Source organism: Cryobacterium roopkundense (genome assembly GCF_014200405.1).
Lineage (GTDB): Bacteria > Actinomycetota > Actinomycetes > Actinomycetales > Microbacteriaceae > Cryobacterium > Cryobacterium roopkundense.
Genome location: NZ_JACHBQ010000001.1, coordinates 453,829 through 568,495 on the forward strand (window position 1 = coordinate 453,829; position 114,667 = coordinate 568,495).

A 114,667-nucleotide genomic window follows, 5' to 3' on the forward strand; every position below is an offset into this window, starting at 1 on the left:
GGTGAAGGCCAAGATCGGCGGAGCGCCGCTGGCCGAAGATCTGCAGCGCATCGAAGCGGTGCTGGGCATGCTCGAGCCGCACCAGCGCCTTGCCGTGGATGCCAACGGTCGCTTCGACCAGGCCACCGCCGTGGAGTACGCGAAGGCTTTGTCGCAGTACGACCTGTTCTGGTACGAGGAGCCCGTGGACCCCCTGGACTTCGAGGCGCAGGCCGCGGTGGCCGCCGCCTACGACAAGCCCATCGCCACCGGAGAGAACCTCTTCTCCATGCAGGACGCCCGCAACCTGATTCGCTACGGCGGCCTGCGACCCGAGAAGGACTGGCTGCAGTTCGACTGCGCGCTGAGCTACGGCCTCGTGGAATACCTGCGCACCCTCGACATGCTCGACGACAACGGATGGTCTCGCGCGCGTTGCATCCCGCACGGCGGCCACCAGATGTCGCTCAACATCGCCGCCGGCCTCGGCCTCGGCGGTAACGAGAGCTACCCCGACCTCTTCCAGCCCTTCGGTGGCTTCCCAGATGGGGCGGAGGTCGTGAACGGCTTTGTCACCATGCCCGACCTGCCCGGGATCGGGTTCGAGGGCAAGTCCGACCTGTATGCGGTGATGCGAGCGCTGGGGGAGCCTGCGCTGGCCATGTAGGCAGGGCGCCGGCCCCGCTGCCGCCCCCGACTCTCAGACTCGGCCCGCCCGGTCTACTAGGGAAACGCATCGTGTTCCCCATCCCGTTGGTCGAGGAGCGAGGTACGAGCGTCTCGACCCCGCAAGCCGACCCTCAAACTCGGCTCACCCGGTGTCGATCGCTCCTTCGTCGCGCCTCGACCAGCGGGATACCAGCCTCTTCGTGCTCGGACCCGCGCCCTGCTCGTGCCGCCCATTACCGCTTGTAGTGCGGTCCGTCGTGGCCTTTCGGTGCTGGCACCGGCGGTCGCCCGCCTCGTCGCGGAGTTCTCCTCGGATCGACACTGGCCGGTGGGATGAAGTACACCACGTTATCCTTCACGACCACGTCCCAGCCTTCGCGGTGGATCCGATGATGGCACGCACTACACAGCATCACGCAGTTGGCTTGATTGGTCGGCCCGTCATGCGCTTTGTACCAACGAATGTGATGACCCTCGGCATAGCTCGGCGGCCTGTTACACCCCGCCGTGGCGCAGCCGCCGTCCCTCTCGATGGCCGCGAGCTTCTGCGCCGTCGTAAAGAGCCGTTTTCGGAGGCCGAAGTCGAGAACCTCGCTCTTGCCACCGAGGACCATCGGGATCAGACACGCCTCCGCGGCCATCTTTCGGGCCGTTCCGGCGGAGATCGGCTGCTCGATCCCGTCCAACTGGGCTTCACCCAAACCGCTCTGCAGGGATTCAAGGGTCATCCGCACGATGATCGTCGTGTGATCCAGCGCCCCGAGCCCCTCCGTGCAGGAGAGGGCGTGACGCACGATGTCGATGAAGGCATCGAAGTTCAGTTGCGGCATCGTGCGGCCGTCGCCGATGATCTCGTGGTTGTCGCCGCACCCGTCCGGGTCGTCCTGGGCTTCAAACCGCGGCTTGCGCAGTTCCGCGCTGGTCATCCCGTCGATCGCGGTGTCCAGGTACGCCGCTGACACCGGGTCGGCGTCGAGAATGTAGCGTTTCATGCCGTTGGGCAGCACCATTCGCTTCAATCCTCGCCGCGACACGAGTACCTCTTCACGGGGTTCCACCCCATCCACGTCGAGGGCGTCCCGGTAGCGAATGGAGAGCTTCCGCACCGAATCGACCGGGTTGGTTACCGCGAACTCCACCAGCTCTTTCTCCGCCGCGTCGAGGTCTTCGGTCGTCGCCCGAGGGGCGGCCTGCTCGAGGTTCGCGGTGATGTACAGCGCCGAATCCACGGTGAGTTCCCCGGCATTGACCGCTCGAGCGACCTCCGCGTACTCCGGTGGCAGGTGCTCACCGATCAGGCTCGTCCGAGGCTTCGTCGCCTTCCCCACCCTCACCAACCGCCCGGCCTCCGCCATCGAGATGTGCCCGATATCGGTCAGGGCGGCGGCGGCGTTTCGGTTACCCGTTTGAGCGGCGATGCCGGTGTCGTGTTCGAACCTGTCATTGAGTTCACCCGCCTCCCGAATCAGCAGAGCCTGCCCCAACCTGACCACCTCAAACGTGGCCGCCATGCTGGCCAGCAAACCCGCGTTCGTCATCCGCTGCACATCCACCCCGGCGTCGGGTTCCTCCTCAGTGCACACACCACCACCCAGGGAGTGAGAGTACGTGTCGGCGAGTGCCGCCGTACTCTCGATGAGGTGGTCCGTTGAAGTGGTCATGGCTCAATTTTCCCAGCGACCACTGACATTCACGGGCTCTAAACGGCCCTGATCGGGTCATTCTGTGAAAAACTCCCAAAGATTTTTACCTGTGGAGGAGAAGCTCGCTCGGTGGTTTTAGGTCAGGAGGGCGGGCATCCCACCCCGGCAGGGTTCTGGTTGCAGTCGTGGGCTACGAGCACGCTCTTCACGTGGCGCGCGGCCACGTCGAGAGGGTTCGCGTCTGCTGGGAGCGTGCCTGAGACCGGCTGCCACGGCCCGCCGCCCACCCGAAACTCGGCCGCGTAGTCCACCGTCAACTGCGCCACATAGTCTCCTCGGATGGCATAAATGTGACTCGTGGCGGTATCGGAGAATTCTGGAACTCCGAGGTCGTCCCACGACGCGCCTCCCGATGTCGAGGTGCCGCTCGCACCGTCGCCGAAGTCCCAACGGAACGCCACCGGCGTGAACCGCACGTCGGCAGGGTTGCCGAGCAGAATGCCCGAAACCACATGAACGGATGCCGTCGCCACGAAATTAGCCGCCAGCCCCACGATCGCCAGCCCATTGGGTTGCATGTCCTGCCACGGCCGATGCGGTGAGAACCCCACTAGGTCACTCACACTCGACACCACCGGCGCCGCGCACGTGACGCAGACCGGGGCGGGCGTCGCCGTGGAGGTGAGTTTCGTCTTGTCGATGTAATACGCCTGGTTGCCAGCCAACCCCTTCCACTTGTAATCCTCAGGCGGCAGCGGGCTGGCGGCAGCAGGCCCACCCGCACTCTTCTTCGACGACTCCGCGTCCCCCGTCGACGGCTCCCCGGTGCCTCCCGTCGACGTGTCCATCTGGTCAGAGAGGTTGAGCACGTCCCCCTTTATTGCGGCACGGGGGGACGGGCATGTGCCTTTCGCAATTTGCCGGACGGTGCACGCCGGGGCCGCCATCGCAGCGGGCACGGCAAGTGGCGTCAGAACTACGGCTGAGGCGAGTAGAACAGTCAGCAGAAGTCCTGGCCGGACCATGGCACCTCACTATCGACGAGAAGATGGGTCGGATCGACTGAACTGGAAATGAAGCCCGCCTGCACTGGGACTCGATTCACTCGATTCGCCGGGGTGATCAGAACCCCTGAGCTGTCAAAAATGCGAACATCCGTCACGTCGACACACACATAGGCCATCACCGACGCTTTATTTTGAGTGTCGTCGTAGTATCTGACCAGAGAAACGGTATCAAAATGGGTTGCCCCGGAACCTATTTCTCCAGCCTCCTGCGAGTCGGCTAGAACAGCTTGCACGTCTTTGACGTAGTGGGGGCTAACCAAGTCTGCTATACGCCCGATCTCCGCCCCACCTTCGTTCGCGATCAGGTCCGACATCGCGAGGTAGTCCTCGTACGCCTTCGTCGCGGCGGCCAGGGCCTCTTGGTTCGAGGCGAACACTGGCGCGGCAGCAGACGGCGCAGGGCCGCCCGTCCACTGCGGATTGGACCCCGACGCGCACCCGAGCATCAGGAACGGAATAAGCACGACCGAGCCGACCAGCAATCCACGTGAACTTTTGCGCATGGCCACAATGTAGAGCGTTTCAGGAAAGCGCGCAGAGTTATCCACAGGGCCAGCGATATCCGCTGGCTTGCTGGTTGATGTGGAGGAACGTCGACCCTCGCGTCACTCACCCCCGGCCAATGCGCCGGTGCCCGTGGCCAACGCGTTTTCCCTCCCGCCGCTGCGGCCCGGGCCCGTTGGCCGGGAAGGCGCCAGAGAATCGGCCTCGTAGAACCCTTCTGCTCGATCTCGATCACGGAGGATCGGTCCGGAGGAAGTCCGAGAATGGCTGTGGCCCTGGGCGCGTTCCTGGCACGCCGGGCTCTCCGGCCGCATGTGCACCTTCAGGTCGGAGGCATGCTTGCAATCCTCGTCGTGGGTCACAGCCAGCGGAGCCATTCCCGATAAGTTCGTTGGACTTCTAGAGGAAGGGAATGTCCTTCGCCTGGGGGCGAAATGCTTCCGGAACCGGATGGTCGACCATCCCTCTTGTCGCTCGATGGAGCGTGCCGAGGGCCCAACTTTGCGTCTACCCGCGAACTGGATCAACGTGTCCTCAGGAAATGCACAGAAGGTCGGCTCCAACCCGGCATAATCAGAATTGATGACTTGAGCGGCGCCACCAGAATAGACCGTCGTAGAGGTCTGGCCGCATCAACTGGGGGAAGAATGACCGTTGCATCAGCTCAATCATCGAGTCGGAAACCGCGCTCCATCCGCTTCGTAATCGCCGCGATTCTGGTCCTCGCTCTCGTTGTCACGGTCGGAGTTGTGCTCAACACGTCGCCAGCGCGTGCAGCGGAGCCCGTGCGGGCCGTCGTCGTGCGCGTCATCGACGGCGACACCGTGGTGATGACGGTGAAGGGCAAGGCGACCCGCGTTCGGCTGCTGAATGTCGATACGCCCGAAACCAAGGATCCCGGCGAGCCGGTGGAATGCCTGGGCCCGGAGGCGTCCGCTTTCCTCACAGCGCTGCTGCCCCAAGGAACCAAGGTCACCCTGAAATACGATTACGACCGAGTCGACCGGTACGGTCGTATGCTGGCCGCGGTTTTTATCGCTGACGGCACGTTCGTGAGTGAAGAAATCGCCAAGAACGGTTTCGGAATGGCAGTCAAGTTTGGCGACAACACTGCCTACTACGAGACCGTGCGCGCAGCGCAGAAGACGGCTGAGCTGCTGAGGCGAGGTCTTTACTCCGACGCTGTCGAATGTACCGTTCCGGCCCAGATGAAGCCCCTCACGGTGGAGCTCGCGGCCGTGGCCGCTGCGATCAGCGCGACGGCCCCATCAGCCGAGGTCACGGCTTTGCTGGCTCGTTCGGCAGCACTTGTCGCGGCCATCGCGGCGCTTCAGCACATGGCTGACTTGGACGGCCCCTCAATCTCGATGGCCATCATGCTCAAGACCCCCAAGCTCAAATACGCGCAGAACCTCCAAACGCTCAGCTCGAAAGCGGTGGCCTTGCAGTCCGTCTTGACACTGGCCGAGGCGAGAGCGGTTGCGCAGGAGGCTGCTGCTGCCCAAGCTGCTGCTGCTGCTGCTGCAGCAGCAGCGCAGGCCGCGGCCGAAGCGCAAGCCGCCGCAGTTCGTGCCGCAGCCCAAGCCGAAGCGGACGCAGCGGCGCGTGCAGCCCGATCGGCCCCGGCTCCCTACGTCACGCCCGATGTTCCCTATGTTGCGCCCCCGTCAAGTGGAGGCGGCGACACGTACACCGGATGCCGCGCCTACGGCAGCAACGGTACCTCGGTCGACAACCAAGGACGTCGGTACACCAAGATCCCCTGCTAGTGGGGGCGCGGCGAGGCGGTGACCCTAGTCGCGGCCAAACAGGTTGCCGAGTGCCCCGAGTCCGGGAATCTCGAAGTTCGATCCCAATTCGGACACCTGGTCGCCAAGACCCGTCGCGTACTCGCCCGCACCTTCGGTGAGGCCCGAGGCAGCGCCTTCGAGGCCGCCGGTGACGCCTTCGAGGCCCCCAGTGACGCCCTCGAGTCCGCCGGCGAGGCTCTCGAAATCGACGCCGAATCCGGCTGCCTGTTCCAGCAGCGGCCCCGCCACAGTGCTGAGCACCGCGCCGCCGGCGACTGCGGCGAGCAACCCGCCGGCAAGTCCGATCCCTGCACCAGCGGCCGCGCCCATGCCTACTCCAGCCAGAGCACCGGCGCCTCTGCCCGACGGTTTCGCGAACAGCTTTTTCATGAATCCGGGATTCTGCGCTTCGCCGCGCGTAGCCGAGCGGGCCAGGTCATCGGAGCTGGACGATGCCGGGTATTCGTTGGCGGGCAGTTCGGCGCGCAACTGAGCGTTGACCTCGTCGCGCTGCGCCGGAGTCAGCCGCGCGAACGCGTCGCGGTGAACCTGCTCGAGCTGCTGCGGCTGTGCCGTCTGCAGCAGGTAGTCGTACCGGGCGATGGCTGCGCGGTCCTCCGCGCTCACCGCAGACGCCGGGGTCGAACGAGTGAGGGGAGCGTGCGGCGTGCCGTACGCAGGGGGCTTGCTGTCTCCGGTGACTTTGTCGGCCGCGGTGCGCACCATCTCGCGCCAATCCGTCTTTCCGGATCCACCCGACGACTGCTGCCCCTTCTTGTCGAGGGCTTTCGCTGCCATGCTCAGAATGCGCTGGAGATTGCTCATAGGGGGCCCTTCGGTTTGGCTGGGGTCTCCATTGTGTATACGCGCACCTGAGCAAAGCCTCCGTAAACGCCAAAGGCAGGTGGGAGACGGGTGAAATCAGCCCATCGGGCCGGGCACCAGCACCCCGGACACGCGTTCGATGCCCGGCCAGCGCATCAGACCTTGCAGCGCGTGCACGGGAGGTCTGCCGCGGTCGGCGGCGGTGTGGGCGCGCCTCGCTGACCAGCACGACGGCAACGCCCAGGGCGCACAGCGCGAACCCGGCCAACATCACAAGCGTCAGTGGCTTGCCCAGCAGTACGGCACCGGTGAGGGCCGTCGTCGGTGTGATCAGGAACAGTAAGGCGTGTAGGTGCCGTGCTACCCGCCCGGCGCAGCAGGCACCAGTAGAGGCCGCAGGCCGCCCCGACTGTATTCTGGCGGTTTTCATTGTCACTATCGGCATGGAAACATTCGCGCATCCCATCGAACTCGCCCGCGGTATGGCACGCGCCCTGCTGCAGGCATCCGCTCCCTGATTGGCGCAGTGTGGTTATGCCAGCGGATACGGACTTTCGTTCGGAGCGGAATCCGAGTCGGCTCCCTGCTCCGGCGTGCCCGCTTGTGAGCTGCGGGCAGCGTCCGGCCAGAAGATTGCCCGGCTGGCAGCCCAGCGCGCCGCTGACCTCCTCGTGCGTTCGGCGCTGATCGCCTGCGTGAGGGATTCGGTAGTGGGAGGGAGAAGCAGTCGCTTCATGTCATGGACAGTACTCCCGAAGCGTGAATACGGTTCAGATTGGCAGGCTGCACCCAGCTGCGCCCCACGAATACCTGGAGACGCAGCCGAGCCGCGGCACAACTCCTGCAATTTGTGCGGCCTCCGCGACGGATGCCCGTAATCTCGCGGCACCTTTTCTGTCGCCGCTGCACAGTGCAGGAGTTATGCCAGAGGAGGTGCGGGCACCCCCTGTTTTCGCTCGGTCAGGCGGCCTACACGGGCAACTGCCGGAGGCGGCGCGGTTGGCCTCGTCGTAGTAGTAGTCGGGCCATTCCTGCCCGTTGTGTACCCGCAGCCACTTGTCGGCCGAGGCCATCCGTCGCCAGACGCGAAACGTTCCGGCCGTCATAACTCCTGCAATCTGTGCGGCCTCGGAAACGGATGCCCGGAAGCTCGCGGCGGCTTTTTGCCGGCGCCGCGAATTGCAGGAGTTATGCCCGGGGAGGCGCGGAGCTGGCCACAGGGCTCCTCCTGGCCCGAGGGTGCCGGGGCTATGACGCGGTCGGGACACCAGCGGATGCGTCTGCGCTGACCTGCAGGAGGGTATCCGTTGTGATGTCCAGCGCCCGGCAGATGCGAACGATCGTGAAGAATTCAGGGGTGGGGCTGCGTCCGGTTTCGATCTTGCGCAAGGTCTCCATGGAGATGGACGCGCGTGAAGCGACGTCCACCATGGTTCGGGAGCCGCGTGCCGCGCGCAGGGCCGCGCCCAAGTCTTGACCTCGTCGGATTTCGGAGGGAGTGAGGGGAACGCGTACCATGGCACCAATGATAGTACCGGTATAGTCATACCACCGGATCGAAGGGAACCAGATGATCGAGCTGCGCACGGCAGGCGAAATTGACGAGATGCAGGCGGCCGGCGACTTCGTCGCGTCCACACTGCAGGCGCTGAAAGCACGCGCCGCGGTGGGGGTGAGCCTGCTCGAGCTGGATGCGTTCGCTCACGACCTCATCCGTAAGCGGGGCGCCGAGTCCTGCTACCTGGACTATACGCCGTCGTTCGGCTCAGGACCGTTCGGCTACGTGCTGTGCACCTCGGTGAACGACGCCGTTCTGCACGGAAAGCCTCGCCCCTACCGGCTCGAGAATGGCGACCTGCTCAGCCTCGACTTCGCCACCAACGTGAACGGCTGGGTGGCCGATTCCGCGATCAGTATGGTCGTCGGCGACGCTCGGGCCGAAGACCTCGAACTCATCGCCCTCACCGAGCGGGCACTCGACGCCGGCATCGCGGCCGCCGTGGTGGGAAACAAGATCGGGGACATCTCCCACGCGATCGGAACTGTTGCACACGAGGCGGGCCTCACCGTGAACTTGGACTTCGGCGGACACGGCGTTGGGCGCACGATGCACGGCGACCCGTCCGTGCCGAACAACGGCCGGCCCGGTCGCGGGTTTCCGCTCAAGCCGGGGCTCGTCATCGCGATCGAGCCGTGGTTCATGCGCGGTACCGATGAGCTGAAAATGGACCCCGACGGCTGGACGCTGCGCAGCGCGGACGGAAGCCGCACGGCCCACTCGGAACACACCATCGCCATCACCGAAGACGGCCCGATCACGCTCACCCGGTCGGTCCGCTAGGCGGTTTCAATATTCATAAAATGCTCGAAGCATTTTATGAAATAGGCCTTGAAATCATAAAATGCCGCACCGAGATATCTAGACCGGCTTGACCCCCTCTCACCTCGGGCCGCGGCATAACTCTTGCAATTCGTGCGGTCTCAGCGACGGATGCCCGTAATCTCGCGGCAGTTCTCCGTCGCCGTCGCAAATTGCAGGAGTTATGCCCCGGGGCAAGGGGAGTGCCAAGTTTCGGGTTCGTCAGCGGATGTCGTCAATAGTGATGCCGAGCGGCGATGATCACGAGGTTGCTCGCCTCGACGGCGTACACCAGCCGGTGCTCGTCCGTGATGCGACGCGACCAGTAGCCGGCGAGTTGATGCTTGAGCGCTTCGGGCTTCCCGATGCCTGTGAACGGCGTGCGGCGTGTCTCTTCGATGAGCCGGTTGATGCGCTTGAGCATGGCCCGATCGGTTGAGACCCAGTACTGGTAGTCCGCCCAGGCCTTGTCCGTGAAGAGGATGTTCACTCGGCCAGCGGATGCGCCGTCGCGCTTCCGGCGCGATGTTGCGCGATGCTCTCCAGCAGGTGGGCCGCGTTCGCCGGCGAACGGAGCAGATGTGCGGTCTCTTCTAGGGCTTGATAGTCGGCCAGGGACATCAGGACGGCGCTGCCCTTCTTCGAAACGATCTCCACCGGCACATGGTCGTCATTGACCTGTTCGATGAGAGGAAACAAGCGGGCGCGAGCGTCGGAAGCGGTGATTGCCATGAAACCTCAACTCTCAGAGTGGTACAGAATATTGTACCGCTTTCAGGTCTGGCAGGGAAGAAGCAATTTATGGGTATCTGACTTGATCGCCACGATGCCTCCCTCATCGCTGTGGCGTCGCTGGCGCATCAGCGCCGGCCGATGCAGATGCCGTCCGCGACGTGTGAGGGGCGCCCGATAGGGTGGCCTCATGTCAACAGCTCGAGTCAGCTCGTCGCCCACGTGGATCTGGACTGTCGGAATCGTGTACAGCGTGGTGATCCTGGGCATCGGATTCTGGGCGAGCCTGGCCACGGGGGAGTGGATCGCTCTTCTCTGTGCTGCGGGATTGGTGGTCGTTCCCGTAGGCGGCGTGGCCCTCCGCTCGCGCACCTCCCCGTCGCGGTCGAGGTAGGTCCCATGTTCCGCCGAGAATCGCTCCACGAGCTCGAAACCAAGATCGCGACGATTGACGCAGAGATCGCAGCCCATGCGCTGGCCTCGGAGCCGGTGAAGGCGGCACATGAGGTGATCGAAGCGAACACTGGGCAGGATGCCGAGGTCGTGTCCCGGGAGCTCGCTGAGCGCAATCTCCCCACCCTCGAAGAGATCGGAAAGATTCAGGTCAGGGGAACGGTCAGCTGGTGGAGCCTGCACCGTGACCGGAAGAAACTGGTCGAGAAGGTCGCGCGGCTCCCGGCCGAGTGAACGCAGAGCACCGCTATGGTCGCCGCTTGGTCGAACGAACCCAGAAGAAAGTTCGGCTAGAAAACTGGCCAAAAATCGGGCTAAAATTTGCCTATGCGAATCGTATCGGTCAGTGAAGCGAAGGACACGCTCTCGACTCTCGTCGAAAGCGTGGAAGCGACTCACGGCGCCGTTATTATTACGCGACACGGCAAGCCGGCGGCCGTGCTGCTCTCACCGGACGATTTGGAATCGCTTACCGAAACGCTGAGTTGGCTCGCGGATCCTCACCATCGGTCTGAGATCGATGAGGCCGAGGCGGACATCGCGGAAGGTCGCACGTTGAGCCTCGCCGAGGTGCGCGCTCAGCTGGCACGCCGGTAGTGACCGCCGACGAACCCTTCGACGTCCGGTTGACCGGCCCCGCGGTTCGGTCCCTCGAGCGGTTGCCGGCCAAGCTCGCCGACGCTGTGCTCCGCTTCTGTGACGGTCCCCTCGCAGACAACCCGCTGCGGGTCACCAAGCCGCTCGGCGTCGAACTTGAAGGCATGCGAAGTGGCTACGTCGGCATCGCCTACCGCGTCTTGGTCAGGATCGACGAGCACGCGAACATCGTCTACGTGCTCCGGATAGTCCACCGTGCCGACGTGTACGGCCCTCGCCGACCCGTCGAAAGTCCCGCCTAAACCTCCAGGCTCAGCTCGGCTTTAGCGGTACAACAGCAGTGCTCGATCTGGCCGTCTTGGGCGTTTCACGAATACGAATCCAGATCTTCGCGCCAGGCCCGCTCAAGAGCCCGGTATGAGTGGGAGCGTCCTTCCTGGGGCGGCCTTGGCCGATCCAGTGCTCCTTCCGTGAGGCGTATTGAGGCGGCTGATCCGTGCTGTCACGCGTATGGAGGAGCGGCGCATCGAGTCTGTCCCGTCGGCCTGAGCGTCTGCCGCAGCGGCCGGTAGAGTGGCACTAAATATCGGGGGATGCATGACAACGCAGTCACTTCACATGAGCGAGCAGATTGCGGCCCAATCGGTGATCGAAGAGTTGCTGCGTGAACAGCAAACGTTGCCGCCGCGCTCACATGTGGCCAGGCTCTGGGGCCGCTCCCCGCTGGCCGCCGACAGCGTCGCCTGGTATCTCGGTGCTTTGGGCGAGATCGAGGTGGGCAAAGTCCTCAGCCGTCTCCCGCCGCAGTGGCGCGTCTTTCATGCACTTCCCATCGGAAAGGCCGATGCCGACATCGACCATCTGGTTATCGGCCCCGGCGGGATCTTCACCATCAACACCAAGCACCATCGCGGCAAGAAGATCTGGGTGGCTGAACGGTCTTTCATGGTCAACGGCCAGAAGCAGGCGCACCTTCGCAACTCAAAATTCGAGGCGACTCGCGTCACAAAAATGCTCTGCGAGCGGATGCCGCAGCTCCCGCCGGCGCAGGCCGTGATCGCGCTGGTGAGCCCGGGCCAAATCACGATCAAGAGTAAGCCTGACGCGGTCCAGGTCTTGGATTCGAACAACTTGAGGCGGTGGCTGCTGAAAGGACCCGCTGCACTTTCCGAAGTGGAACTGGTTGAGCTCACGGCGATTATCGACGCGCCATCGACCTGGAGTGCACCCACGTCGCCACCCACTCCGAACCTGAAGGAACAGTTCACCATGATCGACCGCGAGGTGAGAACGGCGCGCGTGCGGCGCGTCTCGTGGACGCTGTTCAGCTTCGCGGTGGTGGCGACGTTGGTTGTTTTCGTGGGAATCCCCCTCTACGCCCAGGTGGTCACAGAAGGAATCGGCAGTCTCTGAGGGTTCCGAAGGTTACACGCGGCCCGGCCAGGGTAGAAAACTGGCGGAATTCTTTGAGACGCATGGAACACTGCTTGGCATAAAAGGTGCGGGTGCGTGAATGTCTGTGCTCAAAATCTTCCTCGAGCGAGCGCGTCTCAGGGAGCGCCCTGCGGCGGATGGTCACTTCGATGGTTATGGAGACGTCCGCGAGTGTCGAAGTTGATCATTAGTGTTGTTTCAGATGTGTTCTCGGTTGGGATTACATATGTAAAACTTGGGGGTTTCTGTTGCTATTTGTGGGAAAACGGAGTGAAATGAGGCCATGAGTACTCGGACAGCACGGCCCGGTCTGCGCGGGTATACGGACTCAGTGCGACTGACGCCCGCGGAAATCGTTCTGGGGCTGCGAGACACCCTGGGCGCGAAGCTGGTCGCCGACATAGGCGGCGTTCGCGAAACGCGCGCAGTTCGAGAGTGGGCAAATGGTGAACGTACCCCTTCGGCCGAGGTCGTTCAAAGGCTGCGCGTCACATTCCATGTGATGGCGTTGCTACGTGACCGTGAGTCGGCGTCGACGGTAGCGAGCTGGTTTCAAGGAATGAACCCCGAGCTTGAGGACAGGGCTCCTGCACGCGTGCTACTTGAACAAGATCTCGCCACCGCGGGCCCGGCCGTTTTGGCCGCCGCGCGTTCATTCGTGGCTTTCGGCTAGTCGTCGGCGTGCCTGGAGCCGGTCTCGTCCTCAGCATCGACCCGGGAACGGTCTGGCGGGTGGGATTCCGTCCTGACCCGTGGGCCTGGAGTGACTGGAAGCACGCAACGGACGAGGGGCGCTTCAATGGGCGGTGGGATGACGTCGCCGGTCAGTTCCGAACCGTCTACGCCGGGGAATCACTCTTCGCTTGCCTGATGGAGCTCCTAGCCAAGTTCCGGCGCGACACCCATCTGGTCGATGCTCTCGAGCAAATCGAGGAAGACCCGGCAGACACCATCGAATTCCCTGCTCGTGAACCGTCCGCGGTGAGCTACCGCTGGCTCGAGGATCGGTGCGCGTCGACCGCGACTTTGCAGGGCACGTTCTGTGTAGCAACTTCCGCAGACACGCTCGCAGTGCTCTGGCCGCTGTTCATCGACACGGCGCGTAGATTGGGATCCTCAGATCTCGATGCAGCGGCTCTGAAGGACTCGGGCCCACGCGATCTCACCCGCACAATCGCGAATTGGCTCTACCAGCAGACCCAACCAGTGATCGACGGCGTCGAGTTCGCTTCCCGGCATGGCGATGACCTCAGGCTCTGGGCACTCTTCGAACGACCGTCGACGGACTCAGAAATTTCGCCACTGCTCACCGAGATCATCTCGATGGCCTTGTCCGCTGAGACTCCGGAACTCATCGCAGCGTTTGAGGCCCTCGGCTTGAGCTGGACCGAGTAGGAGCAGCAAGCGGCCTCCGCACTTGGTCACTTCACCCTGGTAGTGGGGCACTGAACGCCTGCGCCTAAACCTCCAGGCTCAGCAGGTGGTAACTGAGGGTCTTGCCGTGGCCGTCGAGGGACGGCGAGCCGGTGACGCCGCCGCCGAGCACGCCGGGCAGCTCGAACACGAAGCCGGGCAGCTGGGGCAGGGCCGTGCGGCGCGCCAAACCGGTCACCAGGGCACCGAAGTGCGCAGACACCACTTCGCCGGTCAGCTGCGACAGTAGATACGAATATGCCTCGTCGTCGCGAGGGAGTACCGCGAGGATCAGCGTGGAGCCCTTGTCGCCGGTACGCACGTCCGCCAGCAGGTCGAGCGCGGTCATGACGATACCTCCAGCAGGTGCACGTCGGTCGACACCAGGGCGCGGGGGATCAGGCACGACCGAATCGACAGCACCTCGGCGACCGAGCGGCGGGCGCCGCCGCCGGCCGCGGGGCCGTTCGTGTAGAGGGCCTCGACTTCCCAGCCCACGGCATCCGCTGCCTCGGCGTTGGCGGCGCGGGCGGTGACGCGTAGGCGCACCTCGTGGGCGTCGCGGGAGTCGAGGCCGCGGAAGGCGGCGCCGGCGCCGATGAATTCCACGAAGACGTTCTCGGCGGCGAGGCCGTGCACCTCGCGCAGCCGCTCGGCCACGATCTCCCCAGCGAGTTCGGCGCGCTGCAACGCACGCGGGCCGGCGTAGCTGATTTGCCCCTCGCCGAGCCAGCCGCCGCTGAAGCCGAGTGTCACCTTCAGTTCGTCGGGGCGGATGCCGCCCGTCGCGCCCGCGACAGCCACCCGGTCGGCGCCCACCTGGGTGAACGACACTCCGGTGAAGTTGCTGAGGCGGTTCGAACGTCACAGTGGTTCCCGTCTGCGAAAGCAAGTAGATTCAAACCAGGATCGGGGGATCACTATGGCACGTGGTGTCAAAGACGCGGAACCGATAGAGCCGCAGCACAAGCCTGACGCGACGCGGGGGAGCAAGACCTGGCAGCCATCCGCGCTGGGGAAGAGATTCACCGACTCCGGTGAATGGATGTTCGCTCTCGAGGGCATCCACGCACAACTCAGCCGCGACGGTCAAACCCTGCGACTCCCCATCGGGTCATGCGGCGGGCTGACAGTCACCCGAGGCGTGATCTGGTCGACCGTCGAGCTCGAGCATCCCGACGGGCCATTCCTCTTACGAGGCCTCCCGAACCACCGCGCATCCGTCCTTGCGCGGTGTTTCACGGCGGCGCGGATCACTGCGCAGGAAACCCAGCGAATTCTTGACCTAACCGCCGAATTCGATCGGGCCGCCAATCAGGCGCGCCTGTTCACCGAGGCTTTGGCCATCGCGATCGCGGTGCAGCTCAGAACCAGCGGCTGGTGACGACGGAATTCTCGGCGCACTGGGTCGCCAGGAAGGCAGCAGTGGGCTTCGGCACCCTGCTCGATAATCCAGATCTCGAGCAGCACATCGCAGGCCTCTCGGCAGTCATGCGCGAGGCCATCAGAATGTGGCGGGACGACCTGCCGGCGTTCATCGCAGCGCAGAACGAAAGTCACTACGACAGCGAGCTCGAAGCCTGTGGGGCCTTCTTTCAGAACGTGGAATCCTCCCCGCTTACGCCTGAGCAAACCCGCGCTGTGGTGTGCTTTGACAACAGGATGTTGGTGGTCGCCTCGGCCGGTTCCGGCAAGACCTCGACTATGGTCGCCAAGGCTGGGTTCGCACTCCACCGCAACCTGGTCATGCCGGAGAAAATACTGATGCTGGCCTTCAACAATGCGGCAGCCAAAGAGTTGGGAGCACGCACGCAGAAACGTTTGGCGCCCTTGGGACTTGACGCGGACCGCGTTGTCGCGAAAACGTTCCATGCCTTGGGCCTTGAGATCATTGGAAAGGCCACGGGCCGCAAACCAACGCTGGCGCCTTGGCTAGATGGCGGGGGAGACCTCGCCCAGTTGGGGCGAATCGTGGATGTTCTCCGCGCGACCAACCCGCCCTTTCGCATTCACTGGGACTTCTTCCGGGCAGTGCTCGCTCGGGACTATCCCGACCCTGATGCGGAGCCCGTTACCGCCGCCAAAGCGCCTGCCTTCCGCACCGCCCAAGGTGAGCTGGTCAGGAGCACGGGCGAACGGATGATCGCCGACTGGCTGTACTTCAACGGTGTCGAGTATGTCTACGAACGCGAGTACGAGGTCGACACCGCCGATTCAGAGCACCGGCAGTACCATCCGGACTTCTACTACCCGCAGATAGACGCGTACCACGAACACTGGGCGGTCGATGAGAATGGGCAGGCTCCAGAGGAGTTCGTCGGGTACCTCGAGGGCATGCAGTGGAAGCGGGAAACACATCGCCACCACGGCACCACACTCCTGGAAACGACAATGGCTGAGTTGTGGAGTGGAGAAGGGCTCAGTCACCTGGCGAAGGAGCTGACCGAGCGCGGCATCCATTTGCGGGCGAACCCCGAGCGGCTGCTCGCCGGCCAATCACCCACAGATTACGGCCGGCTGCTTCAGACGTTTCGGTCCTTTCTCACACACGCCAAGAGCAATTGCTTGAGTGACGAGGCTCTACGAGAACGCCTTGAGGAGCAAACACACGGCCAGGTGAGATTCCGTGATGCGGCGTTCCTGCGGCTGTTCGCCCCAATTCGACGCGCATGGGACGAGAAGTTGGCCACGGAGGGTTGCATCGACTTCGAAGACATGCTGAATCTGTCGGCCGAGCACCTGGAAGCCGGCGACTGGGAGAGTCCGTATGAGTTGGTGATGGTGGACGAGTTCCAGGACGCCAGCAATGCAAGGGCGAGGCTCGCTCGAGCGCTCGTCGCCAAGCCTGGCCGTCACCTGTTCGCGGTCGGTGACGACTGGCAAAGCATCAACCGGTTTGCTGGTGCTGACGTGTCGGTGATGACCGGCTTCGAGGACTTGTTTGGGCCCAGCGAGGTGATGCGACTGGAGCGCACGTTCCGGTTTCCTCAGTCGGTAGCGGATGTGTCCAGCCATTTCGTGCTGCAGAACCCTAGTCAGCTGGTCAAGCGGGTCGTGTCCTCCGCTGCGGAATTCCCGCCGACGATCGGGGCAGTATCCGTCGACACGGATGAAGCCGTCAAAAAGGCCATTCATCACCGCCTGAAAGCACTGCATGCCCAGATCGCCAGGGGGACGATTCCCCGGGCTGTGGGTCTCAGGATCACAGTTTTTGTTCTGGGACGATACCGCCATCAGATCGATTGCCTGCCGGACTGCCGCGACCTCTCGGATCTTCTCGACGTGACGTTTATGACGATCCACGCATCGAAAGGCGCCGAAGCCGATTACATCGTGATTCCGGGCATGGTCTCGGGTAAGTGGGGCTTTCCGAGCACCATCCCGAATGACCCGGTGCTGCGCATAGCGATGCCTGTCGCCGAGGACTTCAGCCGGGCCGAGGAACGCAGGCTCTTCTACGTGGCCCTGACACGAGCTCGGCGTGGCGTGCTGCTGGTCACCGTCAAGAACAGGGAATCTCCGTTCCTGATGGAATTGATTCGTGACCACGGCATCGTGCGCACCAACGCCATCGGCGAGGCCCTCGAATCGATCGTCTGCCCGAGGTGCGGCCGTGCGTTCATGGTCGAGCGCACGGGCAAACGCGGTCCGTTCCTGGGTTGCTGTGGATATCCGCGGTGCAAGGGCACAGCCGTGGTGACCTGATGGAGCCGACGCCGGGCTCAGCGCGCCGGAATTTGGTTCGGTTGCTGGCCGGGCCGCACCCAGCCACACCCGCGTAACCGTGTGTCTCCCACATCATCATTCGGACATGTTGACGAGGCGAGCACCGGTCGGTTGGCGCTGGCTATGCTGGATTTAGGGATGGACAGCTGAGCAACGGAGTGCAACTTTTGACAAAGAAGAGAATAGACGTCGTGGGTGCTGTCCTCACGAGGGGGCAGACAATTCTCGCGGCACGGCGGGGATTGACCATGTCGCTGCCTGGCATGTGGGAGTTTCCCGGGGGCAAGATTGAGCCCGACGAGTCGCCGGAGCAAGCCCTAATCCGTGAACTTGAAGAAGAGCTGCTCTGCTCGGCAGAGATCGGCGAGCACGTCCAAACCACAGAGCACGAGTACGATTTCGGCATCGTGATTCTGACTACTTACTACTGCTCTCTTACGGGTGCAGAACCCCGACTGACCGAGCACTCGGAGATTCGGTGGGTTGAGGCCGCCGAGCTTGACCAGCTCGATTGGGCTCCGGCCGATATTCCTGCGGTGGAGCGAGTCATGAAGGACTTTCGGGTGTGAGCGCGGCTATTCGTCAACTGACGATTGACACCACCTTTGGTTTTCTGGACGCCCAGGTCAAGGCCGACCAGGTTTTCCACCCCATGCTCGTCTCAAATTCTGACGGCAACACTATGCTCCGAGCGATTCGTGATGAGCTCAAGCGCTCGAAGCACTTCGTGTTCTCCGTCGCATTCATTACGCCAAGTGCGATAGCGATGCTCAAACAGGCGATCCTCGATTTTCAAGGATCCGGAACAATTATCACTTCCACATATTTGGGATTCAATGCGCCTGGCGCGTTTCGTGAGCTCCTCAACCTCGACGGCATTCGCGTGTTCGTGCATCCCGACTCTGCTGCCGGATTTCATGCCAAGGGTTACATCTTTGAGCAGGAGGCAACCACCACGGCGATTGTGGGCAGCTCAAATCTGACCGAACGCGCCTTGCTCCAGAACCACGAATGGAATCTGCGCTTTTCGGCACTTCCTGACGGCGACATCGTGCAGCAGCTCAACCGCGCTGCCAGGGTGCATATTGAAGCCTCGGTAGAACTCACGGAGGAGTGGATTGACCAGTATGAGCTGACTTGGTCGGCGCGGGTCCGGCAGGCTCCGTTGGGAGGCAATCCAATTGAGGAGTCCGTCGACCTGCCGCCAAGCGGAGAGATCCTGCCCAACGCCATGCAGATCGAGGCACTCGCAGAGATTGCGGCTTTACGGGACTCGGGTGAGACCCGGGGAGTGGTGATTTCCGCAACGGGTACTGGAAAGACCATTCTCTCGGCGCTCGACGTGCGCACGTCTGCCCCGAAACGAATGTTGTTCATCGTGCACCGCGAGCAGATTCTTGACCGCGCGATCTGTGAGTTCAAGCGCGTATTAGGAGCCCGGGACAGCGATTTTGGCAAATTCGTGGGGGCGAAACACGAGATCGATCGTCGCTATGTGTTCGCCTCGATTCAGTCCCTCTCCCGGCCAGAGAATCTTGCTGCGATTGAGCCCGATGCCTTCGACTACGTTCTGATCGACGAAGTGCACCGAGCAGGTGCTGAGAGCTATCGCAGGGTCATCGATCACCTGGAGCCCGCGTTCCTACTGGGGATGACCGCGACGCCCGAGCGCACCGACGATTTCAACGTGTTCGAGCTGTTTCACTACAACGTTCCGTACGAGATCCGTCTGCAGAAGGCTCTGGAAGCGGACATGCTGGCACCGTTTCACTACTACGGCGTCACCGACTTCGAGATGGACAACGGCGAAGTTATCGATGAACTAGCGGATCTCCGCAGGCTGGTCGCCTCTGAGCGTGTTGACCATCTCGTTTCTACAATCGAAAGATATGGCCATGTCGGAGTGCCAGTTCGTGGACTGATCTTCTGCAGCAAGAACGCTGAGGCGGCAGAGCTCTCCGTGCTTCTGAACCTCCGCAAGGTTCATGGGAAACAGCTGCGAACGCGTGCTCTGAGCGGTAACGACCCGGTCGACGAACGCGAACTGGCTGTGCAGATGCTGGAGCGCGGCGAACTGGACTACATAGCGACCGTCGACATCTTCAATGAAGGGATTGACATCCCCTCGGTCAACCAGGTGATCATGCTTCGGCAGACGCTCTCCAGCATCGTATTCACGCAGCAGCTCGGGCGAGGGCTGCGCAAGGCGGCGGGCAAAGATCATCTGGTCGTGATCGACTTCATTGGCAACTACGACAACAATTACCTGATTCCGATCGCTTTGTTCGGTGACAGCAGCCTGAACAAGGATTCGATTCGGAAGAAGATAATCGATGCGCAGGAGGCCGGTGCGATAGCGGGGCTCTCAAGCGTCAACTTTGACGCAATCTCGAGAGAGAGAATTTTCGCATCCCTCGCAACCACAACTCTCGACAGCATGACGAACCTCAAGAAGGCCTTCGTCGAACTGCAAAACCGACTGGGTCGCGCTCCGTTGTTGCTCGACTTCGCCCGCCTCGAGCTCGTCGATCCCACCGTAATAGCCACAAAGCAAAGGAACTACTGGCGGTTTCTCCACAAGGTAAAAGCGATCGACGAGCCGGCGGGAGCCTACGAAGACTCAGTCTTAACGTTCCTCTCCGAGGAACTGCTCAATGGCAAGCGACCGCATGAGCTCCTGCTTCTCACAGAACTTCTCTCGCGGCCTGGCGCACTAGACGTTGAGGACTTCAGAGAAATTCTCGAGGCGAGCGGCCTGGCAGCCGAACCCAAGACCCTCGCTTCTGTGCTGGCCATACTGAACCTGTCATTCTTCAAAAAAGCCGAAATGGACAAGTACGGTGCCGCTCCTCTGGTCACCCTTCATGACGGCGCGTACGCCTTGGGCGAGAAGTTTTTGACGGCCTGGAACAAAGAGCCAGTCTTTCAGGACCACGTGCGAGATGTCCTCGCGTCAGGGCTGTATCTTGCCCGACACCGATACAGATGGAGCGGCGAACTTGAGGTGGGTCAACGCTATTCCCGCAAGGACGTTTGCCGGCTGCTCAATTGGAAGTCGAATGAGCAAAGCACGATGTACGGATACAAGGTTGATTTTATTTCGAATAGTTGTCCCATATTTGTGACCTACCACAAAGGGGCAGACGTGTCGGAAAGTACGAAGTATCCAGACGAGTTTCTTAACCCGTCGACGTTGACGTGGTATTCCAAACCTCAGCGCACCCTGGCCAGTCCCGACGTGAAAGCGATTGTCGAAAACCGGCTGCCTCTCCATGTTTTTGCGAAGAAGGATGACGCAGAGGGTACCGACTTCTATTACATGGGCAGAGCCACATCCCAGGACGCTCAGCAAACAAAAATCTCCGGCGGCTGCGGGAAGTCACTGGATATTGTCACGATGACCTTAGCCTGAATCCACCGGTCGACCTCAGATTCTGACGGCGCGTTAAACCGAGAATACCCCTCTGATCAGCTAAAATAGTTGTTACTTAGACAAACTATTCAACGATCAAGGAGGCATCTCGTAGATGCAACTTTCTCACACTCACCGGTCCTTTTCTGCATCCTTCGACGACCCCAATCTCGTGTCGTCGGCCGGACTGGTGCCCACGATGGCTCTGGCCGAGAAAACAGGCCTCGGCGCGCTGGTCGATGAGTGGGTGAAACTGCCCGGTTACTTCGGCGCGAATGCCGGCCTGAAAGCGCTGGCACTGGTCGCAGGAATGCTCACCGGCGCCGACTCCATCGACGATATGGCCGTGCTCCGGCACGGCGCTCTCCGGAAATTGTTCACCGGAACCTATGCGCCCTCGACCCTGGGATCGTTCCTGCGCGCGTTCGCTTTTGGCCATGTCCGCCAGCTCGACGCCGCCGCGTCCCGGTGGCTGCAGAACCTCGGCGCCGTCACGCCGATCGTGACCGGTATCGACGACCTCGCCCTGGTCGATATTGACGACACCATCAGGGAAGTGCACGGATATAAGAAGCAAGGCGCCGGGTTTGGCTACTCCGGTGTTCGCGGCCTCAACGCCCTGCTCGCCATCGTCAGCACCGGATCGGCCGCTCCGATCATCGTCAGCTCCCGGCTACGCAAAGGCCCCACCAACTCCGCCCGCGGCGCAAAGAAATTCGTCTCCGACACCCTCGCGACCGTGAAACGACTGCGCAGCCCAACCGCAAAAGGAATGCTTCTCCTCCGAGCCGACAGCGCCTACTACGTCAGCGCCGTCATCCAAGCTGCCCTCCGTGCCGGGGCGATGGTTTCGATCACGGCACGCCTGAATTCATTGGTGAAAGCGGGTATCAGCACCATCCCCGATACCGCGTGGACCCCGATCAAATACACCAATGCGATCTTCGACGACGCCACCGGGCGGTGGATCTCCGACGCGGAAGTCGCCGAAATCCCCTTCACCGCGTTCGGCTCCAAGAAGAAGAGCGAACAAATCCCTGGACGCCTCGTCGTGCGCCGCATCCCGGAACTGAACAAGACCGTCGCCGCCGGGCAAGGCACCCTTTTCGACCTGTTCCGCTTTCACGCGTTCTTCACCACCAGCACCCTGAACACCGTTGACGCCGACAAAACCCACCGCCACCATGCGATCATCGAAAATTTGAACGCCGACATGAAAGCGTCGGCGATGGCGCACTTCCCGTCCGGCGTATTCACGGCCAACGCCGCCTGGCTGGTGCTGGCCTGCATCACGTTCAATCTCACCCGCGCCGCCGGCACCCTCGCCAATCCCGCCCTCGGAAAAGCCGTCACCGCGACCGTTCGCCGCAAACTCATCAACGTCGCCGCCAGAGTATCCACGTCGGCACGACGCGTCACATTGCACCTGCCCGAAAGCTGGCCCTGGGAAGAAGGCTGGTCGGCGCTGTTCACCAGCGTTTGCAACCCGCCCGGCCGCGCCGCCACCTAACCATCGAGCCCGACCGGGCGCAACCAGGAACCCCAGTGGAACACCCAGGCATCAAGGCCCACAGCTCGACCGAGCCCAAAACCCCGAAAAAGGATCGCGCCCAAATCAAGAATTCATCAGAGGCCAACCGGTGGATTCAGGCTTAGACCTCGCGAGCCCAATTGAAACCAGCCTCTACGAATACTTTGCGACCCGAGCTTTGGGGGGTCTAATTCCGACGCCGCAAGCAATGGAGTGAAACCCGCGTTGAGGTGCCCTGACGCCCACGAAGCGCGGCCCGGTCTACCCCATGGCTACAGTGTGAGGATCACGCCCTTCAGCACAGGAGCCCCGTGCCCGCATCCGGATTCGCCGTCATCGACTTCGAGACCACTGGTCTCTTTCCGGGCGGTCACGACCGTGTCATCGAAGTCGCCGTGGTGCACGTCACTGCCGAAGGCCAAATCGAGGGCCAACGGGAAACACTCATCAATCCGGGCAGAGACCTCGGACGCCAGGACATTCACCGTGTGCGTGCCGCGGACGTAATGAACGCGCCGACCTTCGCCGAGGTTGCGCCGCGACTCGTCTCTCTGCTCAGCGGCCGGGTCATCGTCGCCCACAACGCCGGCTTCGATACGCGCTTCCTCATGGCCGAACTTGCCCGCGCCAACTATCCCGTTGCCGACCCGGTGGTTAGCCTCTGCACCATGCAACTGGCCCGCGACTTGCTCTCGGGGACCGGTCGTTCACTGGCCGACTGTTGTGCCGCCTACGACATCGACCTCACCGGCGCCCACCGAGCCTCCGTCGACGCCTACGCGACCGCCCAACTGCTGGCCAGTTACATCGCCAGTGCCGCGAATCCGAGCATCTGGGGCGATTCGCTGGCCCTGGCCGCTGACTACAGCTGGCCAACCATGTCGGCGGCGCCGCGCTCGTGGTACGAACGACCCGATGGTGCGCAGGAACAGACCGCATCGACTTTTCTGGGGCGGATCAGTACTCGGCTGCCCGAAATTACTGGCCCGGCCCAAGACCAGGAATACCTTGCGCTGCTCGATCGATGCCTGATCGACCGGCACCTATCCGCTCATGAAGCCCAGGCCCTCGTGCTGCTTGCCGAAGAGCTTGGCCTCAGCCGTCATCGGTGCGAGGTGCTGCACAGCGAGTACTTCACCGCCCTCGCTCGAATCGCATGGTCCGACAACGTCCTCACCACGGCTGAAATGGCCGACCTTGTCGACGTTGCCAACCTCCTCGATATTCCAGCGGATGCGTTGGACGCTGCACTCGATCAGCCGGCAGCGTCGCTCATAGTCGTGACTACCGCCCATTTCAAACTGCACCTCGGCGATCTCGTGGTGCTCACCGGCGATATGGCTCGGCCTCGAAGCGCCTGGGAATCTGAGCTCCTCAGCCGTGGTTTCGCCCCTCGAAGCGCGGTGACCAAGAAAGTTGCGCTTCTGGTCGCCGCGGATCCGAATTCACTCTCCGGCAAGGCCCGAAAAGCCCGGGACTACGGCATCCCCATCGTTGGTGAGGTCGCCCTCGCCCGTTTGGCGAGCGCGTTTCCGCTGACGCGGTAGCCCGAAGCAATGGGCAATTCCGGCGATGGCGGGGGTCGTGGGATGTCTCGGTCGCTGCACGAGAGTTTCTGTAGCTGGCACTGACGACTGCCTGTGTGCGCGGTGCGAGACGTAGCATCCGTTGTCGGGCTCGAGCTCTCGGTGGAAGTGCGGCGACGGTTGGGCATCCGCTGCTGGATTGGAACCGGCACCACGATCGCCCCTTGCCGCGCGCCGGTTCTGGGTGTCAAATCGGCTACAACAACTCGGGAAGTCGAGACGACCACGGCGGGAGATGCTCATGTCGGGTAAGGGTGCACAGGAAACGCCGAAAGCGTCGGGCCGGGGCGGCGCGGAGCAGCGGCGGGCCTCGGGGTCGGGGGCGCCGGCGGATCGGCCCGAGAAGATCCGCAACGTGGCACTGGTGGGCCGGTCGGGCGCCGGCAAGACCATGCTCGCCGAAGCGCTGCTCGTGGCCACGGGCGTCATCACGCGCATGGGGTCGATCCTCGCCGGCAGCACGGTGAGCGACTCGGACCCGAGCGAGATCCACCAGCAACGATCCGTCACGCTCTCGGTGCTGCCGCTCGTGGTCGCCGACGTAAAGGTGAACCTGCTCGACACCCCGGGCTACGTCGATTTCATCGGCGACGTGCGCGCCGGGCTGCGGGCAGCGGATGCCGCCCTCTTCGTGGTCTCCGCCGTCGACGGCGTCGACGCGGCCACCACAGCCCTGTGGGAGGAATGCGAACGCATCGGCATGCCGCGAGCCGTGGTGATCAGCCGGATCGACCACCCGCGAGCTGACTACGACGCCGTGCTCGCGGCCTGCCAGAACGCGTTCGGCGTGTCGGTGCTGCCGCTGTACGCGCCGGTCCGTGCGGGCGGCGCGATCACGGGGTTGCTCGGCGTGCTGTCGGGCACGGTGTCAGGCTCCCGCGCGGGCGCCGCCGACCCCGCCGTGCGGCCGGCGACCAACGTCGAACGCGACGAGGCCGAATCGGCGCGAGCCGCGCTGATCGAGGGGATCATCGCCGAGAGCGAAGACGAGTCCCTGATGGAGCGCTACCTCGGCGGCGAAGACATCGCCCTCGAGACACTCATCGCCGATCTGGAGGTTGCGGTGGCGCGAGGGTCTTTGTATCCGGTGCTGGCGACATCCGCTGAAACCGGTGTGGGACTGACCGAGGTGTTGGAGCTGCTGACCGGCGCGTTCCCCTCACCGCTGGAACGGGCGCTGCCCACGGTATCCGACCTGAACGGCAAGCCGGCCGGGCCGCTGAGCTGCGACCCCGACGGCCCCCTGGTGGGCGAGGTGGTGCGCACGACCATCGACTCGTTCCTCGGCCGGGTGTGCCTGGTGCGGGTGTTCTCCGGCACGCTTCGGGAGGACTCCATTGTGCACGTGGGCGGCCACGGGCTCACCGACCGGGGCCATCAGGACCACGACAGCGACGAGCGGGTGACGCACCTGCAATCACCGCTGGGGGCCATCCTCCGCCCGGTGCCGTTTGCCGTGGCGGGGGATATCTGCGCGCTCACCCGGCTGACGAGCGCCGAGACCGGCGACACCGTTTCGGACCGAGAGGCGCCCGTGCTCGTGGACGCGTGGCAGATGCCGGAGCCGCTGATGCCGGTGGCCGTGCAGGGCGCAGCGCACAGCGACGAAGACGCGCTCGCCAAGAACCTCGGCAAGGTGGCGGCCGTCGATCCGACGCTGCGCGTGGAGCGCAACGCCGAAACGCACCAGCTCGTGCTGTGGTGCATGGGGGAGGCGCACGCCGAGGTGGTGCTCGACAGGCTGCGCGCCCAGGGCGTGAACGTGCAGACCGTCGACGTGATCACGCCGCTGCGGGAGACCTTCACCGTGGCGGTGTCGGCCCGGGGCCGGTACGTGAAGCAGTCCGGCGGACACGGCCAGTACGGGGTCTGCGAGATCGAGGTGGAACCGCTCGAACGCGGCGCCGGGTTCGAGTTCGTAGACAAGATCGTGGGCGGCGCGGTGCCCAAGCACTACATCGAGTCGGTCGAGAAGGGCGTGCGGGCGCAGATGCAGCGTGGCGTGGCGGCGGGGTTCCCCTTGGTGGACATTCGGGTGACGCTCACGGGCGGCAAGACTCACAGCGTCGATTCATCGGATGCCGCGTTCCAGGCCGCCGGTGCCCTCGCGCTGCGGGAGGCCGCCGCGGTGACCCGCGTCCAGCTGCTGGAACCCGTCTCGGCCGTGCGGATCACGGTGCCCGACGCCCACGTGGGAGCGGTGATGATCGACCTCTCCACCCGGCGGGCCCACGTGACCGGCACCACGTCGGTGAGCGGTGAGCGCACCGAGATCCGGGCCGAGATTCCGGATGCCGAGTTGGTGCGATACGCGATCGAGCTGCGGGCACTGACCGCGGGCAGTGGCCGGTTTAGTCGAAGCTCCCTGAGGTACGATCCGGTACCGGGCAAGGCGTCGTCGACGGCCGTGACCGACTGACGAGGAGCGACTGACATGACAGTTACCTGCGACATCACGGTCTCGAGCGATGGCTTCGCGGCGGGTCCGAATCAGAGCCTGGAGCATCCGCTTGGAGAAGGCGGCGAACGACTGCACCGCTGGATGATGGAGCTCGCCGACGAGAACGCCGCGGAGATCGCGGCCATCGTGGACGCGGGCGCGTTCGTCATGGGCCGCAACATGTTCGGACCGGGCCGCGGCGAATGGGACCACGAGTGGACGGGCTGGTGGGGCGAGGACCCGCCGTACCACGCGCCGGTGTTCGTGCTCACGCACCACCCGCGCGCGCCGCTCGTGATGGAGGGCGGCACGACGTTCACGTTCGTGACCGACGGCATCGAGTCCGCGATGGAGCAGGCGCGTTTGGTCGCGGGGGATCGCACGGTGGCGATAGCTGGTGGGGCCTCCACCGTGCGGCAATACCTGTCAGCCGGGCTGATCGAGGAGCTGCGGCTGCATGTCGCGCCCGTGGTGCTGCGTGCCGGCGAGCCGTTGCTGGAGGGGCTCGACGGCGTGACGCTGGAGCAGGTGAGCTCCGTGGAGCGTGACCTGGTGACCCACGTGACGTACCGGGTGGTGCACTGAGCTCTGGGCGCCACGACCAGCGTAATTTGTGCGGTTCGTTAATCGAGCTCCAGGGCCAGGCGCAGGGCGTCGTCGATACAGTCAAGTTCGTCGCGACTGACATGCCCCACGAGAATGCCGAGGCGCTCCGGCGCGATGGCCGTTGTCTGCTCCACCAGCACCTGAGTGCTTTCGCCGCCGATAGAAATTGTCGGTCGAAAGCTTTGCGGTTGCGCGGAACGTGAGGTCGGCGCGACCAGAAGCGTCGACAGCATTAACTGGTCCGACTGCAGAATGACGGCGAATCGTGCACCGGATTGCTCGTGGCCGCGCGCGCCTTGAGGTGCGCGAAGTCGGTGAATGTCACCACGCACGGAGGTCGTCCATGTCGCGCAGCACAGCGCGACTTTCCGCGACATCCGAGGGGTCGTTCATCAGCGCTGTGGATTCACGCCGCATGAGATCCCGTCGCCGCTGCCGAGCGGCATCGAGAAGTGCCTGCCTGATGGCGGCGGAAACGGTTGCGCCGTCGGCCGTGAGTTCGTCGAGCGCCTGCTGGGTGAGCTCGTCCGTGCGAAAGTTGACGATTGCCATGAAGCAATTGTATGACGAAGCGTAAGACGCGTCCATGACTATCATTTGGCGCGGAGACCGTGGGGATTCCAGGAGTGGTTTCGACGGAACGGGGTGTGTGTCGGCCGGCTTCGCGACGGCAGGGCCAACCCTGCGCCGTCGCCGCGCAGGTGCGCTACTGGTAACTCATTGACGCAATCGCATTGACTTTTGATTTGATTCTCCAATACGCTATCGATCAGGCATATGTCGTTGCGCACAACATATAGCGTAGCGGCCGATAGCAACCACGTCGGGTTGCACTCAATGAGGAGTAGACCTATGAAAACGCATGTTCAACGACTGGTGACCGGAATCTCGGCGGTCGGGCTGATGCTCAGCCTGGGCGCCGTCGCCGCACCGGCAGCCGCCGATGATGACGAGTACAAGGTGCTGGTCGTCGGGGAAACCCTCGGGTTTCGGCACTCGCACATCGATGACACGACGCTCGCGGTCGCCAAGCTGGGCCAGGAAAACGGTTTCACCGTGGACGTGTGGGACTCGCGTCAGCCAACCCTGACCATGGCTTCCACTCCGTTCACGACGGCCGAGGACCTGTCGCAGTACGCGACCATCATCTTTGCCTCACCGGTGGACGCTACGAACAACCTTGACCCGCTCCGTCCGCGGCTCCTCGATGACGCGGAGTTGGGGGCGTTCCAGGGCTACATCCGAGGCGGTGGCGGCTTTGTCGGTCTGCACGCGGCCACGGATTCGATGCACACTGTGCCCTGGTACAGCGAGCTCACTGGAGGCGGCGCCCGCTTCCTCGGCCACCCGGCACAGCAGACGGCCACCCTGCACGTCGAGAGCCCGAATCATCCGTCCACGTCGATGCTGCCGGCCACTTGGGAGCTCTTCGACGAGTGGTACAACTTCACGGCGAACCCCCGTGACGACGTGCACGTGTTGATCACCCTCGACGAGTCAACCTACAACCCGGGCAGCGGCGCGATGGGTGCCGACCACCCCCTCGCGTGGTGCCAGAACTTCGAGGGCGGGCGCTCCTGGTACGAAGGCGCCGGACACGTCGACGCGAACTACTCCGACCCGATGTTCCTCGCCCACATCCTCGGCGGCATCGAATGGACCGCCGGCATGGCGAGCGGCGGCGGCGACTGCGTCACCTTCGGTGAGGTCGACAGGGTGCTCGCGGGAGTGGACGACGGGTCACAGAAGTACAAGAAGCTCTCCGCTCAGCTGGCGTCCTACCTCGACGACGCGGAGATCGCAGCGGATGCCGGCGACCACGCCGGTGCAACGGCCACGCTTCGCAAGGCTCAGGCCAAGGCGCACGGACTTCAGGATGACGTTCTGGTGTCGAAGCTCGGCAACCTCGTCACCTGGCAGGAGGGCTTGCGCTCCTAAGCGCCCTCCCGCCGGTCGACCCTCGCGCCTCGACCCTCCCGCCGGTCGACCCTCGCGCCTCGACCCTCCCGCCGGTCGAGGCGCGAGGTACGAGCGATCGAGGCCACGCGAGACGCTCCTCAGACCCTAGTGCGGTCCGAGGGTCGGGTCGCGGGGTCTCGATCGCTCCTTCGTCGCGCCTCGACCAGCGGAAAAGGTTCTCCTCCACAGGCATAATTCTTGGGGAGTTTTTCACAAAATGGCTTGATCAGGGCTGTTTAGGGCCCGTGAATGTCAGTGGTCGCTGGGAAAATTAGGCCATGACCACTTCAACGGACCACCTCATCGAGAGTACGGCGGCACTCGCCGATACGTACTCTCACGCCTTGGGTGGTGGTGTGCGAATTGAGGAGGAACCGGACGCACGGGCGGACCTGCAGCGGATGACCAACGCGGGTCTGATGGCCAGCATGGCGGCGACCTTCGAGGTGGTCAGGCTGGGGCAGGCCCTCCTGGTTCGGGAAGCGGGTGAACTCAACGACAGGTTCGAACACGACACCGGCATCGCCGCCCAGACCGGCAACCGAAATGCCGCCGCCGCCCTCACCGACATCGGTCACATCTCGATGGCGGAGGCTGGGCGGTTGGTGAGGGTGGGGAAGGCGACGAAGCCGCGGATGAGTCTGATCGGGGAGCAGCTGCCGCCGGAGTATTCGGAGGTCGCTCGAGCGGTCAATGCGGGGGAGCTCACCGTCGATTCGGCGCTGTACATCACCGCGAACCTCGAGCAGGCCGCCCCACGGGCCACGACCGAAGACCTCGACGCGGCGGAGAAGGAGTTGGTGGAGTTCGCGATAACCAACCCGGTGGATTCGGTGCGGAAGCTGTCCATTCGGTACCGGGACGCCCTCGACGTGGACGGGGTCGAACCGCGGGAGGAGGTGCTGGTGTCGCGGCGGGGGTTGAAGCGGATGGTGCTGCCCAACGGCATGAAACGCTACGTGCTCGACGCCGACCCGGTGTCAGCGGCGTACCTGGACACCGCGATCGACGGGATGACCAGCGCGGAACTGCGCAAACCCAGGTTTGAAGCCAAGGAAGATCCTGACGGGTGCGGCGACAACCACGAGATCATCGGCGACGGCCGAACAATGCCGCAACTGAACTTCGATGCCTTCGTCGACATCGTGCGTCACGCTCTCTCCTGCAAGGAAGGGCTCGGGGCGCTGGATCACACGACGATCATCGTCAGGATGACCCTCGAATCCCTACAAACCGGCCTCGGTGAAGCGCAACTGGATGGGGTTGAACAGCCTATCTCCGCCGGAACGGCCCGAAAGATGGCCGCGGAGGCGTGTTTGATCCCGATGGTCCTCGGTGGGAAGAGCGAGGTGCTCGACTTCGGCCTCCGAAAACGGCTCTTCACGACGGCGCAAAAGCTGGCCGCCATCGAACGAGACGGCGGGTGTGCGACGGCGGGGTGTAACCGTCCGCCAAGCTACGCGGAGGGTCACCACATTCGTTGGTACAAAGCGCATGACGGGCCGACAAATCAAGCCAACTGCGTGATGCTCTGTAGTGCGTGCCACCATAGGATCCACCGCGAGGGCTGGGACGTGGTCGTGACAGACAACGTGGTGTACTTCATCCCACCCGCCAGTGTCGATCCCAGGAGAACTCCGCGCAGAGGCGGACGACCGCCGGTGCCAGCACCGAAAGGCCACGACGGGCCGCACTACACGCGCTAGGCGGGGTGGGTTTGAGGATCGGCTTGCGGGGTCTCGATGCTCCTATAGATGTCAAGCTGAGATTGCGGCTTGTTGGTGGCGTTCTCTGATGGTGATGAGGATTTGGAATATCTCTCGTGCGACGTAGCGTTTGAGGAGGCGCATGGCCTCGCGTTTGGTCTTTCCGCGGGCGAGGGCTTTGACTACGTAGTCGCGGGTTTTCTCGTGGGATTTCATCCTGACCATGACGATTCGGTAGGCCGCTGAGTTGCCTTGGCGGTGGCCGCCGCGGTTCAATCGGTGTCGGTTGGTCTTGCCGGATGAGGCTTGGATTGGGGCGGTGCCGATGAGGTGTGCGAAGGCGGATTCGTTGTTGAGGCGGTCGACGTTTTCGCCGGCGACGATCAGCATTGTCGCGGCGACGTCCGGTCCAACGCCGTGCACGGCGAGCAGTTCCGGGGCGTGTTCTTTTACGATGGCGCCGAGGCGTTTCATCAGCCGGTCGGCTTCTGTGAGCAACTCCAAATAGCGTTTGCCGAGGGAGCGGAGGACATTCTTCGTTTCGGTCATGACGAGGTCGTCGGCCTTGCGCACGGGGATCTTTGAGCAGCGCAGAGCCAGGTTCTTCGCCTTGAGTTTCGCGAGGCTCACGCGCAGGTCTGCGGGCGCGCTGACGATCAGGCATTGCAACTGATTCATGCTCTCGGTGCGCTGTTTGACTAGCAAGCGACGGGAGGTGCGCAGCACTCGCAGGGCCTCCACGAAGCCGTCCTGGGTCTTCGGGACGGCGGTGGCGAGCTCGTTGAGGACGGCGCGGGCCGCGTTGTAAGCGTCGATCTGGTCGGTCTTGCCGCGCAGCCGTCGCAGCTGCTTATCCGGCGCGATGACGTCGATGACGGGGATGCCACGGCGGGTGAGTTCGCGGGTGAGGCCGGCGCCGTAGGACCCGGTCCCTTCAATGCCGGCGCGGCCGATCCGGCCGACGCCGGTCGCCCAGGCGATGAGGTCGGAGTACCCGGCGGAGGTGGCGTCGAACTTCCGGTCGGCGATCGATTTTCCGACGTGGTTGATCACCGCCGCGTGATGAAAATCTTTGTGCGTATCGACGCCGAGGATCAGATCCTTGCGGGAATAGGTCATGCTGAATACAGCCCTTCTGTTTGAGGGTCAGTGTTCAGGGGCACCGTCAGACAAGTCAGTGAAGAGGCTGGAGTCAAGCTCCTATTAAGTCATGGTGGTGCTCCCGAACGCGACAATGCGTGCGGGGGCTGGACACCGGTCGACGCATCGAGACAAAGACAACCGAAGCGTCAGACAAGCTCCGAGTCAGACCGGGCCAACCCCCTGCAACCATCATCACTGACAAGCTCGACCAGCGGGGATGGGCTCGACCAGCGGTAGGTGGGGCTTGACCAGCGGTAGGTGGGGCTCGACCAGCGGGGATGGGCTCGACCAGCGGGGATGGGCTCGACCAGCGGTAGGTGGGGCTCGACCAGCGGTAGGTGGGGCTCGACCAGCGGAGGCGCTACTGGGCGAAGCCGAGGGCGGCGGAGATCAGGGCGGCGGCCTCCACGACCGGGGCCGTGTAGGCGGGCGCGGCGGTCGCCTCGTTGAGGCGGGATGAGGGGGCCACGATGCCGACCACGGCCACGACGTTGCCGTGGTGGTCGAACACGGGAGAGCTCACCGAGGCGACCTCGGGTTCGCGCTCCTCGAACGATGAGGCCCAGCCCTGCACGCGGATCTGCTCGAGCAACTCGGCGGGCAGCGCCTCCTCGGGCGCGACGGTGAGCAGCTCCTGCCGGGCGAACTCGTCGAAGGCCAGAAATACCTTGCCGGCGGAGCCGAGGTGCAGCGGCATCACGGTGCCCACCTCGAGCACGCGGGAGATGGCACGCGGCGAACGGGCAGTGGCCACCACGGTGCGGTACTGCCGCCACCGCACGTAGAGCACCGACGACTCCTGGGTCTGTTCGCGCAGCGTCTGCAAGATGGGCCGGGCGGCCTGAATCACGTCGAGGCCCTGCGTCGCGTTGATCGCCCAGCGCGCCACGGCGAGCCCGATGCGGTAGCCGCTGCCGTCGCGGTCGAGAAACCCCTCCGACACCAGGTTCTGCACGAGGCGCTGCGTGGTGCTCTCCGGCAGTCCGGCGCGCTTGCGGATGGCGCCGAGCGAGAGCGTGGGTTCCTCAACGGTGAAGCAGTCCATGATCTGACGAATCTTGCCCAGCACCAGTACGGGGTTGGCAGCCGGTTCGGTCACGAGGTCTCCTTGTGTGCGCGGCTCGAGGCGAAGCATCCGCTTGTCACATGTTAAGTAGTCATTGCGGTGGGGCGCGAACCGCCACTAGGGTTCATATAACCACATCGCGAGTGGTTCACTCACAATGTGAGTGGAAACCTCGACACCGGCCCGGTAAGGAACTCATGACGATGACGTCACCAGAAACAGCGCACGCCCCGGCGATCCAGCTCGACGGCTGCACCAAGGAATTCGTGACGCCACAGGGCGGCTCGTATTTCGCGGTGAAGGGCATTGACCTCACCGTGATGCCGGGCAAGTTCGTGTCGATCGTGGGCCCCACCGGCTGCGGCAAATCCACGGTGCTCAACATGGCCGCTGGGCTGATGGCGCCGAGCGAGGGCGAGGCGCTCAGCTTCGGCGCCCCGGTCGTGGGGGTGAACCGCCGCGCCTCCTACATGTTTCAGCAAGACGCCCTGCTGCCGTGGAAGACAGTGCTCGACAACGTGTCGCTCGGCCTGATCATGCGCGGAGTAGGCAAGAAGGAGGCCGCCGCCGAGGCGCGCCGCTGGCTCGCCAAGGTGGGACTGTCCAACTTCGAAGACCGCTACCCGCACCAGCTCAGCGGCGGCATGCGCAAGCGCACCTCTATCGCGCAGGCCTGGATCGTGAACCCCGACATCCTGCTCATGGACGAACCCTTCTCCGCGCTCGACGTGCAGACCCGGCAGATCATGGAGAACGAGCTGCTCGACATCTGGCAGGAATCGGGCAAGGCCGTGATCTTCATCACCCACGACCTCGACGAAGCCATCGCCCTCAGCGACGAGGTCGTGCTGCTCAGCGCCGGCCCCGCCAGCCAGGTGGTGGCCCGCTACGACATCACCCTGCCGCGCCCCCGCAACCTGCTGGAGATTCGCGACGACCCACAGTTCGTGGAGCTGCATCGCGAGATCTGGGGCAGGCTGCGCGACGAAGTGGCCAAGACCTACGCGGCGAAGGCGGCCTGACATGACCACCACAACCGAGGGAGCGGATGCCGCACCCGCCGCATCCGCTCCCCACACGCCCCGCACCGGGCCGGCACGCGCCCGCACCGAAACCCCCGCCGCGCTGATGCGCGTGTACCAGCTGCTGCTCACCGCGGTGGTGCTCGGCGCGTGGGAGATCCTCGGCCGCGTCGGCGTGATTGACACGTTCTTCTTCTCGCTGCCGAGCGCCATCGGCGTGGCCGTGTGGGAGTGGATCACGACAGGGTTCATCTTCCCCCACCTGTGGATCACCCTGCAGGAGGCGCTCTACGCCTTCCTCATCGGCACCGCACTCGGCCTTGTGCTCGGCTTCTGGCTCGCCAGGGTGCGCTTTCTCGAGCGGCTCTTCGAACCGTTCGTGCAGATGTTCAATGCCCTGCCCCGCGTGGTGCTCGCGCCCATCTTCCTGCTCTGGTTCGGACTCGGCATCGAGTCGAAGGTGGCCTTCGGCGTCACCCTGGTGTTCTTCATCGTGTTCTTCAACGTGCTGCAGGGCGTGAAGAGCGTCGACAAGGTGCTGCTCGACAACGCCCGCATGCTCGGCGCCACCGAACGCCACCTCATCCAGCACGTCGTGCTGCCGAGCGCTCTCACCTGGATCTTCTCGAGCCTGCACATCAGCGTGGGCTTCGCCATTGTGGGCGCCGTCGTGGGCGAATACCTCGGCGCCGCCGCCGGCGTGGGCTACGTCATCGCGCAGGCCCAGGGCGTGTTCGACACCGAGGGCGTGTTCGCGGGCATGTTCATTCTGATGATCGTCGTGCTCTTCGTCGACCTCGGCGTGAACCGGCTCGAACGCTACCTGCTGCGCTGGCGTCCGGTTCCCGGCGCGTAATTCTTCATTCCTTATATAGAGAGAGAACATCGTGTTATTACCTAAGAAGCTCACCCTGGCCGCAGCAGCGTTGCTCACGGCCACCCTGTTCGCCGGCTGCGCGAGCACCTCCGAAACCGGCGGAGCGGATGCCGCGGCCACCCCCCAGGTGACCATCGGTATCGGCGGCCAGACCCTGCTGACCTACCTGCCCACCACCCTCGCCGAACAGCTCGGCTACTACGAGGAGGAAGGGCTCGACGTTGACCTGCAAGACCTGCAGGGCGGCTCGAAGGCCCTCACCGCGCTGCTCGGCGGCAGCGTGAACGTGGTGAGCGGGTACTACGAGCACACCATCCAGATGCAGGCGAAAAACCAGAGCATCACCTCGTTCGTGCAGATGGGCAAGTCCCCGGCCATCGCGCTCGTCGTGGCACCGGGCTCGACGGAGGAGATCACCTCCCTCGAAGACCTGATGGGCAAGAGCGTCGGCGTGACCGCGCCGGGCTCCTCTACCCACACCATGCTGAGGTTCCTGCTCGAAGAGGCCGGCCTCAACCCCGACGGCGTGAGCGTCGTGGCGATGGGGGCCGGGTCATCCGCTGTGGCCGCCATGGAATCCGGCGGAGTCGTGGCCGGCGTGATGCTCGAACCCGACGTGTCGGTGCTTGCCGAACGCACCGGCGCCGAGACCGTGAGCCTCGCCGACCTGCGCTCGCCGGAGGGCGTGGAGGAGCACTACGACACCGACATGTGGCCGTCGTCGTCGTTCTACTCCGAGAGCGACTGGCTCGCCGAGAACCCCGAGACCGCGCAGAAGCTCGCGAACGTGCTCACCAAGACCCTTGCGTACATCGCCGAGCACTCCGGCGCCGAGATCGCGGCCGAGATGCCGGAGACCTTCAGCGGCGGAGACCTCGAGCGCTACGCGGCACTCATCGAGGAGCTCAAGCCGCAGCTCACCGAAGACGGACGCAACTCAGAGGCCGGCGCCGAGGCCGTGCTTGACACGCAGCGCATCGCCAATCCCGAGGTGGGTGACGCCGAGATCGACCTTAAGGCCACCTACACGAACGAGTTCGTCGGCGGTAACTAGGTTCTTTCTCCCTCCCGGCGCATAACTCCTGCAAATCGGGGCGGCCTAGCCGGACTGCCGCGTGATTCCGGGGCTATATTGTGGTCGGCCCAGAATCTGCAGGAGTTATGCCAGCTCACCGCGGCATCCGCTTGAAAGGACTTGATATGACTGATGTGGCCCCGCTCGCCGGAGTGCGTGTGCTCGAGCTCGGCAACTTCATTGCTGCACCCACGGCGGGGCGGATGCTGGCCGATTTCGGTGCCGAGGTGATCAAGGTGGAACGCCCCGGCACCGGCGACGAGCTGCGCAACTGGCGGCTGCACGCCGGTGACACGTCGATGCTTTTTCGCACGATCAACCGCAACAAGAAGTCGATCGTGCTCGACCTGAAGACCGACCTCGGCCGCCGTACGGTGCTCGAACTCGTGGCGCGCTGCGACGTGGTGCTGGAGAACTTTCGACCCGGCACGCTCGAGAAATGGGGGCTCGGGCCCGAGCAGCTGAACGCGGTGAACCCCGACCTCATTCTCACGCGGGTGTCGGCATTCGGGCAGACCGGGCCGCTGTCCCAGCGCCCCGGATTCGCCGCCGTCGCCGAGGCGATGGGCGGCTTTCGCGACCTGGTGGGCGACCCTGACCGGCCGCCCGTGCGGGTGGGCGTGTCGATCGGCGACTCGATCGCCGGGCTCTACGCGGCCTTCGGCTCGGTGATGGCCCTGTTCCAGCGCGAGGTGCGCCGAGGCGCAACGGATGCCGCGCTCGCGTTGCACGAGCGCGTCATCGACGTTGCGCTCAACGAATCGATGCTGTCGATGATGGAGTCGCTCGTTCCGGACTACTCGGCATACGGGGTGGCGCGGGAGCGCGTGGGCGGGCGGATGGACGGAATCGCCCCCACCAACGCGTACCTGTGCGGCGACGGCGCGAGCATCGTGATTGCCGGCAACGCGGATGCCATCTACCAGCGGTACATGCACGTGATCGGGCGCGACGACCTCGGGGGCGACCCAGGCCTGCAGACCAACGCGGCCCGTTGGCAGCGGCGGGACGAACTTGACGCGGCGATCGGGGAGTGGACGCTGGGGCTCTCCGCCGCTTCTGCGTTGGAGGTGCTGGAGGAGGCGGGGGTGCCGTCTGGTCCGATTTACACAGCCGCGGATATCTGCGCGGACTCGCAGTACGAGGCGCGCAACATGATCCAGCGCTTCGATGTTTCGGACGGTTCGCAGGTGCTGTCGGGGGTCGGGTTTCCTGGGATCGTGCCGGTGATCGGGGAACGCTCGCTGAGCATCCGCTCGCTGGGCCCGGACCTGGGGGAGCACACGCGTGAGGTGCTCGCCTCCGTGCTGGGCAAGACCGACACCGAGATCGACCTGATCATGACCGAGTTGGAGCCCTGATGTTCACCCTCGAACCCCGCGCCGTGCTGCGCGACGTCACCCTGCGCGACGGCCTGCAGCTCACCGGCGGCATGCTCTCGACCGAGCGCAAGGTGGCCACGATCCGCTCGCTGCTCGCGCTCGGCGTGGAGTCGCTCGAGATCGGGTCGATGGCGCGCCCCGACCTCGTGCCGCCGATGGCCAACACCCTCGAGGTGCTCGCCGAGCTCACTCCCGAGGAGCTCGGGCGGTGCTGGGTGTGGGTGGCCACGCCGCGGCACGTGGAGCGCGCCGCCGCCGCGGGCGCCCGCAACTTTCAGTACTGCTTCTCGGCAACGGATGCCCACAACCAGGCCAATATCGGACGCACCACCGAGGCGAGCCTCGCCGCCATGCCCGCGGCCGTGGAGATTTCCCGCTCGGTCGGCGGGCAGATCCAGCTGTGCATCGCGACGTCGTTCACCTGCCCGTTCGACGGGCAGGTCGCGCCGGCGCGGGTGCTGAAGATCGCGCAAGACGAGCGCGCGCTCGGCGCCTCGCACGTGGTGATCTGCGACACCCTCGGGCAGGCGGTGCCCGCGCAGGTGTCGTCGCTCATCTCGCGGGTGCGCCTCGAGACGCCCGCCCGCGAGATCGTCTTCCACGGGCACGACACCTGGGGACTCGGCGTGGCGAACACCCTCTCGGCCATCGCGGCCGGCGCCACCGTGGTGGACGGCGCGCTGGGCGGTCTGGGCGGATGCCCCTTCGCGCCGGGGGCCAGCGGCAACACCGCGAGTGAGGACATCCTCTTCGCCACGCGCCCGCCGTGGCTCACGCCGGCCGTCTTCGGGTCGCTCGTGAGCCTCACGGAGGGATTGCTTCTTGAGCTCGACGAACCGAACCGCTCGAAGTCCGCCCAGGGAGCCCGCTCGCCCGCGAAGGCCTTCGACTGGGTGATGTAGCCGGCCCGTAAACGGCGTGCGTGCCCGGCAGGCGCCGGCCCGCGATCAGGCAGTCGGCGTCGCGGCGTCCGCCACAGTGTCGAGAACAACCCTCACGGTTCTCGGGTCGGCGAGTATGCGGAAATGCCCGCCAACGCTGAGCTGGATATTGCGGGCGCCGACAAGTTCGCTGCCCTCGGGAATATGCGGATCAAACACTCCGTAGACGGACACGATCCGGTGGTTGACCCGGTGGTCACGGCTGAGAGAGTAGAGGGCCGCGTTGGCGGGGGCAAAGGCACGGATGCTCGGCACGACCGAGTAGCGCGCATAGCGGGAGCCGGCGAACGGCGCACTGATCGCGGTCATCCCGATCACCCGGCGGCCCGATACATCATTCGTCATGAGGAGTTTGCCGATGAGGCCGCCCTTGCTGTGCGCAACGATGACCACGCCGTTCACATCTTCTCGCTCAAGGTACGCGGCCACGGTCATGGCTGCCTCGGCCAGGGAACGCCGGTTTTGGCCCAGCGCCGGCAGAACGTGCACAGGATGCCCGTTGTCGTGCAGGATCTCGATCAGCGGCCGCATGAACTGCCAGGATTCGTACACTCCAGGAATAATCACGATCGGTGCGCCGTCGCCGGAGCGGAAGTCCGATGGCTGAGCGTGGGAGAATATGGCACGAATGTGCCCTGTCACCGCGTAGACATAGTCCAGCAACCACCACCTGACCGGGCGCAGACGGCCCGTCATAGGGCAGGATGCGCGACCGGGCGATAGCGTTCGGCGTGCCCTTCTATACACGCGGCAGTCTTCGCGGCAGCGCTGTGGTGTACCAGATGGCGGTGTCCTATGACTTCCAAGAAATACCCGTCCGGCGCGGCGGCAGCCAGCGTCGCACACCAGGCGCTGCCCGAGACGGGATCGTTGGCACCTCGGATCACCAGGGTGGGGGAGCGTACGTCGCGGAGGGCCAGGTCGGTGCGGTACTTGAGCATCACGTCGAGCTCGGTTGAGAACCAGCGGGAGCCGCACTCGAGATAGTCGCGGAAGGCGATCAGATTGCCTGAGGGAGGTTCCTTGACTACATCCCGGGTCAGACCCATCGCCTGTTGCACGGCCGTCGCCCGCCGAGGATCGGTGACGGGACCGATAAGAATCAGGCTGGAGACGGCCGCCGGGCGCTGTCGGGCCAAGTCCGTGACGAATTGAGCGCCCATCGAATGGCCGACCACGACCGCACGCGGTATTTCAAGCTGATCAAGAAGCCGGCCTAGCAGCGCGCCGTATTCTTCGACGGCGAGAGGCCGCTCGGGCCGGCGAGTGCCGCCGAACCCTGGCAGGTCGATCGAGTACGCATGCCCGGTGACGGCCAGGCTCTTCTGAATGCGGCGGTAGTAGCGGTGTGACGCCCCGATGCCGTGAACCATGAGGTAGGTCGGCACCTCCAGAGAACGGGATGTGCTTTCCACGCAATGCACAGTGAATTGATACCCATCCACCTCGGTGCTCTGGCCACGGGGCGCCAAGGAGGCTAGGGGGCGTCGTTCGGTGCTCGTCACGCGCTTTCCTTCGGGGTCGGCTAGCAAGATTGTGGCGCTGGGCAGATTCGGGCGGTGTGCGACATCCGCCATTAATAAGACGTACGCGGACCGGATTTGTCACGCCCACCTTGTCGATTGGTGCTCAAATGTGACCCCACGCGGGCCTTTGCCCGGACGATCCCGCAGGATAGAAGGCATGGCACACCGTCAACGCACACCTTTAGATCCTGACCTCTATCGGGGCCGGGCGAATAAGGTGTGCGTATCGTGCGGGCGGCACATCGAGTGGCGCGCGAAGTTGGCGACGAACTGGGATGCAGTGAAGTACTGCTCCGCCGCATGCCGCGGACATGGCGTCGATGCGACGGACCTCCGGCTCGAAGCTACCATCGCAAACCTTCTCAGCGCGCGGGCCCACGATGCTACGATCTGCCCGTCTGATGCTGCGAAAGCGGTTGGTGGCGAGGGATGGCGAGAACTCATGGAGCCGGCCCGGCGAGCAGCACGCCGAATGGTCGCCCGCGGAGAGCTGCAGATCACACAGGGCGGGGTCGTGGTCGATCCATCGCGGGCGAAGGGCCCGATTCGGTTGCGGCGGCCGCGGTAGGGCGCTCGTTAACGTGCTGGTCGGCGCGCCGGAGGGGTCTTCGCTCAGATCAACGCTTAGGGCGTGTCGACGATCTGCTTGCCAAGCGGCATGAGTGCGACCGGGATCATCTTGAAGTTGGCGATCCCGAACGGGATGCCGATGATCGTGATGCAGAGCGCGATGCCCGAGATGAGGTGCTCGAGGGCGATCCACCAGCCAGCCAGGATCACCCAGATGACATTGCCGAGGAACGACCCGACACCCGCGTTCGGCGTGGGCACGACAGTTTTGCCGAACGGCCAGAGGGCGTAGACGCCGATGCGTGCCGCGGCGATTCCCCAGGGGATGGTAACGATGAGCACGCACATTATGAGCGCGGCGAGCATGTAGCCGAGGAACAGCCAGAACCCCGAGAGCACGAGCCAGATGATGTTGAGGAGGGTCTTCATGATGCTTCCATTATTTCAGGTAGCAATTAGCCTGCTGGTATTACGTAGCCGCCTCACCACGACTCCGAGTCCGAAAACGTGACCGACTTCGCTGCCTTCAAAGCACGGCTCGAAGCTGAGGTGGCTGGTGCTAGTGCGCACGAGTCGGTGGGCGCCCTCGCGGGGTTCGCTTCCAGGGACGAGCTGCTGAAGCCGCTCCCGCTGAAGACGCCGCCGGCGACTCCGATGCAGGTGCGCCTGCGCGTCGACCTTGCGGATTCATAGCCGCCGATCTGGCGGCGGCTCACGCTTCTGTCGGATCTGACACTCGATGTGTTTCACGACGTGCTGCAGACCGCTTCCGGCTGGACCGACAGCCACCTGCACCGCTTCACCCTGCCCGGAGAGCCCTTCGGCCACCACACGCAGGGGATCCTCACTCCGTTCGACGTCGAAGAAGGCGACGAGGGCACGTTGGAGAGCGAGCTGCGCATCGATCAGCTTCTGGCGGAGTCCGGCGATTCACTGCTCTATACCTACGATTTCGGCGACCAGTGGGCGCACACGATCATGTTTGAAGAGATGCTGCCGCTGACTACCCGGAGCAGCGGGACACCGCCTGGGCGATGGGCTTGCACGGGTTCGTCGACCAGGTCGATGTCGACGAGATCAACCGCGGCCTCGAACGCCTGGCCGGGTCTGAGACGGCGCTCATCCGGCTGCGTCAGCACACAGTCGCCGCTTGCTCTTCTTATCGCGGGGGTGGGGGAGCAGGCGCAGGAACATGCGCTGTGGAGGAGCTTCGCCAACATGTATTACCATGCACGGTAAGAACTATGATTGATGCATGCGAATCACATCGAAAGGCCAAGTGACCATCCCACAGTGGATACGCGAGCGCCATGGGCTCATGCCGCAAACCGATGTCGACTTCACGGAGCGAGACGGCATGGTAATTCTCGCGCCGGCGGCCACGGCCTCGAAGCCCGATCGCGCCGACCAGCTGCTCGAACGGCTGCGGGGATCCGCTCAGAAGTCTCTGACGACCGACGAGATCATGCACCTGACGCGTGCCTACGACGATGACTGAGTCGCGTGGATTTCTCGTCGACTCCAACGTATTGCTCGACATCATCACTCGGGATCCCGTGTGGTCGACCTGGTCGGAGCACGCCCTTGCGGAGGCACTTCGTTCGGGCGAGGTGTGGGTAAACCCCATCGTGTACGCAGAAGTTTCGCTGGCGTTCGCATCGATCTCCGCGCAGGACGCGGCATTGCCACCGGACACTTTGCGCCGTGCGCCCGTGCCTTTTGCGGCCGGGTTCCTCGCCGCTCGAGCCCACCAGGCCTACCGGAATCGTGGGGGCACCCGCGCCACGACGCTGCCGGATTTCTTCATCGGAGCACATGCCGTCGTCGACCGGCTCACCCTGGTCACGAGAGATGCTCGTCGGTACCGTACGGCGTTCCCCGGCCTCGCACTCGTGGCGCCCGATCGCGATGCGTGACGGAGCCAGTTAGAACCGGTGAAATTCGCGACAGGCCGCTCGGGGCGACTGTGGTCACCCCCAGGCAGCGGATGCGGCGTGTCGCCAAAACAAAAGGACCGGTCCTACCCCGGCGTAGCGCGGTTCTCAGACTTTGGTGAGCAGGGCGTGCTCGTTGGTGCTCCACGACTGATTCAAGTTGTCCGTGAAGGTCATACCCGTCACTTGATACTTCGACGTGTTCATGTACGGGCGCAGGGATTTGTCGTCGGATTTCACGGCAACGGGAAAGTCCCAGGTGAAATTGCTGGTGCCGGGGCTGGCCACGAAATACTCCCCAGGCGGCAACACCGTGAGAGCAATGGGACGGTCGACGGGCTTCTCATGCATCACCGCGCTGATCGCCACGTCGTGGAACATGGAACCGGACGTGTTCGAAACCATGACGCCGTAAACCCGGGGCGTGGCGTCCGGGTTGGACACGGTCCACGCCGTGAGCCCCGACGCCTGCGCCTTGGATTCGCGCACCTGCTCCGCCGCACGTTTGCGACGGTCCAACAGGAGCTGAACCGCGGCGAGGCCGATGGCCGCCGTTGTGATCCACGTCGGAAGATCGCCCGCCCACAGTGGCCATTCCGCCATTTTGCTACCCCCAGATCATTGCGGCCCGGTTCTCGGCCGCGCACCACACCGTATCGAGAAACCCGCGCGGCCCGTTGGGGGTCAGACAGCGCCCGCAGTCCTAAAACCGGTGGAATTCGCGACACGCCGCTCAGGGTGGCGGGGGTGACCCCAGGCAGCGGATGCAGCGTGTTGCGAGAATCACCGGTTTTGCGCGCGGGCGGGGTGTGGAGCGCGCCCCGGGTGTTCCCTCGTGTCGGTGGGGTACTGCATGATTATGGAGGGAGTTCCGACAAGCCGAGGGAGGTGAGTGCGTGTCAGTAGTGAGCCAGACGCACGCGCTTCGCCAGCTCGTTGAAACGGATGCCACATGGCGCCTCCTGCGCGCCGACAACGCTCCGGTGATCGCTGCGCTCCTGAGCGAGCACCTCGGCGGCGAGAACCGCCGCCTTCCCGCCGAGGAACTCTACGAACGCGTGGACCACGACCTCGACGCCCTGCGCGCCCACGGGCTCGACCTGCCGCAGAGTGGGCAGGGCTACTGCGCTGAATGGCGCAAGTCAGGGTTTCTCACCCGGCGCCCGGCCGAAGAGGCCCGCGGTGAGACCTTCGAGCTCGCTCCCGGTGCGCTCGCCGCCATCCGCATCCTCGAGCAACTCGAAGCGCCGCGGCAGACCGTCACCGAATCGCGGCTGGCGAGCATCGGCGTGCAACTCGGTCAGCTCGCCATCGAAACCGACCCCGACGCCACCCGACGCCTCGAGCAGCTGCATGCGCAGCGCGACCGCCTCGATGCTCAGATCGAACGCATCCAGGCCGGAGAACTCGACACCCTCGACCCCGCCCGCGCGCTCGAGCGGGTGCGCGACATCCTCGCGCAGGCTGAGGAGATCCCCTCTGACTTCGCCAGGGTGCGCGCCGAATTCGAGAACCTCAACCGCGACCTGCGCGCCCGCATCGTGGAATCCGACGACACTCAGCGCAGCGTGCTCGACGAGGTGTTTCGTGGCGTCGACCTGATCGCCGACTCCGACGAGGGCCGCAGTTTCGCGGGATTCTCCGCGCTCGTGCTCGACCCCGCCGTGGGCGCCGCCTTCGACGACGACATCGCCCGGGTGCTCACCCGCGACTTCACAGCCCAACTCACCCCGGCGCAGCGTCGCTATCTGCGCCGGTTCATCGGCACGCTCAAAGACCACAGCGGCGAGATCCACGAGGTGATCACCACCTTCGCTCGAGGTCTTCGCCGCTACGTGCAGTCGCAGGACTACCAGCGCGACCGCGTGCTGCGCGGCCTGGTACGTAAGGCCCTCGCTGCCGGCGTCGATGCGTCTACCCACATCAAGCCGTACCAGCCCACGGGCCTGCACCTCGATCTGTCGGCCGTCGCGCTCGGCAGCATCGGCGGCATCCGCTTTCATGACCCCGCAGACCTCGATGCCACCGAGCCCATCGTGGAGCATGTGCCGGGCATTGCGGACCTCGCCGCGCTGCGCGCCCTCGCTCGCGAGACGGAGATCGACTTCGCCGAGCTCATCACGAACGTGAATGCCCTGCTCGCCGGGGCCTCAGAGTGCACCGTGGCCGAGGTGCTCGCGCGGCACCCGGCGACCCAGGGCGTGGCCAGCGTCGTGGGGCTGCTCACGCTCGCCGCCAACCAGGGAGTTGCCGTCGACGGTATCGAAACCGTGCATTGGACGGGCGTCGACCACCCTCCGCGCGCCGCCGACATCCCCATTCACCGCTTTACAGGGAGGCTGCTGTGACCGATACGACCGATGAAGCGCTCGAACCAGGAGCGGATGCCGCCTCCGCGATGGCCCATTACGTATCGGCCCTGCACTCATCGGCCCTGCACTCATCGGCCCTGTGGCCGGGCGACACCGGGGTGCTCGGGGAACAGCCGCGCCGTGCGCTGCTCGAGCTGATCAAGGGCCCGTATCTTTCCGGAGTGAAGGCCCCTGCACTATGGTCGGCGCTGCTCGCCGACGAGGCAGGCATCCGCTCCCGGCTTGACGAACTCTTTCTTGAGCTCGTGGTGGACAGGGTGGGGGAGTTCGCGTTCGTGCGCAACGTGAGCACCACCGAACTGAAGGTGCCAAGCGCCGTGCGCTCCGCCGCGCTCAGCTTTCTCGACACCGCGATGCTCCTCGTGCTGCGGCAGATGTTGCTCGCGGGGGAGGGCGAGGGGCGCGTGATCGTGGGCCGGGACGACGTCTTCGAGCAGCTGCGGGTGTACCGCACAGCAGACCGCGACGAGAGCGACTTCGCGAAAAGGCTGAACTCATCGTGGCTGAACATGAAGAACAAGCTGCGCGTGATTCACCAGGCCGGCGCCGAGGACCGCGCCGAGATCTCGCCAGTGCTGCGGCTGATCGTGGACGCCGAGCAGATCCAGGCGATCGGCGCCGAGTACAAGCGCATCGCCGCGGCGGGCGGCGTCGTGCAGATCGACATTGCCGATGACGAGCTCGACCGTGGCGACACCGACCCCGACGATTCCGAGGAGCAGACCGCATGACCATGCTCGAGATGCCCGGCGTCGACGAGGCCACCGACGGCGACAGCGGCGGCCCGATCCACGAGGGCCAGTGGCGGCTGGCCCGCGTGGAGCTGCTCAACTGGGGCACCTTCCACGGCCACCACCCCATCGATGTGGCCCGCAAGGGACACCTCTTCACCGGGGCGTCCGGTTCGGGAAAGAGCTCCCTGCTCGACGCTATCGGCACCGTGCTCACGCCAGACAAGTGGCTGCGCTTCAACGCCGCCGCACAGGAATCCACAGCCCGCAACGACGACCGCAGCCTCGTGAGCTACGTGCGCGGCGCCTGGAGCAAGGAGGCCGACGAGAACCTCGACCGCGCCGTGAGCACCTACCTGCGCAAGACCGCTACCTGGAGCGGCATCCTGCTGCGCTTCGAGAACGGGCGCGATGCCCCTGTCACCCTCGCGCGGCTGTTCCACCTGCGGGGCTCGAGCGTCGACAAGGCAGACCTCAAGGACCTGTGCTTCGTCGACCGCGCGAACGTGACCCTGCTCGATTTTCGCGAGTACGTCTCATCCGGTATCGAGGCCCGCCGCGTGAAGGGCGCCTGGCCGGACGCCGTTGTCACGACCACCGGATCGCACAACGCTTTCTACGTGAAGCTGCGCCGACTGCTCGGCATCAACAGTCAAAACGCCCTGCACCTGCTGCACAAGACCCAGTCCGCCAAGAATCTCGGCAGCCTCGACCAGCTGTTTCGGTCGTTCATGCTCGACGAACCGGCCACGTTCGCCCGCGCGAAGAACGCCGTCGAGCAGTTCGGCGAGCTTAATCAGGCGCATCAGCACGTGGTGGAGCTACGCCGCCAGGCCGAGCACCTCGGCAGGCTTGAAACGTCCATCGCCGCATACGAGCGCGCCGCCACAACGGCCGCAGAGGCCGAACGGCTCGGCGACCTGATCGACCCGTTCCAGAACCAGCTCACCCTGCGCCTGGCCGGCGACGAACGCGGCCTACTGCGTTCGCAGCAGGCACGCGCGGCCGACGACACCCTGCGAGCGGATGCCGCCCTCGACGACGCTAGGCAGCTGTTGGCCGCAGCCGAGCGTCGCGCCCTCAAACTCGGTGGTTCCGACGCCGCTCAGATGCAGGAGCTGCTGAAGGAGGCCCAGAAAGCAGCGGACGCCACTGGGCTGCGCTACGCGCGCTTCGCCGAAGAACTCACGAGCGTCGGCGTGGCCGGTGCACCGCAGAACAGTGCTGAATTCGCCGAACTACAAGAATCGTCGCGCCAGGCCCTGCACGAGTCGGCGCCGGCCGCGGCGCACGACCACCACGACAACGAGCAGTACTTCACCGCCGGCAAGGAGCTCGCGGACATCGACCGGGAACTGACAGAGCTGCGCACGCGAAAAAGCAACCTCCCCGGCGCGCTGCTGGTCGCCCGCAAGGGTCTCGCTGAAGAGCTCGGTGTCGCCGAGGCGGCGCTGCCGTTCGCCGGAGAGCTCATCGAAGTGCTGCCGGAGTTCGAGGCGTGGAACGGCGCGATCGAGCGCGTGCTGTTTCCCCTCGCGAGCGCGCTGCTCGTGCGCGACACGTTCCTGCCCGAGGTACGACGACGGGTCGAAGCCCGCAACCTGGGCGCCCGGCTCGTGTTCGAGGCGGTTCCGGCCATGTCCGACCCGCCGCAGGCCGCCCGCAGCTCCCGGTCGCTGCTGCACCGCATCCGGGTGAGCGACGGCGCTTTCCATGACTACCTGCAGGCCCGCACGGCCCGGGAATTCGACTACGCCTGCGTCGACACCCCCGACGAACTCGACAAGGTCGAGAAGGGCGTCACCGTGGGCGGGCAGGTGAAGAAGTCCGCCCGCCGGTACGAGAAGAACGACCGGTACTCGATCAGCGAACGCAGCCACTGGATTCTCGGCGCTGACAACGAGGCCAAGATCGACCTGCTGCTCGAGCGCCGCCGCGACGCGCAGCGCCGCAACCTCGAGGCGGGGGAGCGGCTCCAGCAGGCACAGGCCGAACGGGACGCCGCCACCCGGCGCCGCAGCGTACTCGAGCGGGTGCTCAGCCAGGCCTGGTCCGAGATCGATGCCCGGTCGGCCGACGAACTCGTGCGCACCCGGCGCCGCCAGCTCGACGCCCTGACGACCGACAATGCCGAGCTTCACGACGCCCTCACCGCCGAAACCGAGGCCCGCGAGCATTTCACCTCCGCCGAAAAGCTCGCCCGCTCCCACGAGGTAACGTTGCGGCTGATCGAGGCGCAACTCGCCGAGGTTGACGCGCTCATCGCCGAGCTGGAACGCACCATCGACGCCCGCGAGTTGGCGGATGCCGACGCCACCGCCCTCGAGGCCCGCTACCGAAGGGTGCAGCGCAAGCTCGACCGCAAGAACATCGGCGACGTGGGCCGCCGGGTGTTCGAGTCGCTGAGCGGCGAGGCTCGAGTCGCCCAGCGCGCGCTCGGCGACGCCCGCTCGGCGTTCATCGAGGGCGCCGTCGCCTTCAAGGCCCGCTGGGCCGCGGCCGCCGGCGACCTCACCACCTCCATCGAGGACCGCGCCGGCTACAGGGCCCTGCTCGAAGGAATTGTGGCGCGCGGCCTGCCCGAGCATGAAGCTAACTTTCTCAAACTGTTGCGGGACAAGTCGCGAGATCTCATCGGGCATCTGGCCTCGGATATCCGCGATGCTCCGAAGCTCGTCGTGGACCGCATCGAGCCAGTGAACGCCTCGCTCGGCCGTTCGCGTTTCGACGTGGACCGCTACCTGCGTATCGAGGTGAAGACCCGGCGCGCGCCGGAGGTGCTGCAGTTCATGGCCGACCTGAAGACCGTGGTCGACGGCGCGTGGAGCGACGACGGCCTCGCCGCCGCCGAGGCGCGCTTCGCCGTGCTGAATCAGATCATGCAGCGGCTCGCGTCTAGCGACAACGCCGACCGGGCCTGGCAGCGCCGCTGCCTCGACACCCGGGAACATGTCACGTTCATGGCGCACGAGGTGGACCTCGCGGGACGCACGGTCAACGTGCACGACTCGAGCGCCGGACTCTCCGGCGGGCAGAGGCAGAAGCTCGTGATCTTCTGCCTCGCGGCCGCGCTACGCTACCAGCTCGCCGCAGACGAGGACGAGCTGCCCTCCTACGCCACGATCATTCTGGACGAGGCCTTCGACAAGGCCGACAGTCGCTACACGCGCATGGCGATGGACGTGTTCGTGGAGTTCGGTTTCCACATGATCCTGGCCACGCCCGAAAAGCTGCTGCAGACGATCGAGCCGTATGTGGGGGCTGTCACGTCCATTACGAACCCGGCTCGCAACGACTCGCGCACGGCGAGCGTGGCGTTCCGGGACGACCCGAACGACATCCCGGGCGACCGCCCGAGAGCTGCGCCGAATGCAGGGGCATGATGGCGGTTCCGGTGACGGTGGCCCAGGCCCGCGAGCGCGCCCGCAAACGTGTGCTGCAAGACCAGAGAACCTGGGCGGCCTACGGCGGCGACGAGCCCGTTCTCGACATCGTGTTGCACCCGCCCACGGAGCGCGCCGCGCTCGACGACCAGGCCGGCGCCATCGCGTGGGTGCGCTCATGGCGCGATGTGGCTGGCGCCGACGTGCGCTGGGGCGAAAGGCGCTGGTCCAGGGTGGGTACCCAATCCGTGCCCGAGCGCTGTGTACTGCAGGGAGCGGATGCCATCGCCTACTTCGCGGGCCGGGCATCCGGCCGCGAATGGCTGGTTCTGCGCTCCCGCGCTGCCCTCCTTCGAGCCACCTTCGACGGCGTTCTCGGTGCGGGTCCGGTTGTCCGGGCCGCGGCGGGGTCCTCGACCGATCCGGCGGTTTGGGCCGATCCGGCGTCATTGCACGGGGATACTGCCGCGGCCCTCGCCGCCGCGATTCGCACGCACGGCCTGGCGCTGCAGCGCATGAGCGAAGCCGACTTCTCGACACTCGTGCACGTGGTGGAATGGCTGGCGGAGCATCCGTCGTCGGGCTGGCGCATCAGGCAGCTGCCAATTCGAGGCATCGACACGAAGTGGCTCGAGGGTCACCGTTCCGCCGTGGAGGGGCTGCACGCCGCGGTGAGTGGGCGGGTTTCGCTCGGTCTGCTCACCGCGCCCGACCGGGTACGGGTGCGGTTTCTCGACCCGGAGCTGCGCCCCGGCGGCCTCACCGACATCACGGCGCCCCTGGAGCAGCTCGCGGCCCTCGACGTCGCGCCGAGCGTGGTGTTCGTGTTCGAGAACCTCGAGACGGTGTTCTCGATGCCGGAACTGCCCGGCGCCGTCGTGGTGCACGGCAGCGGCTACGCGGCCCCGCGCCTCGGCGCGATCCCCTGGATTCACGGCGCGCGCGTCATCTACTGGGGAGACCTCGACTCCGACGGTTTCGCCATTCTGCACGCCCTCCGCCTCGGCTGCCCCCGCGTCGCGAGCGTGCTCATGAACGAGGAAACCCTGCTCGCCTACCGTGACCTGTGGGTGCCAGAGCCCAAACCCGCCGCCGGAACATACTCGCGTCTCACGGCCAATGAGTTGCAGGCGCTGGGACGCATCCGCTCGGAGGGAAACGTGCGCCTCGAGCAAGAGCGTATTCCCTGGGAAGTGGCCCTCCCGACTCTCTTGGACGCCGTCCCTGTGCCGTATAGCCGGTGATCGCAACACGCCGTTCAGGCCGGCTGGGGTGACCCAAGGCAGCGGATGCGGCGTGTGACGAGAAGGACCGGTTTTGCGCACGTGTCGGGGCAAATGCTTACACCGCAGAGCCGCCCGACGCGACACACCACGCACTGTAGGGGTACAAAATACTGAGGGAATGTTCAGAAACATAGGGCAAGCTGGCCGTTTCGCCTGCGCCGCCATAGAAGAGCGTAGGTCCGATGCTCAGTGAGCCGGCGCTCACGAGCGTTCGGGCTTGCGCCATTTGGTAGGTATGCGCCCCACTTCATCAGTCACGTCCCCATCCAGCTCGACACAACTCCACAGGAAGCCCACGAAGCGCGTCAAGCGCTTCGCGCTCGGCTCTGTCGCGGTTCTCGCGATAGCCGGGCTCGCCGCCGGCGGAGCGTACGCGTTCCAGTCGGCCGCCGACAGCCGCGCGAGCGTCGCGGCCACCACAGCCCTCACCGACAGCACCGGCCGCCAGCACGAACAGCTGGCCGCCTACGACACCGTCGCCGAGGCGCACAGCGACAAGTCGGCATCCGTCACATTGAACGAAGCCAACCAGGTGCTCGTTGACACGCAGGGCAAAGCGGATGCCTCGGCACTGACGGCCGTGTCCAGCTCGCTTGCCAGCTTCAAGACCATGCCGATCGACGAAGTTTTGTCGTTGACCGCGCAGACGAAGACCGAGACCGCGTCCCTGTCGGCCGCCGCCGTCGAGGCCGACCGCGTGGCCGCAGAAGCCGCTGCCGCCGCCGAGGCCGCCCGCCTCGCCGCCCTCGCCACGACCAACACTCCCGAGGGAGCGAAAGCGGCCGCCCAGTCCCTCGCCTCCTCGAAGTACGGCTGGGGAGCAGACCAGTTCTCCTGCCTGAACCAGCTGTGGCAGAAGGAATCCAACTGGAACTACCTGGCCTACAACCCCAGCGGCGCCACCGGCATCCCGCAGGCGCTGCCCGGCAGCAAGATGGCCTCCGCCGGCACCGATTGGGCCACCAACGCCTCCACCCAGGTTGCATGGGGCCTCGAATACATCAAGGCCTCGTCCTACGGCACCCCGTGCGCCGCCTGGGCGCACTCGCAGGCCAACAACTGGTACTAGCCCGTCAGAACGCGTAGACGGCACCCGGAGGAATCCGATTTCACGGCCCGGAGGGCGAGCGAAGGCTCCCTCCGGGCTGCGGCGCTTAAGCCCCCGAATCCTCAACCGGTGGCATGATCTCTCGGAAGCATGGTCGGCTGGCGCAGAACGGCTCCCCGGCCCGAACCGTCACCGAGGAGGTTTCCGTGAAGAAGCTGTCCATGACGCTGAGCTCCCAGAACGTCGCCCTGACGGACGGCACGGGAACCCTCGCGGCGTCGGTGACGAACCTGGCCGACGCGGCCGAGCGTGTCGTGCTCGGCGCCTTTCCCGTGGGGCCGCCCAACTCGCTGTCAGGGTCAACCGGGGCCACGATTCCCGACGCGCTGCGCACCATCGAGGCCGGCGCCACCGAGCAGTACACCGTGAAATTTGACACCACAGGAGCCACCGCCGGTACCTATTCCGTGAAGATCATGCCCTACGGAGCGGACCAGCCGCCGGAAGACTACGCCGAACTCGGCTCCGTCGTGAACCTCGTGGTGCCCGACACGAAACACGACGGCACGCGGTTCCCCTGGTGGATCGTCGCCATCGTCGCCGCCGTGCTGATCGTGGGCGGCGGGGTGCTGCTCGCCATCCACCCGTGGGATCCGGACTCCGCGTCGCAAACGAGCCCGGTGGCGACCGGAACAGAGGGGCCACCCGTCACCGCAGAAGCCGGCGGCGGCACCACAACAGCCGAGCGGGTGCCCGACGGGATCGTGGGCCTGCCCCTCGACCAGGCCGCAAGCCTGCTGGATTCCCGCGCGCTGGCGTACTCGGTTCAGCAGGAGCAGGTGGCCGCGGGAAGCGTCGCCGCGGGAACCGTGCTGCGCGTCGATCCCCCGGAGGGAGCGGATGTGACGGGGCCGGTCCTGCTCACGGTGGCCGTTGAAGGACCTCCCGCCAACGCGCCCGATTTCGTGCTGTACGCCCTGCCGGAATGCTCCGTCGTGCCGGGCGGCAGCCTCAGCGGCGCCGATCAGATCACCATCTTCGTCGCGCTCAGAAACAGCGGACCCGGGCCGTGGACGGCTCTCGTGCCCTTCGAGATCACGAGCGACACTGGGCTGCGGGCCGCGGGCAATTCAGCCTTGAGCACCGGATCGAGTTTCACGCCGATGCAGGTCGACCTCACCCTGCTGGATTTCGACCGCACCCTGCGTTTCACCGCCGTGGCGGACCCGGCCAACAGCATCCAGGAGGAGAACGAGGCCAACAACTCCCTCGTGGTGGTGGTGAACATGCCGCCGCGCATGACCGAAGCCGACGACGTACCGTGCTCACTGGGATAGCGCGGGAGAGCCGGAACTCAGAACAGGGGCCGCGTCGTCCACTCCGTGAACACGCGGAACGCCGGTGTGGTGACGAGCACAAAGATCACCAGATTCGCGACCACGCTCATCCAGAAGACCGAGAGAAAGCTCTTCTTCCGGGTTTTGTGCCGCAGCACCTGCTGGGCCACGATCGCCCCAGGCCAGCCGCCGAGCAGTCCCGCCAGCAGCAGCGTATTCTCCGATACCCGCCATCCGCCGGACTGCGCCCGTGACTTGTCGACGGCGTAGAGAATGAAAGTCACCACGCTCGCCAGAAGATAGACGCCGATCACCCCATACGACAACGCCCAGTAACCATTCACGGTGAGGGCTCCGGCGACAAAGACCACGATCGCGAGGTAGCTGGCGCGTCCCGTGCCTCGGCCGGCCCGGCCGGACCGAGCAGAGGGCCGCGCGTCCCGCGATCGACCGTCAACGGCCGACCGTGCGGGCGCTGCACCGCCACCGACCAGAGCCGCGGACCGCACGCGCACGGCACGCCTCTTGCCGTGCGCGACCTCCACCTCGAAACTCAGCGCGGTGCCGAGCACCGGCCGCCTGTCACCCGGCGCGAAGGCCGAGATGTGCACGAAGGTCTTCTCCCCACCGCGCAGGGGTGTGATGAACCCGAACCCACGGTCGTCGTTCCAGGATGTGAGTGTGCCGGGCACACGTGTCGTTGCAGAGCCCATGAGCAGAGCGTACGCGCCAGGTCGCGCGGCACCCACAGGCCGCGGGGGAGCGTGCTGCTGGGTGATTCATCGCGTTCAGCCTAAGTGAGTGTACGTCTGGTCTATACGGAGAAGACGACTTGGCCTGCGCGTCCGGCCCGTGACCCTGCAACTATGGATACCCTTGTAGTGCCGTGCAGCTTGCCAGCAGGGCGCGGTCGGCGTGTGCCGGGGGTATTCCCGCGCAAAGAGTAGCGCCGATCCACAAATTTTTGATGGAGGAGTTTTTTCGATGACGTCTGAGCCCACAACAACCGAGCAGTCCCCGGTGGAGCGCACGTTTATAGCCGACTACTACGAGCACCTGATCGACGACGATGCTCAGAACTACACCGCGGAGTTGTTGCACGACCGGGCGATGGCGCATTGGCAGGCCGCCGACTACCGTAAGCCGAAGACGGCGAACGTGGTGATCCGCAACGAGACCAGTCGCAGCGTGGTCTTCATCGCCACCGACGACATGCCCTTCCTCGTGGACTCCGTCATCGCCGAACTCGTGCGCCAGCACTCGGCGATCCACCTCGTGGTTCACCCCCTCCTCATCGTGGCCCGCAACCGCGAGAGCAACGAGCTCGTGACCATCACGCGGATGCCGGCGAGCGTCGGCGTCTCGAGCGGCGACACCTCGGCCATGCCGAACATCTCGCACCTCATCGCGACCGGCGGAAACGCGTCGCACCTCGAGTCGTGGATCGCCATCGAGATCGACCGCGCGAGCGACGAGGCGCAGGAGAACCTGGTCGCCGGGCTCCACGCCGTGCTGCACGACGTACGTTCGGCCGTCGACGACTGGCCGCTCATGCGTCTGAAGGCCGTGCAGATCGCCGACGACCTCGACAACGTGGCGAACGGCCGCGAGATCCAGGACCTGCGACAGACCCAGGACCTGCTGCGCTGGCTCAACGCCGACAACTTCACGTTTCTCGGCTACCGCGAATACGACCTCGAGGTTCTCGACGGCGAAGACGTGCTGTCCATCCGCGACGGCAGCGGCCTCGGCCTGCTGCGCTCGGCGGAAGACCGGCACCAGATCCAGCACCTCACCGAGGCCGGACGCACGAAGGCCCGCGAACGCAGCGCGCTGGTGATCACCAAGGCGAACTCCCGCTCCACGGTGCACCGCCCGGCGTACTTCGACTACATCGGAATCAAGAGCTTCGACGCCGACGGCAACGTGAGCGGCGAGCAACGTTTCATCGGACTCTTTGCTGCAAGCGCGTACACGAGCTCCGTTGAGGTTGTGCCCGTGCTGCGGGAAAAGGTCGACGCCGTGATGGCCGAGGTCGGCTTCCCGCCCGGCTCGCACAGCGGTAAAGACCTGCTCGGCATCATGGAGACTTACCCGCGCGACGAGCTGTTCCAGATCGACGTGCCTTCTCTCGTGAGCGCGGCCCTGGCCATCCAGCGGCTGCAGGAGCGACGCCGCACCCGGCTGTTCCTGCGCCCCGACGTGTACGGACGCTTTATGTCTGCTCTCGTCTACCTGCCGCGTGACCGCTACAACACGGCCGTGCGGCTGCGCATCGAGAAGGAACTGCGCGAGACGTTCCAGGCGGAGTCGCTCGACTTCGAGGCACGCATGACCGAATCGGCGCTCGCCCGGCTGTTTTATCGCATCCGCTTGCCCCAGCCGAACGCCGTCGAGGCCGTCGACGCGGTCGAGCTCGAAAACCGCCTCGCCCGCGCCGTGCGGTCCTGGCCGGAAGGCATCAGCGACGAGCTGCGCGAAACGCATCCGCTCGCAGAGGCCGAGGCGCTTTCGAGCCTGTGGTCTGAGGCGTTCCCCGACAGCTACCGGGTGGACTACGAGACCGAAGACGCTCTCGAAGACATCGTGCGCTTCGAGGCCTGCGCCACCGCCACGGCGCGCGCCGAGGCCGCCGGCACGGGTGCCGCGCGCCCCGGTCTGTACGTGTACCTGCCCAAGGACGTGGGCGAGCGTTCAGAAAACGCGCGCGTCAAGCTGTACATGATGGAATCGCAGAGCCTCAGCCAGATTCTGCCGTACTTCCAGAACCTGGGCATCGAGGTGCTCGACGAGGTGCCGTTCGAGATCCAGACCTCCGACGAACGCCGGTTCTTCCTCTATGACCTGGGCCTGATCTACCCCCCTGGCATCGACCCCATTGCCACCGGCGAACTGCTCGCCGACTCGTTCGGCGCGGCCGTGAGCGGCGCGATCGAGTCCGACGGCCTCGACCGCCTCGTGCTCAAGGAGGGCATGGCGTGGCAGAAGGTCGTCATTCTGCGCAGCTACGCCAAGTACCTGCGCCAGATCGGCAACACCAACTCCTACGGCTTCGTTTCCAACACCCTGCTGAACAACCCCGACGTCACGAAGGGCCTGGTTGCACTGTTCGAGGCGCGCTTCGACCCGGATATCACAGACGAGGAGCGGATGCCCAGGGTCGCCCAGGTGCGCGCCGACCTCACGCTCGCCATGGAGCAGGTCGCCACTCTCGACGCCGACAGGGTGCTGCGCACGTTGATCAACCTGATCGAAGCGTCGCTGCGCACGAACTTCTTCCAGGACAAGCCGTACCTGAGCATCAAGCTCGACCCGCAGTCGATCGAACTGCTGCCCTTCCCCAAGCCCATGTACGAGATCTGGGTGTACTCACCCCGCGTCGAGGGCGTGCACCTGCGCTTTGGCAAGGTTGCCCGCGGCGGGCTGCGCTGGTCGGACCGACGCGAGGACTTCCGCACGGAGGTGCTCGGCCTCGTGAAGGCGCAGACCGTGAAGAACGCGGTGATCGTGCCCACCGGCGCCAAGGGCGGCTTCTTCGCCAAGAAGCTGCCGGATCCGGCAGCCGACCGCGGCGCCTGGATGGCCGAAGGCATCGAGAGCTACAAGACGTTCATTCGCGGCATGCTCGACGTCACCGACAACCTCGTGACCACGCCGGAGGAGGGCGAGCGGATGGTGCCGCCGTACCGGGTGGTCAGCCACGATGACGCAGACACCTACCTCGTGGTGGCCGCCGACAAGGGAACGGCCTCGTTCTCCGACATCGCCAACGGCCTCGCCGCAGAGTACGGCTTCTGGCTCGGCGACGCCTTCGCCTCCGGCGGGTCGGTGGGTTACGACCACAAGGAAATGGGCATCACCGCCCGCGGTGCCTGGGAATCTGTGAAGCGCCACTTCAGCGAGTTGGGCGTCGACACCCAGACCGAAGACTTCACGGTGGTGGGCGTGGGCGACATGTCGGGAGACGTGTTCGGCAACGGCATGCTGCTGTCGGAGCACATCAAGTTGGTGGCGGCATTCGACCACCGGCACATCTTCCTCGACCCGACTCCCGACGCCGCCACGTCGTTCGCGGAGCGCCAGCGCCTCTTCGAGTTGCCGCGCTCCTCGTGGGCCGACTATTCTCCTGAGCTGATCAGCACCGGGGGCGGGGTCTTCCCCCGTCAGGCTAAGTCGGTGCCCATCTCGGCCGAGGTACGCACCGTGCTGGGTCTCCCCGAGGGCACCACGCGCCTGAGCCCGCCCGAACTGCTGCGCGCCATTTTGGTGGCTCCCACCGACCTGCTCTACAACGGTGGCATCGGCACCTACGTGAAGGCGAGCAGCGAAACATCCGCTCAGGTGGGCGACAAGGCGAACGACGGTATTCGGGTGGATGGAAAAGACCTGCGCGTGAAGGTTGTCGGTGAGGGCGGAAACCTCGGGTTCACCCAGCTCGGGCGCATCGAGGCCGCGCTCGGCGGCGTGATTCTGAACACCGACGCGATCGACAACTCCGCCGGCGTGGATTGCTCCGACCACGAGGTGAACATCAAGATCTTCGTTGACCGCATGGTGGCAGCCGGCAAGCTCGACCCGGCCGAACGTGCGCAGTTCCTCGCCGAGATGACGGATGAGGTGGGTCGCCTCGTGCTGCAGGACAACGTGGACCAGAACATCCTGCTGCTCAACGACCGCGTTCTCGTGAACAACTGGAGCCCGAGCTACGAGCGCCTGATGAACTGGCTCGAGGCCTCCGGAGACCTGCAGCGCGACCTCGAAGCGTTGCCGACCACGGCCACGCTGCGGGAGCGCCTCGACCAGGGCCAGGGTCTCACCTCGCCCGAGCTCTCGGTGCTCGCCGCCTACGCCAAGATCGAGCTCGCCACGGCGCTGCGCGAGAGCGACCTCGCCGACGACCCGTGGTTCGGCGGCACCCTGCGCCGGTACTTCCCGGCCCAGCTATCGGAGCGGTTCGACGCCGAGCTCGACACGCATCCGCTGCGCCGCGAAATCATCGCGACTGTCGTGGCCAACGACATGATCAACCTCGGCGGGGTGACGTTCGCGTTCCGCACCGTGGAGGAGACGTCGGCCAATCAGGCCACCGTGGCGCGCGCGTTCGTGGCGCTGCGCGAGGTCTTCGGCCTCGACGACATGGTGAACGCCCTCAACGCGCTGCCCTCGTCGTTCCCCACCGAGACGTGGACCTCGATGCACCTCGACATTCGCCGGCTGCTCGACCGGGCCGTGCGCTGGCAGGTCAACCAGGGCGGCACTCGTTCGGTGGCCGAGGTGATCGCGAAGTACCAGCCGCAGGTGCAACTGCTGCGCGCGCACCTGAGCGACTACCTGCAGGGCGACGACCTGAAGCGGCTGAAGTCGCAGCTCGCCAAGGCCGAGGAGTGGGGCGTTCCCGTGTCGCTCGGTCACCAGTGGGCCGAGCTGTTCGAAGCCTTCGCGTTGCTCGATGTGGCCAGGGTGGCCGTGCAGTCCCAGACGCCGGTCGAGGAGGTCGCGGCCGTGTACTACATGGTCTACGACCGCTTTGCTGTGGACAACATTCTCGTGCGTATCACGGCGCTGCCGCGCAAGGACCGCTGGCAGGCCCTTGCGCGCGCGGCCCTGCGCGATGACCTGTACTCGACCGTGGCCGACATGACCAGGGCCGTGCTCGATGCGACAGAGACAGGTTCCGCCGAGGAACGCCTGCAGGCCTGGGAGGCGCTGAACGCGGAGCAGCTTGACCGCGCGCGGAGCGTGTTCGAGGAGGTCAACGCCCTGGGCCAGGACGACATGGCGTCGCTCTCTGTGGCGCTGCGGCTGCTGCGCTCGATCGTGCGCCGCTGACCCCTCCGGTGCACGTGCGTGCGTGTACATAACTCCTGCAATCTGCGGCACGCGGCCGCTACGGCCGCGTGTTTGCGGGCATCCGCTGTGGACCCGCGGCGAATTGCAGGAGTTACGCACGCCAAGCCGTCGAGACCGCGCCCTATCGGCCGGTCGAAATCTCGACTATCGTGCGGGGCGAGGATGCTCGGGTGCGTCCTCGCCCCACCTGAGTGGCCACGGGAGGTTCGGCGATGAATACCACGACCACCCGGGCCCAGGTCTGGTTGTTTCTCTCGTTCGGCGCGGCCGCCCTGGCCTTCGTCGGGAGCCTGTTGGCCCTGATCGACTCCAACGTCTACTACTACGACCTGTCCAGTTCGTTCTCGTTCCAGGCGCGGGCACAGGACCTGGTGAACGCGGTGGTCGTCGCGCCGTTGCTCGTGGCATGCGCGGTGCTCGCGCTGCGGGGTTCGGAACGCGCCTTCGTGATCTGGCTGGGAGTCCTCACGTTCACGGTGTACAACTACGTGATCTACGCGCTCTTCATCCCGTTCGGATCGTTGTATCTTCTCTGGACGGCGGTGCTCGGCCTCAGCCTGTACTCTCTGATCGGCGGCGTCACCAGTGTCGACTCCGGCCAGGCGGCGGTGATGTTTCCGAGCCGGCGAGCCCTCACTGTTTCGGGAATCGTTCTGGTCGTCGTGTCTGGACTCTTCGCCGTCTTGTGGCTGGCCGAGGACCTGCCGGCCGTGATCAACAACTACACGCCGCAGAGCGTCTACGACCTCAAGGTGCCGACCAATCCTGTGCACGTTCTCGACTACGCATTCTTCCTGCCGGCCGGAGTGATTCTCGGCGTGATGCAGCTGCGGCGGCGCGCGTTCTCCTATCCGGTGGGCGGGGCGTTTCTGGTGTTCCTGCTGCTGACGGGCCTTCCCATTCTGGTCACGCCATTCGTGACATCGTCTCTGGGGTCGGAGGGACAGTACTGGATACTGCTGCCGATCGGCATCCTCACCGCCGTACTCGCGGGCATGATCGTGTGGCTGCTCCGCAGCGTGCGCGAGGTCTAGCTAGCCGGCATGGCTGAGCGCGCGCCGTTGACCGGGCGCCGCTGCTCGGGGCGGGCAGCGGCGATGATCACCGGGCGGCGGCCCTCGGAGTCTGCCGTAGCCCCTGCGCCGAGCACCTGGCAGCGATCGAGGCCGTGCGCGTGCCACAGCGAGGCGGTCCACGCGGCGAGGGCCGCATCGAGCAGATCCTCGCGGTGTTTGTAGGCGCGGTCGAGCAGGGGAGACGGCTGCTCGAGCAGCGCCGCGGTGACCGGGTGGGTACGCAGGTTCAGGGGCGGGCTCGCGGTATCGAGCCGCGACATCCGCTGCAGCAACTCGTCGCACTCGCGTGCGCGAAACAATCGACGCTCGCTGAGGGGCAGCGCCACGTTGTGGCGTTTGTAGCGCGGGCGTTGTTCGCTGTAGCCGAACTCGGCGGCGCCCACGAGCGTCGTGTACGGGTAGCACTCGAAAAAGTGCACCGAGGTTTCGTTTCGAGGATACTCCGGGTCGGCCAGTCCGAACCCGACGGCCTCGAGGGCCAGCCGCAGCGAGACGCCGCCGAGCCACGGCAGGCGGAGGCTGCTCGGATTGGCGGCGACCTTCCAGCGGCCGTAGCGCTGGCCCACCTCCCGCTCACAGTCTCGCATACCTGATTCGTTGAACACCACGAGCGGGGCGTCGATCGCGATCACGTCGCCGGGTTGCGCGCGGTCGACCAGCCACGCGGCCACGGCGTCGATGCCGCGAGCCCAGCCGGCGTGCAGCACCGTACCCTGCTCGTCGAGGCATACGAGCCCGGTCTCGTTCGCGGGCTTCTGCATGCTGCCCTCGCCCCACGCTAGGTCGACGCCGAAGAACCTAGCCAACAGCCGGCGCCTCTGGCTCCCAGGCGGCCCGCAGCAGGTCGGCGGCGACGTTGGGGTGGCTGATCGGAAGAATGCCCATGGCCGCAGCCTACGCGGCGGATGCTGCGGGGCCGGCCGGCACCGCAGCATCCGCCGCGTTGAGCGGTCGGTTACAGCGCGGGCTCGACCACTGTGTTGCTCTGCAGCGTGACGGCGGTCTGGGCCAGGAGGCGCCCGTTGATGGAGGCGCCGGTCTTCATGGCGATCAGCGTGTGGCTCAGGATGGTGCCTTCGAAGTGGGCGGTCGTACCGATCGCAACCTCGCCGGCGGTCTGCCAGAACACATTCTTGGCCTGCACGCCGCCCTCGAGTGTCACGTTCTTGGCCGAGGCCATCGTGATGTCACCGGAGATCTGGAAGATGAAGACGTCGTCCACGCCTCCGGAAAGCGTCACGTCGTTCGACAGTGAGACATCGGTGCTCCACTTGTAGAGTCCGGGAGTGAGGGTGAGTCCACCGATTTCTCCGGCGCCGAGGTTCACGAAGTCGGGGTTCGTGCGTCCGGCGGCGTCAGTGTAGGCGATCCCCATGTCGCCGACGGCGCCGGTGAGCAGGGTGTCGTCGGTGACCTTGCAGGCGGGGCCTGATTCGTCGACGGAGTAGATCGTTCCGGTCACCTCGTCGCACGTCACGTGGATGGCGGCACCGGAGATGGGGCTGGAACCGACGTTTCCGAGGATGGAGGACGCGTAGACGTCGGTCACCCCGGACTTCGACAGGATCGCAAAGGTGCCCGCGCTGCCGAGGTCGACGGGTGCGAGATCGAGCGTTTCGGCGGAAGCGCCGGCCGCACCGGCTGCGCCGATGCCCACCACGGATGCTGCGAGCAGCATGGCGAAGACGCGTGTGCGCGCGCGGGAGCGTGCTGTGAATACTGACATGTGTTTTCCCTCTCAGTCGGCCCGCACGATGCGGGACCGGGCAGGGCCACCGCGGGTGTGGTCGCCGGTGTCATACACCGGGTTCTGTCGCTGGAAAGCACTCGCGCGCCCGGTTTCGGGCATGACGACGAAGCGCCCCGGTCGGTGAGTTCAGGCGCCCCTCGCGCGCTGGGTCAGCGCGCCGCCCGGACCGGTTGCAGCGACAGGATTCTGTCTAAACACCAGACTAGGGGGTGTTTCGATCCGGGGTAGACAGGTCGTTTGAAAAACAGTCAAATCGGAATGCTTTCGTGACCGAGTCGGTCGACGAGCCTCTGTAGGGAGCGATGCAGCCGCTGGAACCGTGTGGAGTCCAGCGCCACGGTGGCTTCGTTCGTGTACACGTCGCGCGGAGGCCGTCGCCGTGCAGTAGGGCAGCTTCTGCTGGGGGTAGGAATGCACGTCGATGATCACCGCTCGGCCACGCACGACCTGCACAGCAGATGTCGGTGGCTGGCTCTAGCGTGATTGCTATCACTCACTGACGCTCGTGCCGAGAATAGGGAGACGATCATGAAGGTTCTTGTGGCCACGGGTGCCACGCAGGGCGCGCGCCGGGGCGACTACGACCACTGCGTCACGGGCGAACTCGTGTGGATGCTCGAGCCGTGCGCGGAGAGCGCGCGCAATCCAGGCGGAAAATGCGGGTGTGGGCGTTCGTTTTCTGGGATGAGCTCGCATCGCTCCACGACGACGGCTGTGATCCGCGATGTGCCCGGACTGACGCGTAGTGACTACGAGGCAGCGCTGCGCGCGAGTTTCGACGCGCAAGGCTGGTGCCCCTGCTGCTGCGTTCAGCCCGTCTCGGAGGTCGTTGATGAACTGATCGCGGTCGCGGCGGACTGGCCGGAGGGCGCGGTGATCGGACGCCGGTTGAACGTACTCAGCATTCGTGCCCAGACGCATAATCGCTCGAACGACGCCGGGTAAAGCGCGGCCGACCGTGCGTCGGCGGCGCGCGATTTTCGTGCCCAGAACGTGTCGCCTGAGCAGAGTTCACGCCGTCGACACGCCGTCGACACGCCGTCAAATGCGGGTCCCCCATTAGGGGGACCCGCATTCGAGTGGTGCGGGGGCGTTTACGCTGATATGTTCAAATAATCCTGACAACCCTTGGGGGGTGGACGCGTGACCCTGGATGATTCGGTGCGTGAAACCGCATCGCCGGATATCGGGCTATTGCCCACGCCGGAGCTCGGCCTTCCGGCAGAGACGGGAATGGCCGACACGTCCAACTTTCTGGTGCCCGCAGGCCCCCCGGCTCAGGTCGAGGCGCAGGTCGAGGCGTCGATCGACGCCCTGCTTGAGCAGGGAGAACGGTGGGGCGCCTTGGGGCGCCATCTCGAAGGGGCCGAGGCCGCCGACGCGGTGCTCGCCCGAGACGATATTACCCCCGAGCAGCAGGCCCACGCACGGGAAATATTGTCCCTTCACCGTCTGCGCCTCGGCGATTTCGAGGCATCGGTGCATCACGGGCTGTTGGCGATGGAATATCTCGTCGCTCGCCATGACCTGTTGCGGCAGTCGAAGCTGCATTGCACCCTCGCACTGGCGTATCACGAGACGGCCCTGAACGAACCGGCGCTGCGTCATGTATTGGCCGCCGTGGAAGCGGCACGTGCGTGTGGCAGTCGCATCGCCGAGTTCTGGGCGCTGAGTCGCTCCGCGATGGTGCACGAGGCGATGGGTGACGCCGACCGCGGCATGCAGCTCAGTCGGCAGGCTCTCGCTCTGTCCCGCACGCTCGACGACCCGGAAGCCGGCTTCGCGGCCCTCAATAACATGGCTGACACCTGCATCGAGGTTGCTCGCGGCCAGCGGGCGCAGGGCGTGGATGCCTCACTCGTGCTGCAGGAGGGCCTCACTCACGCGCGTGTGGCGGTGGCCTCTGCCGAAACGCTCGGCCATGCCTTCTACGAGTCGATGGCACGGGGCAACCTGGTGAGCCTTCTCATTGAGCTGGAGGAGTATCCCGAAGCGCGGGAACAGGCGTACCGCGCCAAGGAGATGGCACGGCTCAACGGCTACCGGAACCTCGAGGTCAACAACGACGCCCAGATAGCGGCGGTGGTGCGTGCCCAGGGCAACCTTGATGAAGCCACGGCCATGATGGACGCCCAGCTGGCCGACCCGTCGGCGGAGGGAGACCTGGTACTACTCGTCACCCTGCATCGCGCCCTCTTCGAAATGCACAAGGCGAGCGAACGCTTCGAGCAGGCATTGTATCACTACGAGCAGTTGCATGAACTCACCTTTCGCATTGCGCAGCAGACGGCCGGGCTGCAGTCCAAGATGCTCATCAACACGATTGAGATTGAACAGGCACGTCACGATGCCGAGCGGGCGACCCTGGAGGCGCAGATGCAGCGCCTGCGTGCCGAGGAGCTCGACAACGAAGCCCAGACCGATCCGCTGACGCGGCTCCCGAACCGGCGGGCTCTCGATCGCGAGTTGCCGCTCATGCTCGCCCGAGCCGACAAGAACGGGCAGCCCCTCTGTGCGGCCATGGTCGACTTCGACCACTTCAAGCAGGTCAACGACATGCACGGGCACGGTATCGGCGACGAGGTGCTGATCGCCATGGCCGATCTGCTGCGTTCCGTCACGAGGGAAGCCGACCTGGCTGTGCGGATGGGCGGCGAGGAGTTCCTGCTCGTGTTCGCCGACACGTCCAACGATCGAGCAGCACAGGCCTGCGAACGGCTGCTTGCCTCTGTTCGTGACTTTGAGTGGGCAACCGTGGCGCCGGGGCTCACCTGCACGGTCAGCGCGGGTGTGGCGCAGTGGGACCGTGGCGAGAGCTCGTCACACTGGCTCACCCGCGCCGACTCTGCGCTGTACGCAGCCAAGCGCGGCGGCCGCGACCGCGTGACCATCGACCCGCTGTAGCCGCCGCGCGCCGCCGGGTCGGGCTAGTGCCCGCGGGCTATCCAGGCCTCCAGATCGGGTGCCTCGGTGCCGATTGTGGTCGACTCGCCGTGGCCGGTGAGCACCACGGTCGCGGCCGGCAACGTGAGCAGGCGCGTCGTGATCGATTCGATGATGGTGGGGAAGTCGCTGTAGGAGCGCCCGGTGGCACCGGGTCCACCGTGAAACAGCGTGTCCCCGCTGAACAGGCTGCCGAGCGACGCCGCGTAGAAGCACACGGCGCCGGGGGAGTGCCCCGGCGTATGGATGACTTCGAGCTCGGTGCCGGCAACGGAGATGCGCTGGCCGTTCGCGAGGGGGAGATGCGCGGCATCCGGGTAGACGGTCGCCCAGAGCACGTCGTCGGCCGGATGCAGGTACGCGGACGCCTGCGTCAGCGACTGCACGCCGGCGATCGCGCCGATGTGGTCGTTGTGCGCGTGCGTGCAGTAGATGCCGAGAAGCTTTCGGCCGCCGACGGCCTTGAGAATGGCCGCCGCGTCATGGGCGGCGTCGATCACGATGCACTCGGCATCGTCGCCCACGATCCACACGTTGTTCTCCAGCTCCCAGGTACCGCCGTCGAGGCTGAACGTTCCGGCCGTCACGAGGTTGTCGATGCGTGCGACCATCAGAGCACCACGACCGATCGCAGCACATCGCCGCGGGCCATCTTGTCAAACGCCGCGTCGATCTCGTCGATGCCGATCTTCTCGCTCACGAACTCGTCGAGCGGCAGCCGGCCCTGCAGGTACAGGTCGGTGAGCATGGGAAAGTCCCGTTCCGGCAGGCAGTCGCCGTACCAGGACGACTTCAGCGAGCCGCCACGACCAAACACGTCGAGCAAGGGGATTTCGAGCATCATCTCGGGCGTGGGAACGCCCACGAGCACCACTGTTCCGGCGAGGTCGCGGGCGTAGAAGGCCTGGCGCCAGGTTTCGGGGCGGCCGACGGCGTCGATCACGACGTCGGCACCGAAACCGCCGGTGAGCGCCTGCACCGCGGCCACGACTCCGGCCTCGTCGAGCGCCGAGGAATCGATGGAGTGTGTGGCGCCGAGTTCGAGCGCCTTCGCGAGCTTCTTGGGGTCCCGGTCAATGGCGATCACGACGGATGCCCCGGCGAGCTTCGATCCCACCACAGCGGCATTGCCTACCCCGCCGCAGCCGATCACGGCGACAGAGTCGCCTCGGCTGACGTTGCCGGTGTTCAGCGCGGCGCCGATACCGGCCATGATTCCACAGCCGAGCAGCCCCACCGCCGCGGGGTCCGCCGCGGGGTCCACCTTCGTGCACTGTCGTTCGTGCACGAGGGTCTTGTCGGCGAAGGCGCCGATGCCGAGCGCGGGGCTCAGCTCGGTGCCGTCCACGAGCGTCATCTTCTGCGTGGCGTTGAAGGTGTTGAAGCAGTACCAGGGCTCGGCCCGCGTGCAGGCCCGGCAGTCCCCGCACACCGCGCGCCAGTTCAACACAACGAAGTCGCCCACGGCCACGTGAGTGACGCCAGCGCCGATCACGCTCACGCGTCCGGCGGCCTCATGCCCGAGCAGGAAGGGGAAGTCGTCGCTGATTCCGCCCTCTTTGTAGTGAAAGTCGGTGTGGCAGACGCCGCAGGTCTCCACGTCGACGACGACCTCGCCGGGTCCGGGATCTGGAATCACGATCTCGGTGAGTTCCACCGGGGCGCCCTTCGATCGAACGATGACGCCGTGAACGGTGATGGGCATGGAGCTCCTTGACGGGTCGGGGGTGTCAGTTCACCCTAGCGAACCTCCCCTCGGCAGACGCCGAGGGCGAGAATCCGTCAGAAGTCGTCCGGAGTTGCGTGGCGCTCGCCGCGCACGCGGCGGCGCCGCCCGGTCGGGCTTAGGAAATGGTGCCGAGGGCGGTGAGTTTCGCGTGCAGGGCCGCGTCGGTGGGCTCGACGACGTGGGTGTTGTCGGGGAACGCGATCACCGGGATCTTGGACAGGCCGCTGATGGCCTTGGCCCGGTCGGCGCCGTCTTCGACGGCCTCCAGGTCGACGTAGTCGTAGTCCACGCCGAGGGCGTCGAGCAGCTTCTTGGAGCGACGGCAGTCACCGCACCACTGGGCGCCGAACATCGTGATGCGCTGGCTCTGGACTGTGGGGGTGATCGTATCTGTCATCTGCCGAGTCTAAACGCGGCGCATCCGTTCCCCCTGAGAGGGCGGAGACAGGGGTCAGGCCATGATGACGATCTTGGCGCGCGCGTGGCCTTCCTCGAAGTGGCGCAGGGCGTCGGGTGTCTCGCCGAGCGGGTAGGTGCGTTCGATCGTGGGTGTGATCTGTCCCGACTCGATGAGGTCCCGCAGGACGTCGAGGCTCGGCTGCACCGGCGCCGTCACGAAAGCACGCACGGTCTGGGTCGCGAACAGTGACTGCAGCAGCCCCCAGACCATGAGGGGGAGCGGGCCGAACACGCGACCGCCCGTGCCGCTGCTGAGCACGAGCGTGCCGGCGGGAGTGAGCGCCCGGCGGCACGCCTGAACCGTGTGGTTGCCGATGTTGTCGAGGACCACGTCGTATCGCTGGGTGCTTCGGGTGAAGTCTTCGCTGGCGTAGTCCAGTACGTGGTCCGCGCCCAGGGAACGAGCCTGGTCGGCGTTGGCGGCGCTGCACACGGCGGTCACCTCGGTGCCCCAGGCCTTGGCGATCTGCACAGCGAAGCTGCCGACTCCGCCGGACGCCCCGTTGATTAGCACGCGCTGGCCGGGGCGTATCTGTCCGCCGTCACGCAGACCGTGCAGAGCGGCCCGGCCCGCCACGGGCACCGCTGCCGCCTGTTCGAACGTGAGGTTCGAAGGTTTGCGTGCCACGGTGGTCTGGGGCGTGGCGACGTACTCGGCGAAGCTTCCGGTATCGACTTCGCCATAGACCTCGTCGCCCGCGGCGAACTGAGTCACGCCGGCGCCCACGGCCTCCACGATTCCGGCCACATCCCTGCCGCGAACCTTGATTCGTGGCGTGCGAAGCCCGAACGCCAGACGGGCAATGTACGGGCGTCCGGTGACGAAGACGCCGTCGGCGTGATTGACGGATGCCGCCCGCACGCGAATCAGCACCTCGCCTTCGCCTGGGGTGGGCCTGGCGATGCGCTCCGCGCTCACAGCGTGGTGGCCGTAGCCGTGCTGAACGATGGCGTGCATCGTGGTGGCGGTTGAGACGTGTGTGGACATTGTTGTGTTCCCTTCATCGGATTGAGCCATACGCTGTAAGGCTATTGCTGAGAAGTTACCATACACTGTATGGTGTGTCTAGGCCCGTCAGGGAATTCTTTACACGAAACGGAGCCAGTCGAGTGAATGCCAAGCCCCAAAAGGCCGAGGGCCGCACCGCCGTCACGCGAGATAGGGCACTGCACGCGGCGATCGCGCTCGCCGATGCCGGTGGGATCGATTCGCTCAGCATGCGCAAGCTCGCCCAGGTGCTGGGTATTGAGGCCATGTCGCTGTACTACCACGTGAAAAGCAAGGACGACATCCTCGACGGTATGGTGGCCCTCGTGGTCGAGGAGATGGCGCTCCCGGCGCCCGGCGAGGACTGGAAGACGGCCCTGCGCGAACGTGCGGAGAGCGAGCGGGCCGTGCTGGCCCGGCATCCGTGGGCCATCGCCCAGGTAGACGCCCGCACGACCCGGCCCACCATGGCCTACCACGATGTGATGATTGGGTGCCTGCTTGCCGAGGGGTTCACGATGCCCCTGGCCGCTCACGCCCTGTCGCTCGTGGACAGCTACGTGCACGGTTTCGCGCTTCAGGAGGCGTCGTTGCCCCTCGACAAGGAGGGTGACATCGGCGCGGCGACCGAGGCCATTCTCGAGCAGCAGGCGGCGATGGCGGAATCGTTCCCGCACCTCACTCAGATGGCCAACACTCTCATCCTGCAGCCGGGCTACGCCTATGGCAATGAGTTCGATTTCGGCATTGGCCTGATCCTCGACGGCCTAGCGCGGGCGCGGAACGCGGACTCGCTCACCCCTCACGGCTGACACTGAACCGTTGACCCCGAACGAGGCACGCCCTAGGATGATATCCACGAAACAGTATTAAAGTTTCACCATACGAAAATTGGTCAGAGAGGACCTAATCGTGGACAATCTTGCTGTGCTGAGCCTTCTGGCGCTCGCACCAATTCTGGTGGTGGGCATTCTGCTCGCCGGATTCCGCTGGCCCGCAAAATATGCGATGCCGTTGGGCTACGTGGCGGCCGTGATCGTGGCCCTTGCCGTGTGGCAGATGGACGTTGTAGGAGTCGTCGCAGCCTCCCTCGAGGGGGTCATCACGGCGGCCACTCTGCTCTACATCGTGTTCGGGGCGCTGCTGCTGTTGTCAACGCTGACAGTGGGCGGAGCGATGGCCACCATCCGCGCCGGGTTCAACAACATCTCGCCGGACCGGCGCGTCCAGGCGGTGATCATCGGGTGGCTCTTCGGCAGCTTCATCGAGGGAGCGTCGGGCTTCGGAACTCCCGCCGCGGTCGTCGCCCCGCTGCTGCTGGCGATGGGATTTCCCGCGATGGCCGCCGTGATGGTGGGCCTCATCATCCAAAGCACGCCCGTGAGTTTTGGCGCGGTGGGCACCCCGATCATCGTCGGTGTCGGCGACGGGCTCGGCGGTGATCCTGCGGTGGCGGAACGTATTTCGGTGCTCGGCGTCACGATGCCGGAGTTCGTGGCCTCGATCGGGTTCCAGGTGGCGTCGATCCACGCGATTGTCGGACTGCTGATTCCGTTAATTCTGGTGTGTATGCTCACGGGCTTCTTCGGCCCGGAACGGCGTTTCCGTGACGGGCTCGCCATCTGGCCCTTCGCGCTCTACGCCTCGGTCGCAATGACCATCCCCTCGGTGCTCGTGGCCCGCTTCCTCGGCCCGGAGTTCCCCTCACTCTTCGGCGGCCTCTTCGGGCTCGTCCTCGTGATGTTCACCTCGAGCAAGGGGTTCCTGATGCCGAAGAAGACCTTCGACTTCGGTCCGCGTTCAACGTGGAGCCCGCGCTGGATGGGAACCATGGAGCCGGCGGCACCCGTCGCATCCGCTCGTCGCATCGGCATTGTGAGCGCCTGGGCGCCCTACGTGCTGATGGCGCTCCTGCTCGTCAGCAGCAGGGTCATCGCCCCGGTCAAGGAATTTCTGAATGGCATCGCCATCCCCTTCAACAACATTCTGGGCACCGACATCTCCACCGCGGTGCAGCCGTTCTACTCGCCGGCATTCCTGCTCATTCTGGCGTCGGTGTTTGCGTATGCCCTTCACCGCATGAATCGCCAGCAGGTGTGGGAAACGTGGAAGGTTTCTGGTCGGCAACTAGCCGGGACTGCCGTGGCTCTGCTGTTCGCGGTGCCGCTGGTGCGCGTGCTCATTCAATCCGGACCTGAGCTCAATGCGTCAGGCCTCTCCAGCATGCCGGTCACCCTTGCCGAGGGTGCAGCGGCGATTTCGGGCAGTTCCTGGCCGTTCATCGCCCCCTTCATCGGGGCGCTCGGAGCGTTCGTGGCCGGGTCGAATACTGTGTCGAACCTCACCTTCGCGCAGTTCCAGTTCTCCACCGGCAACGCCATCGGGGTGAACCCGGAGCAGGTCGTGGCAGCCCAGGCCGTGGGCGGCGCCGGCGGCAACCCGATCGCCATCCACAACATCGTGGCGGCCGCGGCCACGGTGGGGCTGCTCGGGCGCGAGGGAGACCTGCTGCGCAAGACGATCCTGGTCACGCTGTACTACTGCATCGCGGCCGGCTCGGTGTCGTTCATCTTCATCTACGGCCTCGGCTTCAACCTCGGCACGATCATGCTCGTGTTGCTCATGACGACCCTTGGGCGCGTCGTGCGCTGGATGCTGCGTCAGAAGGCGGCCGTGCTGGCCCCCGAACCGACGCGCGTTTAGTACCGTCACGCGAGAGCGGGCGGCGGCGGAGACATCCGCTGCCGCCCGCTCTGTCGTGCCCGGGCACAGGTAAAACCGGTGATTCTGGCGGCACACCGCCCCCGATGGTTGGGGTGACGGCGTGTCGCGAAGAACACCGGTTTTAGCGAGGGCGGGTGACTTCTTCGAGCAACTCGAGCACGTGCCGATACGGCTTGCCGGTAGCGCGGGTCATGCCGAGCTCGCAGGTTCGATTGCAGGAGGCGTGCGCCACGGCGTCCATCTCGAGAACGTCGGCGGCCTGCGCCTTCGTGGCGGAGGCCGTGAGTTCGGGGTGCAGCATTCCCCGGTCGCCGGCGAAGGCGCAGCAGCCCCAATTTTCGGGGATCTCCACGTGCTCGGCGACGCTATCGGCCACGGCCTGCAGCGCCGGGTTGGTGCCCATCCGGGTGGAGGAACACGTGGGGTGCAGCGCGAGCGACTCGAGTTTCGTGTACTCGGGCAGCCCGGGCAGGATGCGCGTGGCCACGAACTCCACGGCGTCGACGATCATGAGCGGGGTGGCGCTGGTGTCGCTCTCGATGATGTGTCGCAGGCCCTCCGTGCAGGAGGAAGCGTCGCAGATCACTGGTAGTTCGCCGTCACGTGTGGCAGCGCGCAGGGCCGCGAGAGTCTTCTCCGACATGGTGGCGAGCCCTCTGGTGAGCCCCTTGGACGCCCAGGGCGTGCCGCAGCAGAGGGCGTCGATTCCGTCGGGCACCAGCAGGGTGATGCCGGCACGCTCGCAAAGCTGTTCGAAGCTGTACTGGGTGCCCGGCGTGCCGGCGACGGCCGGGCCGAACATAGTTTGCACGCAAGCGGGAAAGTAGACCGCAGCGTGCGCCGATCCGGGTGCCGGACGCATCCGCTCGGAGGACATCGCTGCTTCAGTCATGGGACGTCTCCTTGCGAGCGTGGCGGGTGCGGCCGCCGCCTGGCAGATCGGGGGAATAGAGCGGCACGGCGTCGGTGCCGAGCACCGTGCGGGCGAGTCGGTTGGGGCCGAGCACGAGTGGCACGGGCACGGAGGCCACGGCCGTCAGCGCGAGTGCGGCACCGCGCGTCACCGTGCCCCAATTGCCGGCGGCCACGTTCCAGAGCGCGCTTTCGAGTGGTTTAGTTTGGTCGTGCCGCAGCCGCTTCATCAGGTCGCCCGTGTTGATCGTCACCGGGCACGCGGTCTGGCACATGCCGTCGGCGGCGCAGGTCTGCACGGCGTCGTACTCGTAGTCTTTCTCCATCTCGGCCACGAGGGCGAGGTTGCCGTCGAGGCGTGCCTGTTCGATGGCGCGCAGCGACACGATGCGTTGCCGCGGCGTGAGCGTCACATTGCGGCTGGGGCACACGGGTTCGCACCAGCCGCACTCCGTGCAGCGGTCCACCTCTTTGGCCACTGCCGGGATGGCCTTGAGGTCTTTCAAATGTGCGGCGGGGTCGTCGTTGATGAGGACGCCGGGGTTGAGCATGCCGGTCGGGTCGAACAGGGCTTTGATGCGGCGCATCACGTCGTAGAGTTCGGAGCCGAACTGGCGCTCGACATACGGTGCCATCACACGGCCGGTGCCGTGCTCGGCCTTGAGCGAGCCGCCCTCCGCGAGCACGAGGTCCACGAGGTCTTCGGTGAACTTGCTGAAGCGTTCCAGCCCGACCGGGCTGCCGAAGTCGTCGGTCAGCATGAAGTGCACGTTGCCGTCCTTGGCATGGCCGAAGATCATGCAGTTCTCGTATTCGTACTTCGCGAACAGGCGCATGAGCTCCATGCACGTGCGGGCGAGGGCAGGCACGGGCACCACGATGTCTTCGAGTAGCGCGTTTGTGCCCTGCGGCCGGGTGCCGCCGACGGCGGGGATGATGCCCTTGCGCAGGTACCAGAGCTGGCCACGAATGGTGGCGTCCGTCGTGAAGTCCGCCGGCAACGTGAGGCCGAGAGTGTCTACTGTTCGCAGGCCTGTCTCGAGCATAATGGTGAGCTTCTCGGCGGATTCCGCGTGGTACTCCACAAGCAGGGCGGCGTGCTCCTCCACCACGAGGTCCAGCACGATCGCTGGCGCGCCGGGCATCTGCTGGCCCACCGTGAGGGAGAGCGCGTCCATGAGTTCGAGGGTGGCGGCACCGGTGGCCACGAGGGCGGGCAGCGCAGCAGTTGCGGCTTCGAGCCCCGGAAAGATCAGCAGGGCCGTCGTGACGTGCGGCAGCTTGGGCACGGTGCAGAACACCGCCTCGGCGACGAAACCGAGCGTGCCCTCGCTGCCCACGATCAGGTGCGCGAGCATGTCCACTGGCCGGTCGAAGTCCAGTAGGGAATTCACGCCGTAGCCCATGGTGTTCTTCATCGAGAACTGCTGACGGATGGTGGCGGCGGATGCCGCGTTGTCGCGGGTGCGCCGCGACAGTTCCAGCAAGCCCCGGTACAAAACCGGTTCCCGCTCGAGGAGGCGCTCGTCGGCATCCGCTGCCCCGGTGTCAACGACCGTGCCGCTCGGCAGCACCACGGTGACGGATTCGAGGGTCTGGTAGGTGTTGTCCACGGTGCCGCACGCCATGCCTGACGAGTTGTTGGCCACCACGCCGCCGATCGTGGCGGCGGATTCGCTCGCCGGATCCGGCCCGAACTTGCGGCCGTACTTCGCGAGCCTGGAGTTGAGGGCGCGCACGACCACCCCTGGCTGCACCCGAACGCGCAGGCCGTCGTCGAGCACCTCGATGTCCTTGAAGTTGCGGCGCACGTCCACGAGCACGCCGTCGGTCACGGCCTGGCCGCTCAGGCTCGTGCCGCCGGAGCGGAACGTGAGGTGCACGCCCTGCTCGGCGCCGGTGCGGAGCAGGGCGCCCACCTCTGCCGCGTCCTGGGCCACCACAACGGCCTGGGGAATGAGCAGAAAATGCGAGGCGTCGTGAGCGTTCGCGTGCAGGTCGAGGGCCCTGGTCTTCACCCGGGCCGGGTCGGCCACGGCGGCGCGCAGGGCGCCCACCACGGCGTTGCCGGTGTCTTGAACGATGGTGGTACTCACAAAAACTCCCTTGTTTTTGGCGTGCACGTGAACTCAGACTATGCGGTGGGTGAGACCAGACGGGCCAGCGAGGTGGGCGCATCCGCCGCCGTCTTCGCCACGTCGTCGAACTCGATGACGGCATCGATGTCGGTTGCGGCCATGGCGATGTTGGTCACGCGTTCGAGCATGACCTCTACGACCACGGGCACCCTGAACTCTGTCATCAGTGCTCGGGCCTCCGTGAAGGCGGCCTGCAGGTCGTCGGCCTCGCGCACCCGGATGGCCTTGCAGCCGAGGCCCTCCGCCACCTTGAGGTGGTCGACGCCGTACCCCTCGAGTTCGGGAGAGTTCACGTTCTCGAAGGCGAGCGACACCTGGTAGTCCATATCGAAGCGGCGCTGGGCCTGACGGATCAGCCCGAGGTAGGAATTGTTCACGACGACGTGAATATACGGAATATGGAATTGAGCACCCACCGCGAGTTCCTCGAGCATGAACTGGAAGTCGTAGTCTCCGCTGAGTCCCACCACCGTGGTGGTGGGGTCTGCGACGGCCACGCCGAGGGCGGCAGGCAGCGTCCAGCCGAGCGGACCGGCCTGGCCGCAGTTGATCCAATGCCGGGGGCGGAATACGTTCAGAAATTGCGCACCGGCGATCTGTGACAGCCCGATCGTCGTCACGTAGCGGGTGTCGGCGCCGAACGCCCTGTTCATCTCCTCGTACACGCGCTGCGGCTTGATCGGCACGTTTTCGAAGTGAGTCTTGCGCTGCAGCGTGGCCTTGCGGTGCGCGCAGCTCTGCACCCAGTTCTCCCAATCGGGAAGAGCGCTCGCCGCCCGGCGTTCGCGCGCGAGCTCGACCAGGCCGCGCAGGGCCTCCCCGGCATCGGAGACGATGCCGAAGTCCGGCGCGAAGATGCGCCCGATCTGGGTGGGCTCGATATCGATGTGGATGAAGGTACGGCCGCGGGTATACGTGTCGAGGCCGCCGGTGTGCCGGTTGGCCCAGCGGTTGCCGATGCCGAGCACGAAGTCGGATTCGAGCATGGTCGCGTTCCCGTAGCGATGCGACGTCATCAGGCCCACCATGCCGGCCGCGAGTCGGTGGTCGTCGGGGATGGCGCCCCAACCCATCAGGGTGGGAATCACCGGAACGTTCAGCACCTCGGCGAGTTCCACGAGCTGCGCCGCGGCATCCGCGTTGATCACGCCGCCGCCGGCGATGATCACCGGGCGCTCGGCACGCACGAGCATGTCGAGAGCCTTTTCCAGCTGTGCAACGGATGCCGCGGGCCTGGCCACCGCAAGCGGCTCATAGGTCTCGATGTCGAACTCGATCTCGGTGAGCTGCACGTCGATCGGCAGGTCGATCAGCACCGGTCCGGGGCGGCCGGTGCGCATGAGCGAGAACGCCTTCTGGAACACTCCCGGAACCTGGCCGGCTTCCAGAACCGTCACAGCCATCTTGGTGACCGGGGCGGCGATCGAAGCGATGTCGACGCCCTGGAAGTCTTCCTTGTGCAGCTTGGCCACCGGGGCCTGGCCGGTGATGCACAGGATCGGTGTGGAGTCGGCCCACGCGGAGTACAGTCCGGTGAGCATGTCGGTGCCGGCCGGGCCGGAGGTGCCGATGCACACTCCGATGTTGCCGGCCTTGGTGCGGGTGTAGCCCTCGGCCATGTGCGAGGCGCCCTCCACGTGGCGGGCGAGGATGTGGTCGATGCCGCCGTGGGCGCGCATAGCCGAGTAGAAAGGGTTAATGGCGGCCCCGGGCACCCCGAAGGTCTGAGTGGCTCCCTCCTTCTCGAGGATGGCGACGGCCACGTCGACGGCACGCATTTTAGGCATCTGGTACTCCTTGGTTCAAGCGTGCACACGGTCAGTTGTGCACAGGTTCAGTCGTGCGAATAAGGGGTCAATTGCGGCCGGACAGCTGCTCGACGAGCAGCAGCAGGGCCGAGTGGTCGAGCGAACCGTGGCCCTCCGCGCGGAGGGCCCCCATCAGCTGCGCCACCATCGAACCGAGCGGAATGGCGACGCCGGCCTCGCGGGCGGCGGCCGTGACGATGCCGAGGTCCTTGTGGTGCAGGTCCACCCGGAATCCGGGGACGAACGTGCGGGCCGCCATGCCGGCAGCCTTGCGGTCGAGGATCCGGTTGCCGGCCAGGCCGCCGGCGAGCACGCGGATGGCGGCCTCGGTGTCGACCTCGTGCGCCTCGAGAAAGACGAGCGCCTCGGCGACGAGCTGGATTGTGCCGGCCACGATCAGCTGGTTGGCGGCCTTCACGGTCTGTCCCGATCCGCTCGGGCCCACGTGCACAATGGTGCTCCCCACGGAGTCGAGCACCGGGCGAACGGCCTCCACGTCGGCCGCGGCCCCGCCCACCATGATCGAGAGCGTGCCCTCAATCGCACCGGCCTCGCCGCCCGACACCGGCGCATCCATCGCCCGGAGACCCGCAGAGGTAGCGGATGCCGCGAGTCGAACGGCGACATCGGGCCGGATGGTGCTCGCATCGATCCAGAACGCGCCGGACGCGGCGTGAGCGATCAGACCGTCGGGGCCGCTAGCGACGGCTTCTACGTCGGGAGAGTCCGGCAGCATCGTGATGATCACGTGGGCACCGCTCACGGCGTCGGCCACGCTCACAGCGCCACGGCCGCCCGCGGCCACGAGGGCGTCGACCTTGGCGGGGCTGCGGTTGAACCCGACCACATCGTGGCCGGCCTTGACGAGATTGATTCCCATCGGCAGGCCCATGACTCCCAGGCCGATCAGGGTGACAGTGCTCATGGTGTGTCCTTCGAGTCGTTTTCGGGGGCCAGCCACGCGAACGGGTCGACGGCCGTTGTCTTGTATTCGAGGCCGACCGGGCCTGTGTAGCCGAGGGTTCGGCTCTGCTCGATCCAGTGCGCGAGCGGCAGGGCGCCGGTTCCGGGCTCGCCTCGGCCGGGCGCATCCGCTATCTGAATGTGGCCGAATTCGGCGGCGTGCTCGGCGATCACGGCGGCGACATCGTCTCCGTTCACGGTGAGGTGGTAGAAGTCGGCGAGCAGCTTCACGTTGTCGTATCCGCTTGCCGTGGTGACCTGGGCGATGACGGCGAGCACGTCGTCGGCGGTGAGCAGGGGGTAACGCGGCGCTCCGCTCACCGGCTCCAGCAGCACGGTTCCGCCGATCGGGGCCACCGCATCGGCGGCGAGGGCGAGGTTCTCGAGTGCGAGCGCGTCTTGAACCTCTGGCGTGGACTCGTCGACCCTATTGCCGTAGAGCGCGTTGAAGCCCGTGCAGCCCAGAGCACCGCCGATGCCGGTGACGACGGCGAGGTTGTCGCGGAACTCGGCCGACCGGGCGGGCCAGGAGACCAGGCCGCGGTCTCCGGCCGGCATGTCGCCGGCGGCGAAGTTGAGGCCGGTGAGGCGCACGCCGGCGTCGGTGATCGCGCACTCGAACGCTGTCACCTCGGCGTCGGTCGGCACGGCCGCAGGGAAGGGCCACCAGAATTCCACGGCGTCGAAGCCGGCGGCCCGTGCCGCAGCCGGGCGCTCAAGCAGCGGCAGTTCGGTGAGCAGAATCGAACAGTTCACGGTGTAGGGCATCACACATCCTTGTCTGGTCGCCGCACACAGAATTTCATAATGCGGAATTGCAATTCCTTTATATGAAAAGCCTACGTGAGGGCACTCGCCGCGTCAACACAGAAGGAGCCGGAGCCGCCGACGCAGCTTCAGGCAAAACCGGAGGACTGTGCGACACGCGGGCCAGAGTGGCGGCGGATGCGGTGTGTCGCGAAAATCACTGGTTTTAGTCGTCCGTCGAATGGGGATTGACGAAAAAATGGTGGCGTCGACGAGATTTCTCTCGTCGACGCCGCCGGGTGGTGTCAGTCAGTGCCGAGTCAGCCCGCGGGTGTGGCCACCCGTTCCGTCTTCACGAGCAGGTCGTAGGCGGGCTGGGTGAGGAAGTCGGTGTACTCCTCGCTCAGGCAGATCTCGGCCACGAGCTCGCTTGCCGGGGCGTAGAAGCTCGTGAAGAGTTCGTCGCTGACCTCCGAGCGCAGGCGGTCGGTCTCCTCGGCGAGGATGCGGGTGACGAGTTCGCGGGTCACCGTGGTGCCGGTGTCGGAGAGTGTCACGCCGTTGCGGATCTGCTGCCACACCTGGGAGCGGGAGATCTCGGCGGTGGCCGCGTCTTCCATCAGGTTGTGGATGGCTACGGCGCCGTTTCCCGAGAGCCACACGGCGATGTAGGCGACGGCCACGTACAGGTTCGAGCGCAGCCCGCCCTCGGTGGCGCGGCCCGGCGCGCTCGTGACGTCGAGCAGGTCGGTCGCGGTCACCGACACCTCGGGGCGCTGCCGGTCGATCTGGTTGGGGCGCTCGCCGAGCACTGAGTCGAAGACTTCCTTGCACACCGGCACGAGGTCGGGGTGGGCCACCCAGGAGCCGTCGAAGCCGTCGCCGGCCTCGCGCGTCTTGTCAGCGCGCACCTTGTCAAACGCGGCCTTGGTGACCTCGGGTTCGCGGCGGTTGGGGATGACGGCGGCCATGCCGCCCATCGCGAAAGCGCCGCGACGGTGGCAGGTCTTCACGAGCAGCTCTGTGTACGCGCGCATGAACGGCGCCGTCATCGAGATGTCGGCGCGGTCCGGCAGGGCGAACGACGCACCCGCGTCGCGGAAGTACTTGATCATGCTGAACAGGTAGTCCCAACGGCCGGCATTGAGGCCGGAGGCATGGTCGCGCAGCTCATAGAGGATCTCGTCCATTTCGAACGCTGCCGGGATCGTCTCGATCAGCACGGTGGCCCGCACGGATCCCTGCGGCACGCCGAGCTCGTCCTGCGCGAACACGAAGATGTCGTTCCAGAGGCGTGCCTCGAGGTGGCTCTCGAGCTTGGGGAGGTAGTAGTAGGGGCCGCTGCCGTTGCTGAGCAGGCGGGCCGCGTTGTGGAAGAAGTGCAGTCCGAAGTCCACGAGGGCGCCAATGCCCGCTTCGCCGTCGACGATGACGTTGGCTTCGTTCAGGTGCCAGCCGCGCGGACGCATGACGACCACGGAGAGCGGGGCGTCCGTGCGCAGCGCGTATTCCTTGCCCTCCGGGGAGGTGTACGACAGGGTGCCGCGGGTGGCGTCGAGCAGGGAGAGCTGCGAGTCGATGACGTTGTGCCAGGTGGGCGTGCTCGCGTCTTCGAAGTCGGCCAGCCAGACCTTGGCGCCGGAGTTCAGGGCGTTCACGGCCATCTTCGCGGGGGAGGCGGGGCCGGTCATCTCGACCCGGCGGTCCTGCAGCTGCGTCGGAGCCGGCGCGACCTGCCAGTCACCTGAGCGGATGTCCGCGGTTTCGGTCAGGAAGTCAAGCTTTCCGGTTCGCGCGACCTCTTCGCGGCGAACGGCCCGGGCAATCAGGCGTTCTTCGCGCGTGGCCGTGAACTTCTGGTGTAGTTTCTCTACGAATGCGAGGGCATCCGCTGTCAAGATTTCTTCGGCGCGGTCCACCGGCAAGGGCGTTGTGACTGTTATCGACATCCGTCATCCTTTGATTCACGTGTGCGGAGTTTCCGTATAATGGATATTACATTCTGAATTGTGACAGATATAAAACTCGTAACCCCCTTTGGAGGGCCAACAATGGCTGAACGTGCGTCCTCAGGCGGTGTGCAGAGCGTTGAACGAGTCTTCGAGCTGCTCGAACTCATCACCGCGGCCGGCGGTGAGGTGATGCTGAGCGAGCTCGCCACCTCGACGGAGCTGCCGCTGCCCACGATTCACCGCCTGCTGCGCACTCTCGTGGCCAAAGGGTACGTGCGTCAGCTCGCCAACCGCCGTTACGTGCTCGGCCCGGGCCTGATCCGTCTCGGCGAGGGCGCGAGCAAGCAACTCGGTGCGCTCGTTCGACCGCAGCTGCGCACTCTCGTCGACCAGTTGGGGGAGACGGCCAACATGGCCGTGCTCGATTCCGACATGGTGCTCTACATCGCCCAGGTGCCGTCGAAGCACTCGATGCGCATGTTCACCGAGGTGGGCCGTCGGGCGCACCTTCATGACACCGGCGTGGGCAAGGCCATCCTGGCGCAGATGAAAGACGACAGCGTGCGCGCAGTCATGGCTCGGGCGGGTATGCCGAGCGCCACGAGCACGAGCATCACGAACGTCGACGACCTGCTCGCCGACCTGCGGCTCATCCGCGAGCGCGGCTACTCCATCGACGACGGCGAGCAGGAAGTTGGTGTGCGCTGCTTCGCCATGGCCGTGCCGAACGCGCCCACTCTCACCGCCATCTCGGTGTCCGGCCCGGTCTCCCGCGTCGACGGCTCCTTCGCCGAACGGGCGGTGCCCATGCTGCGCGCCGCCGCCGAGGAGCTGTCCCGCGATCTCAACCGCGCGACGCCCGAGGCCTGAGCCACCAGGGAGCGCCTCGCGCGGTCTCGATTGCTCGTGCCTCGCGCCTCGACCGGCGGGTGGGTTTCGTTGGTCGAGGCGCGACGAAGGAGCGATCGAGACCGGGTGGGCAGACCGTGGGTTTCGTTGGTCGAGGCGCGACGAAGGAGCGATCGAGGCCGGGTGGGCCGGTTTTGGGGCGTCTGCCGTGGTTGATGGGTGGTGCCTCGACCGCCGGGTGGGCCGGCCCTCCTAGCCGGGCAGGCACTTGCGCAGTAGGGTGCCACAGCCAGGGCGGTGCAACCGGTGCGCCCGGCGCAGACCGAGGGCGGAACGATGCGCGAGAGCACTGTGGTGTGGTTCGACGAGATCGGCCTGGCCGACATAGCAGCTGTGGGCGGCAAGAACGCCTCGCTCGGTGAGATGGTGCGCACTCTTGCCGCGGAGGGCGTGCGGGTGCCCGACGGATTCGCCACCACCGCAAACGCGTATCGGGAGTTCATTGCCGAGAACGGCATTGAGATTCCGCTGCGCCGCGAGCTGGACAGGTACCACTCCGGCGACGCCACGCTACGGGAGACCGGCCAGGCCCTGCGCGAGTTGTTTCTGAGCGGCGAATTTGCGCCGGACGCGGCCCACGGCATCCGTCAGGCGTACCGCCGGCTCGGGAAGACGACAGGCAGCGCGAACCCGGCCGTCGCCGTGCGCAGCAGCGCGACCGCGGAGGACCTGCCCGACGCGAGCTTCGCCGGCCAGCAGGAGACCTTTCTCAATGTGACAGGGGAACGGGACCTTCTCGACGCCTGCCGTCGGTGCTACGCCTCGCTGTTCACCGACCGGGCGATCAGCTACCGGGAGATGAAGAACTTCGACCACCTCGACGTGGCGCTATCGATCGGCGTCCAGCGTATGATCCGCTCGGACCTCGGGGGGTCCGGCGTCATGTTCTCCATCGACACCGACAGCGGATTCCCCGGGGTGGCCGTGATCAGCGCCGCCTGGGGCCTCGGCGAAACTGTGGTGCAGGGCGTCGTCGATCCCGACAAGTACCTGGTGTTCAAAGCCCTGTTGGAACGGCCCGGCTGCACGCCGATCATCGAGAAGACCCTGGGGGCGAAGGAGCGCAAGATGGTCTACGCCGCCGGCGGGAGCGCGCGCACCCGAACCATCGACACGAACGAACGGGAGCGGCAGGCCTTCGTGTTGAGCGACACCGACATCGTGCAGCTCGGCCGGTGGGCCGTGATCGTGGAAAAGCACTACGGCCGCCCGATGGACATGGAATGGGCCAAGGACGGCCAGACCCAGGAACTGTTCATGGTGCAGGCGCGGCCGGAAACCGTGCAGTCGCGGGCGAGCGCCACCCGCTTTGCGGTGAGTCACCTGATCGAATCGGGACCGCTTCTCGTGTCGGGCATCGCGATCGGCGACAAGATCGCCGCAGGCCGAGCCTGTGTGATCAGAGACTCCGCCGATATCGAGAATTTCGTCGACGGCGCCATCCTTGTCACCGAGATGACAGATCCCGACTGGGTGCCGATCATGGCCCGGGCGGCCGGCATCGTGACCGATCACGGCGGGCCCACGAGCCACGCGGCGATCGTGAGCCGGGAGCTCGGCGTGCCCGCCGTCGTGGGAACCCGCCGTGCCACCGAAACGCTGACAGACGGCGAGGTCATCACGCTGAGCTGCGCCGAAGGAGACGAGGGGTACGTCTACGCCGGCGGGCTCGCCTTCGTCACCGAGGACGTGGACCTGGGAACCGTGCCGACCACCCACACCAGGGTGATGGTGAATATCGCAAGCCCCGCGGCGGCCTTCGAATGGTGGCGGCTGCCGGCCGCCGGTGTGGGCCTGGCGCGGATGGAATTCATCATCAACAACCTGATCAAGATCCACCCGATGGCCCTCGTGCATCCCGAACGCGTGAGCGACGCCGCGGCCCGCCGCGAGATCGCGCGTCTGACTCGCGGCTACGACGACCCGCAGGAGTACTTCGTGCAGACACTGGCGCTCGGCATCGCAAAGCTCACGGCGCCCTATCATCCGAATCCCGTGATCGTAGGCCTGAGCGACTTCAAAACCAACGAGTACGCACACCTGATCGGCGGCGCAGACTTCGAACACGCCGAAGAGAACCCCATGCTGGGATTCCGCGGCGCTTCCCGCTACTACGACGATCGCTACCGGGAGGGCTTCGCCCTCGAGTGCCGCGCGATCAAGCAGGTCCGCGAGCGGATTGGGTTTGACAACGTGAAAGTCATGGTGCCGTTCTGCCGCACGACGGGGGAGGCCGACAGGGTGCTCGCGGCGATGGCCGAGAACGGCCTCGTGCGCGGGGAAGACGGTCTGCAGGTGTACATGATGTGCGAAATTCCCGCGAACGTGATTCTGGCCGACAAGTTCGCCACCCGTTTCGACGGTTTCTCGATCGGGTCCAACGACCTCACCCAGCTGGTGCTCGGCGTGGACCGGGACGCCGAAGACCTGGCGACGCTGTTCGACGAACGCGATGAGGCGGTGCTCAGCATGATCAGCGAGGCCATCCGCAAGGCGCACGCCGCGGGGATCACGATCGGAATTTGCGGGCAGGGGCCGAGCAATCACCCCGACTTCGCGGCATTCCTCGTTCAGGAGGGAATCGATTCGATTTCCCTCAATCCCGACAGTTTCCTGCGGGCGGTGTCGCGCATTGCCGAGGCGGAGGCCCAACTCGACACCCTGTAGGTGTGCCCGGGCTACAGCATGTCTTCGTCGAATGTTTGCAGGGCCGCCTGCTCATACTCCGCCTCGGCGGCGTCGGCGATGGCGCGCGCCTCGGCCACGCGCAGTGTGATGCGGCGTTCCGCAATGCGGATTCTCTCCGCCTCGGTCGGCGTGGCGTTGGTGAGCATGTCTTCCAACTGCTCGGGGTCGATGCGCAGGGCGTTGATCACCTCGACCTCGGAGTGCGCGAGGTCGGCCTTGCCGCGGAGCACCCGCAGGCGCGTCTCGCTCTCACGCTGGTGCTCCGCGTGTTCCGCCGCCGGGTCGGGCGGCAAAATAGCCCTCTCGCTCTGGTCCGGAAGTGCCGGGTGGTTCGTGCCGTCGGGGCCCGAAACGTGTTGTGCGTCACTCATGCTGCCTCCCATTTCGGTGGCAGCCTAGCGCGGGAATCCGATTCGGCACATGGGTCGCGGGTGACTAGCCGGTGACGGGCCCGCGGCGAGCCAGCCACGATTGAGCGGCGACGACGTCGGGCTGGGTCACACCGTGGCCGCCGTCACGCACGTGTTGCTCCACCTCGGCGCCCGCCGCAGCCAGGGCGGCGGCCAGCACGGTGACGCTCGCGAGCGGGGCCATCGGGTCCGACCTGCCGTTCAGCAGCAGCACGCCTGTGCCGGAGAGATCTGCGGTCACGTCGCGTCCGGTGAGGGGGAACATGCCCGAGAACGCCACGACTCCCGCGATCGCCTCCGGATGCAGCAGCGCTGTGGCCAGGGCGATGTTGGCGCCGTTCGAGAAGCCCACGGCGACGACGGGGCGCTCGCCGAGCCCGTAGTGTGCTCGGGCTCCCGCGAGGAAGACAACGAGTTCCGCAGAGCGGAGCACGACGTCATCCACGTCGAAGACTCCCTCCGAGATGCGACGGAACCAGCGCAGCATGCCACCCTCTATGACCCGGCCACGGGGTGCGAGCACTGTCGCATCGGGGTCGAGCGAGTCGGCCAGTCGCGCGATCTCCTCCTCGTTGCCGCCGGTGCCGTGCAGCATCAACAACACGGGGGCGGTCGCCGAACCGGCGCGGAAAACGTGCGGCCAGTTTCTGAAAGTGTCAGACTCGGTCACGGTCAGCGGTCCAGCACGAGGGTCGGGTTGTTCTCGGCCGGCAGCGTGATGGGAACGACCGCCTGCTCGATCTGCGTGCGATTGGGCTCGAGCCACGGCGGCAGCTTGAGGGAGCGCCCGAGTTCGAGCAGCGGCTCATCGATGTCGAAGCCAGGGGTGTCTGTGGCGATTTCGAACAGCACTCCACCGGGCTCGCGGAAGTAGATGGACGTGAAGTACTGCCGGTCGAGAATGGCGGTGACGCCGTATCCCCGGTCCACAAGCTCCTCCCGCCAGAGCTCCTGCGTGGTGTGATCGGGCACCCTGAAGGCGATGTGGTGAACGCTTCCGCCCGCGGTGCGGCCCACCTGTCCGGTGGGGTCAGCGATGATGTCCACGATGTTGCCCGGCGCGCCGTCGCCGGCGCCCACGCGGATGCGGTCGGCCGTCTCGGAGATGAGGTGCATGCCGAGGTCGCGGGTGAGCACCTCGACCGTGCCGGTGGGGTCCGCGACAGTGAGCACAGAGGAGTGCTGACCGCGCACGGCGTACTCGGCAGGGACGGATGCCGAATCCCACGGATTGCGCGGATCAACCGTGGACGACGCCACGAGATCGAGCTGCAGGCCGTCGGGGTCGAGGAGCGACAGGCGCTCCTCGCTGGACGACGTGGACGTCAGTGTCGACTCCACCCCGAGCTTGTGGAAGTGGGTCGCCCACCAACCAAGGCTGACGGCCGGCACCGAGAACGCCGTCGAGGTGGACTGGCCGGATCCGGCGGTGCCACTCGAGATGCCCGTCCACGGGAAGAACGTGAGCAGCGAGCCGGGGCGGCCCGCGTCATCCCCGTAGTACAGGTGGTAGGTGCCGGGGTCGTCGAAGTTCACGGTCTTCTTTACGAGCCGCAGGCCGAGGCCCGTCACGTAGAAGTCGATGTTGCGTTGCGGTGCACCGGCTATCGCGGTGACGTGGTGCAGGCCTTGAGTCTGGGCGGTCATGGGAGTCCTGTCTGGGAACGGCGGATGCTTACCGATTATTACATGCAAACGCATGTTTTTCCTGAGATATTCCCCACCGTCCGTCAAAGCGGACCCCTAGCGGGAGTTTCCTAGCTAGCGTTGGTCAGAGTTGTGGATGTGCTGGTCAGCTTTGATTTTTGCTGCTGTGTTGTGTATGACCTAATTCTTCTTCGGGGCCCACTTGGCGAGGTTGAAGATCTCGGCAAGCTGGTCCTGGGTGGGGGTGGTTGTGGTGAGCATGCGGCGGGCTTTGGGGCGCCCGCCGGTCGAGGGGAAGATCATGACGGTTTCCTGGATTTTCTCGAGCTGGTCGAGGAGCTCGCGGACCGAAAGATGCAGACCTGCGTGCTCGGCTTGGCGGCGCATGAGGTGCGCGATTTGGAGGGCGAGGACGCAGGTGAAGGTGTGCACGCGGATGTTGTGCTCGGTCCGGTGATGCATGGGTGAGAACGACACCACGTGGGGGTCTTTGAGCTGTCGGAAGCTGAACTCCGCATCGGACTGGGACCGGTAAGCGGCCACGACGTCACTGACTGGCCAGTCGTCGTGGTCGGTGACGAGGATGCGTTTGCCAAACACCTCCGCCTCGAGCATCAGGCGGGCATCGTCGTCGACGGTGAACGTCAGGTGGTGCGTGGCCGGCGTGGTGCCGGTCAGGTCCCAGATCAGGACGCGGCGAACCCAGGCGTCGTGAGTGATCGACCGGATTTCCTCTGCGACCTGCTCGGTGCTGCGTCGAGTTTTCCCGCGCTCCAGCGTCGCCGCGAGTTCGGTCAGGAGACCCTCGGCTTTGTGGAGGGTTTGCGCGAATCCGACGGCTTGTTTCTCGTGCAGGGTCGGGGAGTGCGTGAGAATCACACGGCGTTCGGAGCCATAGACAACCCGTCGGGTCTCCACGGCGCTGAGTCCGCCGAACCTGTCCGTAGCGACGATGCGACGGTCGCTCGCGGGCAGCGCGAGGAGATCGGCGACGATGGATGGCGGGATGGAACCCACAAACGCGAGCCCTTTGGCGGTGACGTGGGCGAAGTTGCTGAGGGAGTTCTGGCCGGCGTCGAAGACGACAGTCATCTCCGCCGGCGTCGCCCGGCCAGCCTTCGCGGCCAGGGCCGCGTGCCGGGAGCTGAGCAGATCAATCATCAACGGGAACTGCGTGACGTCGGGCTTGTTCCCGGGATAGGCATGGGCAACCAGGGGAACGCCGCCATCCCGGGTGACGACCAATCCCAAACCGACCAGGCGCAGGTCGGTGCGTTTCTGTTTCGCTTTGCCGCGCTGAGCTATAGGGGCGAGGGTGTTGGCGGAATCGATGTAGGTCGCGAAGTTGGTCATATCCAACGCCAACGCCGAAATGTCCAGGTTGAAGGTGGTGATCATCGCGACCGCGAGGCGCTGCTCAATCTCGGCGAGCTGATCCTCGGTGACTTTATGCATCGCGTCCCAGAACCGGCGGTGATCCAATACACTCGCCGGCACCTTCGTGAACCGGTCCGCGGCGGTGCTTTTCCACCAGTCCGCGAAGCCGAGCTTCGACGTGGGGGCGACGACCCGGTTCAGCGCGGCCAATGCCAGATAGGTCCCCACCGACGCTCCCGCGTCGCTGCGGCGCGCACCGACGACGGAATCGATGATCCCGGCCACGTCGAGTCGGTTCACGATTTCCCAGACCGCGGCCGTGTCTCCGAAGCCGAGGTGCTGCGTCTTCGACGGCAACGATTCGGCCTCGCGGGCGTCATGCAACGCCTCGATATCGGCCGCCGAACCGAGATAGCGCTCCGAGACCATCTTGGGCTTGCCGTCGACGCGCGCCATCTCGCGCAGGTACCAGTACGGCTTCCCGTTGATCGTCTTCTTATACAAACTAGCCATACTTTAGGTCATACGCTCGCAAGGACCAAAAGTCACGCCACCACGCCGAAGAACGCCAGACCAGCACAGAAATTCGACTCGGCGCAGTCTGGCGTCCCTGAAATAGCTAGGAAACTCCCGCTAGGCGAGCAGGAAAACTATCCGCGTCTGCCACTTGGCCGGGTCGGGCTCGCTGTCCGGTCTACCGGAAAACCGGCCGTGATGTCGGCGGCCGCCGCCGTGGGGGCGCCGTGGTACAGCGCTACCTGCGGGCCAGCCGGGAAGAGACCCTGTCTGCTCAACTCTGCCGCGGCCGTGGAGAAGGCCCGGTCGAAGTACTCCGTCATGTGGTCCATCGGGATCACCTCGTGCATGCCCACCATGATTCGCGGCTCCAGCTCGATCTGTTGTGCTTCCATCGGTTTGTCCCTCGCTTTCGGTCGTCTGCCGACATCGACCGAGGCCGACGGCACCACTGCAGCGCCGGGCGCAGAACCGCGAAAGGGCCGGGTCAGCCGGTGATCGCCGGAATGATCGCGCCGGAAAAGACCTGCCAGGCGAGGGCAGTTTTCGCCACCAGGCTGAGCGTGATGTACGCCCGTTCCCCGCGCAGGTAGTCGCGCCAGCCACCCACTTGCTTGTACTGCAGCGCCTGGTTCACCGCGAAGGTGTTGAACAATACGAAGAGCGAGATGATGATGCCGTAGACGAATGCGGGAGGTTCCACCTCACTGGTTGAGCCGGGGGCGACGAAGTAGATCACGATGACGATCCAGGGCACGATGCCCACCATGCAGCCGAAGATGAATGGAAGCGAGTGACCGTTGCCCGGCTTCTCGTATTTCTCCTGTAACGCACCGAACATGATCATGGCGGCGTTGGCCGCGAAGATCGTGAACAGGGCCGCGATATCCGTGATTCCGGTGATCTGGGCGATGAGCCAGATCATGATGGAGGAGCTGAGGGCGTATTCCACCCAGCGGAAGTAGTTGTGGGTCTCTTTCAGCCCCGCGGCGTAGCGGGGGAAGAACCACGGTGACGAGATGAGGAAGTGGAAGAAGGCGGACAAGCCCAGGAACGCCACGACGCCGATTCCCACGTTCACGCTGAACAGCGTCACGTTTTCGGGCGGCACCGGCACGCCGGGGGGTCCGGCCAGATAGTCCGCTGTCACGTCGAAGGTCACCTGGGTGCTCAACAGCGTGAGCACATACGCGAAACCAATGGCCTGCACGAGGTGAAGGGAACCGGCCACGATGTTGTACGTGCGTAGGCGGGCTATCTTCTGATCGGTCGTATAGATCGTGCGTGCCATTGGGAGCTCCTTCAGCGACGTGATGCGATTGACGATAACAGGGGGCGACGATCTGGACTGAACCCCAAGCGGGGCTGATGGGTCAGAGCACCGGGTCCATCGAGCTCAGGTGACAGGCGTCGTTCCAGCCCTGCAGTACGCGGTTCTCGCGCTCCCAGCCCAGTGACGACACCGTCGCGGTACCCAGCCCCAGGTTGCGGCCGCCTGTGGCGGGCAGGCCCATCCAGCGCGCGGCCATGATACGCAGAAAATGGCCGTGGGCGAACACCGCAACCCGCCCTTCGGCGGCGAGGCATTTCTCGATCGCCGCGTCGGCACGGGCCCCCACCTCGTCGGCGGTTTCCCCGCCCTGGATCGGGTCGGTCCATACCGACCAGCCGGCGACCTCGGTGCGGATGTCGTCGGTGCGCCGTCCCTCGTACACGCCGTAGTCCCACTCGAGCACGCTGTCCTCGGCGATGCCCTGGGAACCGTAGCCGGCGCGCTCCATCGTCTCCCACGCTCGCACCAGGGGGCTCGAGAGCACGAGGTCGAAGTGGGTGCCGTCGAGCATCCCGCCGAGCGCATCCGCTTGCTGGCGGCCGAAATCCGTGAGCGGAACATCCGTGCGGCCGGTGTGCTGGCCCGTGATGCTCCATTCGGTCTGCCCGTGCCGGATCAAAACGATGTCGTTCTGTGTCATGTGCGCCTCATCCGTCCCCCCAAGTCTAGGCAGGCGGATGCTGCGCCAAACGCCCCCCGGACGGGGACTGCTACGTTTACAAGGTCAGCGCAGACGCCCTGAAGCCACAACGTCGTAGCAACTCCAGGGAGAAGCCTGTGTCAACTGTCACCGAGAAGCGCGCCACCGGACCGGTCGCCGCCTTCATGAGACCAATCAATACGCTGGTCGAGCGCTATATACCGAGCGCCCTCGTTTTTGTCATCGTGCTGACCATCGTGGTCGCCATTCTCGCCCTCGCGCTCACTGACGCCGGACCTGTCGACGTGATCCGTAGTTGGGGCGACGGCCTCGCCGGCCTGCTCGCCTTCATGACCCAGATGGCCCTCGTGCTGCTGCTCGGCCACGCCCTCGCCAACACAAGTCCCGTGCACTGGCTGCTCACCAGGCTCGGCGGCATTCCTCGCACCCCGCTGCAGGCCTACGTGTTCGTCTTCGTGGTGGCGTCGCTCGCCTCGCTCATCACCTGGGGCCTCGGCCTCGTGGTGGGAGGCCTGCTCGCCAAGGAGGTGGCCGCCCAGTCGCGTGCCCGCGGCGTCAAGCTGCACTTCCCCCTGCTGGTGGCGGCGGGCTACTCAGGCTTCGTGGTGTGGCACATGGGGTACTCCGGCTCGGGTCCGCTGACAGCCGCCACCGAGGGATCGTTCCTCGCTGAGCAGCTCGGGCGCACCATCCCCCTCTCCGACACCATGTTTTCGCCGTGGAACATCGCCGCGGCCGGCGCCACCATCGTGGTCGTCGCCCCCGCCCTCGCTCTGGTGGCGCCGAAGCGCAACGCGCCCATCTTCGAGCTCGACTTCGATGCCCGCGAGAAGGCTGTCGCGGAAGAAGAGGTCGTGACGCCGGCCGACAAGCTTGATGCCAGCCGTATCCTCACCCTGCTCGTGGGCCTCGCGCTCGTGGCCTATCTGGTGATCCACTTCTCCGAGGGCGGCACACTCACCCTCGACATCGTGAACTGGTCGTTCCTGGCCCTGATCTTCCTACTGGTGCGCAATCCCTTTGAGCTGATCCGGCTCACCAAGGACGCAGCCTCGAACGTGGGGGACATCCTGTTGCAGTTCCCGCTCTACGCCGGAATCCGGACTGATCGGTGTGTTCTCGGACTTCTTCGTGAATGTCTCCACCCCTCAGACGTTCGGGCTGATGGCCCTGCTCGCGGCCGGGCTCGTGAACTTCTTCGTGCCCTCCGGCGGTGGACAGTTCGCCGTGCAGGGACCGATCATGCTCGATGCCGCCGAACGACTCGGCGTCGACCCCTCCGTCGCCATCATGGCTGTCTCCTACGGGGACCAGTGGACCAACATGATCCAGCCGTTCTGGGCCCTGCCGCTGCTCGCGATCGCCGGGCTCAAGATGCGGGACATTCTCGGGTACACGACCATCACCTTCCTCGCGGCCGGCCTCGTGTTCTGCGCCACTATGCTGATCGTCGGCGCGGGCTAAAACTGCGCACGCTGCAAACTCACGGGTTGAGGGTCGTAGGCTGGAATTATTCCTAATGAGTGTGAGGAAGGTCTTCCATGAAGGTCATCAGTTACAACCTCCGCAAGAATCGGGCCAGTGGTGAACTGGTCGCGTTGGCAGAACGTTACGACCCCGATATCCTGTGTCTGCAGGAATGCGACACCCTCGAGCTGCCCGCCGAGGTGGGTCTGTTGCACCTGGCGGACTCTACGGTGCGAAACCGCCTGGGGCTTGCGATCTACTACCGTCGGGACCGCTTTCGGGCGGTGAAGACGAAGACGTTTGCGCTCAAGAAGTCCCTGCACGATCGCGTGTTGACCCCGGCGCACGAGCGCCTGATCGGAACCCGCCTCGTCGACCTCGCCGAGGAGCGAGAAATCGTCGTGGCGTCGTTCCACGCCGCGCCGCTTACGGCACTGAACTCCCTGCGCCGCAACCAGATTCGGTCGGCCCATGACGAGTTGCACGAGCTGGGGCCGGGGCTGCCCACCCTGATGGTGGGTGACTACAACTACCCGATCTTCAAGCAGCACCTCAGTAATCGCGTGAACGAGTCCGGCTACGACCTGACGCTGAGCGACACCGTCACCTATACCCGGTATAAGTTCTTCCACGGCCACTTCGACCTCGCCACCTCGGTGGGCCTCAGCATCGACAAGGTCGAGACCCTGCCGAGCGGCACGAGCGACCACATGCCGATCTTGGTCAGCTCGTCCTACAGCGCCGACAAACCCATGCGACCGCTCAATTCGCAACTCGTGTCGCCGGATGGTGACTTCGCGATCTAGGTGTACCCGGCCATGACGTTGGTGACTTAAGAGGTTGAAAAAGGAGGACCTCCGGTGCTGAGTGGAGATGTTGAAAGTCTCACTTCACAACGGAGGTCCTCATGTCACACGTGAACGCCCGTTTGACCGTTCGTGGAAGGGCCCTTTTGGTCGAAAGGGTGCTCGGTGGTCGGCCTGCCGCGCACGTCGCTAAAGAACTCGGCATCTCTCGCCAGTGCGCCTATCGGTGGGTGCGACGCTACCGGTCCGAGGGCGCCGCGGGCCTCACACCTTGCGCTTATAGTGGGGGCCGTCGTGTCCTTTCGGTGCCGGGACCGGTGGTCGGCCGCCTCGTCGCGGAGTTCTCCTCGGATCGACACTGGCCGGAGGGATGAAGTACACCACGTTATCCTTCACGACCACGTCCCAGCCTTCGCGGTGGATGCGGTGGTGGCACGCACTACAGAGCATCACGCAGTTCGCTTGGTTCGTCGGCCCGTCATGCGCTTTGTACCAACGGATGTGGTGACCTTCGGCATAGCTGGGCGGCCGGTTACACCCGGCCGTGGCGCAGCCGCCGTCCCTTTCGATCGCGGCGAGCTTTTGCGCCGTTGTGAAGAGCCGTTTTCGGAGGCCGAAGTCGAGAACCTCGCTCTTGCCGCCGAGGACCATCGGGATCAAACACGCCTCCGCCGCCATCTTCCTGGCCGTTCCGGCGGAGATCGGCTGTTCGATCCCGTCGAGCTGGGCTTCGCCGAGCCCTGATTGCAGGGATTCGAGGGTCATCCTCACGATGATCGTCGTGTGATCCAGTGCCCCGAGTCCCTCTTTGCAGGAGAGGGCGTGACGCACGATGTCGACGAAGGCATCGAAGTTCAGTTGCGGCATTGTTCGGCCGTCGCCGATGATCTCGTGGTTGTCGCCACACCCGTCAGGATCTTCCTTGGCTTCAAACCTGGGTTTGCGCAGTTCCGCGCTGGTCATCCCGTCGATCGCGGTGTCCAGGAACGCCGCTGACACCGGGTCCGCATCGAGCACGTAGCGTTTCATGCCGTTGGGCAGCACCAGCCGATTCAACCCCCGCCGCGACACCAACACCTCCTCCCGCGGTTCCACACCATCCACGTCGAGGGCGTCCCGGTACCGGATGGACAGCTTCCGCACCGAATCCACCGGGTTCGCTACCGCGAACTCCACCAACTCCTTCTCCGCCATCTCGAGGTCTGCGGTCGTGGCCCGCGGGGCGGCCTGCTCGAGGTTCGCGGTGATGTACAGCGCCGAATCCACGGTGAGTTCCCCCGCATTGACCGCTCGAGCGACCTCCCGGTACTCGGGTGCCAGTTGCTCCCCGATCAGGCTCATCCTCGGCTTCGTCGCCTTCCCCACCCGTATCAACCGACCGGCCTCCGCCATCGAGATGTGACCGATGTCAGTCAGGGCCGCGGCGGCATTTCGGTTACCCGTCTGGGCGGCGATGCCGGTGTCGTGTTCGAACCTGTCGTTGAGCTCGCCCGCCTCCCGAACCAGAAGCGCCTGCGCCAACCTGACCACCTCAAAGGTGGCCGCCATGCTGGCCAGCAAACCCGCGTTCGTCATCCGCTGCACATCCACCCCGGCGTCGGGTTCCTCCTCAGTGCGCACACCACCACCCAGGGAGTGAGAGTACGTGTCGGCGAGTGCCGCCGTGCTCTCCACGAGGAGGTCCGTTGAAGTGGTCATGACCTAATTTTCCCAGCGACCACCGACATTCACGGGCTCTAAACGGCCCTGATCGGGGTATTCTATGGAAAACTCCCCAAGATTTTTGCCTGTGGAGGAGAAGTCCTCGCACCCTCACCACAGAGTGGGCCTCCGCACGAAAATACACGAGCCACGAACGCGCCGAAGCCCTTGCGCCCTGGCTGAACTTCTACAACACTGAACGCATCCACACTGGAATCGGACAGGCACCGCTCAGCCAAGTGTCACCAACGTCATGACTCAGTACAGCTAGCGGCCGCCCGTCGTGATCCTGCCGCATCGTGCCCGTCGCAACTCGACCGGCACGATGGTGGCGGTCAGGCGCCTCGCCCGGCGGACAGGACCGATCGGAACCGGGCCGGCAGCATCACGTTGTCGGTCGCCGCGTTGAACAACGGGGCGATCTGCTCGGGGGAGTAGCCGCCGATGCCGCAGCCGAGCTCGGTCACCAGAAACCGCAGTTCCGCGTGCGCCTGGGCGAGGGACAGGAAGGCCGCCACCTCCGCAGCGAGAACCTCCAGCCCGCTCATAGTGTCGATGGCGTAGGAGCGCCCGTGAAGGCCGTGACCCTCTCCCCAGATCGCTCCGAAGTTCGCGTGGGCATCAGCTGCGGCGCCACCCAAGTGGTGGCCGGTGGCGTTGGAACCGAATACGAAGATTTCGTTCGGTTCGAGACGAGTGATCATCATGTTGACCAGTTTAGGCGCGCACGCGCTCCAACAGCAGGGCGATCAGCAGCGCCTGTTGGTGCTCGGGTGACGTGAGCGCAACGGCCTCCTGCACGGCGATCTGGTCTTCCTCCGTCGACTGCGCCACATCGAATTCGGCGAGTTTCTGAATTACCGCGATGAGTCGCTGGGCACTCGGTTGGGGCGTATCGGTGGGGGTGGGTTCGGAAGTCTGCATCCGTATCACGATACCCGTCGCCTACCCTTGAAGGAACGTTCGAAGGGAACCAGCATGCAGACAGCCACCGAGGTGATGGGGCGGGTGTTCCGGGCCGTGCTCTTCGACATGGACGGCACCCTCATCGATTCGACTCCCGCCGTGAACCGATCCTGGCTGCGCTGGGCCGCCGAACGTGGGCTCGACGAAGCGTTCCGCAGTGGCAACCACGGCATGCCGGCCCGCCAGATCGTGGAGTCGCTCGTGCCCGCCGACGCCGTGGAGCAGGCACTTGCGCGCGTGCTGGCCCTCGAAACCGCCGATACGCACGACATCACGGTGCTGCCCGGTGCCGCCGAACTCCTGCTGAGCATCCCCGAACAACACCGAGCCATCGTCACGTCGTGCGGGCGCACCCTCGCGGCCGCGCGAATTTCAGCCTCGGGGCTGGCCGCGGCATCCGTTGTGGTCACCATCGACGACACCAGCCGGGGTAAGCCGAACCCCGAGCCGTTCCTCGAGGGGGCCGCACGTCTCGGGGTCGACCCGCGGGAGTGCCTCGTGATCGAAGACGCCCCGGCAGGCCTCGCCGCTGCCCGCGCCGCCGGCTGCGCGACGATCGGCGTGGTCGGAACTCACCAGGCGGACGAGCTCGAGGCCGACCTCGTGGTGCCGAGCCTCGAACGCCTCCGGGTGCGAGTCACCGAGACTGGCGTGGTCTTCAGCCTGCTGCCCTGATCGGCGCCCCGACTGGGTGAACTTCGGGCAAATTGTCACCGTGAGGTCGAAAATGAACGTAACGTTGGTGGGTGGTGTTTCTCCCATGCCCACGAAAGGTTGTGCCTTGGACGACGAATGCATTCACGGACTTGACGGCGGACTCTGCGCCGTCTGCTTCCCCCAGGCCGCACCGGAGGTCGTGGCCGCGCCCGTCGTGCGCAAGCGCTCCAGCAACGCCAAGCCGCCGTCGTTGACCGGACCGCGCACGGCGACACCCACCGTCTCCGCAGCGGCTCCGCGCAAAGCGGCGGCCGTGGCCAAGCGCCCGATCGATAACGTGGGCGAGCAGCGCATCTACCACGTGACTCACATCAGCAACCTCGCCGCGATCCTCGCCAGCGGCGGCTTGCTGGCCGACGCGAGCGACGCCCTCGAGGCGCGCCCCGCCGTGGACGTTTCCGCGGCCGACGTGCGTGAGGCCCGCCGCGCGGCCGCCCTGCCCGGCGAAAACGGCCTCGTGATCGCCGACTACGTGCCCTTCTTCCTGTCGCCCAACGCGAGAGTGTGGGACGCCATCCGCGCCCGCTCGGGCGACGCCCGCCTCGTGCTGAACGCGCACGGCTCCGACGCCTACGACTTCGTGATCTTCGTCAGCACCGTCAAGAAGGTTGTCGACGCCCACGCCGCCACGAACGACGACTTTCCGGCGGCGGTTGCCGTGGCCGACGGCGACGCGGCGCATGCTTCGACCCGTGTGGTCTCGACGAGCGAAGGCGTCGACCGGATGCTCGTGCGCCTGCGGTCCGATCTCGACTCCGACGCCCTGCTCACAGCGGAGCTGCTCGTGCAGGAGACCTTCCCGCTCGAGCTCGTCACCCTGCTCGGCGTGGCCAACGACCGGGTGCGCGACGCCGTGCGAGAAATCCTGAAGGCCTCCACCTATCGCCCCAAGGTCGCCGTATACCCGCCGTGGTTCCAGGCCTCCGAAGAAGAGGTTCTCGAGGACTAGTCCCGCGTCTTGCATGGGCATAACTCCTGCAAATCGGGACGGCCGAGCCGGACCTGCGCGTGATTCCGCGGCCGGATTGTGGTTGGCCCAGAATCTGCAGGAGTTATGCTCGCAGGCGCCCCGGGATCCGGGTCAGACAACGCCGAGCGGCAGTTGTTCTCCGCTCGGCAGCTCGACGCGGACGGCGTCGCCGGCGCGGATCGTGCCGTTTGCGGCGACGACGGCCATGACGCCGGCCCGTCGCACGGGGCGGCCGGCGGCATCCGTTGTGATGAGGGCTTTCATCAGGCCCGGCTGGTAGCCGTTAATGCTGCTGCACGGGCTGCGCATGCCGGTGATTTCGACGACGGCGTCGGCGCCGAGGTGCAGCCGGGCGCCGAGCGGCAGGCTCATCAGATCGACGCCGCGGGTGGTCACATTTTCGCCGAGCTCGCCCGGCGTCACAGTGAAGCCGTCGAGGTCGTCGAAGAGTTCGGCCTGGATCAGGTGCACCTGGGTCAGGTTGGGGCGAGTGGGGTCCTTCTTCGCCAGAAAGCGGTGCTGTGTGGTGGCGCCTGCATGGGTATCGCCCTCCACGCCGTACCCCGTGAGCAGACGGATCTCGCTGACCGTGGGCTTGCTGAACCGGTGTCGGTCGTCTCGGCTCACCGACACAACGGCCGGCTGTTCCTGTGGCATGTGTAGATTCTTGCATCCCTGCCCGTGATCAGCTTGCGTTGGTAGCCTCGGCACAGCCGAACACACCGCTTACGGAAAGAGGACACATGCACGCCTCCACCACTCTCAGCAACAACCTGCAATCCGTTCTGGTCGACCTGATTGAACTGCACGGTCAGGGCAAGCAAGCACATTGGAATGTCGTGGGCAAGAACTTTCGCGACCTGCACCTGCAGCTCGACGAGATCATCGTCGACGTTCGCATGTTCTCCGACCAGTTGGCCGAGCGGATGCGCGCGCTGGAGGCTCTGCCCGACGGCCGCAGCGCCACGGTGTCCAAGACCACCCACCTGGCGCAGTTCCCCGACGGAGAGGTGGACACGACCGAGACGGTGGGGCTGATCACGGAACGCCTCGACGCGACGGTGGACAACATGCGCGCCGTGCACGACGAGGTCGACGAGGAGGATCCCACCAGCGCGGACATCCTGCACGTCTTCATCGAGAAGCTCGAGCAGTACTCCTGGATGGTGGGCGCGGAGAACCGCGTTCCCAAGAAGCGCGCGCACTAACCGGCGGCGCGACGCGCAGGGGACGGATGCCGGCGCACGGAGAAGAGTGCGCCGGCATCCGAAACCTGCGCCGCCGCATCCGCTCAGCGCTCGTAGATTTCGAGGGGCAGGCCGTCGGGGTCGCGAAAGAAGAACATGGCCTTGAGGGTGTTCGGGTCGACGCGCAGTTCCTCGCAGTCGACGCCGCGGCCGAGCAGTTCCTCGCGAGCGACCGGAACGTCGTCGACGTTGAAGGCGAGGTGTCGCAGGCCGAGGGATTCCGGCCCGGTGCGCCGCGGGGGAGTGTTGGGAAACGTGAACAGTTCGATGAGATACGTGCCGTTGAGCGAGAGTTTGCCCATCCACGATTCGCGTTCGGCCCGGTAATACTCGGCCTCGAGTCGGCAGCCGAGCACCTCCTGATAGAACCGCTTCGATACCTCGTAGTCGCTCGCGATGATCGCGATGTGGTGAACGCCGTTGATCTGCATGCCTCCAGTCACTCACACAAATGCGTATTCAGCGGATGCCGTGGCATTATGACAAGGGTGACCTACCTTCCCGCTGAAACCCGCTACGAATCCATGCCCTACCGACGCACCGGGCGGAGTGGCCTCAAGCTGCCCTCGATCTCGCTCGGCCTCTGGCAGAACTTCGGCGACGACAAGCCCCTCGACACCCAGCGCGCCATTCTGCGGCGCGCCTTCGACCTCGGCATCACCCACTTCGACCTCGCCAACAACTACGGACCTCCCGCGGGAAGCGCCGAGACGAACTTCGGCCAGATCTTCCGCGAGGACTTCGCCGGGCACCGCGACGAGGTGGTGCTCTCCACCAAGGCCGGCTACGACATGTGGGAGGGCCCCTACGGCAATAACGGCTCACGCAAGTACCTGCTGTCGAGCCTCGACCAGTCACTCGGCCGTATGGGCGTGGACTACGTCGACATCTTCTACTCACACCGCGCCGACCCCGACACCCCCCTCGAAGAGACGATGGGTGCCCTGCACACCGCCGTCACGAGCGGCCGTGCCCTCTACGCCGGCATCTCCTCGTATTCGCCGGAACGCACCCGCGAGGCCGCAGCCATCCTCGCGGATCTCGGTACTCCGCTGCTGATTCATCAGCCCTCGTACTCGCTGTTCAACCGCTGGGTCGAAGACGACCTGCTCGACGCCCTCGACGAGCTCGGTGCCGGCTGCATCGCGTTCTCGCCGCTCGCGCAGGGGCTGCTCACCGACCGCTACCTGCAGGGCATCCCGGGCGACTCGCGGGTGGCCCGTGACGGCTCTGCGAACAAGGGCATGGTGAATGAGGCGACTCTCGCGAGCATCCGCGCCCTCACCGACATCGCACAGGCGCGCGGCCAGTCGCTCGCGCAGCTGGCACTCGCCTGGGTGTTGCGCAACACCGCGGTGACCTCAGCTCTCATCGGGGCGTCGTCGGTGGCGCAGCTGGAGGCCAACGTTGCCGCGCTCGACAACCTGTCGTTCAGCGTGGAGGAGCTCGCCGCCATCGACGAGCACGCCACCGACAAGGGCATCAACCTCTGGGCGGGCTCGAGCGCCGTCTGACCCGCATCACTCTCGCATAACTCCTGCAAATCGTCACGGCCTGGCCGGCCGCCCGCGTGATTCCGGGGCCGAATTGAAGCCGGCCCATAATCTGCAGGAGTTATGCGAGGTGGCAGAGGTCAGTCGAAGAGGCCGCGGATGTCGGCCGCGGTGAGGGACTCGCTGAACGCGGCGTCGTCGTTCATCACGGAGTCGAAGAGTTTGGCCTTTTTCTGCTTGAGCGCCATCACCTTCTCCTCGATCGTGCCGGTCGCCACCATTCGATACACCACCACCGTGCGGGTCTGGCCGATTCGGTGCGTGCGGTCTACCGCCTGCGCCTCGGTGGCCGGGTTCCACCACGGGTCGAGCAGAAACACGTAGTCGGCCTCGGTGAGGTTGAGCCCGAACCCGCCGGCCTTGAGACTGATCAGGAACACCGGTGCCAGGCCGGTCTTGAAACGGTCGATCACCTCCGAACGGCGCAGGGTCGACCCGTCCAGGTAACAGTACGGTGTGCCCTGGGCGTCGAGCCGAGCGGCGGCCAGCTTCAGGAACGACGTGAACTGGCTGAAGACGAGCGCGCGGTGTCCCTCGGCCACCACATCGTCGAGCTGTTCGAAGAGCGCGTCGAGTTTGCTCGACGGCACGTGCGCGTACGCGGAGTCCACGAGCGAGGCGTCGAGGCTGAGCAGGCGCAGCAGGGTGAGGGACCGAAAGATGATGAACCGGTTCTTGTTCATGTCCTCGATCAGGCCGAGCAACTTCTGCCGCTCGCGCTGCAGGAACGTGTCGTAAATGGTGCGGTGCTCGGGGTTCAGCTCGATGGAGAGCACCTGCTCCTGCTTGGCCGGCAGCTCCGGCGCCACAGTCTCCTTGGTACGCCGCAGTAACACCGGGCGGATGCGCCGGCGCAGCTTCGCGAACAGCGCCGGGTTCTCGGCACGCTCGATCGGGCGCACGTAGTCCTCGGTGAACAGCCGCGCAGACGGGAACAGGCCCGGTGCCACGATGCTGAGCAGCGACCACAGATCGAGCAGGTTGTTCTCCAGGGGCGTGCCGGTGATCGCGAGCTTGAACGGGGTGCGCAGCTCCTTCGCGCACAGGTGCGCCTGCGAGGCGCGGTTCTTCACGAACTGGGCCTCGTCCAGAATCAGGCCCGCCCAGCCGTGCGCCTGGTACGCGTCGAAATCGAGGCGGAACAGGGCGTACGACGTGACGATCACGTCGGCGCCGGCCGCGGCATTCGCTATCGACGCCCGGCCGCCGCCCTCGGTCTCGGTACGCGCGCGCACCGTGAGGCCCGGCGTGAACCGCGCCGCCTCCGACACCCAGTTGGACACGACGGATGTCGGCGCCACGACCAGGAACGGCCGCCGGTCGTCCGTGTTCTCGTCCGTGTTCTCGTCGGTCCGCGTGGCATGCTCGATCAGGGTGAGGGCCTGCAGGGTCTTGCCGAGTCCCATGTCGTCGGCGAGGATGCCGCCCAGCCGGTGCCGCCACAGAAACGCCAGCCAGTCGAAGCCGTGCGTCTGGTAGGGACGCAGGGTCGCCGTCACCCCGGGCGGCACCGGCGTGGGGTCGATGCCCGTGGCGTCGAGCAGCCCGGCGACCGCGGTGCGCCAGGCCACGGCCTGCTCCGTCTCGTCTGCGAGGTCTTCAAAGTCGGCCCAGAGGCTCGCCTGGTGACGGCTGATGCGCAGCCCGGTCTTCCACTCGCCCAGCTGCCGTGCCTCCTCGATGAGCTCGCGCAGCCGCTCGAACACGGGCTGCCGCAGCGAGAGGTAGCTGTTGTCGATCAGCAGCAGCCGGGTGTGCCCCTTCGAGAGAGCCATGAACAGGGGCGCGAACGGCACGCTCTTGCCCTCGATCGAGACGAGCACGCCGAGGTCGAACCAGTCGCGCTGGTCGGTCTCGACGGTCGTCACGGTGAGTGTGGGGGCCGCGGTCAACTCGCGGTAGGCGGGCTCGGTGCCGATCACGTCGACGCGAACTCCGGCCAGCGCGCGCAGGCGCGGCAGCACCTTCTCGGTGAACTCCGCCGCGTCGACGCCCTGCAGGGCGGGGATCGCGCTTAACTCGGCGTCGGCCAGCACGCCCGCAACCCTGGCACGCACCTCGGCTTCCGCCGCTGTGTCGCGGGCCTCGGCTTCGTCGGCCCCTGGCGTCAGCGGCAGCCGGGTGATAACTGAGCCCTCCCGATACTCCACGTCCGCGCCGAGGCGGAGCGTGTGCTTCTCTTCGAAGCGAGCCGTGAGCACGAGTACGGGCGGGGCAGGGTCGGCAAATCGAACAGAGGCATCCGTGCTCACTATCCGCATTCGGCGGCGGAGGGCCGGATAATACTCGGTGAGAAACTCCGTCACGTCGGTCTCTGGCACTGTGGCCGCCGATGCCCGCCCCACGAGGGCGAGTTGCTCGCCTGTGAGCGGATGCGGCGTGGGCGCAAGCGTGAACGCGGCGTGCGGGGCGAAATTGTAGGCGTAGATTCCGTGGCTGCCGATCGTTCCCGCCGACTCGACCGCGTGGGGAACCTCGTCGATGGCGAGGGTCGTGGCCAGGCGCAGGTCGGCCGCCTCGCGGGTGACGTCGAGGCTCACGCGTGCCTCGGCTCCGAGGTTCACGGTCACGTTCTTGCTGGTGCCCACGAACGCGATTCCGAGTTCGTTCGCGCGCCCCAGAAAATGCCAGAGCAGTGGGCTGCTGAACTCGTCGAGGTAGATCCAGTCGGCCTCCCTGCTGGAGTACACCATGCGCACTGCCCTGTAGAGCGCGATCAGTTCCGAGAACCAGCGATGCTGCACGGGGTCGAGGTTCAGCTCGCGCACCTGGAACGTGAGGTTGTTCCAGGCGAGGCTCGCGCGCACCCAGTTGCCGTTGTCGTTCTGCACGACCGGCCGCACGCCGAGCCGAAAGTCGCCGTGGCCAGGGACGACCGTCCTCACCGGCTGCGCGGTGGGCCCGCGCCACCGTTCGTTCGTGCGCGGAAGCTGCTCGCGCAGCTCGAACTGCAGGCCCATGCGCGTGGGCGGCGTGCCCGCGACGCGCGTGGACGGCGCGCTGCCGATGCGCCCCGAATGTCGGGAAACGGATGCTGCGCCCTGTTTCTCCGGCACGGCCAGCAGGGCCTTCCACGAGGGAGTCGCCCCGGTGTCTCTCTCCGTCATGGCTCAATTTTGTCATGCCGGCTCCCGCTCATCGGATTGCGCGGGCTCCACTCTGGCTGGGGTGCCGATCTGGTGGTAGGGTCGCGTCGCCACGGCGAGGTGGCGGCGGTCGTGGAGAGGACGAAGCGCCATGGTGAACCTAGGCCAGTGGGATGACGGCACGCCGGAGAAAGTTTGGGCGGCCTCGGACTGGCGAGCCCGCCTGCCCGCCCTTCCGATCGACGACCTGCGGCGCCTCGTGGTGGTCGCTGCCCATCCCGACGATGAAACGCTCGGTGCGGGGGGCCTGATCGCGCGGGTGGCGGCCCTCGGCCTGCCCATCTCGGTGCTCGTGTTGAGCAATGGCGACCAGTCGGTCCCCGATTCCAGCCCGTACTCTGCCGAACGGCTGGCCGCCATCCGGCGCATTGATGTGATGAACGCCGTGGCAGCCTTGGCGCCCGACGCGACCCTGCGCCTGTTGGAGTTGCCTGATGGTGCGCTCTCCGATCACGTTCGCGATGCCTCGGCGGCCATCACGGCCGAAGTTCTACCGGAGCAACCCGGGACCTGGATTGTGGCTCCCTGGCGAGCGGACGGGCACCCGGACCACATCGCGGCGGGGGATGCCGCAGCTGACGCGGCCAAGGCGGGCAACGCGCGTCTTTTCGAATACCCGATCTGGGCGTGGCACTGGTCCTCTCCGACCGAAGACGTCTGGCCGGACGACGCGTTGCGCGCGCTCGACCTGAGCCACGCCGAACGGGACGCGAAGGCCAGGGCCCTCGGCCTGCACCAGGGCCACGGCCACGAACTCTACGAAGCACCGGGAGACGAACCGCTCGTGAAACCACAATTCAGCGCACACTTCACCCGCGGGTTTGAGACATTCATCGAGGCGGGTATTGAGGCGGTCGAGGTCGATTCCGACAGCGACAGCGACGCCGACGAGGAAGCTTCCACTCGCCAGGAGCCCACGCGCCCCGGCGAGAGCCTTCCCGCACCGTTCTTCGATCAGCTCTACCGGGGTGAGAGCGATCCGTGGGGCGTCGAAACCCGGTGGTACGAGGAGCGCAAGCGCGCGCTCACCCTGGCCGCTTTGCCGCGCCAGAGATTCAGGTCTGCCCTCGAACTGGGCTGCTCCACCGGTGTGCTCACCGTGGAGCTGGCCGCGCGCTGCGATGAGTTGCTCGCGGTGGACAGCGCCGAGCAGGCGCTCGAGATAGCCCGTGCCCGCCTCGGGGGGGCAGCCGAACGTCAGGTTCGAACGCAGGTTTCTGCCGGCGGAGTGGCCCACAGGCACCTTCGAGCTCATCATTCTCTCCGAGGTGGCGTACTACTGCTCAGCGACTGATCTGCGACGATTGCTCGAAAAATGCCGCGCGAACCTCACCGCAGATGGGGTCCTGTTGGCCTGTCACTGGCGCCACCCCGTGCCGGAGTATCCGCTCAGCGCCGACAACGTGCACACCCAGCTCGCCCACGTGGCCGGGCTTCAGCGTACCGTCCAGCATCGGGAGAAGGATTTCCTGCTGGACGTCTTCGAGCCCCGGCCGGCGCGGTCGGTCGCCGAGCGCGAAGGACTGGTGTCCTGAAACGCGTGCGTCGACTGAGGTGCGGAAACACTGGCCAGCGGAAACGGACTAGACGGTCACCACGTTGTTGATCACGTTTTCGGCACTGACGTGCATGGCCTCGTTGTGCGATCTGGCGTAACGACGCAGACGGTTGAAAGCCTCATTCATGTCCACGTTGCTGCGCTGCGCGATGACTCCCTTGGCCTGCTCGATCAGCACCCGGCTGTCCAGCGCTCGCTGCAACTGCTCCTTGATGACGGCGTTCTCGCGTACCGCGCGCTCCTGCAGGATGCTGATGGTGGCGACATCCGCGAGTGCCTGACCGATGGCGGCGTCTTCCTCGCTCAAGATGCCTGTTTGTGCGCGAAAGAGGTTCAACGCTCCGATAGTGTTGGGCCGAACGCGCATCGGTATCGCATGGACGGAGCGAAAGCCCTGGGATAGAGCGGCCGACTGAAAGTCCGGATACCTGTTGCCGTCGGTTTCGATGTTGCTGAGGGTCACGACGTTACCCGTGATGTAAGCATCGACGCAGGGTCCGACTCCAGCGTCGGTCTGGAGAATCTCCACTAGTTGGCTTTCCTCGCTCGTGGAGGCGAGCACCTGCAGATGCCCGTTTGCGTCCGCCAGAAGCAGCCCGGCGGCCGTCGCATCGACCAGCTCGACAGACTGCGCTACCAAGGTATGCAAAACATCGAGCATGTCGTATTCGCCGACCAAGGCGTCGGCCAATTTCACGAATGCTGCGCTTACAAGCGAAGCACGAGTTGCGGCTGCCATGCTCCGATTGTACAACCGATGACACAAAATATGGAGGGGGTCAAGACGTGAAAACGAGCGTCCTCGCAACGACTTCGCGGGCGACGTCGCGCATGGACTGATCGTTCGCGAACGCGTGCGCTCGCATGCGCAGGAGTGCTTCCGTAGCCGTTAATCCGAGCTGTACGAGAACCATTCCGGTGGCTTGGTGAATTTCCCGACGTGAGAGGGGAGACGACTCGTCGGTGGGGCTCATATTCCTCGCGTTCAGGGTGAGGATGCGGTCGAGCAGGCTCCAGGCGATCCGATCAGCCAGGGCCACAGCGATCTCCTGATCCCTGCTACTGAGGGGATTCGGTGAGCGACTGTACAGTTCCACGACGCCCACGTTGAGGGCGCCGACGATCAGGGGGAAAATGAAGAGCGACTGCACGTCGGTGTCGAGCAGGGCTTGCCAGTAGATCGGCCAGCGCTCATGCGAGCTGTTGCGCACGTCTGCGAGCAGCACGGGGGCCCGGGTGGTCACTGCGTCCCGGCGTGGGCCTTCCCCGAGGTCGAACTGCATCTCATCCAGTTTCGCCGCGAGCGTGTCCGTCGCGCAGACGCAGGCCTCCGGCAGCGAGGCGCTGAACACCGAGACGGCCGCCCCCGTCACCGGTAAGGCGGCGAGAAACTGCGCGCACACGGCCGTGTCATAGTCGCGATTTTTCGCGTAATCCCATGGCGACATAATCGACTGGCCCTCCTGGCCCTCGCTGTCCGGCTCCTATAGGATACGACCGCTTGGCTCGGTTGCTGGAAAGATTGTTCCAACCGTCCACTCAGTCGATCACCGCAGCTTCCTCGCCAGACGGATGCGCGTTCGCCGCGTCGACCACCCACGCGTAGTTGAAGGCGCGCTCGCGCCACGCACTGTACCGGCCGGATACCCCGCCGTGGCCGGCCGACATCTCGATCTTGAGCAGGGCATCCGCTCCCACCTCGCGCAGGCGCGCGACCCACTTGGCCGGCTCGACGTACAGCACCCGGGTGTCGTTGAGGCTCGTCACGGCGAGGATACGCGGGTAGTGGGTGTCGCGCACATTCTCTACGGGGGAGTAAGACTTCATGTACGTGTACACCTCAGGGTCGTGCAGTGGGTCGCCCCACTCGTCCCATTCGATCACGGTGAGTGGGAGGGACGGGTCGAGGATGGAGGTGAGGGCGTCAACGAACGGCACCACGGCGAGGATGCCGGAGAAGAGCTCGGGCGCCATGTTCGCCACCGCCCCCACGAGCAGTCCGCCGGCGCTGCCGCCCTCGGCCACGAGGCGGTCCGGCGCTGTGTACCCCTCGTCGATCAAGTGCTCGGCGCAGGCGACGAAGTCGGTGAAGGTATTGCGTTTCTGGTGCGTCTTGCCCTGCTCGTACCAGAGCCGGCCGAGTTCGCCGCCGCCACGCACATGGGCGATGGCGAAGATCATGCCCCGGTCGAGCAGGCTCAACCGGGGGATGCCGAAGCCGGGGTCCACGCTGTGCTCGTAGGACCCGTAGCCGTAGAGCACTGTGGGTGCGGGCTCACCGGGGGTCACGAGGTCGCGTCGGTAGACGAGGGAAATGGGGATGCGGGTGCCGTCGGCGGTGCGGGCCCATTCCCGGCGCTGCTCGTACAGTGTGGGGTCGTAGCCGCCACGCACGGGTTGTTGCTTGAGCAGGCGCCGTTCGCCGGTGGCCACCACGTAGTCGTAGACCGTGCCAGGGGTAACGAAGCTCGTGTAGCCGAGCCGCACCGTGGGCTGGTCCCACTCGGGATTGCCGGCCGTGCCCACCGCGAACAGCTCCTCGTCGAAGGTGATCTCGGTGAGCCCGTGGTCGGGGGCGCCGCGGTCTTCCCGACGCGCCACAGCCACCCGGGTCAGGCCATCCTGGCGGTATTCCACCACGACGAAGTCGCGGAACGCATCAACGCTCTCGAGTCGGATCTCGGGGTTGTGGGCCAGCAGCATCCGTTTCTCGCCCTGCGGGTCTGCGGCGGCCACGCTCACGAGTTCGAAGTTCACGGCCTGGTCGTTGTGCACGATCAGCAGGCGGTCCGTTCCGTCGATCACCGCATGTTCCACGTCGTATTCCACGCCGTCTCGACGCGGCCAGACCACGGCGAACTCGCCCGTCGGGTCGCTGCTGTCGAGGATGTGGGTCTCGGTCGTCACGCTCGAGCCGGCCTCGATCATCAGGAATCTGCGGCTGCGGGTGAGGCCGATGCCCACCCAGAAGCGTTCGTCAGACTCGGTGAAAATACTGGTATCAGTGGATGCCGCGGTGCCGATGTCGTGGCGCCACACGGTGTCGGGACGCCAGGCATCGTCAACCGTCGTGTAGAAGAGGTAGCGCCCGCTCGGGTCGAAGACGGCGCCCGCGCTCGTGTTGGGGATTTCGTCTTCGAGGTTCTCGCCTGTGGAAATGGTGCGGACGCGGATCGTGTAGCGCTCGTCGCCCTCCACATCGACCGCGTAGAGCAGGTGACGGCCGTCGGCTGTCAGGTCGAAGCTGCCGAGCGAGTAGAAGTCGTGGCCGGCGGCCTCCACGTTGTCGTCGAGGAGCACCTGCTCCCCGATCAGGCCGGTGCCGGCACCGCCCGCCCCTGACGCATCGACAAACGGCGGCACCCAGTCGGCCGCGTCCGTGATCGGTGCCCGGCAGTGGATGCCGTATTCCTGTCCCTCGACGGTGCGGGTGTAATACCACCACTCGCCGCGGCGCACCGGCACGCTGAGGTCGGTCTCCTGGGTGCGGCCCTTGATCTCCTCGAAAATCTGCTCTTGGAGCAGCTCGAGGTGCGTGGTGCGCCGGTCCGTGTACGCGTTTTCGGCGTCGAGATGGGCGATCACTTCTGGGTTGTCTTTGTCGCGCATCCACTCGTAATTGTCCACGTGCACGTCGTTGTGGTGGATGCGTTGCTGCGGCTTCTTCGCCGCGATCGGAGGAGTGCTCATGCTCAAGGGTACCTACAAAGCAAGTGCCGACATCCGCTCGTTCGGAAGCGGATGTCGGCCCTTTCGTCCTGGTAGGGGCTGCGCGGCTACGACGTCGTGATGACCGTTTTGCGCCGTGCGGACGTTTTGGGGGGCACGGGAATGATCGTGCGGGATCCGGGGCAATCCTCCGTGGATCCGTCTTTCGCGTGATATGTGGCGAATCGCGTGTCCGACGTGATCCAGACCAATTGATTGCATTCTGGGCATTCAATGTGTAGCATCTTCACGAGAATCCTTCCCGTCGCCGTGTCTGTGTGATCGGTCGATGATCTCAGAATACGACCGGACCGCAGGGTTCCGTTCATCCCACTCCGGGGGTACGTTTTAGCGCGCCGAAGTGCTATGATCCTGCGGATTCGAAACGGCTCAGATAGCCGGAACGGGCCGAGCCCACGTGATCGGCCATCAGCCGCTGGGCCAGATCGGCATCACCCGCGTCGATCGCGGCCATGATCGGCCTGTGGTCCTGCCACAGTCGTTTGCCACGTGACTGCTTGTCAGCGGCGTAGAGCCACTCGATTTTTCGGGAGATCTGTTTGAGCAGCACCGTCAGTGACGTGCTGCCGCTGAGGTCCGCGAGGCCGAGGTGGAAGAGTCCGTTGAGTGCGGGAAGCGATTCCAGGGTGCCGGCCTCGACCGCGGCGTCTCCGGCGTCAAGCAGGCGCGCGAGCTCGCGGCGGGCCGGAGCCCACGCGGCGAAGGGCGCGGCGGAGAACTGGGCACGCGCTCGTTCGGCGGCGCGCCGGGAGATCGCCGCCTCGAGTACCTCGCGAATGGCGAACAGATCGTCGGCATCGGCCACCGGAATTTCGCACACCCGGGATCCCGCGTAGGCCCTGGACTCCACAAAGCCTTCGGCCTCGAGGGCGTGCAGGGCCTCCCGCACGGGCACCCTCGAGGTGCCGTAGGTCGTCGCGAGAGACGATTCGGTGATCCGGCTGCCGGGCGCAAGAGTGCCGAGAACAATGTCGGCGCGGATGGCGTCCTGCACGCGGTACCGGGGTGAGGCGATCTGGTCAGCGGGCGAAAGCGGCACCGGGGATGGCTCCTAATAACTCGTGGGTGTAAGCGGCGTCGGGGGCAGTGAACACCTGGTTCACGTCTCCGTTCTCCACGACACTTCCCTGCTGCATAACCACCACATTATGCGCAATCTGGCGCACGACGGCCAGATCGTGGGTGATGAAGAGGTAGCTCAGGCCGAGGCGTTGCTGCAGGTCCTGCAGCAGGGTGAGAATCTGCTCCTGCACGAGCACGTCGAGGGCGGAGACGGCCTCGTCGCAGATCAACACCTCCGGCTCGAGAGCGAGCGCGCGGGCGATCGCCACGCGCTGGCGTTGGCCGCCCGACAGTTCGTTGGGCCGGCGTTGGGCCACGCCACGGGAGAGCGCCACCTGGTCGAGCAGCTCGGCGACGCGCTGTCGTCGACTCGCCCGGTCGCCCACCCTGAAGATACGCAGGGGTTCGTCGATCAATCTTTCGATGCTGTACGTCGGGTCGAGTGAACCGTACGGATCCTGGTATATCGGCTGCACCGTGCGCCGCAGACGGCGCAGCTCGCTGCCGCTGGTCGACGTGATGCTGCGCCCGTCGACGAGCGCCTCACCGCTGGTCGCGGTGTCGAGGCCGAGCAGAATGCGCGCGACGGTGGTCTTTCCGGAGCCGGACTCGCCCACGAGCGCCGTCGTCGTGCCACGGGCCAGGGAGAAGGTCACGTCGTTCACCGCGCGCACGATGCCGCCGCGCTGGCCGCGCAGGGTGAATTCCTTCACGAGGTTGTGCACGGCGAGAATGGGCGTGGCGCCCCCTGCGTGCGCCGCCGGGCGAGCCAGGACGGATGCCGGCGGCGCGTTCCGCACGCCGAGCGCCGGTGCCGCGGCCACGAGCCGCTTGGTGTACTCGTGCTGGGGGTTCAGCAGAATCTCACGGGGGGTACCGATCTCCACGATCTCCCCCTCCGACATCACGATTATGCGGTCGGTGCGGTCGGCTGCCAGCCCGAGGTCGTGCGTGATGAACAGCAGCGTGGTGCCCCGCGCGTCCACGAGGGCCTGCAGGTGGTTCAGGATCTGGCGTTGCACGGTCACATCGAGGGCCGAGGTGGGTTCGTCGGCGATGAGCAGCTCGGGTTCGCTGGCCAGGGCGATGGCGATGAGCATCCGCTGGCGCATGCCGCCGGAGAACTCGTGGGGAAACTGACGAGAGCGCCGGGCGGCATCGGGGATGCCTGCCTCCGTCATGAGCTCGACCACCCGGTCCTGTCTTGCGGCCCGGGTTCGCAGGCCGTTGCGGGCCACGTTGCCGGCGAGGGCATCGTCGATCTGCGCGCCGACCTTCATCGACGGGTTCAGGTTGGAGGCCGGGTCCTGCGGAACCAGGCCGATGCGACGGCCGCGGATGCCCCGCATCCGCTTCTCGGAGGCTGCCTGCAGCTCGAGCGTCGCGTGCGCGGCGCCCGGACTGACCGAACCGTGCAGACTAACCGATCCGTTCGTGATCCGTCCGTCGCCGGGCAGCAGGCCCAGGATCGCGCCCACGATCGTGGACTTGCCGGAGCCCGACTGGCCGACGATGGCGACCCGCTCGCCGGGGAACAGGTCGAAGCTCACCCGGTGCACGACGGCAACCGGGTCCTCGCCGAAGGAGACCTCGAGATCGCGCACGGCGAGGAGCGGCGCGGCGGTGGTCGTGACGGGGGGCACTCCGGCCGTGACCTCAGCGTCCTGCGGCATAACCCTGTGCTCCCCGGGGGTTCGCGGCGGCCTGCAACAGGCCCGTTGTCGGGTCCTTCGTCACCGACGAGAGTCGCCCGAGCGACCAGTCGCCCGAGCGTGTGATCACATGGCCGCGCTGTTCAAGCTCGGCGATCACGTCCTCGCCGAGGCGGTCCTCCACCACGGCTCCACCGGGGGTCCAGGTGCGCGGCCAGAAGGAGCCGGGGAACGATGTGGTGTGAAAGGCGGGGGCATCGATGGCCTCCTGTGGGGTGTAGCCACCGATGATCGTGCGCAGCAGGTACAGCAGCTGCCACTGGTCTTGCTGGTCGCCGCCCGGGGAGCCGAGTGCTGTCACGGCCACGCCGTCTTTCAGCACGAGTGTGGGGGTGAGAGTCGTGCGCGGGCGCTTGCCGGGGGTGAGCGTCGACGGGGAGCCTTCTTCGAGCCACGTCATCTGGAGTCTCGAGCCGAGGCAGAATCCGACCTCGGGGATGGTGGGGGACGACTGCAGCCAGCCGCCGGATGGCGTGGCGGAGACCATGTTGCCCCAGCGGTCGACCACGTCGATGTGGCAGGTGTCACCGCGCATCTCACCCGAGGGCATCACGACGGGTTCGGCAGCGGATGCCGCGGCGGGCGCCGCCACGGTCGGCTCACCGACGCCCACGAACTGCACCTCAGCGCCGAGGACGGCGAGTGCCGGCGGCAGATAGGCGGTGCGCATCGGCGGCACGAAGGCTGTGACCCCTGGAACGGTTCCCGGGCGGAATTCGTGCGAGGCGTGCTCACTGATGAGCTGCCGGCGGGAGTCTGCATAGGCGAATGACAGGAGGTAGTCGAGCGGTACGTCGGCGTCGCCGTAATACGTATCCCGGTCGGCGAGGGCGAGTTTTTCGGCCTCGAGGATGGTGTGAACTCCGAGCGCGGTCGACGGGTCGAGGTGTTCGTCGTCGAAGCCTTCGAGGATGGTGAGGATCTGCAGCAGCACAGGTCCCTGGCCCCAGGCGCCGGTCTTGGCAATGGTATGACCGCGGAAAACCGCGGTTGCGGCGGGTTCGAACGACGCCTGGAAGCCGGCCAGGTCGGCCAGCGTCATGACGCCGCGGTGGTCGGTCCCCGACGAGTGGCGGTGCGCAGTCGTGCCGAATTCCACCAGCGCGCGGGCCACGAAGCCTTCGCGCCACTCCGAGCGGGCGGCATCGATGCGCGCCTCGCGTGTTTCCGCCGCGTCGGCCGCCGCGAAAATGAGGCGTTCGAGTACGCGTGCCCAGGGCTCGTTGGTGACGATCTCACCGGCCACCGGAAGGCGGCCGCCGGGAATCCACTGCGCAGCGGATGTCGGCCAGTGTTCGATGAAGAGGTCGGAGACGGCCGCGATGGTGTCACAGACTCGCGCCAGGATGGGGTGGCCGTTTCTGGCGTACCCGAGGGCGAAGTCGAGCACCTCGTCGAGCTGCCAGCTGCCGTGGTCACGCAACAGCAACAGCCACGCGTCCACGGCGGCGGGAACGGCGGCGGCGAGGGCGCCGGAGCCCGGAACGAGTTCGAGGCCTTCCGCGAGGTAGTGTTCGCGCGTGGCGGCGGCAGGGGCCGGCCCCTGCCCCATCAGCACGATCGGCACCCCCGGCTGCTCCGCCGTGGCGAAGACGCCGGTCATGTCGCCGCCGGGGCCGTTGAGGTGCGGCTCGACGATGTGCAGCACGAAGGCGCCCGCGACGGCTGCGTCGAAGGCGTTTCCGCCCCGTTCGAGCACAGCCTGCGCGGTCGCTGTGGCGATCCAGTGCGTGGACGCGGTCATGCCGAAGGTGCCCTGCAGGGTGGGGCGGGTGGTGAAGGGGTTCGGAGGCGTGAAGGTCATGTTTCTACTTTCGGCTCGTGGTGGTGGGATCTAGGGCGTCGCGCAGCGCGTCGCCGAACAGGTTGAAGCCGAGACAGATCACGGCGATGGCGACACCGGGAAAGATCGCCGCGGTGGGGGAACGGAAGATGTACTGCTGCGCGTCGGAGAGCATGATGCCCAGGCTCGGTGTGGGCGGCTGGATGCCGAGTCCCAGGAACGACAGGAGGGCCTCGCCGATCACGGCGACGGGCATGATGACGGTGGCCTGCACGATGATCGCCGAGGCGCAATTGGGCAGCACGTGCTGAAAGATCACCCGCAGTCCCGAGGCGTTCATCGTTCGGGCGCCGAGCACAAAGTCCGTTTCCTTGATGCGCAGGGTTTCCCCGCGCACCACCCGGATCATGGTGGGCACCTGCGCCACGCCGAGGGCGATCGCCGCGTTGCCGAGGCTCGGTCCGCTGATGGCCGAGAGTCCCACGGCGATAATGAGGAACGGAAAGGCGAGCGTGACGTCGGTCAGGCGGGAGATTATGCCGTCGAGCCAGTTCCAGTAGCCGGCCAGTAGCCCGAGCGGGGTGCCGATCACCACGGCGAGCAACACCGAGAGCACGCCCACCTGGAGTGACACCCGGATGCCGAAGACCATGCGGGAGAAGATGTCGCGACCGAGGTCATCTGTTCCCATCAGGTAGCCCACGGTGCCGGGTTGCTGGAAGGGCGCGTCAAAGTTAACGTCTGCCGGATCGTAGGGGGCGATGAGTGGGGCGAAGACGGCCACGAGCAGCACGACGGCGAGCATGACGCCGCCCGCGATGCCGAGGGGGTTGTGGCGGAGCGAGCGCCAGAGCCGGCCACGACCGTTGCCCAGGTCGTGTGACGCCAGGGCGATTGTTCGGGTCTTGGTCACGAGGTTCTTCCTCCCACTCGGATACGCGGATTGATCACGGAATAGAGGATGTCGACGGCGAGGTTGATCAGGATATAGCCCACCGTGATGATGAGAACGACGGCCTGGATCACGGGGTAGTCGCGGGTGAACACCGCGTCGAGGGTGAGCTTGCCGAAGCCCGGCAGGGCGAAGATGCGCTCGGTGACCACAGCGCCAGAGATCAGCCCGCCGAGTTGCAGCCCGACGATCGTGACGACGACGATCAGCGAGTTACGCAGGCCGTAGCGCACGAGCACTCGGCCACCGCTGAGACCCTTTGCCTTCGCGGTGCGCACATAGTCGGTCTTCATCGTCTCGATCATGGATGCCCGCGTCTGCCGCATGATCACGGCGGCGAGTCCGGTGCCGAGAATGATGGCCGGCAGCGTGAGGTGGTAGATCGCTCGCACCGGATTCTCGCTCATCGGCACGTAGCCGGAGGCGGGGAACCAGCCCAGGGTCACCGAGAGGTAGAGGATGGCGAGAATACCGAGCCAGAAGTTCGGCACCGACAGCCCGATCAAGGCAAGGCCGTTTGCGATCCATTCGGGCCAGCGGCCTCGAAAACGTTCGGCGACCACTCCGAGCGCCACGCCGATGAGCACGGCGACGAGGATCGCGTAGGCGGAGAGCCACAGCGTCACGGGCAGTGTCGTGGCGATGAGGTCGGTGACAGGGGCGCCGGTGCGGGTCGAATTGCCGAGCTCCCCGCCGGCCATGTTGCCCACGAAGGTGAGGTATTGCGTGATGAGCGGTTCGTTGAGTCCGAGCTGCACGCGAATGGCCTCCACGCGCTCGGGCGTGGCTTCTTCCCCCGCCATGGCGAGGGCCGGATCACCCGGCAGCTGGCGAACCCCGATGAAGACCACGAGCGAGGCCAGAATCAGCGTGATCGCGGACTGCCAGAGCCGGGTGATCAGGTAACGTGCCATCTGTCGCCTACTCGCCTTCGACGAATGCGACGTCGCTCAGGTGCACGACGCCGTCGGCGAAGGTGTGGATGCCGGCGATGTCGGTCGAGTACGCAGTGAGGCTGCGCTGACGGTAGAGATACACGATGGGGTTGTCTTCCTGCACCTGGGCCACGGCCTGGCCGTAGAGATCCGCGCGATGGGAGACGTCAGTCGTGGCCGCGGCATCCGCCAGGAGGGTGTCGACGTCGGCGTTGCTGTAGCCGGAGTAGTTGTTGCCGCCCCCCGTGGAGAGAAAGTTGAACATGTTGCCGTGCGGGTCGACCCGGCCGGACCAGCCGAGCTGCAGCGCGTCGAACTCGCCGCGGGTCTGCAGGTCGAGCAGGGTGGAGTACTCAACGGGAGAAATGGTCAGCTCGAAGCCGCCGTCGGAAACGGATGCCTGCAGCGCCTGCGCGAAGCGCAGAGTGTCGGGGTTGTTGCTCACGAGCATGTCGATCGCGTAGGGAAGTTCGACACCCGCCTCCTCCAGCAGTCTCTGGGCGCCCTCGGGGTCGTAGGCCGGGCATTCCTCGCTGAGGGCTGAGGTGAACGGGCTCGCGGGGGAGACCGGGGAACAGGCCGGTTCGTACCAGTCGTTGAACACGCTGCTGACGAGGGCTTCGCGGTCAACGGACATCGAGAGTGCCTCTCGTACCGAGGTGTCCTGGGCCATCGGGGTGTCGATCACACCGGGCGCGCTGCCGATGCCGTCGGTGTTGCCCATGTTAATCGTGATGCCCTGATAGCCGAGGGAACCCACCTGCAGGATTCCGATTCCGGATTCATTCGAGAGGGCGCCGACGTCCTGGGGAGAAATCGAATCGGCGGCGTGCACGTCCCCCGAGCGCAGGTTGGCCGCGCGGATGTTGGAGTCGGTCATGATGCGGTCCGTGATCGTGTCGAGGTGCACGCTGCGCGCGTCATAGTACATGGGGTCGCGCTCAACTGTGATGGAGGTCTGCGGTACCCGCTCGACGAACTTGTACGGTCCCACGCAAACGGGGCTGTCGCCGAACGAGTCGCCGGTCTCCGCGAGAGCCTGGGGGGACATGATCATGCCGGCGCGGTCGGCGAGGGCCGCGGTGATGGGGGCGAAGGGCTCGGAGTAGGTGATCTGAACGTGGTCGACGTCCGTTGCGGTCACGGCGGTGATCGGGCCAAGCTCGCTCGTGCGGCTGGAGGCCGGCAGGGTGAGATGGCGTTCGATCGTGGTGGCAACGGCTTCGGCGGTGAAGTCGGTGCCGTCGGCGAAGACGGCGTCGGTGCGCACGGGAATGGTGACGGTGAGTCCGTCGGCAGAGAACTCCGGCAGGTCGGTGGCGAGCTGCGGAACAATGGCCCCGTTGGCGTCGAGGTCGTAGAGCTTCTCGCACACCGTCTGCATGACATAGCGGGTGTAGAGCGACGATGACGTGGTCGGGTCGAGTCGGTCGGGCTCGGCCGAGAGTGCCATGACGAAGTCTCCACCCTCGATGATGGTCTGGTCGCCGATCGGCGCGCTCGTCACGTCGACGCGAGCGGAAGACTCGGGGGTGGTCTGCAGCTGTTGCGCCTGGCAGGCCGTGGTGGAGAGCGCGAGCCCGGCGGCGAGGAGCGGAATCCAGAGCGTGCGGCGGGTGGTCAGACGCGAGAGCGGTCGAGGCATAAAAATCCAATGATCGGCGAATCACAGCTTTCTTAGATTGAATACAATCATCCACATATTTCACTGTTTGTATACATTTGTAACGATCTCGTTAACCGCGGACGCCCTCAAGTGCGACGAATCGGGCGACAATGGTGACATGGCATCCACTTTGGACTGTGACCGATGAGCACCTTCGTGTTGGTACCGGGCGCGGGCGGGGCCGTCTGGTACTGGAGCCGCGTCATCCCTCTGCTGCAGGTCGCGGGGCACCAGGCTCTGGCGGTCGACCTGCCCGGTGACGACGAGAATGCCGGTCTGACCGAGTACGTCCGCCTCGTTGCCGCGGCGATCGGCGACCACGACGAGGTGATTCTCGTCGCTCAATCCCTCGGCGGCTTCGTCTCGCCGATGGTGTGCAACCAGGCACCGGTGTGTGAGCTTGTATTCGTGAACGCGATGATCCCGGCGCCCGGTGAGACCGCCGGGGCCTGGTGGGACAACACGGGCTCGAACCAGGCGCGGGAGGTGGCCGCCCGTGCGGCCGGCTACGGTGCGGACTTCGATGCGGACACCTATTTTCTGCACGACGTTCCTGTGGAACTCGTGGCAGAAGGCGAATCCCATCAGCGGGAGCAGGCCAACGCCGTCTTCGAGTCGGCCTGCGACTTCGCCGAGTGGCCCGCAATTCCCATTCGCGTGCTCGTCGGCGCAGGGGACCGCTTCTTTCCTGCCGATTTCCAGCGCCGCGTCACGCTTGATCGGCTGGGCCTGGAGCCCGACCTGATTCCTGGCGGCCATCTACTGGCACTGTCACAACCGGACGCGGTAGCCGACTACCTCCTGCGCCGCTAGCGGTCACGTTTGTCCACTGTTCAGCGCCTCCTCCCGTTGCAGCCTTCCTGCGGCGCCCCATTCCGCCGGTCGAGTAGCGCCGTCGTCGCCATCACAGTCACGTGCCTCTATTCCTTCTGCATGACCTATGCCATCGACAAGGGCCTGGATCGGACGATCGGGCTTCGCGTCTCCGAGGCC

General features: G+C 65.6%; 105 protein-coding genes and 3 pseudogenes (2 of these 108 running past the window's edge). 56 read left to right on the forward strand and 52 right to left on the reverse strand.

The window, feature by feature from the left end; all coding sequences use genetic code 11:
- Window positions 1-646 carry the 3' portion of a mandelate racemase/muconate lactonizing enzyme family protein gene (locus BJ997_RS02175; RefSeq protein ID WP_035835597.1) on the forward strand. Its footprint begins 536 nt before the window's first position, so 646 of the gene's 1,182 nt are visible here — the last part of the coding sequence; its start codon lies beyond the left edge, outside the window; the stop codon is at window positions 644-646.
- A gap of 235 nt (window positions 647-881) precedes the next feature.
- Here the strand turns inward: BJ997_RS02175 and BJ997_RS02180 are convergent, their stop codons facing one another.
- The 3 genes from BJ997_RS02180 to BJ997_RS02190 form a co-directional block, all read right to left on the reverse strand.
- The gene (locus BJ997_RS02180; protein WP_183323231.1) at window positions 882-2,309 is read right to left on the reverse strand and encodes an HNH endonuclease signature motif containing protein; all 1,428 of its coding nucleotides are present in this window, start codon (window positions 2,307-2,309) and stop codon (window positions 882-884) included.
- A gap of 122 nt (window positions 2,310-2,431) precedes the next feature.
- Window positions 2,432-3,160: a PKD domain-containing protein gene (locus BJ997_RS02185; protein WP_052542508.1), complete on the reverse strand. Its 729-nt coding sequence runs from the start codon at window positions 3,158-3,160 to the stop codon at window positions 2,432-2,434.
- A 131-nt stretch (window positions 3,161-3,291) separates the two neighbouring features.
- The gene (locus BJ997_RS02190; protein WP_183323232.1) at window positions 3,292-3,906 is read right to left on the reverse strand and encodes a hypothetical protein; all 615 of its coding nucleotides are present in this window, start codon (window positions 3,904-3,906) and stop codon (window positions 3,292-3,294) included.
- A 603-nt stretch (window positions 3,907-4,509) separates the two neighbouring features.
- Between BJ997_RS02190 and BJ997_RS02195 the strand changes: the two genes are divergently transcribed.
- Window positions 4,510-5,631 (forward strand): thermonuclease family protein, encoded by a 1,122-nt coding sequence (locus BJ997_RS02195; protein ID WP_052542509.1) that lies wholly within the window; start codon window positions 4,510-4,512, stop codon window positions 5,629-5,631.
- Between the two features lie 24 nt (window positions 5,632-5,655).
- On the opposite strand, the gene BJ997_RS02200 is transcribed toward BJ997_RS02195, so the two are convergent.
- The 3 genes from BJ997_RS02200 to BJ997_RS02210 all read right to left on the reverse strand — a co-directional run bounded on the left by BJ997_RS02200 (window position 5,656) and on the right by BJ997_RS02210 (window position 7,995).
- Complete coding sequence (locus tag BJ997_RS02200; RefSeq protein WP_035838233.1) at window positions 5,656-6,477, reverse strand: hypothetical protein; 822 nt, start codon at window positions 6,475-6,477, stop codon at window positions 5,656-5,658.
- 532 nt (window positions 6,478-7,009) lie between these two features.
- Window positions 7,010-7,213, reverse strand: a complete 204-nt coding sequence (locus BJ997_RS02205) for a hypothetical protein (RefSeq protein WP_152602292.1) — start codon at window positions 7,211-7,213, stop codon at window positions 7,010-7,012.
- A gap of 512 nt (window positions 7,214-7,725) precedes the next feature.
- A complete protein-coding gene (locus tag BJ997_RS02210; RefSeq protein ID WP_035838235.1) occupies window positions 7,726-7,995 on the reverse strand; it encodes a helix-turn-helix domain-containing protein in 270 nt (89 codons plus the stop codon).
- A gap of 52 nt (window positions 7,996-8,047) precedes the next feature.
- Here BJ997_RS02210 and map point away from each other — a divergent pair, with 52 nt between their 5' ends.
- Window positions 8,048-8,818, forward strand: coding sequence for a type I methionyl aminopeptidase (gene map / locus BJ997_RS02215; protein ID WP_035838237.1), 771 nt, complete (start codon window positions 8,048-8,050; stop codon window positions 8,816-8,818).
- A gap of 253 nt (window positions 8,819-9,071) precedes the next feature.
- Here map and BJ997_RS02220 read toward each other — a convergent pair whose 3' ends face one another.
- Both BJ997_RS02220 and BJ997_RS02225 read right to left on the reverse strand, forming a co-directional pair.
- On the reverse strand, window positions 9,072-9,326 hold the full coding sequence (locus tag BJ997_RS02220) for a Txe/YoeB family addiction module toxin (RefSeq protein ID WP_035838239.1): 255 nt from the start codon (window positions 9,324-9,326) through the stop codon (window positions 9,072-9,074).
- Window positions 9,323-9,568, reverse strand: coding sequence for a type II toxin-antitoxin system Phd/YefM family antitoxin (locus BJ997_RS02225; protein WP_035838241.1), 246 nt, complete (start codon window positions 9,566-9,568; stop codon window positions 9,323-9,325). The genes BJ997_RS02220 and BJ997_RS02225 overlap by 4 nt, the downstream gene beginning before the upstream one ends.
- A gap of 190 nt (window positions 9,569-9,758) precedes the next feature.
- On the opposite strand from BJ997_RS02225, the gene BJ997_RS02230 reads away from it, so the two are divergent.
- The 7 genes from BJ997_RS02230 to BJ997_RS02260 all read left to right on the forward strand — a co-directional run bounded on the left by BJ997_RS02230 (window position 9,759) and on the right by BJ997_RS02260 (window position 13,447).
- Entirely contained in the window at window positions 9,759-9,962 is a 204-nt protein-coding gene (locus tag BJ997_RS02230; RefSeq protein WP_152602293.1) for a hypothetical protein, read from the forward strand.
- Between the two features lie 5 nt (window positions 9,963-9,967).
- A complete protein-coding gene (locus BJ997_RS02235; RefSeq protein WP_221243917.1) occupies window positions 9,968-10,255 on the forward strand; it encodes a hypothetical protein in 288 nt (95 codons plus the stop codon).
- Window positions 10,256-10,348: 93 nt separating this feature from the next.
- Window positions 10,349-10,618, forward strand: a complete 270-nt coding sequence (locus BJ997_RS02240) for a type II toxin-antitoxin system Phd/YefM family antitoxin (protein WP_035838245.1) — start codon at window positions 10,349-10,351, stop codon at window positions 10,616-10,618.
- Window positions 10,618-10,920 (forward strand): type II toxin-antitoxin system RelE family toxin, encoded by a 303-nt coding sequence (locus tag BJ997_RS02245; RefSeq protein ID WP_035838247.1) that lies wholly within the window; start codon window positions 10,618-10,620, stop codon window positions 10,918-10,920. Before BJ997_RS02240 ends, BJ997_RS02245 begins: the two co-directional genes overlap by 1 nt.
- Before the next feature lie 316 nt (window positions 10,921-11,236).
- A complete protein-coding gene (locus BJ997_RS02250) occupies window positions 11,237-12,031 on the forward strand; it encodes a nuclease-related domain-containing protein (protein ID WP_052542510.1) in 795 nt (264 codons plus the stop codon).
- A 304-nt stretch (window positions 12,032-12,335) separates the two neighbouring features.
- Window positions 12,336-12,725 (forward strand): hypothetical protein, encoded by a 390-nt coding sequence (locus tag BJ997_RS02255; protein ID WP_035838249.1) that lies wholly within the window; start codon window positions 12,336-12,338, stop codon window positions 12,723-12,725.
- Between the two features lie 8 nt (window positions 12,726-12,733).
- Window positions 12,734-13,447: an RES domain-containing protein gene (locus tag BJ997_RS02260; RefSeq protein ID WP_035838251.1), complete on the forward strand. Its 714-nt coding sequence runs from the start codon at window positions 12,734-12,736 to the stop codon at window positions 13,445-13,447.
- Between the two features lie 64 nt (window positions 13,448-13,511).
- Here the strand turns inward: BJ997_RS02260 and BJ997_RS02265 are convergent, their stop codons facing one another.
- Together BJ997_RS02265 and BJ997_RS02270 are read right to left on the reverse strand one after the other, a co-directional pair.
- Entirely contained in the window at window positions 13,512-13,814 is a 303-nt protein-coding gene (locus tag BJ997_RS02265; RefSeq protein WP_035838253.1) for an AtuA-related protein, read from the reverse strand.
- Complete coding sequence (locus BJ997_RS02270; protein ID WP_084141488.1) at window positions 13,811-14,299, reverse strand: acyclic terpene utilization AtuA family protein; 489 nt, start codon at window positions 14,297-14,299, stop codon at window positions 13,811-13,813. Before BJ997_RS02270 ends, BJ997_RS02265 begins: the two co-directional genes overlap by 4 nt.
- Window positions 14,300-14,387: 88 nt before the next feature.
- Between BJ997_RS02270 and BJ997_RS02275 the strand changes: the two genes are divergently transcribed.
- The 8 genes from BJ997_RS02275 to BJ997_RS02310 all read left to right on the forward strand — a co-directional run bounded on the left by BJ997_RS02275 (window position 14,388) and on the right by BJ997_RS02310 (window position 26,745).
- Window positions 14,388-14,849, forward strand: a complete 462-nt coding sequence (locus tag BJ997_RS02275) for a hypothetical protein (RefSeq protein WP_035838255.1) — start codon at window positions 14,388-14,390, stop codon at window positions 14,847-14,849.
- Window positions 14,846-17,170, forward strand: coding sequence for a UvrD-helicase domain-containing protein (locus tag BJ997_RS02280; RefSeq protein ID WP_152602294.1), 2,325 nt, complete (start codon window positions 14,846-14,848; stop codon window positions 17,168-17,170). The genes BJ997_RS02275 and BJ997_RS02280 overlap by 4 nt, the downstream gene beginning before the upstream one ends.
- 212 nt (window positions 17,171-17,382) lie before the next feature.
- Complete coding sequence (locus tag BJ997_RS02285) at window positions 17,383-17,760, forward strand: NUDIX domain-containing protein (RefSeq protein WP_084141493.1); 378 nt, start codon at window positions 17,383-17,385, stop codon at window positions 17,758-17,760.
- Window positions 17,757-20,603, forward strand: a complete 2,847-nt coding sequence (locus BJ997_RS02290) for a DEAD/DEAH box helicase (protein ID WP_338080916.1) — start codon at window positions 17,757-17,759, stop codon at window positions 20,601-20,603. Before BJ997_RS02285 ends, BJ997_RS02290 begins: the two co-directional genes overlap by 4 nt.
- A 115-nt stretch (window positions 20,604-20,718) precedes the next feature.
- Window positions 20,719-22,113, forward strand: a complete 1,395-nt coding sequence (locus BJ997_RS02295; protein WP_035841044.1) for an IS1380 family transposase — start codon at window positions 20,719-20,721, stop codon at window positions 22,111-22,113.
- A 332-nt stretch (window positions 22,114-22,445) separates the two neighbouring features.
- Entirely contained in the window at window positions 22,446-23,681 is a 1,236-nt protein-coding gene (locus tag BJ997_RS02300) for an exonuclease domain-containing protein (RefSeq protein WP_035840245.1), read from the forward strand.
- Window positions 23,682-23,961: 280 nt separating this feature from the next.
- A complete protein-coding gene (locus tag BJ997_RS02305) occupies window positions 23,962-26,139 on the forward strand; it encodes an elongation factor G-like protein EF-G2 (RefSeq protein WP_035840255.1) in 2,178 nt (725 codons plus the stop codon).
- A gap of 15 nt (window positions 26,140-26,154) precedes the next feature.
- The gene (locus BJ997_RS02310; protein WP_035840251.1) at window positions 26,155-26,745 is read left to right on the forward strand and encodes a dihydrofolate reductase family protein; all 591 of its coding nucleotides are present in this window, start codon (window positions 26,155-26,157) and stop codon (window positions 26,743-26,745) included.
- 38 nt (window positions 26,746-26,783) lie between these two features.
- Here the strand turns inward: BJ997_RS02310 and BJ997_RS02315 are convergent, their stop codons facing one another.
- Window positions 26,784-27,098 carry a type II toxin-antitoxin system PemK/MazF family toxin gene (locus tag BJ997_RS02315; protein WP_035840252.1) on the reverse strand — a complete coding sequence of 105 codons (315 nt, stop codon included), beginning with the start codon at window positions 27,096-27,098 and terminating at the stop codon, window positions 26,784-26,786.
- Window positions 27,088-27,318, reverse strand: a complete 231-nt coding sequence (locus tag BJ997_RS02320) for a hypothetical protein (RefSeq protein WP_035840253.1) — start codon at window positions 27,316-27,318, stop codon at window positions 27,088-27,090. Before BJ997_RS02320 ends, BJ997_RS02315 begins: the two co-directional genes overlap by 11 nt.
- Window positions 27,319-27,618: 300 nt before the next feature.
- On the opposite strand from BJ997_RS02320, the gene BJ997_RS02325 reads away from it, so the two are divergent.
- Window positions 27,619-28,704 (forward strand): ThuA domain-containing protein, encoded by a 1,086-nt coding sequence (locus BJ997_RS02325; RefSeq protein ID WP_052542751.1) that lies wholly within the window; start codon window positions 27,619-27,621, stop codon window positions 28,702-28,704.
- A gap of 299 nt (window positions 28,705-29,003) precedes the next feature.
- Window positions 29,004-30,431 (forward strand): HNH endonuclease signature motif containing protein, encoded by a 1,428-nt coding sequence (locus BJ997_RS02330; RefSeq protein ID WP_183323233.1) that lies wholly within the window; start codon window positions 29,004-29,006, stop codon window positions 30,429-30,431.
- Window positions 30,432-30,482: 51 nt separating this feature from the next.
- On the opposite strand, the gene BJ997_RS02335 is transcribed toward BJ997_RS02330, so the two are convergent.
- On the reverse strand, window positions 30,483-31,550 hold the full coding sequence (locus tag BJ997_RS02335) for an IS110 family RNA-guided transposase (protein ID WP_183323234.1): 1,068 nt from the start codon (window positions 31,548-31,550) through the stop codon (window positions 30,483-30,485).
- 385 nt (window positions 31,551-31,935) lie between these two features.
- Window positions 31,936-32,673, reverse strand: coding sequence for an IclR family transcriptional regulator (locus BJ997_RS02340; protein ID WP_160175929.1), 738 nt, complete (start codon window positions 32,671-32,673; stop codon window positions 31,936-31,938).
- 164 nt (window positions 32,674-32,837) lie between these two features.
- Between BJ997_RS02340 and BJ997_RS02345 the strand changes: the two genes are divergently transcribed.
- From BJ997_RS02345 to BJ997_RS02365, 5 genes are all read left to right on the forward strand, one after another.
- Window positions 32,838-33,662, forward strand: coding sequence for an ABC transporter ATP-binding protein (locus tag BJ997_RS02345; protein WP_201771763.1), 825 nt, complete (start codon window positions 32,838-32,840; stop codon window positions 33,660-33,662).
- A gap of 1 nt (window position 33,663) precedes the next feature.
- Window positions 33,664-34,518 carry an ABC transporter permease gene (locus BJ997_RS02350; RefSeq protein ID WP_201771762.1) on the forward strand — a complete coding sequence of 285 codons (855 nt, stop codon included), beginning with the start codon at window positions 33,664-33,666 and terminating at the stop codon, window positions 34,516-34,518.
- 31 nt (window positions 34,519-34,549) lie between these two features.
- Window positions 34,550-35,593, forward strand: coding sequence for an ABC transporter substrate-binding protein (locus BJ997_RS02355; RefSeq protein ID WP_160175928.1), 1,044 nt, complete (start codon window positions 34,550-34,552; stop codon window positions 35,591-35,593).
- Between the two features lie 146 nt (window positions 35,594-35,739).
- Window positions 35,740-36,975, forward strand: coding sequence for a CaiB/BaiF CoA transferase family protein (locus BJ997_RS02360; protein ID WP_035840626.1), 1,236 nt, complete (start codon window positions 35,740-35,742; stop codon window positions 36,973-36,975).
- On the forward strand, window positions 36,975-37,898 hold the full coding sequence (locus tag BJ997_RS02365) for a beta/alpha barrel domain-containing protein (protein ID WP_221243919.1): 924 nt from the start codon (window positions 36,975-36,977) through the stop codon (window positions 37,896-37,898). Before BJ997_RS02360 ends, BJ997_RS02365 begins: the two co-directional genes overlap by 1 nt.
- Window positions 37,899-37,943: 45 nt before the next feature.
- Here the strand turns inward: BJ997_RS02365 and BJ997_RS02370 are convergent, their stop codons facing one another.
- Both BJ997_RS02370 and BJ997_RS02375 read right to left on the reverse strand, forming a co-directional pair.
- A complete protein-coding gene (locus tag BJ997_RS02370; protein WP_035836548.1) occupies window positions 37,944-38,633 on the reverse strand; it encodes an esterase/lipase family protein in 690 nt (229 codons plus the stop codon).
- Complete coding sequence (locus BJ997_RS02375; RefSeq protein WP_160175866.1) at window positions 38,630-39,352, reverse strand: alpha/beta fold hydrolase; 723 nt, start codon at window positions 39,350-39,352, stop codon at window positions 38,630-38,632. Before BJ997_RS02375 ends, BJ997_RS02370 begins: the two co-directional genes overlap by 4 nt.
- 268 nt (window positions 39,353-39,620) lie before the next feature.
- On the opposite strand from BJ997_RS02375, the gene BJ997_RS02380 reads away from it, so the two are divergent.
- Window positions 39,621-40,031 carry a DUF3253 domain-containing protein gene (locus BJ997_RS02380; protein ID WP_084141197.1) on the forward strand — a complete coding sequence of 137 codons (411 nt, stop codon included), beginning with the start codon at window positions 39,621-39,623 and terminating at the stop codon, window positions 40,029-40,031.
- Between the two features lie 56 nt (window positions 40,032-40,087).
- On the opposite strand, the gene BJ997_RS02385 is transcribed toward BJ997_RS02380, so the two are convergent.
- Window positions 40,088-40,462, reverse strand: coding sequence for a YccF domain-containing protein (locus BJ997_RS02385; RefSeq protein WP_035836547.1), 375 nt, complete (start codon window positions 40,460-40,462; stop codon window positions 40,088-40,090).
- Between the two features lie 78 nt (window positions 40,463-40,540).
- Here BJ997_RS02385 and BJ997_RS02390 point away from each other — a divergent pair, with 78 nt between their 5' ends.
- From BJ997_RS02390 to BJ997_RS02405, 4 genes are read left to right on the forward strand one after another with little or no spacing between them, the layout of a single operon-like run.
- Complete coding sequence (locus BJ997_RS02390; protein ID WP_052542218.1) at window positions 40,541-40,726, forward strand: hypothetical protein; 186 nt, start codon at window positions 40,541-40,543, stop codon at window positions 40,724-40,726.
- Window positions 40,727-40,732: 6 nt separating this feature from the next.
- Window positions 40,733-41,272: a plasmid pRiA4b ORF-3 family protein gene (locus tag BJ997_RS02395; RefSeq protein WP_084141196.1), complete on the forward strand. Its 540-nt coding sequence runs from the start codon at window positions 40,733-40,735 to the stop codon at window positions 41,270-41,272.
- Window positions 41,273-41,288: 16 nt separating this feature from the next.
- Complete coding sequence (locus BJ997_RS02400; RefSeq protein WP_084141195.1) at window positions 41,289-41,531, forward strand: AbrB/MazE/SpoVT family DNA-binding domain-containing protein; 243 nt, start codon at window positions 41,289-41,291, stop codon at window positions 41,529-41,531.
- Window positions 41,524-41,949: a type II toxin-antitoxin system VapC family toxin gene (locus BJ997_RS02405; protein WP_035836545.1), complete on the forward strand. Its 426-nt coding sequence runs from the start codon at window positions 41,524-41,526 to the stop codon at window positions 41,947-41,949. The genes BJ997_RS02400 and BJ997_RS02405 overlap by 8 nt, the downstream gene beginning before the upstream one ends.
- A gap of 126 nt (window positions 41,950-42,075) precedes the next feature.
- Here BJ997_RS02405 and BJ997_RS02410 read toward each other — a convergent pair whose 3' ends face one another.
- Window positions 42,076-42,570, reverse strand: coding sequence for a hypothetical protein (locus BJ997_RS02410; RefSeq protein ID WP_035836544.1), 495 nt, complete (start codon window positions 42,568-42,570; stop codon window positions 42,076-42,078).
- Window positions 42,571-42,863: 293 nt separating this feature from the next.
- On the opposite strand from BJ997_RS02410, the gene BJ997_RS02415 reads away from it, so the two are divergent.
- From BJ997_RS02415 to BJ997_RS02440, 6 genes are all read left to right on the forward strand, one after another.
- Entirely contained in the window at window positions 42,864-44,315 is a 1,452-nt protein-coding gene (locus BJ997_RS02415; protein WP_035836543.1) for a DUF3375 domain-containing protein, read from the forward strand.
- Window positions 44,312-45,070: a DUF4194 domain-containing protein gene (locus BJ997_RS02420; RefSeq protein ID WP_236628940.1), complete on the forward strand. Its 759-nt coding sequence runs from the start codon at window positions 44,312-44,314 to the stop codon at window positions 45,068-45,070. The genes BJ997_RS02415 and BJ997_RS02420 overlap by 4 nt, the downstream gene beginning before the upstream one ends.
- On the forward strand, window positions 45,067-48,453 hold the full coding sequence (locus tag BJ997_RS02425; protein ID WP_052542216.1) for an ATP-binding protein: 3,387 nt from the start codon (window positions 45,067-45,069) through the stop codon (window positions 48,451-48,453). The genes BJ997_RS02420 and BJ997_RS02425 overlap by 4 nt, the downstream gene beginning before the upstream one ends.
- Complete coding sequence (locus tag BJ997_RS02430) at window positions 48,450-49,697, forward strand: Wadjet anti-phage system protein JetD domain-containing protein (protein WP_084141194.1); 1,248 nt, start codon at window positions 48,450-48,452, stop codon at window positions 49,695-49,697. Before BJ997_RS02425 ends, BJ997_RS02430 begins: the two co-directional genes overlap by 4 nt.
- Window positions 49,698-49,974: 277 nt before the next feature.
- Window positions 49,975-50,808: an aggregation-promoting factor C-terminal-like domain-containing protein gene (locus tag BJ997_RS02435; RefSeq protein WP_183323235.1), complete on the forward strand. Its 834-nt coding sequence runs from the start codon at window positions 49,975-49,977 to the stop codon at window positions 50,806-50,808.
- 185 nt (window positions 50,809-50,993) lie between these two features.
- Entirely contained in the window at window positions 50,994-52,124 is a 1,131-nt protein-coding gene (locus BJ997_RS02440) for a hypothetical protein (RefSeq protein ID WP_152602170.1), read from the forward strand.
- Window positions 52,125-52,141: 17 nt separating this feature from the next.
- Here BJ997_RS02440 and BJ997_RS02445 read toward each other — a convergent pair whose 3' ends face one another.
- The gene (locus tag BJ997_RS02445) at window positions 52,142-52,837 is read right to left on the reverse strand and encodes a DUF1294 domain-containing protein (protein WP_035836554.1); all 696 of its coding nucleotides are present in this window, start codon (window positions 52,835-52,837) and stop codon (window positions 52,142-52,144) included.
- A gap of 271 nt (window positions 52,838-53,108) precedes the next feature.
- Here BJ997_RS02445 and BJ997_RS02450 point away from each other — a divergent pair, with 271 nt between their 5' ends.
- Window positions 53,109-57,953, forward strand: coding sequence for an NAD-glutamate dehydrogenase (locus tag BJ997_RS02450; RefSeq protein ID WP_035836541.1), 4,845 nt, complete (start codon window positions 53,109-53,111; stop codon window positions 57,951-57,953).
- Between the two features lie 233 nt (window positions 57,954-58,186).
- Window positions 58,187-59,008 (forward strand): hypothetical protein, encoded by an 822-nt coding sequence (locus BJ997_RS02455; protein ID WP_152602169.1) that lies wholly within the window; start codon window positions 58,187-58,189, stop codon window positions 59,006-59,008.
- Here the strand turns inward: BJ997_RS02455 and BJ997_RS02460 are convergent.
- Window positions 59,005-59,856, reverse strand: coding sequence for a DUF429 domain-containing protein (locus tag BJ997_RS02460; protein WP_035836540.1), 852 nt, complete (start codon window positions 59,854-59,856; stop codon window positions 59,005-59,007). The genes BJ997_RS02455 and BJ997_RS02460 overlap by 4 nt on opposite strands.
- A 149-nt stretch (window positions 59,857-60,005) precedes the next feature.
- A complete protein-coding gene (locus tag BJ997_RS02465; RefSeq protein ID WP_183323236.1) occupies window positions 60,006-60,776 on the reverse strand; it encodes an ice-binding family protein in 771 nt (256 codons plus the stop codon).
- Between the two features lie 552 nt (window positions 60,777-61,328).
- Here BJ997_RS02465 and BJ997_RS02470 point away from each other — a divergent pair.
- Both BJ997_RS02470 and BJ997_RS02475 read left to right on the forward strand, forming a co-directional pair.
- Window positions 61,329-61,745 carry a DUF7715 family protein gene (locus BJ997_RS02470; protein WP_052542211.1) on the forward strand — a complete coding sequence of 139 codons (417 nt, stop codon included), beginning with the start codon at window positions 61,329-61,331 and terminating at the stop codon, window positions 61,743-61,745.
- Window positions 61,746-61,943: 198 nt separating this feature from the next.
- The gene (locus tag BJ997_RS02475; RefSeq protein ID WP_052542210.1) at window positions 61,944-63,704 is read left to right on the forward strand and encodes a GGDEF domain-containing protein; all 1,761 of its coding nucleotides are present in this window, start codon (window positions 61,944-61,946) and stop codon (window positions 63,702-63,704) included.
- A 23-nt stretch (window positions 63,705-63,727) separates the two neighbouring features.
- Here BJ997_RS02475 and BJ997_RS02480 read toward each other — a convergent pair whose 3' ends face one another.
- The 4 genes from BJ997_RS02480 to BJ997_RS02495 all read right to left on the reverse strand — a co-directional run bounded on the left by BJ997_RS02480 (window position 63,728) and on the right by BJ997_RS02495 (window position 66,919).
- A complete protein-coding gene (locus BJ997_RS02480; RefSeq protein WP_035836539.1) occupies window positions 63,728-64,354 on the reverse strand; it encodes an MBL fold metallo-hydrolase in 627 nt (208 codons plus the stop codon).
- Window positions 64,354-65,448: an S-(hydroxymethyl)mycothiol dehydrogenase gene (locus tag BJ997_RS02485; RefSeq protein WP_035836538.1), complete on the reverse strand. Its 1,095-nt coding sequence runs from the start codon at window positions 65,446-65,448 to the stop codon at window positions 64,354-64,356. Before BJ997_RS02485 ends, BJ997_RS02480 begins: the two co-directional genes overlap by 1 nt.
- Before the next feature lie 139 nt (window positions 65,449-65,587).
- A complete protein-coding gene (locus BJ997_RS02490; protein ID WP_035836537.1) occupies window positions 65,588-65,869 on the reverse strand; it encodes a glutaredoxin family protein in 282 nt (93 codons plus the stop codon).
- 54 nt (window positions 65,870-65,923) lie between these two features.
- On the reverse strand, window positions 65,924-66,919 hold the full coding sequence (locus tag BJ997_RS02495; RefSeq protein ID WP_236628938.1) for an NAD(P)-dependent alcohol dehydrogenase: 996 nt from the start codon (window positions 66,917-66,919) through the stop codon (window positions 65,924-65,926).
- Between the two features lie 122 nt (window positions 66,920-67,041).
- On the opposite strand from BJ997_RS02495, the gene BJ997_RS02500 reads away from it, so the two are divergent.
- Together BJ997_RS02500 and BJ997_RS02505 are read left to right on the forward strand one after the other, a co-directional pair.
- Window positions 67,042-67,731, forward strand: a complete 690-nt coding sequence (locus BJ997_RS02500) for a TetR/AcrR family transcriptional regulator (RefSeq protein WP_035836536.1) — start codon at window positions 67,042-67,044, stop codon at window positions 67,729-67,731.
- A gap of 100 nt (window positions 67,732-67,831) precedes the next feature.
- The gene (locus BJ997_RS02505; protein WP_035836535.1) at window positions 67,832-69,622 is read left to right on the forward strand and encodes an L-lactate permease; all 1,791 of its coding nucleotides are present in this window, start codon (window positions 67,832-67,834) and stop codon (window positions 69,620-69,622) included.
- 142 nt (window positions 69,623-69,764) lie between these two features.
- Here the strand turns inward: BJ997_RS02505 and BJ997_RS02510 are convergent.
- The 5 genes and pseudogenes from BJ997_RS02510 to aceB all read right to left on the reverse strand — a co-directional run bounded on the left by BJ997_RS02510 (window position 69,765) and on the right by aceB (window position 78,160).
- Window positions 69,765-72,615, reverse strand: a pseudogene (locus BJ997_RS02510) (FAD-binding and (Fe-S)-binding domain-containing protein).
- Window positions 72,616-72,689: 74 nt separating this feature from the next.
- On the reverse strand, window positions 72,690-74,480 hold the full coding sequence (gcl, locus tag BJ997_RS02515) for a glyoxylate carboligase (RefSeq protein WP_035836534.1): 1,791 nt from the start codon (window positions 74,478-74,480) through the stop codon (window positions 72,690-72,692).
- A 67-nt stretch (window positions 74,481-74,547) separates the two neighbouring features.
- Window positions 74,548-75,426 (reverse strand): NAD(P)-dependent oxidoreductase, encoded by an 879-nt coding sequence (locus tag BJ997_RS02520; protein ID WP_183323237.1) that lies wholly within the window; start codon window positions 75,424-75,426, stop codon window positions 74,548-74,550.
- Entirely contained in the window at window positions 75,423-76,232 is an 810-nt protein-coding gene (locus BJ997_RS02525) for a hydroxypyruvate isomerase family protein (RefSeq protein WP_035840762.1), read from the reverse strand. Before BJ997_RS02525 ends, BJ997_RS02520 begins: the two co-directional genes overlap by 4 nt.
- A gap of 299 nt (window positions 76,233-76,531) precedes the next feature.
- Window positions 76,532-78,160 carry a malate synthase A gene (aceB, locus tag BJ997_RS02530; RefSeq protein WP_035840759.1) on the reverse strand — a complete coding sequence of 543 codons (1,629 nt, stop codon included), beginning with the start codon at window positions 78,158-78,160 and terminating at the stop codon, window positions 76,532-76,534.
- Between the two features lie 102 nt (window positions 78,161-78,262).
- Here aceB and BJ997_RS02535 point away from each other — a divergent pair, with 102 nt between their 5' ends.
- Both BJ997_RS02535 and ppsA read left to right on the forward strand, forming a co-directional pair.
- Complete coding sequence (locus BJ997_RS02535; protein ID WP_183323238.1) at window positions 78,263-79,033, forward strand: IclR family transcriptional regulator; 771 nt, start codon at window positions 78,263-78,265, stop codon at window positions 79,031-79,033.
- Between the two features lie 315 nt (window positions 79,034-79,348).
- Window positions 79,349-81,739, forward strand: a complete 2,391-nt coding sequence (gene ppsA / locus BJ997_RS02540) for a phosphoenolpyruvate synthase (protein ID WP_035840709.1) — start codon at window positions 79,349-79,351, stop codon at window positions 81,737-81,739.
- A gap of 11 nt (window positions 81,740-81,750) precedes the next feature.
- Here the strand turns inward: ppsA and BJ997_RS02545 are convergent, their stop codons facing one another.
- From BJ997_RS02545 to BJ997_RS02575, 7 genes are all read right to left on the reverse strand, one after another.
- On the reverse strand, window positions 81,751-82,131 hold the full coding sequence (locus BJ997_RS02545) for a hypothetical protein (protein WP_035840707.1): 381 nt from the start codon (window positions 82,129-82,131) through the stop codon (window positions 81,751-81,753).
- A gap of 64 nt (window positions 82,132-82,195) precedes the next feature.
- Window positions 82,196-82,840 (reverse strand): alpha/beta hydrolase, encoded by a 645-nt coding sequence (locus BJ997_RS02550; RefSeq protein ID WP_035840705.1) that lies wholly within the window; start codon window positions 82,838-82,840, stop codon window positions 82,196-82,198.
- 2 nt (window positions 82,841-82,842) lie between these two features.
- A complete protein-coding gene (locus tag BJ997_RS02555; protein WP_035840702.1) occupies window positions 82,843-83,817 on the reverse strand; it encodes a ring-cleaving dioxygenase in 975 nt (324 codons plus the stop codon).
- Between the two features lie 180 nt (window positions 83,818-83,997).
- Window positions 83,998-85,707, reverse strand: a complete 1,710-nt coding sequence (locus BJ997_RS02560) for an IS1634 family transposase (protein ID WP_035840983.1) — start codon at window positions 85,705-85,707, stop codon at window positions 83,998-84,000.
- Window positions 85,708-85,844: 137 nt separating this feature from the next.
- Complete coding sequence (locus BJ997_RS02565) at window positions 85,845-86,105, reverse strand: GyrI-like domain-containing protein (protein ID WP_052542731.1); 261 nt, start codon at window positions 86,103-86,105, stop codon at window positions 85,845-85,847.
- Window positions 86,106-86,197: 92 nt separating this feature from the next.
- The gene (heR, locus tag BJ997_RS02570; protein WP_035840114.1) at window positions 86,198-87,001 is read right to left on the reverse strand and encodes a heliorhodopsin HeR; all 804 of its coding nucleotides are present in this window, start codon (window positions 86,999-87,001) and stop codon (window positions 86,198-86,200) included.
- Between the two features lie 82 nt (window positions 87,002-87,083).
- Complete coding sequence (locus BJ997_RS02575) at window positions 87,084-87,683, reverse strand: histidine phosphatase family protein (RefSeq protein WP_035840116.1); 600 nt, start codon at window positions 87,681-87,683, stop codon at window positions 87,084-87,086.
- 185 nt (window positions 87,684-87,868) lie between these two features.
- Between BJ997_RS02575 and BJ997_RS02580 the strand changes: the two are divergent.
- The 3 genes and pseudogenes from BJ997_RS02580 to BJ997_RS02590 all read left to right on the forward strand — a co-directional run.
- A pseudogene (locus BJ997_RS02580) lies at window positions 87,869-89,168 on the forward strand (short-chain fatty acid transporter).
- Window positions 89,169-89,245: 77 nt separating this feature from the next.
- A complete protein-coding gene (locus BJ997_RS02585) occupies window positions 89,246-89,977 on the forward strand; it encodes an endonuclease/exonuclease/phosphatase family protein (protein WP_035840118.1) in 732 nt (243 codons plus the stop codon).
- Window positions 89,978-90,078: 101 nt separating this feature from the next.
- Window positions 90,079-90,243, forward strand: a pseudogene (locus tag BJ997_RS02590) (helix-turn-helix domain-containing protein); the annotation flags it as partial.
- On the opposite strand, the gene BJ997_RS02595 reads toward BJ997_RS02590, so the two are convergent.
- The gene (locus BJ997_RS02595) at window positions 90,242-91,675 is read right to left on the reverse strand and encodes a DUF222 domain-containing protein (RefSeq protein ID WP_052542733.1); all 1,434 of its coding nucleotides are present in this window, start codon (window positions 91,673-91,675) and stop codon (window positions 90,242-90,244) included. The pseudogene BJ997_RS02590 and the gene BJ997_RS02595 overlap by 2 nt on opposite strands.
- A 59-nt stretch (window positions 91,676-91,734) precedes the next feature.
- On the opposite strand from BJ997_RS02595, the gene BJ997_RS02600 reads away from it, so the two are divergent.
- On the forward strand, window positions 91,735-91,935 hold the full coding sequence (locus BJ997_RS02600) for an integrase core domain-containing protein (RefSeq protein ID WP_084141773.1): 201 nt from the start codon (window positions 91,735-91,737) through the stop codon (window positions 91,933-91,935).
- 78 nt (window positions 91,936-92,013) lie between these two features.
- Here the strand turns inward: BJ997_RS02600 and BJ997_RS02605 are convergent, their stop codons facing one another.
- Both BJ997_RS02605 and BJ997_RS02610 read right to left on the reverse strand, forming a co-directional pair.
- A complete protein-coding gene (locus tag BJ997_RS02605; protein ID WP_035840121.1) occupies window positions 92,014-92,385 on the reverse strand; it encodes an A1S_2505 family phage non-structural protein in 372 nt (123 codons plus the stop codon).
- 10 nt (window positions 92,386-92,395) lie between these two features.
- Window positions 92,396-92,602, reverse strand: a complete 207-nt coding sequence (locus tag BJ997_RS02610; protein WP_035840126.1) for a hypothetical protein — start codon at window positions 92,600-92,602, stop codon at window positions 92,396-92,398.
- A 54-nt stretch (window positions 92,603-92,656) separates the two neighbouring features.
- Between BJ997_RS02610 and BJ997_RS02615 the strand changes: the two genes are divergently transcribed.
- Window positions 92,657-93,319, forward strand: coding sequence for an HAD-IA family hydrolase (locus BJ997_RS02615; RefSeq protein ID WP_035840129.1), 663 nt, complete (start codon window positions 92,657-92,659; stop codon window positions 93,317-93,319).
- Window positions 93,320-93,425: 106 nt separating this feature from the next.
- Window positions 93,426-94,310 (forward strand): DarT ssDNA thymidine ADP-ribosyltransferase family protein, encoded by an 885-nt coding sequence (locus tag BJ997_RS02620; protein WP_183323239.1) that lies wholly within the window; start codon window positions 93,426-93,428, stop codon window positions 94,308-94,310.
- A gap of 132 nt (window positions 94,311-94,442) precedes the next feature.
- On the opposite strand, the gene BJ997_RS02625 is transcribed toward BJ997_RS02620, so the two are convergent.
- A complete protein-coding gene (locus tag BJ997_RS02625; protein ID WP_035836036.1) occupies window positions 94,443-94,988 on the reverse strand; it encodes an MOSC domain-containing protein in 546 nt (181 codons plus the stop codon).
- Window positions 94,989-95,074: 86 nt separating this feature from the next.
- Here BJ997_RS02625 and BJ997_RS02630 point away from each other — a divergent pair, with 86 nt between their 5' ends.
- The gene (locus BJ997_RS02630) at window positions 95,075-95,539 is read left to right on the forward strand and encodes a Dps family protein (RefSeq protein WP_035836035.1); all 465 of its coding nucleotides are present in this window, start codon (window positions 95,075-95,077) and stop codon (window positions 95,537-95,539) included.
- An 83-nt stretch (window positions 95,540-95,622) separates the two neighbouring features.
- On the opposite strand, the gene BJ997_RS02635 is transcribed toward BJ997_RS02630, so the two are convergent.
- The gene (locus BJ997_RS02635; RefSeq protein WP_035836034.1) at window positions 95,623-96,009 is read right to left on the reverse strand and encodes a VOC family protein; all 387 of its coding nucleotides are present in this window, start codon (window positions 96,007-96,009) and stop codon (window positions 95,623-95,625) included.
- 57 nt (window positions 96,010-96,066) lie between these two features.
- Here BJ997_RS02635 and mgrA point away from each other — a divergent pair, with 57 nt between their 5' ends.
- The gene (gene mgrA, locus BJ997_RS02640) at window positions 96,067-97,092 is read left to right on the forward strand and encodes an L-glyceraldehyde 3-phosphate reductase (RefSeq protein WP_268871358.1); all 1,026 of its coding nucleotides are present in this window, start codon (window positions 96,067-96,069) and stop codon (window positions 97,090-97,092) included.
- A gap of 119 nt (window positions 97,093-97,211) precedes the next feature.
- Here the strand turns inward: mgrA and BJ997_RS02645 are convergent, their stop codons facing one another.
- Window positions 97,212-100,238: a DEAD/DEAH box helicase gene (locus BJ997_RS02645; protein WP_052542092.1), complete on the reverse strand. Its 3,027-nt coding sequence runs from the start codon at window positions 100,236-100,238 to the stop codon at window positions 97,212-97,214.
- 130 nt (window positions 100,239-100,368) lie between these two features.
- Here BJ997_RS02645 and BJ997_RS21145 point away from each other — a divergent pair, with 130 nt between their 5' ends.
- Window positions 100,369-101,571 carry a bifunctional PIG-L family deacetylase/class I SAM-dependent methyltransferase gene (locus tag BJ997_RS21145; RefSeq protein ID WP_201771703.1) on the forward strand — a complete coding sequence of 401 codons (1,203 nt, stop codon included), beginning with the start codon at window positions 100,369-100,371 and terminating at the stop codon, window positions 101,569-101,571.
- Window positions 101,572-101,650: 79 nt separating this feature from the next.
- Window positions 101,651-101,812: a hypothetical protein gene (locus BJ997_RS21150; RefSeq protein ID WP_221243921.1), complete on the forward strand. Its 162-nt coding sequence runs from the start codon at window positions 101,651-101,653 to the stop codon at window positions 101,810-101,812.
- 48 nt (window positions 101,813-101,860) lie between these two features.
- Here BJ997_RS21150 and BJ997_RS02660 read toward each other — a convergent pair whose 3' ends face one another.
- From BJ997_RS02660 to BJ997_RS02700, 9 genes are all read right to left on the reverse strand, one after another.
- The gene (locus BJ997_RS02660) at window positions 101,861-102,574 is read right to left on the reverse strand and encodes a GAF and ANTAR domain-containing protein (protein ID WP_035836031.1); all 714 of its coding nucleotides are present in this window, start codon (window positions 102,572-102,574) and stop codon (window positions 101,861-101,863) included.
- 40 nt (window positions 102,575-102,614) lie between these two features.
- Window positions 102,615-103,283, reverse strand: a complete 669-nt coding sequence (locus tag BJ997_RS02665) for a GAF and ANTAR domain-containing protein (protein ID WP_035836030.1) — start codon at window positions 103,281-103,283, stop codon at window positions 102,615-102,617.
- 91 nt (window positions 103,284-103,374) lie between these two features.
- Window positions 103,375-105,525, reverse strand: coding sequence for a S9 family peptidase (locus tag BJ997_RS02670; protein ID WP_035836029.1), 2,151 nt, complete (start codon window positions 105,523-105,525; stop codon window positions 103,375-103,377).
- A gap of 382 nt (window positions 105,526-105,907) precedes the next feature.
- Complete coding sequence (locus BJ997_RS21875; protein WP_236628876.1) at window positions 105,908-106,603, reverse strand: GntR family transcriptional regulator; 696 nt, start codon at window positions 106,601-106,603, stop codon at window positions 105,908-105,910.
- Window positions 106,584-108,299: a dipeptide ABC transporter ATP-binding protein gene (locus BJ997_RS02680; protein ID WP_052542091.1), complete on the reverse strand. Its 1,716-nt coding sequence runs from the start codon at window positions 108,297-108,299 to the stop codon at window positions 106,584-106,586. Before BJ997_RS02680 ends, BJ997_RS21875 begins: the two co-directional genes overlap by 20 nt.
- Window positions 108,283-110,142, reverse strand: coding sequence for a gamma-glutamyltransferase family protein (locus BJ997_RS02685; RefSeq protein WP_035836028.1), 1,860 nt, complete (start codon window positions 110,140-110,142; stop codon window positions 108,283-108,285). The genes BJ997_RS02680 and BJ997_RS02685 overlap by 17 nt, the downstream gene beginning before the upstream one ends.
- A 4-nt stretch (window positions 110,143-110,146) precedes the next feature.
- Window positions 110,147-111,034 carry an ABC transporter permease gene (locus tag BJ997_RS02690; RefSeq protein ID WP_084141131.1) on the reverse strand — a complete coding sequence of 296 codons (888 nt, stop codon included), beginning with the start codon at window positions 111,032-111,034 and terminating at the stop codon, window positions 110,147-110,149.
- Window positions 111,031-111,987, reverse strand: coding sequence for an ABC transporter permease (locus BJ997_RS02695; RefSeq protein WP_035836027.1), 957 nt, complete (start codon window positions 111,985-111,987; stop codon window positions 111,031-111,033). Before BJ997_RS02695 ends, BJ997_RS02690 begins: the two co-directional genes overlap by 4 nt.
- Window positions 111,988-111,994: 7 nt before the next feature.
- Window positions 111,995-113,653 (reverse strand): ABC transporter substrate-binding protein, encoded by a 1,659-nt coding sequence (locus BJ997_RS02700; protein ID WP_052542090.1) that lies wholly within the window; start codon window positions 113,651-113,653, stop codon window positions 111,995-111,997.
- 165 nt (window positions 113,654-113,818) lie between these two features.
- Here BJ997_RS02700 and BJ997_RS02705 point away from each other — a divergent pair, with 165 nt between their 5' ends.
- Window positions 113,819-114,487 carry an alpha/beta fold hydrolase gene (locus BJ997_RS02705; RefSeq protein ID WP_035836026.1) on the forward strand — a complete coding sequence of 223 codons (669 nt, stop codon included), beginning with the start codon at window positions 113,819-113,821 and terminating at the stop codon, window positions 114,485-114,487.
- Between the two features lie 120 nt (window positions 114,488-114,607).
- Window positions 114,608-114,667, forward strand: partial view of a P-II family nitrogen regulator gene (locus tag BJ997_RS02710; RefSeq protein WP_052542089.1) — the 5' portion only. Its footprint extends 273 nt past the window's final position; only the first 60 of its 333 coding nucleotides appear in the window; the start codon lies at window positions 114,608-114,610; its stop codon lies beyond the right edge, outside the window.

Bases quoted from the DNA above. Each gene is read 5' to 3' on its own strand.
- BJ997_RS02180 (WP_183323231.1), bottom strand. From the start codon at position 2,309: ATGACCACTTCAACGGACCACCTCATCGAGAGTACGGCGGCACTCGCC.
- BJ997_RS02195 (WP_052542509.1), top strand. From the start codon at position 4,510: ATGACCGTTGCATCAGCTCAATCATCGAGTCGGAAACCGCGCTCCATC.
- BJ997_RS02200 (WP_035838233.1), bottom strand. From the start codon at position 6,477: ATGAGCAATCTCCAGCGCATTCTGAGCATGGCAGCGAAAGCCCTCGAC.
- BJ997_RS02205 (WP_152602292.1), bottom strand. From the start codon at position 7,213: ATGAAGCGACTGCTTCTCCCTCCCACTACCGAATCCCTCACGCAGGCG.
- BJ997_RS02210 (WP_035838235.1), bottom strand. From the start codon at position 7,995: ATGGTACGCGTTCCCCTCACTCCCTCCGAAATCCGACGAGGTCAAGAC.
- map (WP_035838237.1), top strand. From the start codon at position 8,048: ATGATCGAGCTGCGCACGGCAGGCGAAATTGACGAGATGCAGGCGGCC.
- BJ997_RS02225 (WP_035838241.1), bottom strand. From the start codon at position 9,568: ATGGCAATCACCGCTTCCGACGCTCGCGCCCGCTTGTTTCCTCTCATC.
- BJ997_RS02230 (WP_152602293.1), top strand. From the start codon at position 9,759: ATGTCAACAGCTCGAGTCAGCTCGTCGCCCACGTGGATCTGGACTGTC.
- BJ997_RS02235 (WP_221243917.1), top strand. From the start codon at position 9,968: ATGTTCCGCCGAGAATCGCTCCACGAGCTCGAAACCAAGATCGCGACG.
- BJ997_RS02240 (WP_035838245.1), top strand. From the start codon at position 10,349: ATGCGAATCGTATCGGTCAGTGAAGCGAAGGACACGCTCTCGACTCTC.
- BJ997_RS02250 (WP_052542510.1), top strand. From the start codon at position 11,237: ATGAGCGAGCAGATTGCGGCCCAATCGGTGATCGAAGAGTTGCTGCGT.
- BJ997_RS02255 (WP_035838249.1), top strand. From the start codon at position 12,336: ATGAGTACTCGGACAGCACGGCCCGGTCTGCGCGGGTATACGGACTCA.
- BJ997_RS02265 (WP_035838253.1), bottom strand. From the start codon at position 13,814: ATGACCGCGCTCGACCTGCTGGCGGACGTGCGTACCGGCGACAAGGGC.
- BJ997_RS02275 (WP_035838255.1), top strand. From the start codon at position 14,388: ATGGCACGTGGTGTCAAAGACGCGGAACCGATAGAGCCGCAGCACAAG.
- BJ997_RS02295 (WP_035841044.1), top strand. From the start codon at position 20,719: ATGCAACTTTCTCACACTCACCGGTCCTTTTCTGCATCCTTCGACGAC.
- BJ997_RS02305 (WP_035840255.1), top strand. From the start codon at position 23,962: ATGTCGGGTAAGGGTGCACAGGAAACGCCGAAAGCGTCGGGCCGGGGC.
- BJ997_RS02310 (WP_035840251.1), top strand. From the start codon at position 26,155: ATGACAGTTACCTGCGACATCACGGTCTCGAGCGATGGCTTCGCGGCG.
- BJ997_RS02320 (WP_035840253.1), bottom strand. From the start codon at position 27,318: ATGGCAATCGTCAACTTTCGCACGGACGAGCTCACCCAGCAGGCGCTC.
- BJ997_RS02325 (WP_052542751.1), top strand. From the start codon at position 27,619: ATGAAAACGCATGTTCAACGACTGGTGACCGGAATCTCGGCGGTCGGG.
- BJ997_RS02330 (WP_183323233.1), top strand. From the start codon at position 29,004: ATGACCACTTCAACGGACCACCTCATCGAGAGTACGGCGGCACTCGCC.
- BJ997_RS02335 (WP_183323234.1), bottom strand. From the start codon at position 31,550: ATGACCTATTCCCGCAAGGATCTGATCCTCGGCGTCGATACGCACAAA.
- BJ997_RS02345 (WP_201771763.1), top strand. From the start codon at position 32,838: ATGACGATGACGTCACCAGAAACAGCGCACGCCCCGGCGATCCAGCTC.
- BJ997_RS02350 (WP_201771762.1), top strand. From the start codon at position 33,664: ATGACCACCACAACCGAGGGAGCGGATGCCGCACCCGCCGCATCCGCT.
- BJ997_RS02360 (WP_035840626.1), top strand. From the start codon at position 35,740: ATGACTGATGTGGCCCCGCTCGCCGGAGTGCGTGTGCTCGAGCTCGGC.
- BJ997_RS02365 (WP_221243919.1), top strand. From the start codon at position 36,975: ATGTTCACCCTCGAACCCCGCGCCGTGCTGCGCGACGTCACCCTGCGC.
- BJ997_RS02370 (WP_035836548.1), bottom strand. From the start codon at position 38,633: ATGACGGGCCGTCTGCGCCCGGTCAGGTGGTGGTTGCTGGACTATGTC.
- BJ997_RS02380 (WP_084141197.1), top strand. From the start codon at position 39,621: ATGGCACACCGTCAACGCACACCTTTAGATCCTGACCTCTATCGGGGC.
- BJ997_RS02385 (WP_035836547.1), bottom strand. From the start codon at position 40,462: ATGAAGACCCTCCTCAACATCATCTGGCTCGTGCTCTCGGGGTTCTGG.
- BJ997_RS02400 (WP_084141195.1), top strand. From the start codon at position 41,289: ATGCGAATCACATCGAAAGGCCAAGTGACCATCCCACAGTGGATACGC.
- BJ997_RS02405 (WP_035836545.1), top strand. From the start codon at position 41,524: ATGACTGAGTCGCGTGGATTTCTCGTCGACTCCAACGTATTGCTCGAC.
- BJ997_RS02410 (WP_035836544.1), bottom strand. From the start codon at position 42,570: ATGGCGGAATGGCCACTGTGGGCGGGCGATCTTCCGACGTGGATCACA.
- BJ997_RS02425 (WP_052542216.1), top strand. From the start codon at position 45,067: ATGACCATGCTCGAGATGCCCGGCGTCGACGAGGCCACCGACGGCGAC.
- BJ997_RS02430 (WP_084141194.1), top strand. From the start codon at position 48,450: ATGATGGCGGTTCCGGTGACGGTGGCCCAGGCCCGCGAGCGCGCCCGC.
- BJ997_RS02435 (WP_183323235.1), top strand. From the start codon at position 49,975: ATGCGCCCCACTTCATCAGTCACGTCCCCATCCAGCTCGACACAACTC.
- BJ997_RS02445 (WP_035836554.1), bottom strand. From the start codon at position 52,837: ATGGGCTCTGCAACGACACGTGTGCCCGGCACACTCACATCCTGGAAC.
- BJ997_RS02450 (WP_035836541.1), top strand. From the start codon at position 53,109: ATGACGTCTGAGCCCACAACAACCGAGCAGTCCCCGGTGGAGCGCACG.
- BJ997_RS02455 (WP_152602169.1), top strand. From the start codon at position 58,187: ATGAATACCACGACCACCCGGGCCCAGGTCTGGTTGTTTCTCTCGTTC.
- BJ997_RS02465 (WP_183323236.1), bottom strand. From the start codon at position 60,776: ATGTCAGTATTCACAGCACGCTCCCGCGCGCGCACACGCGTCTTCGCC.
- BJ997_RS02470 (WP_052542211.1), top strand. From the start codon at position 61,329: ATGAAGGTTCTTGTGGCCACGGGTGCCACGCAGGGCGCGCGCCGGGGC.
- BJ997_RS02480 (WP_035836539.1), bottom strand. From the start codon at position 64,354: ATGGTCGCACGCATCGACAACCTCGTGACGGCCGGAACGTTCAGCCTC.
- BJ997_RS02485 (WP_035836538.1), bottom strand. From the start codon at position 65,448: ATGCCCATCACCGTTCACGGCGTCATCGTTCGATCGAAGGGCGCCCCG.
- BJ997_RS02490 (WP_035836537.1), bottom strand. From the start codon at position 65,869: ATGACAGATACGATCACCCCCACAGTCCAGAGCCAGCGCATCACGATG.
- BJ997_RS02495 (WP_236628938.1), bottom strand. From the start codon at position 66,919: ATGTCCACACACGTCTCAACCGCCACCACGATGCACGCCATCGTTCAG.
- gcl (WP_035836534.1), bottom strand. From the start codon at position 74,480: ATGCCTAAAATGCGTGCCGTCGACGTGGCCGTCGCCATCCTCGAGAAG.
- BJ997_RS02520 (WP_183323237.1), bottom strand. From the start codon at position 75,426: ATGAGCACTGTCACCCTGATCGGCCTGGGAGTCATGGGCCTGCCGATG.
- BJ997_RS02525 (WP_035840762.1), bottom strand. From the start codon at position 76,232: ATGCCCTACACCGTGAACTGTTCGATTCTGCTCACCGAACTGCCGCTG.
- aceB (WP_035840759.1), bottom strand. From the start codon at position 78,160: ATGTCGATAACAGTCACAACGCCCTTGCCGGTGGACCGCGCCGAAGAA.
- BJ997_RS02535 (WP_183323238.1), top strand. From the start codon at position 78,263: ATGGCTGAACGTGCGTCCTCAGGCGGTGTGCAGAGCGTTGAACGAGTC.
- ppsA (WP_035840709.1), top strand. From the start codon at position 79,349: ATGCGCGAGAGCACTGTGGTGTGGTTCGACGAGATCGGCCTGGCCGAC.
- BJ997_RS02545 (WP_035840707.1), bottom strand. From the start codon at position 82,131: ATGAGTGACGCACAACACGTTTCGGGCCCCGACGGCACGAACCACCCG.
- BJ997_RS02555 (WP_035840702.1), bottom strand. From the start codon at position 83,817: ATGACCGCCCAGACTCAAGGCCTGCACCACGTCACCGCGATAGCCGGT.
- BJ997_RS02560 (WP_035840983.1), bottom strand. From the start codon at position 85,707: ATGGCTAGTTTGTATAAGAAGACGATCAACGGGAAGCCGTACTGGTAC.
- BJ997_RS02565 (WP_052542731.1), bottom strand. From the start codon at position 86,105: ATGGAAGCACAACAGATCGAGCTGGAGCCGCGAATCATGGTGGGCATG.
- heR (WP_035840114.1), bottom strand. From the start codon at position 87,001: ATGGCACGCACGATCTATACGACCGATCAGAAGATAGCCCGCCTACGC.
- BJ997_RS02575 (WP_035840116.1), bottom strand. From the start codon at position 87,683: ATGACACAGAACGACATCGTTTTGATCCGGCACGGGCAGACCGAATGG.
- BJ997_RS02585 (WP_035840118.1), top strand. From the start codon at position 89,246: ATGAAGGTCATCAGTTACAACCTCCGCAAGAATCGGGCCAGTGGTGAA.
- BJ997_RS02595 (WP_052542733.1), bottom strand. From the start codon at position 91,675: ATGACCACTTCAACGGACCTCCTCGTGGAGAGCACGGCGGCACTCGCC.
- BJ997_RS02605 (WP_035840121.1), bottom strand. From the start codon at position 92,385: ATGATGATCACTCGTCTCGAACCGAACGAAATCTTCGTATTCGGTTCC.
- BJ997_RS02610 (WP_035840126.1), bottom strand. From the start codon at position 92,602: ATGCAGACTTCCGAACCCACCCCCACCGATACGCCCCAACCGAGTGCC.
- BJ997_RS02615 (WP_035840129.1), top strand. From the start codon at position 92,657: ATGCAGACAGCCACCGAGGTGATGGGGCGGGTGTTCCGGGCCGTGCTC.
- BJ997_RS02625 (WP_035836036.1), bottom strand. From the start codon at position 94,988: ATGCCACAGGAACAGCCGGCCGTTGTGTCGGTGAGCCGAGACGACCGA.
- BJ997_RS02630 (WP_035836035.1), top strand. From the start codon at position 95,075: ATGCACGCCTCCACCACTCTCAGCAACAACCTGCAATCCGTTCTGGTC.
- BJ997_RS02635 (WP_035836034.1), bottom strand. From the start codon at position 96,009: ATGCAGATCAACGGCGTTCACCACATCGCGATCATCGCGAGCGACTAC.
- BJ997_RS02645 (WP_052542092.1), bottom strand. From the start codon at position 100,238: ATGACGGAGAGAGACACCGGGGCGACTCCCTCGTGGAAGGCCCTGCTG.
- BJ997_RS21145 (WP_201771703.1), top strand. From the start codon at position 100,369: ATGGTGAACCTAGGCCAGTGGGATGACGGCACGCCGGAGAAAGTTTGG.
- BJ997_RS02660 (WP_035836031.1), bottom strand. From the start codon at position 102,574: ATGGCAGCCGCAACTCGTGCTTCGCTTGTAAGCGCAGCATTCGTGAAA.
- BJ997_RS02665 (WP_035836030.1), bottom strand. From the start codon at position 103,283: ATGTCGCCATGGGATTACGCGAAAAATCGCGACTATGACACGGCCGTG.
- BJ997_RS02670 (WP_035836029.1), bottom strand. From the start codon at position 105,525: ATGAGCACTCCTCCGATCGCGGCGAAGAAGCCGCAGCAACGCATCCAC.
- BJ997_RS02680 (WP_052542091.1), bottom strand. From the start codon at position 108,299: ATGCCGCAGGACGCTGAGGTCACGGCCGGAGTGCCCCCCGTCACGACC.
- BJ997_RS02685 (WP_035836028.1), bottom strand. From the start codon at position 110,142: ATGACCTTCACGCCTCCGAACCCCTTCACCACCCGCCCCACCCTGCAG.
- BJ997_RS02695 (WP_035836027.1), bottom strand. From the start codon at position 111,987: ATGGCACGTTACCTGATCACCCGGCTCTGGCAGTCCGCGATCACGCTG.
- BJ997_RS02700 (WP_052542090.1), bottom strand. From the start codon at position 113,653: ATGCCTCGACCGCTCTCGCGTCTGACCACCCGCCGCACGCTCTGGATT.
- BJ997_RS02705 (WP_035836026.1), top strand. From the start codon at position 113,819: ATGAGCACCTTCGTGTTGGTACCGGGCGCGGGCGGGGCCGTCTGGTAC.